This window comes from Bacillus sp. FSL M8-0077 (assembly GCF_038050255.1).
GTDB classification, from domain to species: Bacteria; Bacillota; Bacilli; order Bacillales; family Bacillaceae; genus Bacillus; species Bacillus altitudinis.
In genome coordinates, this window is record NZ_JBBPAF010000001.1 from 3529672 (window position 1) to 3645014 (window position 115343).

Annotated in this window: 118 protein-coding genes and 1 tRNA gene (2 of these 119 only partly in view); 33 read left to right on the forward strand and 86 right to left on the reverse strand. The window is 40.1% G+C overall.

Annotation, left to right across the window (positions count from 1 at the left end; genetic code table 11):
* From fsa to NST57_RS18295, 3 genes are all read right to left on the reverse strand, one after another.
* Positions 1-610, reverse strand: partial view of a fructose-6-phosphate aldolase gene (gene fsa, locus NST57_RS18285; protein WP_003215343.1) — the 5' portion only. The gene continues 29 nt to the left of window position 1, outside the view; the window shows 610 of its 639 coding nt (coding positions 1-610); it begins with the start codon at positions 608-610; the stop codon falls past the left edge of the window.
* A gap of 111 nt (positions 611-721) precedes the next feature.
* Positions 722-1579: a class II fructose-bisphosphate aldolase gene (locus NST57_RS18290; protein ID WP_142152999.1), complete on the reverse strand. Its 858-nt coding sequence runs from the start codon at positions 1577-1579 to the stop codon at positions 722-724.
* Positions 1580-1757: 178 nt separating this feature from the next.
* Positions 1758-2132 carry a response regulator gene (locus NST57_RS18295; protein ID WP_003214681.1) on the reverse strand — a complete coding sequence of 125 codons (375 nt, stop codon included), beginning with the start codon at positions 2130-2132 and terminating at the stop codon, positions 1758-1760.
* Positions 2133-2312: 180 nt separating this feature from the next.
* Here NST57_RS18295 and NST57_RS18300 point away from each other — a divergent pair, with 180 nt between their 5' ends.
* On the forward strand, positions 2313-2843 hold the full coding sequence (locus NST57_RS18300) for a DUF2529 domain-containing protein (RefSeq protein WP_341299017.1): 531 nt from the start codon (positions 2313-2315) through the stop codon (positions 2841-2843).
* Between the two features lie 41 nt (positions 2844-2884).
* On the opposite strand, the gene pyrG is transcribed toward NST57_RS18300, so the two are convergent.
* Both pyrG and rpoE read right to left on the reverse strand, forming a co-directional pair.
* A complete protein-coding gene (pyrG, locus tag NST57_RS18305; RefSeq protein WP_017360053.1) occupies positions 2885-4492 on the reverse strand; it encodes a glutamine hydrolyzing CTP synthase in 1608 nt (535 codons plus the stop codon).
* A gap of 238 nt (positions 4493-4730) precedes the next feature.
* A complete protein-coding gene (rpoE, locus tag NST57_RS18310; protein ID WP_341299018.1) occupies positions 4731-5267 on the reverse strand; it encodes a DNA-directed RNA polymerase subunit delta in 537 nt (178 codons plus the stop codon).
* A 370-nt stretch (positions 5268-5637) separates the two neighbouring features.
* Here rpoE and NST57_RS18315 point away from each other — a divergent pair, with 370 nt between their 5' ends.
* On the forward strand, positions 5638-6117 hold the full coding sequence (locus tag NST57_RS18315; RefSeq protein ID WP_142153007.1) for a DUF2798 domain-containing protein: 480 nt from the start codon (positions 5638-5640) through the stop codon (positions 6115-6117).
* A gap of 13 nt (positions 6118-6130) precedes the next feature.
* Here the strand turns inward: NST57_RS18315 and NST57_RS18320 are convergent, their stop codons facing one another.
* The 6 genes from NST57_RS18320 to NST57_RS18345 form a co-directional block, all read right to left on the reverse strand.
* A complete protein-coding gene (locus tag NST57_RS18320) occupies positions 6131-6418 on the reverse strand; it encodes a hypothetical protein (RefSeq protein ID WP_445818801.1) in 288 nt (95 codons plus the stop codon).
* Positions 6419-6657: 239 nt separating this feature from the next.
* Positions 6658-7800, reverse strand: coding sequence for an acyl-CoA dehydrogenase (locus NST57_RS18325; RefSeq protein ID WP_045033918.1), 1143 nt, complete (start codon positions 7798-7800; stop codon positions 6658-6660).
* Positions 7801-7816: 16 nt separating this feature from the next.
* On the reverse strand, positions 7817-8929 hold the full coding sequence (locus NST57_RS18330; RefSeq protein ID WP_142153011.1) for an acyl-CoA dehydrogenase family protein: 1113 nt from the start codon (positions 8927-8929) through the stop codon (positions 7817-7819).
* An 11-nt stretch (positions 8930-8940) separates the two neighbouring features.
* On the reverse strand, positions 8941-9804 hold the full coding sequence (locus NST57_RS18335) for a 3-hydroxybutyryl-CoA dehydrogenase (protein ID WP_142153013.1): 864 nt from the start codon (positions 9802-9804) through the stop codon (positions 8941-8943).
* Positions 9805-9823: 19 nt separating this feature from the next.
* On the reverse strand, positions 9824-10999 hold the full coding sequence (locus NST57_RS18340; RefSeq protein WP_142153015.1) for an acetyl-CoA C-acetyltransferase: 1176 nt from the start codon (positions 10997-10999) through the stop codon (positions 9824-9826).
* A 104-nt stretch (positions 11000-11103) separates the two neighbouring features.
* Complete coding sequence (locus tag NST57_RS18345) at positions 11104-13215, reverse strand: (Fe-S)-binding protein (protein WP_341299019.1); 2112 nt, start codon at positions 13213-13215, stop codon at positions 11104-11106.
* A 143-nt stretch (positions 13216-13358) separates the two neighbouring features.
* On the opposite strand from NST57_RS18345, the gene cls (NST57_RS18350) reads away from it, so the two are divergent.
* The 3 genes from cls (NST57_RS18350) (at position 13359) to NST57_RS18360 (ending at position 15858) form a co-directional block, all read left to right on the forward strand.
* Positions 13359-14555 carry a cardiolipin synthase gene (gene cls / locus NST57_RS18350; protein ID WP_144716428.1) on the forward strand — a complete coding sequence of 399 codons (1197 nt, stop codon included), beginning with the start codon at positions 13359-13361 and terminating at the stop codon, positions 14553-14555.
* A gap of 12 nt (positions 14556-14567) precedes the next feature.
* Complete coding sequence (gene uvsE, locus NST57_RS18355) at positions 14568-15530, forward strand: UV DNA damage repair endonuclease UvsE (protein ID WP_041091396.1); 963 nt, start codon at positions 14568-14570, stop codon at positions 15528-15530.
* Positions 15531-15603: 73 nt separating this feature from the next.
* Positions 15604-15858 (forward strand): general stress protein, encoded by a 255-nt coding sequence (locus NST57_RS18360; protein ID WP_341299020.1) that lies wholly within the window; start codon positions 15604-15606, stop codon positions 15856-15858.
* Between the two features lie 217 nt (positions 15859-16075).
* Here NST57_RS18360 and NST57_RS18365 read toward each other — a convergent pair whose 3' ends face one another.
* From NST57_RS18365 to cls (NST57_RS18380), 4 genes are all read right to left on the reverse strand, one after another.
* Complete coding sequence (locus tag NST57_RS18365) at positions 16076-17074, reverse strand: S66 family peptidase (protein ID WP_341299021.1); 999 nt, start codon at positions 17072-17074, stop codon at positions 16076-16078.
* A gap of 71 nt (positions 17075-17145) precedes the next feature.
* Positions 17146-17388 (reverse strand): hypothetical protein, encoded by a 243-nt coding sequence (locus NST57_RS18370; RefSeq protein ID WP_061420503.1) that lies wholly within the window; start codon positions 17386-17388, stop codon positions 17146-17148.
* A 125-nt stretch (positions 17389-17513) separates the two neighbouring features.
* Positions 17514-19229, reverse strand: coding sequence for an ABC transporter ATP-binding protein (locus tag NST57_RS18375; protein ID WP_341299022.1), 1716 nt, complete (start codon positions 19227-19229; stop codon positions 17514-17516).
* Between the two features lie 105 nt (positions 19230-19334).
* Positions 19335-20837: a cardiolipin synthase gene (gene cls, locus NST57_RS18380; RefSeq protein ID WP_341299023.1), complete on the reverse strand. Its 1503-nt coding sequence runs from the start codon at positions 20835-20837 to the stop codon at positions 19335-19337.
* 156 nt (positions 20838-20993) lie between these two features.
* On the opposite strand from cls (NST57_RS18380), the gene NST57_RS18385 reads away from it, so the two are divergent.
* Positions 20994-21962 carry a S66 family peptidase gene (locus NST57_RS18385; protein ID WP_341299024.1) on the forward strand — a complete coding sequence of 323 codons (969 nt, stop codon included), beginning with the start codon at positions 20994-20996 and terminating at the stop codon, positions 21960-21962.
* Between the two features lie 521 nt (positions 21963-22483).
* On the opposite strand, the gene argS is transcribed toward NST57_RS18385, so the two are convergent.
* The 5 genes from argS to speE form a co-directional block, all read right to left on the reverse strand.
* A complete protein-coding gene (gene argS, locus NST57_RS18390) occupies positions 22484-24157 on the reverse strand; it encodes an arginine--tRNA ligase (RefSeq protein ID WP_008343507.1) in 1674 nt (557 codons plus the stop codon).
* Positions 24154-24576: a DUF1934 domain-containing protein gene (locus tag NST57_RS18395; protein ID WP_007497707.1), complete on the reverse strand. Its 423-nt coding sequence runs from the start codon at positions 24574-24576 to the stop codon at positions 24154-24156. The genes argS and NST57_RS18395 overlap by 4 nt, the downstream gene beginning before the upstream one ends.
* A gap of 124 nt (positions 24577-24700) precedes the next feature.
* Entirely contained in the window at positions 24701-25048 is a 348-nt protein-coding gene (locus tag NST57_RS18400; protein ID WP_142153036.1) for a hypothetical protein, read from the reverse strand.
* A gap of 79 nt (positions 25049-25127) precedes the next feature.
* Positions 25128-26000 (reverse strand): agmatinase, encoded by an 873-nt coding sequence (gene speB, locus NST57_RS18405; RefSeq protein ID WP_142153038.1) that lies wholly within the window; start codon positions 25998-26000, stop codon positions 25128-25130.
* A gap of 69 nt (positions 26001-26069) precedes the next feature.
* Positions 26070-26900 (reverse strand): spermidine synthase, encoded by an 831-nt coding sequence (speE, locus tag NST57_RS18410; RefSeq protein ID WP_017360074.1) that lies wholly within the window; start codon positions 26898-26900, stop codon positions 26070-26072.
* A 224-nt stretch (positions 26901-27124) separates the two neighbouring features.
* On the opposite strand from speE, the gene NST57_RS18415 reads away from it, so the two are divergent.
* Positions 27125-29194 (forward strand): transglycosylase domain-containing protein, encoded by a 2070-nt coding sequence (locus NST57_RS18415; RefSeq protein ID WP_341299025.1) that lies wholly within the window; start codon positions 27125-27127, stop codon positions 29192-29194.
* 125 nt (positions 29195-29319) lie between these two features.
* Here NST57_RS18415 and NST57_RS18420 read toward each other — a convergent pair whose 3' ends face one another.
* Both NST57_RS18420 and NST57_RS18425 read right to left on the reverse strand, forming a co-directional pair.
* Positions 29320-29838, reverse strand: a complete 519-nt coding sequence (locus NST57_RS18420) for a YwhD family protein (protein ID WP_007497712.1) — start codon at positions 29836-29838, stop codon at positions 29320-29322.
* A 12-nt stretch (positions 29839-29850) separates the two neighbouring features.
* Positions 29851-30507 (reverse strand): site-2 protease family protein, encoded by a 657-nt coding sequence (locus tag NST57_RS18425; RefSeq protein ID WP_341299239.1) that lies wholly within the window; start codon positions 30505-30507, stop codon positions 29851-29853.
* Positions 30508-30620: 113 nt separating this feature from the next.
* On the opposite strand from NST57_RS18425, the gene NST57_RS18430 reads away from it, so the two are divergent.
* Positions 30621-30806 (forward strand): 2-hydroxymuconate tautomerase, encoded by a 186-nt coding sequence (locus tag NST57_RS18430; RefSeq protein WP_003214939.1) that lies wholly within the window; start codon positions 30621-30623, stop codon positions 30804-30806.
* 52 nt (positions 30807-30858) lie between these two features.
* Here the strand turns inward: NST57_RS18430 and NST57_RS18435 are convergent, their stop codons facing one another.
* From NST57_RS18435 to NST57_RS18450, 4 genes are all read right to left on the reverse strand, one after another.
* Entirely contained in the window at positions 30859-31671 is an 813-nt protein-coding gene (locus tag NST57_RS18435) for a zinc-dependent metalloprotease (RefSeq protein ID WP_341299026.1), read from the reverse strand.
* Between the two features lie 223 nt (positions 31672-31894).
* Positions 31895-32395, reverse strand: coding sequence for a YwgA family protein (locus NST57_RS18440; protein WP_007497715.1), 501 nt, complete (start codon positions 32393-32395; stop codon positions 31895-31897).
* A gap of 30 nt (positions 32396-32425) precedes the next feature.
* A complete protein-coding gene (locus NST57_RS18445) occupies positions 32426-33727 on the reverse strand; it encodes an HD domain-containing protein (protein ID WP_341299027.1) in 1302 nt (433 codons plus the stop codon).
* Between the two features lie 170 nt (positions 33728-33897).
* On the reverse strand, positions 33898-34119 hold the full coding sequence (locus tag NST57_RS18450; protein WP_003215259.1) for a DUF1450 domain-containing protein: 222 nt from the start codon (positions 34117-34119) through the stop codon (positions 33898-33900).
* A gap of 242 nt (positions 34120-34361) precedes the next feature.
* Between NST57_RS18450 and NST57_RS18455 the strand changes: the two genes are divergently transcribed.
* Entirely contained in the window at positions 34362-35162 is an 801-nt protein-coding gene (locus tag NST57_RS18455) for an RsfA family transcriptional regulator (RefSeq protein WP_341299028.1), read from the forward strand.
* Between the two features lie 35 nt (positions 35163-35197).
* Here NST57_RS18455 and NST57_RS18460 read toward each other — a convergent pair whose 3' ends face one another.
* From NST57_RS18460 to dndB, 8 genes are all read right to left on the reverse strand, one after another.
* Positions 35198-35431: a DUF5970 family protein gene (locus tag NST57_RS18460; RefSeq protein ID WP_008343557.1), complete on the reverse strand. Its 234-nt coding sequence runs from the start codon at positions 35429-35431 to the stop codon at positions 35198-35200.
* 41 nt (positions 35432-35472) lie between these two features.
* Positions 35473-35958, reverse strand: coding sequence for a tetratricopeptide repeat protein (locus tag NST57_RS18465; protein ID WP_341299029.1), 486 nt, complete (start codon positions 35956-35958; stop codon positions 35473-35475).
* Between the two features lie 36 nt (positions 35959-35994).
* Positions 35995-36840 (reverse strand): lipoate--protein ligase family protein, encoded by an 846-nt coding sequence (locus NST57_RS18470; RefSeq protein ID WP_341299030.1) that lies wholly within the window; start codon positions 36838-36840, stop codon positions 35995-35997.
* Between the two features lie 175 nt (positions 36841-37015).
* Entirely contained in the window at positions 37016-38131 is a 1116-nt protein-coding gene (locus NST57_RS18475) for a cysteine desulfurase family protein (protein ID WP_341299031.1), read from the reverse strand.
* A 12-nt stretch (positions 38132-38143) separates the two neighbouring features.
* On the reverse strand, positions 38144-38515 hold the full coding sequence (gene dndE / locus NST57_RS18480) for a DNA sulfur modification protein DndE (protein ID WP_341299032.1): 372 nt from the start codon (positions 38513-38515) through the stop codon (positions 38144-38146).
* Positions 38516-38519: 4 nt separating this feature from the next.
* Complete coding sequence (dndD, locus tag NST57_RS18485; protein ID WP_341299033.1) at positions 38520-40484, reverse strand: DNA sulfur modification protein DndD; 1965 nt, start codon at positions 40482-40484, stop codon at positions 38520-38522.
* Between the two features lie 14 nt (positions 40485-40498).
* Positions 40499-42097, reverse strand: a complete 1599-nt coding sequence (gene dndC / locus NST57_RS18490) for a DNA phosphorothioation system sulfurtransferase DndC (RefSeq protein ID WP_341299034.1) — start codon at positions 42095-42097, stop codon at positions 40499-40501.
* A gap of 28 nt (positions 42098-42125) precedes the next feature.
* Positions 42126-43175 (reverse strand): DNA sulfur modification protein DndB, encoded by a 1050-nt coding sequence (dndB, locus tag NST57_RS18495; protein WP_341299035.1) that lies wholly within the window; start codon positions 43173-43175, stop codon positions 42126-42128.
* Positions 43176-43439: 264 nt separating this feature from the next.
* Between dndB and dptF the strand changes: the two genes are divergently transcribed.
* Genes dptF through dptH form a run of 3 tightly spaced genes read left to right on the forward strand, consistent with a single transcriptional unit; the run spans position 43440 to position 51723 of the window.
* Positions 43440-45119, forward strand: coding sequence for a DNA phosphorothioation-dependent restriction protein DptF (dptF, locus tag NST57_RS18500; RefSeq protein ID WP_341299036.1), 1680 nt, complete (start codon positions 43440-43442; stop codon positions 45117-45119).
* A 3-nt stretch (positions 45120-45122) separates the two neighbouring features.
* Positions 45123-46532 carry a DNA phosphorothioation-dependent restriction protein DptG gene (gene dptG / locus NST57_RS18505; RefSeq protein WP_341299037.1) on the forward strand — a complete coding sequence of 470 codons (1410 nt, stop codon included), beginning with the start codon at positions 45123-45125 and terminating at the stop codon, positions 46530-46532.
* Positions 46513-51723, forward strand: a complete 5211-nt coding sequence (gene dptH, locus NST57_RS18510; protein ID WP_341299038.1) for a DNA phosphorothioation-dependent restriction protein DptH — start codon at positions 46513-46515, stop codon at positions 51721-51723. The genes dptG and dptH overlap by 20 nt, the downstream gene beginning before the upstream one ends.
* Positions 51724-52018: 295 nt before the next feature.
* Here the strand turns inward: dptH and NST57_RS18515 are convergent, their stop codons facing one another.
* The 12 genes from NST57_RS18515 to pta all read right to left on the reverse strand — a co-directional run bounded on the left by NST57_RS18515 (position 52019) and on the right by pta (position 61414).
* Positions 52019-52414, reverse strand: coding sequence for an SMI1/KNR4 family protein (locus NST57_RS18515; protein ID WP_341299039.1), 396 nt, complete (start codon positions 52412-52414; stop codon positions 52019-52021).
* 257 nt (positions 52415-52671) lie between these two features.
* The gene (locus NST57_RS18520) at positions 52672-52941 is read right to left on the reverse strand and encodes a hypothetical protein (RefSeq protein WP_151284891.1); all 270 of its coding nucleotides are present in this window, start codon (positions 52939-52941) and stop codon (positions 52672-52674) included.
* Positions 52942-53188: 247 nt separating this feature from the next.
* Entirely contained in the window at positions 53189-53515 is a 327-nt protein-coding gene (locus NST57_RS18525; protein ID WP_039182239.1) for a hypothetical protein, read from the reverse strand.
* Positions 53516-53534: 19 nt separating this feature from the next.
* On the reverse strand, positions 53535-55229 hold the full coding sequence (locus NST57_RS18530; RefSeq protein ID WP_341299040.1) for a T7SS effector LXG polymorphic toxin: 1695 nt from the start codon (positions 55227-55229) through the stop codon (positions 53535-53537).
* A gap of 11 nt (positions 55230-55240) precedes the next feature.
* The gene (locus NST57_RS18535) at positions 55241-55519 is read right to left on the reverse strand and encodes a YwqI/YxiC family protein (RefSeq protein WP_008343583.1); all 279 of its coding nucleotides are present in this window, start codon (positions 55517-55519) and stop codon (positions 55241-55243) included.
* Positions 55520-55523: 4 nt separating this feature from the next.
* Entirely contained in the window at positions 55524-55922 is a 399-nt protein-coding gene (locus tag NST57_RS18540; RefSeq protein ID WP_113746884.1) for a YwqH-like family protein, read from the reverse strand.
* Positions 55923-56092: 170 nt separating this feature from the next.
* A complete protein-coding gene (locus tag NST57_RS18545; protein ID WP_008343586.1) occupies positions 56093-56359 on the reverse strand; it encodes a hypothetical protein in 267 nt (88 codons plus the stop codon).
* Between the two features lie 13 nt (positions 56360-56372).
* The gene (locus NST57_RS18550) at positions 56373-57707 is read right to left on the reverse strand and encodes a TRAP transporter large permease subunit (protein ID WP_341299041.1); all 1335 of its coding nucleotides are present in this window, start codon (positions 57705-57707) and stop codon (positions 56373-56375) included.
* Positions 57708-57750: 43 nt separating this feature from the next.
* The gene (locus NST57_RS18555; RefSeq protein WP_065461263.1) at positions 57751-58629 is read right to left on the reverse strand and encodes a prephenate dehydrogenase/arogenate dehydrogenase family protein; all 879 of its coding nucleotides are present in this window, start codon (positions 58627-58629) and stop codon (positions 57751-57753) included.
* A gap of 11 nt (positions 58630-58640) precedes the next feature.
* On the reverse strand, positions 58641-59312 hold the full coding sequence (locus NST57_RS18560; RefSeq protein WP_079919313.1) for an RraA family protein: 672 nt from the start codon (positions 59310-59312) through the stop codon (positions 58641-58643).
* A gap of 142 nt (positions 59313-59454) precedes the next feature.
* Entirely contained in the window at positions 59455-60306 is an 852-nt protein-coding gene (locus NST57_RS18565; RefSeq protein ID WP_099496916.1) for a MurR/RpiR family transcriptional regulator, read from the reverse strand.
* A gap of 136 nt (positions 60307-60442) precedes the next feature.
* Entirely contained in the window at positions 60443-61414 is a 972-nt protein-coding gene (gene pta / locus NST57_RS18570) for a phosphate acetyltransferase (RefSeq protein ID WP_008343597.1), read from the reverse strand.
* A gap of 239 nt (positions 61415-61653) precedes the next feature.
* Between pta and hemQ the strand changes: the two genes are divergently transcribed.
* The gene (gene hemQ, locus NST57_RS18575) at positions 61654-62424 is read left to right on the forward strand and encodes a hydrogen peroxide-dependent heme synthase (protein ID WP_046526757.1); all 771 of its coding nucleotides are present in this window, start codon (positions 61654-61656) and stop codon (positions 62422-62424) included.
* 772 nt (positions 62425-63196) lie between these two features.
* On the opposite strand, the gene NST57_RS18580 is transcribed toward hemQ, so the two are convergent.
* Positions 63197-64347 (reverse strand): IS3 family transposase gene (locus NST57_RS18580; protein WP_142152928.1). Its coding sequence is split into 2 segments (ribosomal slippage): positions 63197-64074 and positions 64074-64347, totalling 1152 coding nucleotides; the frame shifts between segments, so codons are not numbered across the junction.
* A gap of 447 nt (positions 64348-64794) precedes the next feature.
* Between NST57_RS18580 and NST57_RS18585 the strand changes: the two genes are divergently transcribed.
* Positions 64795-65226: a YesK-like family protein gene (locus NST57_RS18585; RefSeq protein ID WP_243824652.1), complete on the forward strand. Its 432-nt coding sequence runs from the start codon at positions 64795-64797 to the stop codon at positions 65224-65226.
* A 22-nt stretch (positions 65227-65248) separates the two neighbouring features.
* Here NST57_RS18585 and NST57_RS18590 read toward each other — a convergent pair whose 3' ends face one another.
* From NST57_RS18590 to NST57_RS18600, 3 genes are all read right to left on the reverse strand, one after another.
* Positions 65249-66016: a hypothetical protein gene (locus tag NST57_RS18590; RefSeq protein WP_243824653.1), complete on the reverse strand. Its 768-nt coding sequence runs from the start codon at positions 66014-66016 to the stop codon at positions 65249-65251.
* 96 nt (positions 66017-66112) lie between these two features.
* The gene (locus tag NST57_RS18595; RefSeq protein ID WP_243824654.1) at positions 66113-66346 is read right to left on the reverse strand and encodes a hypothetical protein; all 234 of its coding nucleotides are present in this window, start codon (positions 66344-66346) and stop codon (positions 66113-66115) included.
* 1 nt (position 66347) lies between these two features.
* Positions 66348-66917 carry a sigma-70 family RNA polymerase sigma factor gene (locus NST57_RS18600; RefSeq protein WP_099728832.1) on the reverse strand — a complete coding sequence of 190 codons (570 nt, stop codon included), beginning with the start codon at positions 66915-66917 and terminating at the stop codon, positions 66348-66350.
* Between the two features lie 197 nt (positions 66918-67114).
* Between NST57_RS18600 and NST57_RS18605 the strand changes: the two genes are divergently transcribed.
* The 3 genes from NST57_RS18605 to NST57_RS18615 all read left to right on the forward strand — a co-directional run bounded on the left by NST57_RS18605 (position 67115) and on the right by NST57_RS18615 (position 67671).
* Positions 67115-67185: transfer RNA gene (locus tag NST57_RS18605), tRNA-Cys, on the forward strand.
* Positions 67186-67213: 28 nt separating this feature from the next.
* Complete coding sequence (locus NST57_RS18610) at positions 67214-67465, forward strand: glutaredoxin family protein (RefSeq protein ID WP_180275573.1); 252 nt, start codon at positions 67214-67216, stop codon at positions 67463-67465.
* A 2-nt stretch (positions 67466-67467) separates the two neighbouring features.
* Positions 67468-67671, forward strand: a complete 204-nt coding sequence (locus NST57_RS18615) for a hypothetical protein (protein WP_099728834.1) — start codon at positions 67468-67470, stop codon at positions 67669-67671.
* 79 nt (positions 67672-67750) lie between these two features.
* Here NST57_RS18615 and NST57_RS18620 read toward each other — a convergent pair whose 3' ends face one another.
* From NST57_RS18620 to NST57_RS18640, 5 genes are all read right to left on the reverse strand, one after another.
* Positions 67751-68416: a restriction endonuclease gene (locus tag NST57_RS18620; RefSeq protein ID WP_243824655.1), complete on the reverse strand. Its 666-nt coding sequence runs from the start codon at positions 68414-68416 to the stop codon at positions 67751-67753.
* A 527-nt stretch (positions 68417-68943) separates the two neighbouring features.
* Complete coding sequence (locus NST57_RS18625) at positions 68944-69213, reverse strand: hypothetical protein (RefSeq protein WP_341299042.1); 270 nt, start codon at positions 69211-69213, stop codon at positions 68944-68946.
* Between the two features lie 62 nt (positions 69214-69275).
* Entirely contained in the window at positions 69276-69533 is a 258-nt protein-coding gene (locus tag NST57_RS18630) for a hypothetical protein (RefSeq protein ID WP_243824657.1), read from the reverse strand.
* 895 nt (positions 69534-70428) lie between these two features.
* On the reverse strand, positions 70429-70698 hold the full coding sequence (locus tag NST57_RS18635; protein ID WP_243824658.1) for a hypothetical protein: 270 nt from the start codon (positions 70696-70698) through the stop codon (positions 70429-70431).
* Positions 70699-70737: 39 nt separating this feature from the next.
* On the reverse strand, positions 70738-70941 hold the full coding sequence (locus NST57_RS18640; RefSeq protein ID WP_257213957.1) for a helix-turn-helix transcriptional regulator: 204 nt from the start codon (positions 70939-70941) through the stop codon (positions 70738-70740).
* A 158-nt stretch (positions 70942-71099) separates the two neighbouring features.
* Here NST57_RS18640 and NST57_RS20415 point away from each other — a divergent pair, with 158 nt between their 5' ends.
* Positions 71100-71339, forward strand: a complete 240-nt coding sequence (locus tag NST57_RS20415; protein WP_424924004.1) for a helix-turn-helix domain-containing protein — start codon at positions 71100-71102, stop codon at positions 71337-71339.
* A gap of 218 nt (positions 71340-71557) precedes the next feature.
* Here NST57_RS20415 and NST57_RS18645 read toward each other — a convergent pair whose 3' ends face one another.
* From NST57_RS18645 to NST57_RS18655, 3 genes are read right to left on the reverse strand one after another with little or no spacing between them, the layout of a single operon-like run.
* On the reverse strand, positions 71558-72136 hold the full coding sequence (locus NST57_RS18645; protein WP_309219292.1) for a response regulator transcription factor: 579 nt from the start codon (positions 72134-72136) through the stop codon (positions 71558-71560).
* Positions 72129-73496, reverse strand: coding sequence for a sensor histidine kinase (locus NST57_RS18650; protein ID WP_341299043.1), 1368 nt, complete (start codon positions 73494-73496; stop codon positions 72129-72131). Before NST57_RS18650 ends, NST57_RS18645 begins: the two co-directional genes overlap by 8 nt.
* Positions 73497-73500: 4 nt before the next feature.
* Positions 73501-74469 (reverse strand): alpha/beta hydrolase family protein, encoded by a 969-nt coding sequence (locus NST57_RS18655; RefSeq protein ID WP_243824662.1) that lies wholly within the window; start codon positions 74467-74469, stop codon positions 73501-73503.
* A 305-nt stretch (positions 74470-74774) separates the two neighbouring features.
* Here NST57_RS18655 and NST57_RS18660 point away from each other — a divergent pair, with 305 nt between their 5' ends.
* On the forward strand, positions 74775-74972 hold the full coding sequence (locus NST57_RS18660) for a hypothetical protein (RefSeq protein WP_243824663.1): 198 nt from the start codon (positions 74775-74777) through the stop codon (positions 74970-74972).
* Between the two features lie 15 nt (positions 74973-74987).
* Here NST57_RS18660 and NST57_RS18665 read toward each other — a convergent pair whose 3' ends face one another.
* Positions 74988-75467 (reverse strand): Lrp/AsnC family transcriptional regulator, encoded by a 480-nt coding sequence (locus NST57_RS18665; protein WP_046344710.1) that lies wholly within the window; start codon positions 75465-75467, stop codon positions 74988-74990.
* Between the two features lie 145 nt (positions 75468-75612).
* On the opposite strand from NST57_RS18665, the gene NST57_RS18670 reads away from it, so the two are divergent.
* The 6 genes from NST57_RS18670 to NST57_RS18695 all read left to right on the forward strand — a co-directional run bounded on the left by NST57_RS18670 (position 75613) and on the right by NST57_RS18695 (position 81714).
* On the forward strand, positions 75613-76845 hold the full coding sequence (locus NST57_RS18670; RefSeq protein ID WP_039963017.1) for an MFS transporter: 1233 nt from the start codon (positions 75613-75615) through the stop codon (positions 76843-76845).
* A gap of 149 nt (positions 76846-76994) precedes the next feature.
* Positions 76995-77600 (forward strand): bacilysin biosynthesis protein BacA, encoded by a 606-nt coding sequence (locus NST57_RS18675; protein ID WP_041091369.1) that lies wholly within the window; start codon positions 76995-76997, stop codon positions 77598-77600.
* A 1-nt stretch (position 77601) separates the two neighbouring features.
* The gene (locus NST57_RS18680; protein WP_341299044.1) at positions 77602-78309 is read left to right on the forward strand and encodes a cupin domain-containing protein; all 708 of its coding nucleotides are present in this window, start codon (positions 77602-77604) and stop codon (positions 78307-78309) included.
* Positions 78306-79067, forward strand: a complete 762-nt coding sequence (locus NST57_RS18685) for an SDR family NAD(P)-dependent oxidoreductase (protein ID WP_341299045.1) — start codon at positions 78306-78308, stop codon at positions 79065-79067. Before NST57_RS18680 ends, NST57_RS18685 begins: the two co-directional genes overlap by 4 nt.
* Before the next feature lie 14 nt (positions 79068-79081).
* Complete coding sequence (locus NST57_RS18690) at positions 79082-80503, forward strand: ATP-grasp domain-containing protein (protein ID WP_341299046.1); 1422 nt, start codon at positions 79082-79084, stop codon at positions 80501-80503.
* A 17-nt stretch (positions 80504-80520) separates the two neighbouring features.
* On the forward strand, positions 80521-81714 hold the full coding sequence (locus NST57_RS18695; protein WP_341299047.1) for an aminotransferase class I/II-fold pyridoxal phosphate-dependent enzyme: 1194 nt from the start codon (positions 80521-80523) through the stop codon (positions 81712-81714).
* Positions 81715-81729: 15 nt separating this feature from the next.
* Here the strand turns inward: NST57_RS18695 and NST57_RS18700 are convergent, their stop codons facing one another.
* From NST57_RS18700 to NST57_RS18755, 12 genes are all read right to left on the reverse strand, one after another.
* Positions 81730-82521 (reverse strand): SDR family oxidoreductase, encoded by a 792-nt coding sequence (locus NST57_RS18700; RefSeq protein WP_341299048.1) that lies wholly within the window; start codon positions 82519-82521, stop codon positions 81730-81732.
* Positions 82522-82613: 92 nt separating this feature from the next.
* A complete protein-coding gene (locus NST57_RS18705; protein ID WP_008343612.1) occupies positions 82614-83069 on the reverse strand; it encodes a dTDP-4-dehydrorhamnose 3,5-epimerase family protein in 456 nt (151 codons plus the stop codon).
* Positions 83062-83916, reverse strand: coding sequence for a dTDP-4-dehydrorhamnose reductase (gene rfbD, locus NST57_RS18710; protein ID WP_045033867.1), 855 nt, complete (start codon positions 83914-83916; stop codon positions 83062-83064). Before rfbD ends, NST57_RS18705 begins: the two co-directional genes overlap by 8 nt.
* A gap of 3 nt (positions 83917-83919) precedes the next feature.
* On the reverse strand, positions 83920-84885 hold the full coding sequence (rfbB, locus tag NST57_RS18715) for a dTDP-glucose 4,6-dehydratase (RefSeq protein ID WP_341299049.1): 966 nt from the start codon (positions 84883-84885) through the stop codon (positions 83920-83922).
* On the reverse strand, positions 84882-85622 hold the full coding sequence (locus tag NST57_RS18720; protein WP_058213476.1) for a sugar phosphate nucleotidyltransferase: 741 nt from the start codon (positions 85620-85622) through the stop codon (positions 84882-84884). The genes rfbB and NST57_RS18720 overlap by 4 nt, the downstream gene beginning before the upstream one ends.
* 2 nt (positions 85623-85624) lie before the next feature.
* Positions 85625-86653: a glycosyltransferase gene (locus tag NST57_RS18725; protein WP_341299050.1), complete on the reverse strand. Its 1029-nt coding sequence runs from the start codon at positions 86651-86653 to the stop codon at positions 85625-85627.
* On the reverse strand, positions 86650-87390 hold the full coding sequence (locus NST57_RS18730) for a glycosyltransferase family protein (protein ID WP_341299051.1): 741 nt from the start codon (positions 87388-87390) through the stop codon (positions 86650-86652). The genes NST57_RS18725 and NST57_RS18730 overlap by 4 nt, the downstream gene beginning before the upstream one ends.
* Complete coding sequence (locus NST57_RS18735; protein WP_341299052.1) at positions 87380-88504, reverse strand: N-acetylneuraminate synthase family protein; 1125 nt, start codon at positions 88502-88504, stop codon at positions 87380-87382. Before NST57_RS18735 ends, NST57_RS18730 begins: the two co-directional genes overlap by 11 nt.
* Before the next feature lies 1 nt (position 88505).
* Positions 88506-89381: a GNAT family N-acetyltransferase gene (locus NST57_RS18740; protein ID WP_341299053.1), complete on the reverse strand. Its 876-nt coding sequence runs from the start codon at positions 89379-89381 to the stop codon at positions 88506-88508.
* Positions 89378-90556 carry an aminotransferase class I/II-fold pyridoxal phosphate-dependent enzyme gene (locus NST57_RS18745; RefSeq protein ID WP_142153087.1) on the reverse strand — a complete coding sequence of 393 codons (1179 nt, stop codon included), beginning with the start codon at positions 90554-90556 and terminating at the stop codon, positions 89378-89380. The genes NST57_RS18740 and NST57_RS18745 overlap by 4 nt, the downstream gene beginning before the upstream one ends.
* A 21-nt stretch (positions 90557-90577) precedes the next feature.
* Positions 90578-91996 (reverse strand): capsular polysaccharide export protein, LipB/KpsS family, encoded by a 1419-nt coding sequence (locus NST57_RS18750; RefSeq protein WP_142153089.1) that lies wholly within the window; start codon positions 91994-91996, stop codon positions 90578-90580.
* A 6-nt stretch (positions 91997-92002) separates the two neighbouring features.
* Positions 92003-92773 (reverse strand): glycosyltransferase family 2 protein, encoded by a 771-nt coding sequence (locus NST57_RS18755; RefSeq protein WP_035702641.1) that lies wholly within the window; start codon positions 92771-92773, stop codon positions 92003-92005.
* A gap of 175 nt (positions 92774-92948) precedes the next feature.
* Here NST57_RS18755 and NST57_RS18760 point away from each other — a divergent pair, with 175 nt between their 5' ends.
* From NST57_RS18760 to NST57_RS18770, 3 genes are all read left to right on the forward strand, one after another.
* Positions 92949-93623 (forward strand): YIP1 family protein, encoded by a 675-nt coding sequence (locus NST57_RS18760; RefSeq protein WP_341299054.1) that lies wholly within the window; start codon positions 92949-92951, stop codon positions 93621-93623.
* Between the two features lie 197 nt (positions 93624-93820).
* Positions 93821-94351, forward strand: a complete 531-nt coding sequence (gene gerQ, locus NST57_RS18765) for a spore coat protein GerQ (protein ID WP_173408391.1) — start codon at positions 93821-93823, stop codon at positions 94349-94351.
* Between the two features lie 131 nt (positions 94352-94482).
* The gene (locus NST57_RS18770; protein ID WP_007497783.1) at positions 94483-95100 is read left to right on the forward strand and encodes a cupin domain-containing protein; all 618 of its coding nucleotides are present in this window, start codon (positions 94483-94485) and stop codon (positions 95098-95100) included.
* 57 nt (positions 95101-95157) lie between these two features.
* Here NST57_RS18770 and NST57_RS18775 read toward each other — a convergent pair whose 3' ends face one another.
* The 3 genes from NST57_RS18775 to NST57_RS18785 form a co-directional block, all read right to left on the reverse strand.
* The gene (locus tag NST57_RS18775) at positions 95158-95529 is read right to left on the reverse strand and encodes a DUF423 domain-containing protein (RefSeq protein WP_003215282.1); all 372 of its coding nucleotides are present in this window, start codon (positions 95527-95529) and stop codon (positions 95158-95160) included.
* 67 nt (positions 95530-95596) lie between these two features.
* Positions 95597-96907 carry a purine/pyrimidine permease gene (locus NST57_RS18780; protein WP_007497786.1) on the reverse strand — a complete coding sequence of 437 codons (1311 nt, stop codon included), beginning with the start codon at positions 96905-96907 and terminating at the stop codon, positions 95597-95599.
* A gap of 33 nt (positions 96908-96940) precedes the next feature.
* Positions 96941-97273, reverse strand: a complete 333-nt coding sequence (locus NST57_RS18785) for a YwdI family protein (protein ID WP_017360122.1) — start codon at positions 97271-97273, stop codon at positions 96941-96943.
* A 172-nt stretch (positions 97274-97445) separates the two neighbouring features.
* On the opposite strand from NST57_RS18785, the gene NST57_RS18790 reads away from it, so the two are divergent.
* A complete protein-coding gene (locus tag NST57_RS18790) occupies positions 97446-98804 on the forward strand; it encodes an aldehyde dehydrogenase (RefSeq protein WP_341299055.1) in 1359 nt (452 codons plus the stop codon).
* Positions 98805-98830: 26 nt separating this feature from the next.
* Here NST57_RS18790 and NST57_RS18795 read toward each other — a convergent pair whose 3' ends face one another.
* Entirely contained in the window at positions 98831-99517 is a 687-nt protein-coding gene (locus NST57_RS18795) for a uracil-DNA glycosylase (protein ID WP_008343640.1), read from the reverse strand.
* On the reverse strand, positions 99514-100341 hold the full coding sequence (locus NST57_RS18800; protein WP_341299056.1) for a glycosyltransferase family 2 protein: 828 nt from the start codon (positions 100339-100341) through the stop codon (positions 99514-99516). The genes NST57_RS18795 and NST57_RS18800 overlap by 4 nt, the downstream gene beginning before the upstream one ends.
* A 143-nt stretch (positions 100342-100484) precedes the next feature.
* On the opposite strand from NST57_RS18800, the gene NST57_RS18805 reads away from it, so the two are divergent.
* Both NST57_RS18805 and NST57_RS18810 read left to right on the forward strand, forming a co-directional pair.
* Entirely contained in the window at positions 100485-100772 is a 288-nt protein-coding gene (locus tag NST57_RS18805; protein WP_341299057.1) for a general stress protein, read from the forward strand.
* A gap of 126 nt (positions 100773-100898) precedes the next feature.
* Positions 100899-101708: a bifunctional hydroxymethylpyrimidine kinase/phosphomethylpyrimidine kinase gene (locus tag NST57_RS18810; protein WP_341299058.1), complete on the forward strand. Its 810-nt coding sequence runs from the start codon at positions 100899-100901 to the stop codon at positions 101706-101708.
* A 44-nt stretch (positions 101709-101752) separates the two neighbouring features.
* On the opposite strand, the gene NST57_RS18815 is transcribed toward NST57_RS18810, so the two are convergent.
* The 7 genes from NST57_RS18815 to NST57_RS18850 form a co-directional block, all read right to left on the reverse strand.
* Entirely contained in the window at positions 101753-102829 is a 1077-nt protein-coding gene (locus NST57_RS18815) for a chitobiase/beta-hexosaminidase C-terminal domain-containing protein (protein WP_341299059.1), read from the reverse strand.
* 154 nt (positions 102830-102983) lie between these two features.
* Positions 102984-103238, reverse strand: a complete 255-nt coding sequence (locus NST57_RS18820) for a hypothetical protein (protein WP_008359596.1) — start codon at positions 103236-103238, stop codon at positions 102984-102986.
* Between the two features lie 561 nt (positions 103239-103799).
* Positions 103800-104915, reverse strand: a complete 1116-nt coding sequence (locus tag NST57_RS18830) for a hypothetical protein (protein ID WP_341299060.1) — start codon at positions 104913-104915, stop codon at positions 103800-103802.
* Positions 104916-105342: 427 nt separating this feature from the next.
* Complete coding sequence (locus NST57_RS18835) at positions 105343-106800, reverse strand: sucrose-6-phosphate hydrolase (RefSeq protein ID WP_341299240.1); 1458 nt, start codon at positions 106798-106800, stop codon at positions 105343-105345.
* Between the two features lie 20 nt (positions 106801-106820).
* On the reverse strand, positions 106821-108209 hold the full coding sequence (locus NST57_RS18840; RefSeq protein WP_341299061.1) for a sucrose-specific PTS transporter subunit IIBC: 1389 nt from the start codon (positions 108207-108209) through the stop codon (positions 106821-106823).
* 255 nt (positions 108210-108464) lie between these two features.
* The gene (locus NST57_RS18845; protein WP_142153109.1) at positions 108465-109298 is read right to left on the reverse strand and encodes a PRD domain-containing protein; all 834 of its coding nucleotides are present in this window, start codon (positions 109296-109298) and stop codon (positions 108465-108467) included.
* Positions 109299-109349: 51 nt separating this feature from the next.
* Positions 109350-109628: a hypothetical protein gene (locus tag NST57_RS18850; protein WP_142153111.1), complete on the reverse strand. Its 279-nt coding sequence runs from the start codon at positions 109626-109628 to the stop codon at positions 109350-109352.
* Positions 109629-110129: 501 nt separating this feature from the next.
* Here NST57_RS18850 and NST57_RS18855 point away from each other — a divergent pair.
* Positions 110130-112553, forward strand: a complete 2424-nt coding sequence (locus NST57_RS18855; RefSeq protein WP_341299062.1) for a S8 family serine peptidase — start codon at positions 110130-110132, stop codon at positions 112551-112553.
* A gap of 80 nt (positions 112554-112633) precedes the next feature.
* Positions 112634-112861: a hypothetical protein gene (locus NST57_RS18860; protein ID WP_341299063.1), complete on the forward strand. Its 228-nt coding sequence runs from the start codon at positions 112634-112636 to the stop codon at positions 112859-112861.
* 11 nt (positions 112862-112872) lie between these two features.
* On the opposite strand, the gene NST57_RS18865 is transcribed toward NST57_RS18860, so the two are convergent.
* The 3 genes from NST57_RS18865 to NST57_RS18875 all read right to left on the reverse strand — a co-directional run.
* Positions 112873-113877: an LLM class flavin-dependent oxidoreductase gene (locus NST57_RS18865; protein ID WP_341299241.1), complete on the reverse strand. Its 1005-nt coding sequence runs from the start codon at positions 113875-113877 to the stop codon at positions 112873-112875.
* Between the two features lie 54 nt (positions 113878-113931).
* Entirely contained in the window at positions 113932-114681 is a 750-nt protein-coding gene (gene nfsA / locus NST57_RS18870) for an oxygen-insensitive NADPH nitroreductase (protein ID WP_046344738.1), read from the reverse strand.
* A gap of 110 nt (positions 114682-114791) precedes the next feature.
* Positions 114792-115343: the end of an FtsW/RodA/SpoVE family cell cycle protein gene (locus NST57_RS18875; RefSeq protein WP_008345489.1), read on the reverse strand. Its footprint extends 660 nt past the window's final position; only the last 552 of its 1212 coding nucleotides appear in the window; its start codon lies beyond the right edge, outside the window; it ends in the stop codon at positions 114792-114794.

Genomic DNA, 115343 nt, shown 5'->3' on the forward strand with positions numbered 1-115343 from the left:
CAATGCCTGCATCCGTTAATGGGTGTTTTGTCAGCTGCTTGATGACTTTCAGTGGCATTGTGCCGATATGAGCACCTCTAAGTGCAGCTTCTGTCACATGCTGCGGGTGACGAATGGATGCAGCAATGATTTGTGTATCTAATCCATGAACATCAAAAATGGTTTTCACTTCACTAATGAGATCAAGACCATTTTGGCCAATGTCATCTAAGCGGCCGAGGAATGGAGAGACATACGTCGCACCAGCTCTAGCTGCAAGAAGTGCCTGGTTTGCACTAAAAATCAACGTAACGTTTGTTTTGATTCCAAGGTCTGTTAACGCTTTGACCGCTTTAAGACCGTCTGTTGTCATTGGGATTTTAACTGTGATATTTGGTGCAATAGCAGCAAGCTCTTTTCCTTCTTCGATCATTTCTTCTGCTTTGAGGGAAATGACTTCCGCACTAACTGAACCTGATACCACGTCGGTGATTTCACGAAGGCGGTCGTGGAACGATACGTCCTTTTCTTTCGCTACTAAACTAGGGTTTGTTGTCACACCTGCTAAAATGCCAAGCTCGTGTGCTTCTTTGATGTCTGCAATATTCGCTGTGTCTACGAAAAATAACATAACTGTGCCACTCTCCTATCAATAAATTGTCTGAAATGTACATTTGATTGCGCTTTCTCAAGATATGGAGAAAACCGCCTGTGATTCAGGCGGCTTTCATTTCTCATCAAATTATGCTTGGTTAGAAGAACCAAATTCGCGCATTTTGCCGATAACAGTCGCTTTAATTGCGTCACGAGCTGGTCCAAGATATTTACGTGGATCATACTCTTCTGTTTTTGCAGCAAGTGTTTCGCGAACTGCTTTCGCAGAAGCAATTTGGTTTTCAGTGTTTACATTGATTTTTGCTGTACCAAGTGAAATCGCACGCTTGATGTCAGCAGTTGGGATACCTGTTCCGCCGTGAAGAACAAGTGGAAGTCCAGTTGTTTTACCGATTTCTTCCATTTCAGTGAAACCAAGGTTTGGTTCACCTTTGTATGGACCATGAACTGAACCTAGTGCAGGTGCAAGGCAGTCAATACCAGTACGTTCTACAAGCTCTTGGCACTCTTTTGGATCAGCATAAATAACGCCCTCAGCGATGACGTCGTCTTCTTGTCCACCAACAGTTCCAAGCTCAGCTTCTACAGATACACCGTGGAAATGTGCAAGCTCAACTACTTTTGCAGTTGTAGCTACGTTCTCATCAAATGGATGGTGAGAAGCATCAATCATCACAGAAGTAAATCCTGCATGAATGGCTTTTGCACAAGATTCAAAGCTTGAACCGTGATCTAAATGAATCGCAACAGGAACTGTTACATTATATTCTTCGATTAACGCTTTTACCATTGCGACAACTGTTTTGAAGCCGCCCATGTAGCGTCCTGCTCCTTCAGATACTCCTAAAATAACTGGAGATTTCTCTTCTTCAGCAGCTTGTAAAATCGCTTGCGTGAATTCTAAGTTATTTAAGTTAAACTGTCCAACAGCGTAACCTTTTTCCTTTGCGTCTTTCAACATTTCTGTCATTGAAACTAAAGGCATGATGAAAAATCCTCCCTATGTAGCTAATTTGCTTACTAAAAAAAGCTCTCCACCCTAGCATGACCAGAATTTCTCGCCATATGTAAACTTTCAAAGTCAGATCGCTTTCTTCTTCTTATCTAGAATACCAATTATTCGACAAATCGGCAACAGAATGACTTGATTCAATCATTTCCATCTAGCCATTTGTTTCGAGCGGCAAGTATTCTTTGACTGCATCACGGATTTCATCAATATCAAATGGTTTAGCAAAATGCGTTAATGCACCGAGCTCTTTAGACTCTTGAATCATATCTAGTTCGCCATAAGCTGTCATAATGATCACGCGGATGTCTTCATCAATTAATTTCATGCGTTTTAAAATCTCAATGCCATCCATTCCGGGAATTTTCATATCAAGCAGGACGAGGTTTGGTCTATGGTTTTTCACAATATCTAATGCCTGTAGTCCATTAGCGGCTTGAAAGGTTTGATAGCCTTCTTTATGAAACACTTCATTCAGCAATATTCTAATACCGTACTGATCATCGACAATTAAAATTTTCTCATTCATCTGTTACACCCCATTGCTTTCATTTTTCGCCATAAAAAGAGCTGTTGTTAAATAATTCTGTTTGATTTTCACATTTCCTTTAATTATAATAGTTTACTTTACGACATTTTCTGAGCATTTTTCCTAATATTCTCTTTATATTCTATTATAAAATGATCTGACCGAAGGAGGAAATGAGTCTTGTTAAAAATTTTCACTACCCAATTATCAGGTATTTTTTCACGTATTGGAGATAAGCAAGCCGAAGCGATCGAAGACGGTGCACGCCTTCTTGCTCAGGCCGTTGTCAGTGGACATGCCGTGTATTTTCATGGCAAGAATGAACTGGCGGCTGTAGCCTTAGAGGCATCCGAGAGCAAGGAGCCGTTTCCTGGTGCGAAGGTTCTGCCGCTGGATCAAAAGGAACGCAGCTTACTTCATCCAAGTGACAGGGTGCTTTTATTTTATTCAGATCCAGCAGATCAAGAGATTCAATCCTTTGTCAAAGAGCTGCACGAACAAGGTACACCTATTGTCGGTGTCGGTCCTGCACAAAAGGAGACGTCATCCATTGAAGAGCATTGTGATGTCCACATTGATTTTCAGCTCAAAAAACCACTTGTGCCTGCTGAAGATGGAACAAGGTTCGGCTATCCTGCACTGATGACCTGCTTATATGTCTACCATGCTCTATCGTTTACTGTGAAAGAAATCGTTGAAGAATATGAATAAAAAAACTGCCGAGAAGATGATATTCTCGGCAGTTTTTTGTTTTATTTTGATTCAGATGCCTGTAGTGAAGCACCAACGAAATCTCTAAATAACGGCTGTGGTCTTGTCGGTCTTGAAATGAATTCTGGGTGGAACTGAGAAGCAAGGAACCATGGGTGATCCTTCAGTTCAATGATTTCAACAAGGCGTCCGTCTGGGCTTGTACCAGAGAAGACAAAACCTGCTGCTTCCATTTGCTGTCTGAATTCGTTATTAAACTCATAGCGATGACGGTGGCGTTCGTACACGACTTCGTCATTGTATGCAGCAAATGCTTTTGAGTCTTCGTTTAATTTACAAGGGTATAGGCCGAGGCGAAGTGTTCCACCTAAGTCATCAACATCCTTCTGTTCTGGAAGAAGGTCGATGATTGGGAATGCTGTTTCTGGATCAATTTCAGCGGAATGTGCTCCCTCTAAACCTAGTACGTTTCTCGCATATTCGATAGATGCGACTTGCATACCTAAGCAGATTCCGAAGAATGGCACTTTGTTTTCGCGCGCATATTGTGTTGCAATGATTTTCCCTTCTACTCCGCGGTCTCCGAAGCCTCCAGGAACAATAATGCCGTCTACATCTTGAGCGAAATCAGCCATATTTTCTGCTGTGACTTCTTCTGCGTTGATCCATTTGATTTGAACATCCGCATCAAATGCATAGCCCGCATGACGAAGTGATTCAACGACAGAAATGTATGCATCTTGCAGCTCAACATATTTCCCTACAAGACCAATTGTGACTTGTTTTGAAAGGTTTTGCACTTTATCAACAAGCGCCGTCCACTCCGTCATGTCCGCATCTTGACAGTCAAGCTTCATGTGCTCACATACAAGCTTGTCTAATCCTTGTTTTTGTAAATCAAGCGGAATTGAATAAAGGGTATCTGCATCCTGACATTCGATGACTGCTTTCGTATCAATATCACAGAATAGCGCAATTTTGTCCTTCATGTCTTGTGCCAATGGCATTTCAGTTCTGACCACAATGACGTTTGGCTGAATACCAAGACTGCGAAGTTCTTTTACACTATGCTGTGTTGGTTTTGTTTTCAGTTCGCCTGCTGCACGGATGTAAGGAACAAGGGTACAATGAATGTACATCACGTTTTCACGGCCGATGTCACTCTTCATTTGACGAATCGCTTCAAGGAATGGAAGGGATTCGATGTCTCCTACTGTTCCACCGATTTCTGTAATGACCACATCTGCACCCGTTTCTTTTCCGGCACGGTACACACGGTCTTTGATTTCATTTGTAATGTGGGGAATAACCTGTACTGTTCCACCTAAGTAGTCGCCGCGGCGCTCTTTCTTCAAAACAGTAGAGTAGATTTTACCTGTTGTAACGTTGCTGTACTTATTTAAGTTAATGTCAATGAAACGCTCGTAGTGACCTAAGTCAAGGTCTGTTTCAGCACCGTCGTCTGTAACAAATACCTCACCGTGCTGGTATGGACTCATTGTCCCTGGGTCTACGTTGATATATGGATCAAATTTTTGAATGGTGACATCCATCCCTCTATTTTTCAGAAGGCGGCCTAACGATGCAGCCGTGATCCCTTTTCCAAGTGAGGAAACAACTCCTCCTGTTACAAAAATATACTTTGTCATTTCGTATGCTCCTCTCTTTTTTACCCTTGCATGACTAGACATGCACAGCTTCATCCTTTTAGAGTGTATCCCTAAATCTCTTGAAAAATAAGAAAGCTCCCTTTCAAATAAATGAAAGGGAGCGTAAATGAACGTATCTTTACGTACTCTTTTTTAGAGAGCCCAAAATACATACTACATAGTTCGCTCTGGAAAGTCAAGACGGTTTTGTCCTGTTTTCAGGACCGGTTTGTGAGGGTTATTTGTCTTCCTCATCATCGTCTAAATCGTCTTCATCAATTTCCGTTAAGCCGTCATCATCTTCATCATCATCTTCGTCGAAGTCTTCTATCTCTTCATCGATTTCTTCATCATCTAGGTCAAGGTCCTCGTCGTCTTCAACAAGATCAAGATCTTCTTCAAGCTCGTCGATTTCTTCTTCCTCTTCAATCTCATCGAAGTCTTCTTCAACGACAGCTGCTTTTGTTTTTTTCTTTTTCGCTTTTGTTTTCACAGCTGGCTGAACTTCTTCTTCGATTTGATCAACTGGATACCAGCTGCGAAGTCCCCATCTCTGATCACCTAACGAAATAAAGCGGCCATCTATATTTAAGTCTGTATAAAATTGAGCAAGTCGATCATCAAGATCGGATTTTTGTATCCCTTGCAAACGGACCATTTCATCTATTAACTCGGAAAACGTAATCGGTGTTTTGCTGTCTCTGAAAATTTCATAAGCAAGTTCAACTAAAGACATGTGCTTGAGCTGTTCCTGTGAGTATTCTTTCAAACTCAAGGTCAGACACTTCCTTTCTATTACATGTATGTATCCATTTATCAGTGAAATAATAAGTATTTATACCTTATTCTTACGACAAACCATACCTCTCATTATAAACAAATTAGGGGAGTTTATGCCACCTTTATTGATGTTAATTTTTGATTTTTTCACAAGAGGAGCCTCTAGCAGTCAATCATTTGCACCGAATTGGCATAATTCATGTGTGAAGCACACATTTTGCATGCTTTTTTGTCTTCCCTTTTGATGAATAAAAAGCCATTTACTCTTCTAAAAAAGGAAATTTATTCCTTCACAAAATGTTCACTTACGACGAATTGAAACAAAAATCTATAATAAATAGACTAATTTTGAGAGGTTGATCGATTTGCCAATGACAAAAAAAGAAGATATTCAATTTGGTGTCTTGATGTGTTTTTGTATGTTTTCAGTGATGTTCTTTTATAACCTATTTCTAAATGGACGGCTTGGACATATGACATGGTTAGAAGGTGTACTCACCTATGTGATCGGTTTTGCCATCACTTTGTTGATTGAGATGTGTATTGTTGGGCCTTCAGCAAAAAAAGCAGCCAGCCGTTTTGCCCCAAAAGGCAAGAAAATCTATTTTATTCTCACTCTTTCTCTCTGCATCGTGTTTGGGATGGTGTGTCTCATGTCTTTATGCGGATATGTCGTTCAAAGCATCAGCACAGGATTTCAAACACAATCGATTGTATCTGATTACTTTACGATTTTCGGCCATAATGTCATTTTGGCGCTCCCTTTGCAGATGTTGATTATGGGACCGCTTGTCCGTTTTGTTTTTTTCAAATGGGTGAAATCAAAACAGCCCGCAGCGGTTTAGTCGAATGGATATGTTACAGCTGGATATTCTGAAATAATGAAAAAACCAAAGGTACGGTGAGTAAAGTGCCCGCAGACATGAGTACAATGAGTTTTCTGCGGCTGTTTTCTTTTTCTTCCTTCTTTTTTGGAGACTTTGAAAGCTCTGTGGAGACCATAATCCATATGATCATCGTGACGATTCCTAAAATGCCAATAAATGTTGTGTTCATCATGATAACCTCCATTTTGATTCTTTTTCCAATTTTACCATAACGCTCAGTTGATATGAGATCATATTGGAGAGATTTCACATTTGACATAAAAAAGACCACCTCATCTCAGGTGGCCTCAGATTGTTGACAAAGGGCTAAAATGTACTTTATTTTAGCCCTTTGTCTTCTTTTCAGCGTGATAGAAAACCTTTGAATTCTAGGAAGGACGAGTACCGGCGCGAAGCGAATTTGACATTCGTGAGCACCGGCACGCAGGACTGACACCGAATGCGAGGGTTTGTCTACACGCTGAGACCATCTCATATCAGGTGGTCTTTGCTTCGTTTCTACATATCTAGCAGTTTCCGTGAGATGACCAGCCGCTGAATTTCTTGTGTGCCTTCATAGATTTGAGTGATTTTCGCATCACGCATATACCGTTCGACTGGGTAATCCTTTGTATAGCCGTATCCACCGAAGATTTGTACGGCTTCTGTCGTCACCTTCATGGCTGTATCACCGGCAAAGAGCTTGGACATAGCTGATTCTTTCCCATATGGGAGCCCTTTTGTTTCAAGCCATGCTGCCTGATAGGTGAGCAATCTTGAGGCCTCAATTGCCGTTGCCATATCCGCTAACTTAAAAGCAATGCCTTGCTGCTGAATGATTGGTTTGCCGAATTGTTTCCGCTCCTTTGCATAATTGACTGCTGCATCCAGAGCTCCTTGAGCAATCCCAACAGCTTGTGCGGCAATACCGTTTCTGCCGCCGTCAAGTGTCATCATCGCTATTTTAAACCCCTCTCCTTCTTGACCAAGCCGGTTCCTTTCGGGTATACGACAGTCTTCAAAGATGATTTCTGTCGTTGGCGATGAGCGGATGCCCAGTTTGCTTTCTTTTTTGCCTATTGAGAAGCCTTGAGTCTCTTTTTCTACAATAAAAGCGGTTGTATTGCGGGATGAAGCATCCTGGTCAGTGACGGCAAACACAATATAATAATCTGCAATGCCTCCATTTGTAATAAAAATCTTCGCCCCATTTAAGACGTATTCATCTCCTGCTTTTACTGCTGTTGTTTTCATTCCGCCGGCATCTGAGCCCGAGCCGCTCTCAGTGAGTGCGTATGCACCGATCTTCTGCCCCTCTGCAAGCGGCTTTAAATACGTCTCCTTTTGCTCATCTGTTCCGAATGTATAGATCGGCCATGAGGCGAGTGATGTGTGAGCAGACAGGGTGACGCCTGTTGAGGCGCACACTCGTGAGAGCTCCTCAACCGCTATGACATAAGCCAAATAATCACTGCCAATGCCCCCATTTTCTTCTGGCCAAGGGATTCCCGTTAAACCAAGCTCTGCCATTTGACGAAAAATAGCGGGATCATACGATTCTGTTTCATCTCGCTCTGCTGCTGTTGGCTCCACTTCATTTTTCGCAAAATCTCTCACCATTTTTTGTATCATTTCGTGTTCGTCACTTAATTGGAACTGCATCATGAGCCACCTCACTTCATATTAGCTGTTTACAAATAACCAGCCTTTGTATTTCACTTGTTCCTTCATAAATCTCACAAATTTTCGCATCACGAAAGTACCGCTCTGCTCGGTATTGCTTCGTGTAACCGGCTATACCAAGCAAATGGATAACTTCTGTACTAATATCAACCGCTGTTTTAGACGCAAATAACTTCGCCATCGACGCTTCCTTCGTGACAGGGCGATTGGCCTCTTTATAAGAAGCCGCTTGATAGACAAGAAGTTTTGCCGCTTCTAGCTTGGTGCCCAGATCGCCTAACCGAATGGTCGTTTCAAGGCCAGCTGGATTTTGCTTTAAATACGTCACCGCCTCAGCTAATGCGGCTTCTGCAATGCCGAGGCTTTGAGCCGCAATGCCAATTCTCCCAGCATTTAAGCTAGACATGGCAATCCGAAAACCTTCTCCTTCTGCACCGAGCAGCTGTTTTTTTGGAATTTGAACACCGTCAAAATGAAGCGCGACTGTTTTTGATCCATGCAGACCCATCTTCTTCTCATCTTTTCCGATCGTAAATCCAGGTGTCCCTTTCTCCACAATAAACGCTGATATATTTTTCTTAGTAGAAGCAGGGTCTGTCACGGCAAATACAAGATAGACTTCCGCTTCACCGCCGCTTGTGATAAAAATTTTCGTTCCATTTAACACATAGTAATCGTCTGCCCGCTCTGCTTTTAACTGAATACTAGAGGCATCTGATCCTGCCTTCGGTTCAGTTAGACAAAAAGCGCCAAGCTTCTGCCCGGACGCAAGCTTGGGAACATAGGATTCTTTTTGTTCAGTTGTTCCAAACGCCAAAATCGGCATCGTCACAACGGATGTATGAACGGATACAATGACACCGATGGTTGCACTTACTTTGGATAATTCATGAATTGCCATGATATAGGTTGTAAAATCTGCCCCTAATCCGTGATACTTATCTGGGATCGGAATGCCTAAAAAGCCTTGCCGACCCATTTCAGCTAAAAGCGTTTTCGGGAACACGCCCTGTTCCATCGCTTCTACTTCTGGGAAGACATGCTGGCGTGCAAATTTTGCTACTCGTTTTCTCCAAAGACGTTGTTTTTCTGTCAGCAACACATCCATCTTGACTCCCCCTATGAGTGGTCGTGGTAAGTGTAAAAACCTCTCTTTGTCTTTTTGCCCAGCCAGCCTGCGTTCACATATTTTTTCAAAAGAGGACAAGGTCGATATTTGCTATCTCCAAGACCCTCGTGAAGGGTATTCATAATAAATAAACAAGTATCGAGCCCGATGAGGTCGGCGAGACGAAGCGGGCCCATTGGATGGTTCATTCCAAGCGTCATGATGCCGTCAATACTTTCTATATCTGCCACGCCTTCATAAAGGGTGTAAATGGCTTCATTAATCATCGGCATTAAAATGCGATTTGACACAAAACCGGGGAAGTCTTCCACTTCAATTGGCGTTTTGTCTAATGTCTTTGCTGTATCAAAAACAACTTGGTACGTGGCATCATCCGTTTGCAGCGCACGGATCACTTCAACAAGTTTCATCACGGGAACTGGATTCATAAAATGCATGCCAATCACTTTCTCTGGCCTGTTCGTCACGGCTGCTAATTCTGTGATCGACAAGGAAGACGTATTTGTCGCAAATATCGTGTCATCAGGTGCAAATTGATCGAGGGTTTCAAAGATTTGTTTTTTGATCTTCATTTGTTCAGATGCTGCTTCAATCACTAAATGCGCCTGCTGTACATCCTTTAAATCTGTTGAAACAGCCAGCCGCTGTGTAATATCACGGACTGCCTGATGTGCCAGCTTTCCTTTTTCTGCTCGTTTCGTCAGTTGTTTGGTCATAGAGGAAATGGCTCGATGAATCTGCTCCTCTGCCGTATCATGGAGCAGGACTGTATAACCTGACTGTGCAAATACTTGGGCAATACCCGAGCCCATTTGCCCAGCCCCAACGACCATGACGGTCTCTTCTATACTCATGACAATGAACGCCTCCCTTTTAATCCACCTTGATCATGATCGCATCACCTTGACCCCCGCCGCTGCAAATCGCCGCAATGCCGAGCCCGCCGCCTCTTTGTCTGAGTGCATGGATCAAGGTCAATATAATACGTGTTCCGCTTGCTCCAATCGGGTGACCAATCGCGACGGCCCCTCCGTTCACATTCATTTTCCGCCGATCCAGTCCAAGAATTTTTTCGCATGCCAATGCCACCGCTGAAAAAGCCTCATTGATTTCAAACAAATCGATATCCTCTACTCGCTTCCCTGTTTTCTTTAACACTTTTTCGATGGCATAGGCTGGTGTTTTCGGAAAGTCCTTTGCCTCTACTGCTACTTGCGCATGCCCAAGCACAACTGCCATAGGTTTTTCACCTTGCTGCATGGCGTATGTGTCTTTCATTAATAGAAGCGCACTTGCACCATCATTGACACCAGGTGCATTGCCAGCGGTGATCGTACCTGCCTGATCGAAAACGGGCATCAGCTTTGACAAACGTTCATATGACGTATCACGCCGCGGGGCTTCATCTTCTGAAATCAGCTGATCTCCTTTTTTATTCTTGACGGTAACGGGGATGATCTCATTTTTTAAAAAGCCGCTTTTTTGCGCCTCAATGGCTCGTTCATGACTTCTTAACGCCCAAAGGTCTTGTTCTTCTCGTGTGATGCCGAGTTCTTTCGCCGCCATGCTTCCATACTCACCCATATGAACACCTGTAAACGAACAGGTTAATCCATCTAAAATCATGGCATCTTGTACTGCACCATCTCCCATTTTGTAACCCCATCGTGCTTTTTTTAGAAGATAAGGAGCATGGGACATGGATTCCATACCGCCTGCCACGATGACCTCCGCATCTCCCGCTCGAATGATTTGATCGGCTGTCGTGACACTGCGCATTCCTGAAGCACAGACTTTGTTGATGGTTTGTGTCGGAACCGACCAAGGAAGATCTGCATGTCTAGCTGCCTGCCTTGAAGGAATTTGACCCTGTCCTCCTTGAAGGACACTGCCCATGATGACTTCATCCACTTCATGAACATTTGAGGCTCTTTCCAGCGCAGCTTTTATCGTCATCCCCCCTAATTCTGCAGCAGTCAAACGACTTAAAGTTCCACCTATTTTTCCAAACGGTGTTCTCGCTCCAGATACAATGACCGTCGTGCTCATTTCTTTCCCCTCCTATTTGTTACCGCTTACATAATTACTGGACAATTCATAAAACATCGGCAAGCCAGCGACCGATGAACAGTATATCCATCGGCCTGACACCTTTATGAAGCCTGCGTTCTCGTTTCGCCAAACACTGATTTTTCAAGAAGTTCTGCGACATCAAATGTGCCGACCTGCTCCTCTACTTCCTTCGCTTTCGTTCCATCCCCAAGCATGGTTAAACAATATGGGCACCCTGAGCTGATGATGGATGGCTGTACCTGTAAGGCCTGCTCCGTCCTCGCTGTGTTAATTCGAGTACCTGTCTCTTCTTCCATCCACATTAAGCCGCCGCCAGCACCACAGCACATCCCCGATTCACGATTCCGTTCCATTTCTTTCAGTGTCACACCCGGAATGGCTTTTAAAATATCTCTTGGCGGATCATATACCTCATTATATCTGCCTAGGTAGCAAGAATCGTGGAAAGTAATGACCTCGTTCACTTCATGAATAGGCGTTAATTTCCCCTCTTTTACTAGCTCTGCCAGTAATTCTGTATGATGGTACACCTCTGCCTCGAGCCCGAAGTCTGGGTATTCATTTTTAAATAAATTGTAAGCATGCGGATCGATCGTGACAATTTTGGTTACGTCATTTTTTTGGAATTCTTCGATGTTTTTTGCAGCAAGCTCTTGGAACAAAAATTCATTCCCAAGTCTTCTCGGTGTATCCCCTGAGTTTTTCTCTTTATTGCCTAGGATGGCAAAAGAAACCCCTGCTTCATTGAGCAGTTTTGCAAAGGCAAGAGCAATCTTTTGGCTTCTATTGTCATATGCCCCCATCGACCCAACCCAGAATAAATAGTCAAAGGTCTGACCTGCTTTTTTCAGCTCTTTCGCTGTCGGAACATGCACATCTTCTCTTAGTTCACGCCAGTTTTCTCTTTCTTTTCGGTTCAATCCCCATGGGTTCCCTTGGCGCTCGATGCTTGTCATCGCACGCTGTGCATCTGCGTCCATTTTTCCTTCAGTCAGCACTAAGTATCTGCGCATATCAATAATTTTGTCGACGTGTTCGTTCATGACAGGACACTGATCTTCACAGTTTCGGCATGTCGTGCATGCCCAGATTTCTTCTTCTGTAATGACCTCACCAATGAGAGAAGGATGATACATTGCGCTCGCCGCAGATTCTTCCGCTCCGGCTCCTCTTGCCTGTAATGCCAGCTGATTTCCTGTCGTCTGCTTGAAAGCAAGCTGCGGAACCCACGGTGTCTTTGAAGTAATGGCAGCCCCTTTATTTGTTAAATGATCTCTTAATCGTAAAATCAAATCCATTGGAGACAGCATTTTCCCCGTCCCAGTCGCTGGGCACATATTCGTACAGCGCCCGCACTCCACACAAGCGTAAAGGTCGATTAGCTGAGATTGACGGAAATCTTCAATTTTCCCAACGCCGAACGTTTCTTGTGTCTCATCTTCAAAATCAATTTTTTGCAGTTTGCCTGGCGGGTCCAATCTGCTGACAAATACGTTGACCGGGCCAGCGATGAGATGGGCGTGCTTAGACTGCGGGACGTACACTAAGAACGTCAGTAAAATAAGAAGATGCACCCACCATGCGACATAGAAAACAATTGTTGCCGCAAGTGGTGACAGCCAGCCCAGCAAGAAAGCAATGCCGGAAGCAATTGGCTCAGTTGCTGATAGTGAGTGCCCATGCCAAATGATGTTCATTCCGTTTCCCAGTAATACGGTCAGCATCAATCCGCCAATAAACAAAAGGACAAGCCCTGACTTAAAGCCCCTTTTTAAACGGACTAACTTCTCGACATATCTTCTATGGAACGCCCAAACCACCGCCACTAAAATGAGAAGTGTGACTACCTCTTGGAAGAACGTAAAGACACCGTAAAGCGGACCTAATGGTAGCCCGCTGTCTGGAACAAGTCCCTTCATAATAAAATCAAGGGCTCCGAACTGCACTAAAATAAATCCATAGAAAAACAGCACATGAATGATGCCGCTCTTCTTGTCCTTGAGCAGTTTCTTTTGCCCAAACACATTCACCCAAACACGTTCTAAGCGTTTTTTCATGTCTTTCTGAAATTCTTCTTTTTTGCCAAGACGAATATACGCCGCTCGTGTTCGAATGAGATAAATAAACAAATACACAGCGTAAGCGGTCACTGCCGCAAATGCAATCAAGTTAACAATTAAAAGGCTATTCATCTTGCTCCCCCTTTCATTCCCCAAAACCCACTTTGTTCCGTTTCCATGTTGTACCTCTATCATAAATAATGAATGAGTATTCAGTCAATATTTTTTGCCCATTTGGGTACACTATCGTCATATGTAAAAAAGGAGGAACCTTCATGATCGCATTGATCATTCTACTCGTCGTCTTCGTCATTGTTCTACTCGTCAGGCTAGATCTTTATATAGGGAGAAAATATTTTTCTACCCATGCTTTTGAACGGTCTTTTGACCAAACAAGCGGCGATGCAGTTTTTTATCATGATGGCGAACCACTGTTTGATCAGCTGCTTACGGATATACAGCAAGCCTCTTCTTCTATTCATATGATGTTCTTTATTGTAAAGAACGACAAGATCGGGCAAAGGATTCTGCAAGCACTTAAAGCGAAAGCAGAGCAAGGTGTTTCGGTTTTTTTGCTCACTGATCGGTTAGGCTCCTATCCATTTGATCAAACATCCATTCAGATGCTCGAAAAAAGCGGCATTCAATTTTACTTTTTAAATAAACCACGTTTTCCTTTTTTCATTTATCGTTTGAACATGAGAAATCACCGGAAGATCACGGTCATCGATGGGAAGATCGGCTACATTGGCGGGTTTAATATTGGTGATGAATATGTAGGGAAAAACGGCAGGTTTGGCATTTGGAAGGACTATCACCTGCGAATGACAGGACAGGTTGTGGCAGACCTCCAGCATGTGTTTCTGAATGATTTGTACCGGTCCTCTGGTATTCACCAGCTGCAATACGAGGTTTTTCCTGCACTGGAACCGGGAACATTACAGTGCACTACACGTGCGACGGCAGGTTTTTCTTTAGAAGCCTTATTTCTTCACGATATTCAACAGGCGAAAAAGCAAATCACCATCTGCACGCCATATTTTATTCCATCTGCTCCTCTTTTAAGCGCCCTTCTTGACGCACGGAAGCGAGGTGTGACTGTCGACATCATCATCCCAATGAAGGCAGATCACCCGCTTGTGAAAGAAGCTGGATTTCATTATTTGAAAGATCTGATCGCTGCTGGATGTCTTGTGTATCGTTTTTATAAAGGGTTTTATCATGCGAAAGCCATTCTCATCGATCATAGCCGTTGTATGATCAGTACGGCGAACTTTGATAAACGAAGTTTGTTTTTCAACGAAGAAGTGGATGTGGCCATTGATGATTCCACCTTCACCGCACATGTAGAGGAAAAGATTCGTGAACACATGGAAGTTTCAGAACTGATGACTGAAGAAAAATACAAACAACGCCCACTTCTCACGCGTCCAATTGAGTGGATAGGCGCCCTGTTCTCGTATTTTTTATAAAGGAGTTGACCTATGCGTTATCGATTTGGTTATGTATCCAACGCCGTCACTTTATGGGAAGCTTCACCTGCCAAGTCGTTGACCTTTGCAAGATACAGTAAGCTCTCAAAGGAAGAGAGGACAGAGGCTCTATTACGAACGACGAAAGCCAACCTCGTCAATACATTAAGAACGCTTTATTTTGCGATTGCCCATGATATTCCGCTTTACCGTTTTTCAAGCTCGATTGTCCCGCTCGCCACCCATCCTGAGGTGCGGTGGGACTTTGTGACACCCTTTCGCAAAGAATTTCTAGAGATTGGTCAACTCGTAAAGCGGCACGGATTACGAGTGAGCTTTCACCCCAATCAATTTACTTTGTTCACAAGTCCAAAACCATCCATTACAGAAAATGCCGTCATCGATATGACCTATCATTATGAAATGCTTGAGGCCATGAAGCTTGAAAAGGAAGGCTATATGAACATTCATGTCGGAGGTGCATACGGCGACAAGGCATCCGCTTTACAGCGTTTTGATGAAAATATAAAGCAGCTGCCTGCACATATCAAGGCGAGAATGACGCTTGAAAATGATGACAAAACATATACGTCATTGGAAACGCTTGATGTTTGTGAAAAGCATGGCATCCCGTTTGTATTTGATTACCACCATCACATGGCAAACAAAGATGATGATGCGGCACTTGATGACATTCTGCCAAGAGTGTTTGACACGTGGGCAAACACTGGCATACCGCCTAAAATCCACTTATCCTCACCAAAATCAGAAAAGGCGATACGAAGCCATGCGGATGGAGTGGAGATGTCCTTTGTATTGCCACTTTTTCAAGCTTTAAAGCCGTATGGTCGTGATGTGGATTTTATGATTGAGGCAAAGAAAAAGGATCAGGCCTTACTCCGTCTTGTTGAGGAGCTGTCAGCGATCAGAGGCAATCGGCGGACGGGCGGAGGCACCATTGAGTGGAAATCGTAGAGAAAGGTTTATCTCTATCGCAACGGGGGTAACAAAGCTATTGTGAGAAAGTATTTAACAGGAGGATATGAAGATGTCACAAATCTATTCAATCCGAATTGCTGCGAAAGCATTGAATTTACATAAGCTTATTTCTCTATACGAAAAGTGCCAGCACTCTCAGCATCGTTTATATGTATATTCTAAAAAAACAATGTGCAACATTAAGAACATCGTAGAGCTAGAAACCTTTAGGCTCACTCATTTAGAATCAGACTATTTAATTGTGGTAGAAGGAAAAGAGGCACAAGACCTCCTTCAGCCATTTGAAAAAGAGAATGCTTCGTAATCGTAAAGAAAGGCAGCCTTAGGCTGACAAAGGGATAAAATGAACTTTATTTTATCCCTTTGTCTTCTTTTCAGCGTAGTTGAAAACCTTTGCAGTCTAGGAAGGACGAGTACCGGCGCGGAGCGAATGTCACATTCGTGAGCACCGGCACGCAGGACTGACACCGAATGCGAGGGTTTGTCTACACGCTGGGGCAGCCTTAGGGCTGCTCTTTTTCTTATATCCATGCTTCTGTCAGCCAAACCTCGCCTGACGTTGCATTCATTTTTACTTTTGTACCGATTGGCATCGTGAGCATCGGATGCGTATGAGCACTGTCAAATTCTGCGATGAGCGGCCTCTTTGTATCTCCCAGTACTTCAAGTAAAAGATCATGCGGCCTTTTGCCCGTTCCTTCATCATCAAACAGCTCATGTTTCCCTAAGAGGATACCAGATACCCGTTCAAACACACCATTTATCTTTAACAGAGAGAAGTTCTTTTCGACGGTGGAGGCGGTTTTCATACAATCTTCAATGAGAAGGATATCGCCTTTTTGGATTTGAGGCATGAATTCACTTCCCCATATGCCATACATGGCATTTAGGTTCCCGCCGATCAGTCTGCCTTCTGCCTGCCCTTCAATAACGCACATCCAATCGTTTGGACGTTTTTCTTTTTCTCGTATTTTCTCTTCCCAGTTGATCCGTTCGTCCGTCCAGAAGGGCGGCTTTTTCACCTGATATGGGATGGGCTGCGGATGAATGAGAATGTCCTCGAAAGATTGATATGTATGATTGACAAATGGTTCAAACTCTCCAAAAGACGGCACAAGTGCAGGTCCGTAAAAAACAGGAAGACCCGTTTTTTCATAAGCCGCTAAAAGAATCGCCGTCGCATCTGAATAACCAATCATGATTTTCGGATGCTTCATCAGCAGCTCAAAATCAAGATAAGGCAGCAAACTATTCGAGTTCGTCCCCCCAATCATCGACATGATACAGGACAAATCTTCTCTCGCCATCAGCTCATTCAGCTCAGCTGCTCGTTCTTGAATCGTTCCCGAACGATAGTGATCCTCTTTCCCTGTTAATGATCCTGGTACCACAATGAATCCTTTTTGTTCAAGCCATTCCTTCGCCCGCTCATACCTAAGAGGCGAGGTAGCAGATGCCGGACTTGAGGGAGAATAAATACCAATTTTATCGCCCTTCTGTAAATGCGGAAGCCCCTTCATTCCATCAGATCCTTCCTACACGAGTTTTTACTATCCTAGCAAAAAAAGCCCTTTTTCAAAAGGGCTCAGATTTAATATAAGAGCTTAAACAGCCCAAACAATATGACAGCAAAACTGATGGCCAGCATCGCAAATATCTTTTTTCTGCTCAGAGAACTACCTATGACGTTCACTCCAGTATTGATGCCAAACAAAATCATTCCCACATAAAAAAAGACTGGATTGAGTCCAGCGGGAATGATTAAGATAAATAAGCCAACGAGCGTCACATAGTGAATGCTTTTGATCATGACTGTTTTTGCCGTTTCACTCAAGCCATCCTCTCCTTTTGAATCTAATTGCCTTATAGTATATCAACATTCCATTTAAATGGAAAAGAAGATTTTATCCTATCAAAAAGAGCCCAGCTTAATAACTGGACTCATTCAATCACTTCTCTTCAATGACCAAACTGCGCTTCATGCAGTCTGCTATAAACACCGCCCATTTGGATTAAGTCTTGATGGCGGCCTTGTTCTTCAATGCCTTCCTCTGTCACGACGATGATTCGGTCTGCATGTTTAATTGTCGCAAGGCGGTGAGCAATGACGAGTGTCGTCCGGCCGACTGCCAGTTCGCTTAGTGCGTCTTGGATCGCTTTTTCTGTTTCTGTATCGAGCGCTGACGTCGCTTCATCCAAAATAAGAATAGATGGGTTTTTCAAAAACATGCGTGCAATTGACAGGCGCTGCTTTTGACCACCAGATAGCTTAACGCCACGTTCACCAATGACCGTATTCAACCCTTCTGGAAAACGCTGAACGAGCTCCTCTAAATGGGCACGTCGCACCGCCTCCCAAATGTCTGCATCACTCGCTTCTAGGTTGCCGTACGCAATGTTTTCACGAATGGTACCTGAGAATAAAAAGACATCCTGCTGCACAATGCCAATCTGCTGTCTTAAAGAGGACAAGGTCATCGATTTTGTGCTCACACCATCAATGGTGATGTCTCCTTCGTCCACATCATAAAAACGAGGCAGCAGACTACAAATGGTCGATTTCCCCGCTCCTGATGGCCCGACAAACGCAACAGTTTCCCCTTGTTTGATCTTTAAGTTGATATCCTTCAATACATGACTGTGCTCATCGTAGCCAAATGTCACGTTTCGATACTCAATTTCACCTTTCAAGCCGTAAAGATCACGTGCTCCTTCTGTATCCTTCACATCTGGCTCTGTTTCCAGTAAATCGACATAGCTTTTAAAACCGGCAATGCCTTTTGGATACATTTCAATTACCGTGTTGATCTTATCAATTGGTCTGAATAACACATTTGTGATCAAGACAAAGGCGATAAATCCGCCTGCTGTTAATTGACCTTGAAGGACAAACCATGTACCTGCCAGAAGAACGAACAGCGTCACAAGCCTTGTGAGAATATAGCTGATTGATCCGTTAACCGACATAATTTTATAGGAAAGAAGTTTCGCTTTTCGAAAGCGGTTGTTATTTTCAGCAAAGCGCTTTTTCTCAAAATGTTCATTTGCAAAGGCTTGAACAAGACGAATACCGCCAATATTATTTTCAACCCTTGCATGAAAATCTCCAATGTCATTGTTGAGCTGTGTAATCGCCTTTGTCATCTTTTTATTAAAATGAAGGGCGAGCCAAATGATGACAGGCATGATGAGAAAGGTTAAAATGGCAAGCTGCCAGTTAATCATGAGCATGACGGCAAAGGCGCCAAGAATGGTCATAATGGCAATAAACAAATCTTCCGGCCCATGATGCGCCACCTCTCCAATGTACATGAGGTCATTTGTCATCCGTGACATGAGTTTGCCTGTTTTGTTGTTATCGAAAAATTTGAAGGACAGACGCTGAAAATGATCAAACAGCTTTTTTCTCATATCTGTCTCAATATTAATGCCAAGCATGTGCCCCCAATATGACACGATAAATTGCATCACTGAACTGAGCGCATAAATAACAAACAACACAAGTGCGGTCCAGCCAATGACCGCCCAGTTCCCTGTCGGCAGTAATGTATCAATGAAGTAATTCACGATGAGCGGGAAGCCCAGTTCCATGAGTCCAACGGCAACAGCACAAAAGAAATCTAAAAAGAACAGACCACGATAGGGCCTGTAATAGGCAAAAAAGCGTTTTAGCATATGTAAAAGAACCTCACTTCCTCTATAATTGATAATCATTTTCAATTATAGAGGAATCATTATCGAATTACTAGATCAGGAAATGATTTCTTTCCCTGGAAACTCTCACAATACACCTGAAAACAATCGCGCAAACGATTCCTTTAAACGTTCCTTTAATCCTCTTTTATAGAAATGAACCGGCCCCATTTGCTCGCATTCTTTCATATCTTCCTCATAATGAGCCATCAATTGCTCGATCGGTTTCTTTGCCGCTGTAAAGACATTGACCTCAAAATTGAGCTGGAAGCTTCTCATATCGACATTTGCCGTTCCGACAGAGGCAAGCTCTCCATCTGCAATCATGACCTTTTGATGCATGAAGCCTTTTTGATAGTGATACACCTTGATACCTTCTTTCAAAAGCTCAGAAAAATAAGATCGTGTGGCGTATTGCGTGAGAAACCCATCGTTTATCTCAGGCACCATCACACGCACATCCACCCCTCTTGTGGCCGCAATTTTTAACGCTGTGCGAATGGATTCATTTGGGACAAAATAAGGCGTCGCAATCCAGACAAATTGCTTTGCATTCGAAATGAGTGCGTCATATAAATCACTCATACTTTCCTTCATATCAGGTCCAGTCGGCACGACCTGAATAACATCTTTTCCTGTCACAGGATGCGGGGTGTGATACTTCGGATCATCAATTAACACTTCATCTGATACATACTCCCAGTCCAGCATAAAAATGGAGTGAAGTGTCTGAACGGCTTCACCCTTTAACATCGCATGCGTATCACGCCAAAAGCCGATGTTTTCATCGCGTCCTACATATTCCTTCCCGACATTGAGCCCGCCAACAAATCCTGTTTCACCATCAATAATCACGATTTTTCGGTGATTTCGGAAATTGAATTTTTGATTAAAGAATCCGTATTTTAATGGCAGAAAAGGAGCGACCTTTATCCCCGCCTGCTTCAATCGTTTAATATCTTTTCGTGAGAAGCGAATACTGCCAGCCGCATCATAGATGAATCGGACCTCTACTCCTTCTTTCACTTTTTCAATCAGGATCTCCATCATCCGGTGACCGAGGAAATCAGATTTGAACATGTAATATTCTATATGGATGAACGTTTTTGCCTTTTTTAATTCTTCAAAAATACGTGGAAAGGTTTCCTCTCCATTCTTTAAAATCTCCATATCACTATTTGTATTTACATGCATACCTGTTGCTTTTTCTGTGTAATGAAAAAAAGCACGCTGATTATCGGTTAAACGCGTCTCATCCGGTTTACTCTCAAGCTCTGATATTCTGCGTAATTTTTCTCGGTTATACATTCTCTTTGATTTAAACAAATGTCCCTTGACATATAGCTGTCCTGAGAACAAATAAAACATATAGCCGATGATCGGGAAAAAGATCAGTACATACATCCATAACAGCGTATGCTGTGATGTCCGGTTCTCTAGCATAAGCGAGATAATACTAAATAAAATGATGGCGATGTAACTAGCTGCATAAAGCTGAAAACCCCACGCTGGAACCGGCCACCAAAACACCACATATGCCCCAAATATCATGAAATATAAAAATAGAAATTCCAGTCTCCTCTTTTTCACATTCTCCGCCCTCATTCGTTTCTGTCTTTTTCTCTTCCATACCCTTTGCACAGCTCGTCTGAAACGCACGGTTTGCTGCTTTCTTTTAGCTTTTACAGACTGGAGCGTTTTGATCCGATATAATGGAAAATATGTGAAGGAAGGGACGAATGACTTATGCGTACACCACCTGCTTTAAAAAAGGGAAGCCACATTCGGGTAATTGCTCCAAGCCGAAGTGCCAGCATTTTATCAGAAGAAGGAATGGCTCAGGCCAAAAAACGTTTAGAGGCATTAGGATTTACTATTTCTTTCGGACAACACGTGTTTGAATGTGATCTGCATTCCTCTTCTTCTATTGAACACCGTCTATCTGATCTACATGAGGCATTCTCAAATGATGAAGTCGATGGCATTTTGACAGCAATCGGCGGCTTTAACTGCAATGAGCTTTTGCCTTATATAGATTATGATTTGATCCGTCAGCACCCAAAAGTTCTTTGCGGCTACAGTGATATTACCGCACTTGCAAACGCCATTACCGCCAAATGTGACATGGTGACGTACTCAGGTCCTCATTTCTCTAGTTTCCAAATGGAACAAGGACAAGAGGAGCAGACAGCCATGTTTCAAGCGTGCGTGATGAGCAGCGAGCCATTTGATTTCACCCCTTCTACAAAGTGGAGTGATGATGCGTGGTATCTTGATCAAGCAAATAGGCAGTTTCATCCGACAACATGGGGGATTTATCAGGAAGGAACAGCTGAAGGCACCTTGTATGGCGGAAACCTTTGTACACTGAACTTACTGCAAGGGACACCCTTTATGCCTCACATCAAGGATGCCATCTTATTTGTGGAGGATGATGACTTGGTCTTTCCTGAAATGTTCGCCAGAGACCTTGCCTCGCTCTTGCAGCATGCTGAATCCATTAAAGGGTTAATCATCGGACGTTTTCAAAAGAAATCCAAGATGACAGAGGAACATTTGAGGTTCATTCTAGATAAGCACCCAATGCTTCAACACATTCCAGTGATTTACGATGTCGATCTCGGACATACACAGCCAGTCTTCACCTTGCCGATTGGCGGGAGTGCCGAGCTATCCTGCTACGACGGACAAATCCAATGGCGTGTTCATGCATAAATAAAACCTAAAAAGCACCCACATATGAGGGTACTTTTTCTATGCCATTATTTCTTTTTAAAATTTTTTTAGAAAAAGTGATCCAACCCTTCATCCCCTTCGTTAAGTAGATGTAAAAAGAAAAGAGAGGAGGCAAAAACATGTTCTCTGATGTACTTAGCCAATTATTCGATTCTATCTCTAACATTATTAATACACTTGGATAATCCCATTAACGCACACATACTACATGCTTTCTGAAGGGAGGATACAAACTATGTTCTCTGATGTACTTAGCCAATTATTTGATTCTATTTCTAACATCATTAACACACTTGGGTAATTCCTATGACACGCACATACTACATGCTTTCTGAAAGGAGGATACGCTCATGTTCTCTGATGTACTTAGTCAAGTATCCGATTCTATTTCTAACATTATTAATACGCTTGGTTAATTTTCAAAACCCGCTATCTCTCGAGAATAGCGGGTTTTTTATATAAAGAAGCCCCGCTCATAAAATAGAGCGGGGCTTTTTGCATTACATTTTTTCCGGTGCAGATACGCCAATGAGTTTTAATGCGTTGGCTAGTGTAATTTGTGTCGCCTTCATCAGTGATAGGCGTGCTGTTGTTTTTGTTTCATTTTCAACATCAATGACCTTCTCGGCGTTGTAGAAGCTGTGAAGGGCTGATGCAAGATCATAGATATAGTTTGTGACGCGGTGCGGAATACGTTTTTCTGCTGCTTCTGCTACAACCTCTGGGAAGCTGCCGATGATTTTCAGAAGATCGTATTCTTTATCGGACTGAATGTGAGAGAAATCTGCTTTTTCAAGGTTTGGCTCGTAGCCTTTTTCTTCACCTTGACGGAGCATGCTGCAAATTCTCGCATGTGCATATTGCGCGTAGTACACAGGGTTTTCGTTAGACGTAGAAATCGCTAAGTCTAAGTCAAAGTCCATATGTGTCGCCGCACTTCTCATCGCAAAGAAATAACGAGTAGCATCTAAGCCCACTTCTTCAATCAAGTCACGCATTGTGACGGCTTTACCTGTACGTTTACTCATTTTCATCTTTTCACCGTTTTTGTAAAGGTGAACGAGCTGAATGATTTCGACTTCCAGTTTGTCCGCTGGATATCCGAGTGCTTGGATCGCCGCTTTCATTCGAGGAATGTAGCCGTGATGGTCCGCTCCCCAAATGTTAATGAGCTGGTCAAAGCCTCTGTCTAATTTGTCTTTATGATATGCAATGTCTGGAAGCAAGTACGTGAAGCTGCCGTCTTTTTTAATCAAGACACGGTCCTTGTCATCACCAAAATCAGTTGAACGTAACCATGTTGCACCGTCTTCTTCAAAAACATAGCCTTTAGCGCGAAGTGTTTCTAGCGCCGGTTCGATTTTTCCGTTTTCATATAAAGACGTTTCAGAATACCACACATCAAATGGGACACGGAAATTCTCTAGGTCGACACGTAGTTTTTCTAGTTCATATTTTAAACCGTACTCACGGAAAAATTTCATACGCTCTTCTTCTGATTCATGCACGAAACGGTCACCAAATTCATCAGCAAGTTTCTGCCCGATGCCTTTGATGTCTTCTCCTCTATAGCCGTCCTCTGGCATTTCTTTTTCAAGACCGAGCGCCTCAAAGTAACGTACTTCTACAGATAGAGCAAGGTTATTGATCTGATTGCCTGCATCGTTGATATAGTATTCACGGCTCACGTCGAAGCCTGCTTTATCAAGGATGTTACAAAGAGAATCTCCTACAGCTGCGCCGCGGGCATGTCCAAGGTGAAGGTCACCTGTTGGGTTGGCTGAGACGAATTCGACTTGCACTTTTTGACCGCCGCCTGTATTCGTTTCGCCATAAGCCTCTTTTGCCTCAAGAACAGCTGGAATAAGCTTTGTTAAATACTGATTGTTCATATAAAAGTTAATGAACCCTGGACCTGCGATATCCAGTTTTTCAATTGAAGCTTTGCCTTTGTCAAATGCATTCACAATGTCCTCGGCGATTTGACGAGGTGCTTTTTTCGCAATGCGAGCAAGCTGCATCGCCATATTGGTGGAATAATCACCGTGAGTTTTGTCTTTTGGCACTTCCAAAAGAACATCCGGCACCTGGCTTTCATCAGCAAGTCCTGCTTTGACGACTGCCGCAATGATTTCTTCTTTTAACGCATCTTTGACCTGTTCTGCGATATTCATGAACGTAAATCCTCCTTATATGAAATCGATAATGTATGTAAATGCTTTTGATCTTCACCTGTCAGCATATCGTACGTAATGTGCAGAAGCCCATTGTCTACATCAAGATCAATGCCATGTGTGTGCACATCGAGCTGAAGTGTGCCAAATGGCATCGTGTAATGTGTCACGGTCGTTTCTCCAATGAGAAAGCGCTGCTTCATTTGAATCGCACCTGATCTCATGACAAAAATTTCTTTTTCACTTATTTTGACAACAGTTTTTACTTGACCCATTTCATGTTCTTCATGGTAAGTGAGATACGTTTTGTCATTCTTCTCTTGATACGTTCCAGTTGTTCGGAATTCGATCGTTTCAGCCGGTTCCGTCTCTGGTTTCATCACTGACTTTACATGAATTGAAATTTGGTTTTGTGTCATTTTGCACTTCCTTTGCTAAGACCCGTTTAACTAAAATAGTATACCATAATCCCGATTGCCTATCATCCCATCATTTCTCGTGTTTATGTGGATGAAACTCCATTTTTGATCTTCACATGTCTCTTTAGAAAAAAAGAAAAATGAAGCTCACCCCTATCACGAGTCCAGTCTTGAGCCCCGCGTCTTTTCGATTGATGAGATAAAACAGTGCTTGGATGCCTGAACTTGCCAAAAATGCCTGAAAGAAATCAAATGGGAGAAGACGCCCTTGCTTATAAACGAACTGCATGAACAGCGCTATGCCAGTGAGATAGAAAAAGCCTCGATCCTGAAACAGATGAACCATCTCATCCTTTGCCTCTTTTTTCGAGGTGAAAGTGGGCGGACTCGCTACAAGTTCTCTTTTCAGCGTGAGAAAGCCTGCCGCTAACACACATAAAGCGAGTAATACCATCAATATTGAAGAAAACATGACCTGCCTCCTTTATCATGTCACCAATGTAAAAAAAAGAGCTTGCCCCTATGAGATGACAAGCTCCTCTATCAAAATGTTATTTCACAAACCCAAGCAGCATTTCACGTAAAAGTTTGCTTGCTGTATTCGCCGTTTGATCCGAATGATCGTATACAGGCGCTACTTCCACAAGGTCTGCACCGACGACATGGACATCAGAATCTGCAATGGCATGAATGGATGCAAGCAGTTCTTTTGACGTAATACCGCCAGCATCCACCGTACCTGTTCCAGGTGCATGAGCTGGGTCGAGTACATCGATGTCAATTGTCACATAAACTGGGCGGCCTTTCAGCTTTGGCAATACTTGCTTCAATGGCTCCAGCACTTCAAATTTAGAAATGTGCATGCCTGCTTCTTTTGCCCATTCAAATTCTTCTTTCATCCCTGAACGGATGCCGAAAGAGTATACATTTTCAGGTCCAATAAGTCCTGCCACCTTACGAATCGGTGTCGAATGTGAAAGCGGCTCACCCTCATATTCCTCACGAAGATCCGTATGTGCGTCCATATGGATGATGGCCAAATCAGGGTATTTCTTATACATCGCACGGAAAACCGGCCAAGACACAAGATGCTCGCCGCCCATACCTAATGGAAACTTCCCTTTTTCTAAAATGCTGTCGACATACTCTTCAATTAAATCTAAACTTTTCTGTGCATTGCCAAATGGAAGCGGGATGTCGCCAGCATCAAAGAATGGCACCTCGTGCAGTTCACGATCCAAATAAGGGCTGTATTCCTCTAATCCAATGGATACTTCACGAATACGGTTCGGGCCAAAACGAGAACCCGGACGGTAACTGACGGTCCAATCCATCGGCATACCATATAAAATGACTTTTGCATCTTCCCATGTCGGATGACTTCCAATAAACACTTTTCCTGAATAAGCCTCGTCGAATCTCATGCAAGATTCCTCCTTTTACGCTTCAAAAAATGCGCAAACGGTCATTTGCGCATTTCCACTTCGCTTGATTTATTTGATTAAGTCGCTCACAAATTTCGGCAGAACGAATGCCGCTTTGTGCAATTCTTTTGTGTAATATTTCGTATCGATATCAAAGAAGCGGCTGTCTTCTACAGCAAGTGGATCATACTTCTTAGAACCAATGGTAAATGTCCAAAGACCGCTTGGATATGTTGGGATATTCGCTGTGTATAGCTTGGTAATCGGGAAAATTTCTTTTACATCACGCTGTACATTTGTAATTAACTCAGGTGTGAACCAAGGGTTGTCCGTCTGTGCAACGAAAATACCGTCTTCTTTTAGTGCTTTTGAGATTCCTGCATAGAAACCTTTAGAGAACAAGTTCACAGCTGGTCCAACTGGCTCAGTTGAGTCAACCATGATCACGTCATATTCGTTGTCGGCTTCCGCAATGTGCATAAAGCCGTCTCCGACTTTTACCTCTACACGAGGATCGTCTAGTTTCCCAGCAATTGAAGGAAGGAACTTCTTCGAGTATTCAATGACCTTGCCATCAATATCAACAAGTGTCGCTTTTTTCACACTTGGGTGCTTGAGGATCTCACGAATAACACCGCCGTCTCCTCCGCCTACAACAAGGACATTTTCCGGGTTTGGATGAGTGAAAAGAGGAACATGTGCCACCATTTCGTGGTATACAAACTCATCTTTCTCTGATGTCATCACCATACCGTCTAAAAACAGCATATTGCCAAACTCTTCTGTTTCCACCATTTCTAAATGCTGAAAATCTGTTTGTTCTGTGTGAAGGGTTTTGTTCACCTTCAATGTAATGCCAAAATTCTTCGTTTGCTTCTCTGTATACCAAAGTTCGCTCATTGTTCATCTTCCTCTCATCCAATAATAAACAAACATCTATTGTTAGCGCCTTTTATCGGCTTGACTATATCGATTGTCCAAGAAAAAAGTATAGTGGATTCGTATCAAATTGTAAAGAACCGCATGAGATAACTTCATTTTTAAAGCACACCCTTGCAGTCGCCTGTTTAAAACGGTTTTCTTTGTCCCATACTGATAAAAAACCGTCAAAATGGGGGCTTTGCATGGACACAATCATGAGTAATAAAAAAATCCGCATGACCGTGAAAACGATTCGGGCCTGTTTTTTTATCGGCTTGCTCGCTTTTCTATTTGCAGGCACAGTCTTTTTGACGATTCTTTTACTTGCTAAGTGGCAAGGCGCTCCCTCTGTTCAAGTTCCCCAATCCACGACCATTTATGCAGCCGATGGGTCAAAACTTGGCGAATCGAGCTTTGGGGAAAAGAGATATTGGGTTCCGTTAAAGGACATGTCCCCTCATATACAGCAGGCAGTGGTCGCGGTTGAGGATAAAACCTTTTATCAGCATCACGGCTTTGATGTGAAACGAATGGCAGGTGCTGCGGTGGCAGATATTCGTGCAATGGCAAAAGTACAAGGCGCCAGCACGATCACCCAGCAATACGCACGAAATTTATATTTAGATCATGATAAAACATGGAAGCGGAAGTGGAATGAAGCCTTTTACACCATCCGCTTAGAACAAAACTATACAAAAGATGAGATATTAGAAGGATACTTGAACACCATTTATTATGGCCACGGCGCATACGGTGTGGAAGCGGCATCCCGCCTTTACTTTGGGAAAAAAGCGAAGAACCTAACTTTAGCTGAGTCTGCCTTGCTTGCCGGTATTCCAAAGGGGCCTTCTCTCTACTCCCCTTATGTGAACGAAGAAAGAGCCGAATCAAGAAAAAAGATGATCCTACAGCAAATGCAAGAGGATGGCATGATCACGAAAAAAGCGGCTGCTGATGCCAGCAAGGAAAAGCTGTCCTATCGCCCGCTCAAACAAAAGCAGCTGCAAGCAAAGCAGGCCCCGTATTTTTATGATGATGTCATTCGCGAACTGAAACAAACGCTGGGCTTAACCGAGGAACAAATTGAAACGTATGGTCTTCATATCGAAACGACCTTACAACCTGAATTACAAAAAATCGCTGAAAAGACTTTAACCAACATCATGGATTCTGAATCAGGTATCCAAATTGGCTTAACCGCCATTCATCCCCAGACAGGTCATGTGCTTGCACTCATCGGGGGAAGAGATTACGAGAAAAGCCCATTCAACCGGGTCACACAAGCGAAAAGACAGCCCGGTTCAACAATGAAACCACTTCTCTATTACATGGCCTTGCAAAATGGGTTTACACCAGCAACCGTGATGCGCAGTGAAGAAACTGTTTTTGAACTCGATGAGCAAGGAAGCGGCGCCGCTTATTCACCAAGCAACTATCACGGCTATTACGCCAATGACGGTATTACGATGCTTCAGGCTTTGGCTCTATCTGATAATATTTATGCGGTCAAAACCCATCTATTTTTAGGAATGGAACAGCTCGTACGTGCAGGCAAAACGTTTGGGATTCACGAAAAACTAGATCAAGTGCCTTCGCTTGCTCTAGGTACTTCACCTGTCAAACCAATCGAAATGACCAATGCTTACGCGATGCTGGTCAATGGAGGAAAACGCGTCAAGCCAACCTTTATTACGAAAGTAACGGACGCAAAGGGCAACGTACTATTTGAGGAGAAACAAAAACGAGAGCAAGTACTAGATGAAAAAGCAGCATTTGTCACCACTGACATGATGTCAGGGATGTTCAATACCCAATTAAATGGCTATACAAGTGTCACAGGTCGTACCATTTCAAAAGATCTTACCAGAACGTATGGAGGGAAATCGGGGACGACAGGCGCTGACAGCTGGATGATCGGCTTCTCTCCCCAGCTCGTCACAGGTGTGTGGACCGGCTATGATAAAGGACGCACCATTGACTCGGTCAAAGAAACCGCCTATGCGAAAAAGATATGGGCTTCCTTTATGGAATCAGCCCTCTCAAACCAGCCAGCCTCCTCCTTCATGCCGCCAGACGGTGTAAAAGGCGTATATATCAATCCAAAAACCGGTGATCTCGCAGGCCCAGGATGCGAATCAAAGGTATTCACCTATTTTATAGAAGGAACGGAGCCGACCGGTGTCTGCTATGGTGCCGAGAACAAAGCATCTGAGCAAGACACGGCTCAGGATCAACAGCCTAAGAAATGGTGGGAAAAGTGGCTGAAACGTTAAAAATGGACATGAAAAACCCCGAGATCTGCATCTCGGGATTCTCCATGTCCTAGCTTTAACACCAGTTTACTGAAAAAACGACTGGAATTGGTATCCATTCATCATTCTTCACAAAAATTTCACAATTACTCAGGAACAGCCAATCCTTCTTTTAATTCATCTGTGGATGCTTCCCATAACGCCTCATTGTGACTCTTCAAGAAATCAGCGAGCACCTTTTTCGAACCATCATCCATATGACTGACAACGATTTTACGCTTCATGGATTTATCCATTAAATTCACATGCTCAGGAAGTGATTTATATCCTCTGCGGATCGAGCGGTCAACCGTCATTTCACAAGCTGTGACTCCTGCATAATATGGCCCCTCTTCTCTACGGTCAATCGTCACCCATACGAGCCAGTAAGGTTTTCCGTTAGGTACCTCTTCTTTGGTTTTTAAAAATTTAATTCCTTTTTCGACTGCACTTCTTGCATGCATCGCACCAATATCAATGACGGCTTCCTTTTCCTCCACATCAATGATCACTGGCGAGATATTATCAAGGCTGAGGGCACCTGCCCCAAAACCTCCATGCCCATCCGTTGCATCTGTTTTTTTAATGATATTAAAACCAATTGGTTTCTTCTTTTTACCTTCCATTCACTAAACCTCCTAAAGCAGCGGCTTCAAAATAAGATTAAACCAGTATATGATTTGATCCCGCATTCCGATCAAAGGGCCAAAAACAAACTGACCTAGCGGCGTGATGACGAAGATGAGGAAAATGATGATCCCATACTGTTCAAATTGCGTCATCTTTGCACGAATGCCGGGACTGACAACGTCCTCAATAATACGATATCCGTCCAGCGGCGGAATCGGTAATAAGTTAAATAGGAACAAAATCACGTTCAAATTAATAAAGATTTGGAAGAAATAATCGACCCCCGGCTCAAAGCGCATGATCCACTCCCCACCATATTTCTGAAGAAGCACATACACACAAAAGCCCAAAAATGCCAAAATCAAATTGCTTAAAGGTCCTGCGATCGACACACAAATCCCTGCGAGACGCGGGTTTTTAAAATGGTACCGATTCACAGGTACAGGCCTCGCCCAGCCAAACCCAGCCACAAAGATCAAGATCGTCCCGAAAACATCAAGGTGCTTCAATGGATTGAGCGTCAGTCTGCCTTGATTTTTAGCTGTCGGATCTCCAAAACGATACGCAACATATGCATGCGCCAGCTCGTGCATCGTAAAAGCCACAACAAGCGTAATGGCGACATATGGAATCAGTTCTAATGGATAAACAAGAAATTGGTTCAAAGGCATGAATCCCTCTTTCTTTCTATACAATCATTTACTTCATTCAGTATACTATAAGAAGTCCCTTAAACTAAAGGGAAGCGTAGGATGAAAGAAAAAAGGAGGTTTTCGCCATGCCGATTGTCACCGTTCAAATGCTTGAAGGAAGAACAGACGAGCAGAAAAGAGCGCTTGTGGAGAAAGTCACAGATGCCGTTGTTGAAACAACAGGCGCAGGTGCAGAAAAAGTCTCTGTCATTATTGAAGAAATGAAAAAAGAACATTATGCTGTAGCAGGAAAGCGAATGAGCGACCTGTAAGCATATAAAAAGGACAAACACTTTTTCGGTGTTTGTCCTTTTGTCTCTTACCTTATCTGTACCAAGCTTTATTACGGTTCACCTGATTTTTATGAGCCGCATCGAAGAAATCGACTGTGTAGGAATAATCATAATTCATTAAGCAGACAATGCCGCTTCCTTGAGGGTCGTGCGGTAAGCCAAAGTTATGGCCGTATTCATGCGTAGCCGCTTTTGCTGTATTCGCTGTTCCTTGGTCAAGGTTAACGGCGAATGCACTTCCGCTTGGTGCACTATTGTAGACATAAGCAATTCCGCCAGCATCAAAGTTTGGATTTGCTGTAAATCCTGTGACAAAGTCGTATCCTCTGCCATCAAAGCTGCGCTGAAGGTTGGACAAAATTTGTGATGCATTTGATCCTGAAGACGTCCAAGATCCTACGGCTTGTACGACAAAGTCCACATCATGATCACGGTTAAATGTCACATCCGCTTGCTCAATGATACTGACAATGCGCGTCTGCCAATCACTATATTTCGCACGATACTGCGCATCAGCTACTGCATAGACGGTCACTTTCTGACTGCCTGTACTAGCTTTTGTTGAAATCGAATCTCCTGTATTTGCTTTAAAGGTTCTAGACCCTACCTGTTTACCAGACTCATCTAAAATCTTTGTTGTCACATCTCTTTCAATTGGAGGTGCCGTCGTCAAATCTTTAAAATCGTTTGCCTTTGGCAACCCTTCACTAATATGTGTTTCAAACGGCGCATGACCATGATCATGCCCATGACCTGCACTTGCAACTGGTGCAGAAGCTGAACTTACCCCCGGTAACAAACTCCCTACCAATAAAAATGACAAAAAGACTGAACGCTTTTTCATTCCTATCCCTCCTTTGTTTTTCACAAGGTTATATATTCACTGAAAATTCACTATTTTCCTTCTATTCAGTAAAAAACAGGGAATTGGATGTACAGGAAGAAAGTCGAATCATGTCATTTTCACTAATTTTTCGGATATTTTGACACACATTTCATTCAAAAATAGCGCTTTCGATCCGGGTCTTACAAAATAAAAAAAGCCCAAAAATTGGGCTTTTGCATAGTTAGTTCAATTCCTTCAACTGATCAATATACGCAAGAGCCGCCTCAAATTCTTCGTCCGTATAGCGTTGCTTGCTTTTAATGGTGAAGACCTTTTCCTTTACCTCATCTTTTGGCAGATCATCAAAGTATAAAATCGTTGAGACAAGCTCTAGAAAACGAGACGATTGCTCATTCATCTGCTGCGTCAGCACTTTGAGGTCAGGCATGTCCACTTCACACTGATCGAGAAACTCTTTCCCATTGTCCGTCAGCGAATAACGATATTGATAGTATCCGCCCTTTTTTTCCTTCATTTCGTCCAAGAATCCAAGGTTGCACAGCTCTTCAATTCTGAGCGTCAACTCCTCTGAATAGGGGCCATAAAAATGAAAATCGTATTTCTCGTAAAAAGGCAAATCTAGCTTTTTTGCTATGTAAATCATTTTTTGCAGCTTCTTCCGTCCAACGATTTCCCCAGATTCAGAGAACACCTTCATCAACTTTGCATGCTCTTTCAACAAATTCCCGACATCTCCTTTTTCAGTACTTCCTTATCCCAATCCAAGCAGCTTCATGATCGCCTTCTTTTCTTCAGCTTTTTCCGACATATCTACAATTAAGTCCATCGGGAAATAAAGTTTATGATCGGTTCTTCGTTTACCGGAAATGGCGTCAACAATATCTGACTGTCTCGACAGTTCTTTAATATGACCACTTTGCGTCAAGAGGTGGATCGGCAGCCGTTCTTCTTCTTCGCCCGGTCTATAGAAGTCATAAGGCAAATCAGAGGAAGAGTCGACCACTAAATAATAGTCAGGATCAATTCCCGCTTCTTTGAACAAAGCAGTCAGCTTGAAATATTTCGTCATTTCTTCATTTGGATTAAACTCTGTATATTGGAATAAACGGCGGTTCATAAAACGGCGGCACAAATCAGCCAGCACGTGATCTTCTTCATCTTCCCACGCCTGAAAATAAAATAAGACAATGGATTCATCCAGCTTAATATAATCCTCTGTGGTGACATTTCCTTCAAAAATCGAATAAAAATGAACCGGGGCATGTGTAAAAATGTAGCCAGTTTCATGCAGCTCTTTTGCCCGATGGAGGATTTTCGTTAAAATGACCTCCGCACTGCGGGTCACTGGATGGAAATAGACTTGCCAGTACATTTGATAGCGGCTCATAATATAATCCTCTACGGCATGCATCCCGCTCTGTTTCATCACAATCTGATCTTCTCTCGGACGCATCACGCGTAAAATACGTTCCATATCAAAGTGACCATAGCTGACGCCTGTATAGTAGGCATCACGCTGCAAGTAATCCATTCGATCAGCATCAATTTGACTTGAAATCAAACTGACCACCTGTTTGTTTTGATACGTTTTAGCAATGACTTCCGCTACATGCTTCGGGAAATCCTCACTGACACGGCGAAGGACTTCATTCACTTCCGTCTGCCCTAAAATGATATCTCTTGTAAACGATTCATGATCTAAGTGAAAGACCTTTTCAAAGGAATGAGAAAACGGACCATGTCCAAGGTCATGAAGTAGGGCGGCACTCAGTACAAGCTCACGCTCCCCTTCATCCCATTCGGATCTTCCTTTAAACACATCATCCACAATTCGTCTGACAATCTCGTATACACCGAGTGAATGATTAAATCGGCTGTGTTCTGCCCCATGAAACGTTAAATAAGTGGTGCCTAGCTGTTTAATTCGTCTAAGGCGCTGGAACTCTCTCGTTCCGATTAAATCCCATATCAATGCATCCCGTACGTGAACATAGCGGTGCACAGGATCTTTAAATACCTTTTCTTCGGATAATTTCCCTTTTGGATACGCCATCGTTTCGTCCCTCTTTTTTTAAGACGTGTTTCTATTATATCGGGTAACTTTTCCCGAAAACATCCTTGAATTTGCTGGCGAATGTGTTCTCATTGATTGTACGGACGTAAAAAGCCCGACCTGACAGGGACGGACCTCTTTTTAGGTCGACTGAACACATTCAGTGACATTTATTTGACTTTTTTTTGAACCTTTTCGAGTAACTCATCTTCTGTTGGTGCGGATAATGGGCGATTGTTCACAAACGCAAAAGCCTTTTTTCGTCCTGGACCGCAATACGATTGACAGCCAATCTCAATTTTTGCATCAGGGTCAACCGATTTAAGTCGAGGCAATAACGTTTTTAGGTTCGTCGCATCACAATCGTCACATACGCGAAACTCATTAGCCATGTTCTTACGCTTCCTTTCAATGATGAAACTTCATTCTATATGAAACAGTTGGACAACTAAGAGTGAATAATATACCACACAACATTGTACATCGAAGCGACTGGAGTTGCAAGAAGCATTGTCAGCACAGAGACGTATTCACATAAAAGCTAGTATTTTCCACTATCCTTTTAGCAAACTTGTATAAACCTTCTTCAACTTGGCTAATCTAATACCATCAAATCTTATGGGGGTTTAAACACATGTCAAAACAAAGACAAGATGCTTGGTCAGAGGAAAATGATCTCCTTCTGGCAGAAACCGTCTTACGTCACGTCAGAGAGGGCAGTACACAGCTGAACGCATTTGAAGAAGTTGGAGACAAGCTAAACCGTACCTCAGCGGCATGCGGATTTAGATGGAATGCTGTCGTGAGGCATCAATATGAAAAAGCATTGGCACTTGCCAAAAAACAGCGTAAACAACGCATGCGTGCTCTCGGCAATGGACAGCCTGCGAAAAAACGTTTGCTCTATCAGCCGCAAGTTGAAGAAACGATCACACAGGAAGAGTTCTCTCAAGAACTGGAACCTGCGCAAGAAGAAACGTTTGCACCTGCAGCCGAAACAGCCGACCAGCTTCAGTTTGTGGATCAAAGCTACAATGAAGAGTTAGCTAGTTTATCACATTTATTGTCACAGGCTTCTCAAGTGACAGAGAAAAAGCCAGAAGCCAATCCATTTGGGCAGCGCCAAGAGTTAACCATTGAGGATATCATTGATTTCTTACGCCGCTATGAAGGCGATGGACAGCAATCAGCTGCCTTACGGATGGAAAACAGCCGGTTAAAACGAGAGAACAACGAACTTTCACATAAAGTGTCGCAACTAGAAGCTGAAGTGAAAAAGCTTGAAAAGGATCAGCTCACGATTCAAGAAGATTATGAAACACTCGTCAAAATCATGAACCGTGCAAGAAAACTAGTTTTGTTTGAAGAGGACGACAGTGCCGCACCAACCTTTAAAATGGACCGGAACGGCAACCTTGAAAAAATGGCAGAATAAGCAAAAAGTGCTCCCCACCTGCGGGAAGCACTTTTTTAAATATCCAAAAATAGCATCACGCTAAAAAGGACATTGATCAAGAAGACGAACATAAAAATATACCTAACTTGCCTCACCTGAAAATCACCAAAGATAAAAATATAAAGCCCTGCGATACCAAGCGTCAGTACAGGTTGAAGAAACGGCACGAAAAGCGAAATGCCGTAGCCGGCTCCTATGATGACAGGAAGCCATAATAAATAGAGATAACCGCCATTTTTGGATTTCACCGGAATCCTCCTTTTCTATTTGGCTGACCAAACAAACCAAATCATTTCCACAATCGATCTAACTGATTTGAGTAAAAATCAATGGCCTTTCGATAACTCAAAATAGCAGGATCGTTTGTCGTTTCAGTTAAACAGTTCAGTAATATTTCCATGGCTTTGCTATGTTCATTTAAATTATACAAAGTCATGGCATAAAACGTTTGAATGGCTTTATTATGCGGATAAGCTTCCATCGCATGGAGGAATATCTGTTTTGACTTTTCATATTCCCCTAAGGTTCTGTATGTACTTCCTAATCCTAAAAAAGCATCTTCTCTTTCTTCTGAAGACAAACCTAGCTCAAGCGCCCTCTCATAAAAAAAGACAGCTTGTTTTTCCTTTCCTAACACATCATAACTCCAAGCACATTGATAGTGAATAGAGGCATGGTCTGGATACTCTTCTACAAGACGGATGAGCATGTCATTGGATTTTTGAAGATGTCCACTTTCTCGCAGTTCAATGGCTTTCAGAAGTTTCGTTTCCATTACATCACCCCTATTTTTTAAGATGGAAAGATGTGTTTACGAGAACACTTTTTCATTCCGCTCAATCATCCGCGTCATGTTTTTCTCAAACTCCAGCTGTTCCTCGGTCGTCAGCCCTGAAGCGGTCAGTTGCTCGCTCAGCTTTTGAAGTTCTTCTAGTAAAAAACGCATGAGAAGCGCACAATCAATGGGTTTTCCAGTTAATTCTGATAGGGATGCCATCGTATCAGGCTGTATATCAGGGAATACTGCTTTCACCTCATGCCTTCTATCCTTTAAGGCCGTCTCATAAAAACGGCGAATCAAATCAGCACGTTCACGACCGCTTCCATCTGCACACAAATAGATTTGCACAGCGACCCCTCCGCGTAATCTACGCTGAGAAATGCCTGCAAATTTCTTTCCATTGATGCTTAGATCATAGCTGCCCGGACAATAAGATCCGACAATCTCATAAGCTTCAATGTCCACCTCATACATCGACAGCATCCGGCGAATCAATTCGACCATCGCATCATATCCTCGGTCAATATCAATGCCCTTCTTTTGTTCAGCAAAGATTAAAGACACATTCAGTACGCCTTCATCCAGCACAACAGCAAGACCGCCTGAATTGCGCACAATGACGCGATATCCCTCTCCCTCAAGAAGCTTTACACCATCTTGGAGAAATGGAAGCCTTGTATCCTGAATCCCAAGAACGATCGTATTGTGGTGCACCCAAGAACGTGCTGTGGCTGGTGAGAGCCCTTTCCCAACCGACGCACAAAGCGTATCATCCATTGCAAAGGATTGCTTCGGGTCCACATAAAGACCAAGGCTCGATTGATCTATGATTCGCCATGTCGGCTGTGTCAGTAACTCAATAGGTTCATTTTTCATGTCCTGCATATCCTCTCGTTCATAAACTGTGTTTATTATAACATGGAAGAACACTCGTGAAATTTTAGAATTAAAGATCACTTTTCTACGTTCAAAATGTTAACCATAACCATTCAGTTATAAATTAACTATACAAATAAAACAGGGACAAGATATTGTCCCTGTGAAGAAAAAATTATAAAGATTTAAATATATCCAGTTCATCTTTATCAATATACGGAGATAGACAAAATCTTATAGTTTGTCTGATATCATTTATCCTCATACCTATTGCTGCTAGTACATGTGATGGTTTGGACGCGCTACAGGCTGAGCCCGTTGATACAGCTATAGTAGACGATAGTTTTTTTACAAGTATTTCGTTATTAATACCCAAAAATTGAACATTCATAATACCGGGAATTTTATCTTTTATGGGATTATTAAATTTAATATTTGTCCCAAATTTCTCACTCAACAGCTGTTTTAAATAGCTTTCAAGATCGTTTAACTTTAATTTATGATTTTCTAGATTATTATACGCAATTTCACTCGCTTTACCCATTCCCACAATATTATGAACTGCAAGAGTTCCACTTCTTAATCCATTTTCTTGTCCCCCACCATGCAACAATGGTGTTATATCCGGATACATACTATACTGATCCTTCCTTAGAAAAACGGCTCCTACTCCTTTAGGCCCGAAGTATTTATGAGCTGACAAGGATATTGAAGAAAGACCCGGTAAGCTGTCTAGCTCTATGTTCACCTTACCTACAACTTGAGTAGCGTCAGAATGGAGAAAAACCCCATGTTCTTTACAAATCTCAGACAATTCCTCAATAGGTTGAATTGTGCCTAGCTCACTATTCCCCCATTGTATACTTGCCAAAATTGTTTCAGGACGAATTGCCTCTTTAAATTCTTTTAAACTTATAAATCCCTCTTCATTAACAGACAAGATCGTGACAACATATCCAATACGTTCAAGATAATTAAAAACTTCTAACACAGATGGATGCTCAACAGCAGTCGTAATAATATGTTTACCCATATGCTTTCGTTGGTCTGAAATTCCCTTAATAATAAAATTATTGCTCTCCGTTGCCCCACTAGTAAAGATAACTTCATCTTCTTTACTTCCTATGAGACGCGCCACTTCTTGTCGAGCAATAGAGACGGCCGATTTTGAAGAAACAGCTTGCGGATAATATTTACTGGAGGGATTACCGAAAATATCCATTAAATATGGCAACATCGCTTCCTTTACTTCAGGATGCACTGGTGTAGTTGCCGAGTTATCTAAATACAACAATTTCCTCACCTATTTTCCTTCACTGAAAAAATTTGTGAATAATTTCTCGAAATTTCCTGCCAATCGATACTCTCCTTCTAAAAGAATTATTCCTCTAGACAGGTGCCGATTGAAATAATCTGGAAAAAACTCCTCATCAGACAGATGGCAACCAGCATGTTGTCTAATTAACGCTTTATAAACGTAATCATGCTCTCCTGTCATAGTATTTCGATTAATTTCAATTCCAGAAGTGTCTGTAACTTCTGGAGGGCTGCTTGGGTCATTGAGCGACAGTGATACTGCTAATCTAGAAAGAACATTCCACGTTAGACCTAAAGAACTTTGTAATGTTCTAAGGATTTCTTCTGTTTCTTTCGAAGTTTTTAGACGAAAGTTCATCATATCATCCCTTAAAGTAATTTTCCGAAATTAAAGTAAGCTGTTTTGATGAATCAAAATTCAAAGTATACTCCCTCGAGATAAACGGAGAAAGGAATTGATAGTGATATTCATCAATTTCGCTATCTGTTGATAAAATAATAGTTTGTCTTTTTAAGCTTGGAATAAAGACATTTAAAACCGAAGCCTTGTGAGTTTTATCTAACCTGCCTAGCAAAGTATCAAATATAAAGGGAACTTGTCTCCCAGAACATTCAAAAATAGCCCATATAATAGATATCACTAAAATTTGTTTTTCTCCAGCCGACAAAGTATGTTTTGCAAGTATATTCCTATTATTATCAAACAGCGTTATATCATAATTTTCTGGATCGATTCTAATTGAAGAGATATAATCATGTTTCCTTAGTATCGTTTTTAAATTCTTAGTTGCTAATAGTTGAATATCTTGTAGTTTTTTCTTGATTTGTATCTCTCTATAGCGTCTGCTAAGCGAAATGACTTTTTGAGCTTCCAAAAAAGAACCTGATGTTTTATTGTATTTACGCAGCTCGGTTTTAATTTTTTCTATTTTCCCTAAAACTTTAGCAAGTTCACTTTTTAATTCATTCAAATACTGGTTCTCATTTTCTATTTCTCGCTGCAAATGAATAATCTTTTTATTGTACTCTTCCATTTTTTGAAGCATATCTTCAAATTCGTATGCAGAGTCATTTATATAGACTTGTTCTTTTAATTTTTGAAGTTCTTTTAGCTTATTTGAGTTCTCTTGTAGTAGGTCTAAATTTTCCTTAAGTAAATCCTGATTTAAAATGTTAAAAATCCGCTCCACTTCCATATATTCAGAAAAAGAAGCTCCATGTATCATCTCAACTTGATCTTTAGGATATATCAGGTGAAGCAATTTGTTTTTTAATTCTAGGGCTTGTTCATCTGAGTTATCTACATTTACAGAAGTCAAAATCGTACCTAATTGGTCATTATCTAATTTTTTGTCTAATTGTTGGGCAAGTAATAATGACTCTTCATTCTTTAATTGCACTCTCGTTTCTATTACTAAGTCTCGCATTAAGAAGAAAGGGAGCAGGGAGGATATGAACTGTTTTATCTCTCCAGATCTTTGTTTACGCTTTTGTTCTATTCCTGAAATATTAAAAAGGATTGTTTCTCGTTCTTTCTTTTTCAATCCTCCATGTTTTTCAAATTGATTCTTTTCTTTTAAATAATCATCTTGTAATTCTTTCAGATCTTGTTCTTTCTCTTTTAAAGAGTTAATTGTACTATTAATATTCTCTCTCAACTCTTTTTCTTTTAAATTAACAGCATATAATTGATCCTCAATTGAAGCTCTCTTCGTTTGATCCAGTTCTTGCTTCGAGTACTGATCTAGATCCATTTCGAGGTTTTCAAATAAATCTAAATTAAAAACAACTTTAGAAAGCTCTTTAATGTATTCTCCAATTTGATTCTGTGAGATTATACGTGCAATATCCTCACCATCGAACAAACAAAATTCCAAGAGTTTCGGTGGCATAACTTCTTTTAATTTTGCATAAAAAATTTCTTTCTTTGTATCATCTAAGAACGATCCGTTTTCGACGAGATAATCATTTTCTTTTAAAATATCATTTGAATAAACCCATTCACGTTTCAATTTGTATTCATATGTCTTTAAATTATCAACTATCAAAAATTCGATTTCTATACTAAAATTTTTTTCTTTACTTCGTTTTGCACTATTGTTTAATAAGCTATTCACATGTTTAAAATAGTCAACACTCTCCGTTTTATAACCCAGTCCGTATGAACCAAACAAGCCTAGTTTAATTGCTTGCAATAGTGTCGTTTTTCCAGCCCCATTTTCTCCGCCAATTAATATGACATTTCTATCTGAAGACGTCTCGAAGTTAAACTTATTTCTTTCTTTGTATGGACCAATATTTTCGAGTAAAACATTATTTAAATGCATAGTGTAACCCTCTTCTATAAATGTAGATAATCTTGCTGTAGCACTTTACCTATTTCGTTATTAAGTCCACGTCGAATTTTATATCCAGCAAAATCTTTTTCAATATTAATCAGTTTTTTCATTACTTTTAAGTCAACATTAAACTCTTGACAAAGTAGACTCAGTTGCGAAACTTGCTCCTGATCCAACATTGGTAGATCATCAACCTCCCAATTAATAGAGGCATTCTCTCCATAAACTTTTTGGTAAATATCAGGAACAGAATAATTCCATTCTCCTTGCTTAAACCAAACCCGACGGATTTCCTTTAATTCTTCTTCAGAAATCAATTCATATGAATCGTCATCAGGATGACTAATTGTACGTTGGACAGCAAGAAGACGAGTCAAAATTTCCTTTCGCGCTTCTATTGTATAAGGTCCTAGACCTAGTTGAGCATATTTTTCAACGATTTGACCATCTAGAGTCTCTTCATAAGAACGAAATATTACCATATGATCTTCTGGCGAGCTTAAGTCTATATTATTTTTCGCTATATAATTACGATGCTCATCCTTTTCAACAACCTCAAATTGCTCAAAGGGAATTTTCCTTTCTTTTCTCGCTGCTTTTTTGGGAATTAATACAAATTTCTGTTCATCTTCCTCTATTACTTTCACATCTCTAAAATAGATTTGTCCATTCATCCGATGCTTCATTCGCATATTACGTTGATCTCTAATAGATGTAAGCCAATTACGGAAATCTAATAATGGTTTCATCCAATCGTGTCCACTCTGAATGAAACCCGTTAATGCTTTATCCTCTGTTACAACTGTACAAACCCAACAGCCGAATCGACTATTTCCACATGATCCTGCACTTTCTTTGATATTTTGATCAATTACAAGTGGACATTCACCACTATTGGAATCTTGATACAATCGATATAGCTCATTATTATCGTCTCCCCAAGGCGATGGTGAATTTAACAAGTAACTCCAAACATCATCTAGAGTGAAATTTCTAATAGGAGCATACACATAGGCATTAGATAGAGTTGAATGTCTCATAAAACGATGTCCTTTAATTGTGTGCTCTCTAATGCTATTTCCACGTGATACACTTTCATCTTCACGAACCCCTAAAACCATAATGACTTCACCGAATGTTGAAACTTTACTCATAACAAAAGCATTTGCAGGTTCAATTTTCAATCGATCTGTGCACCATCTGAAATTTTGGCTAGGAGAAGGGTATCCTTTACCAATCAAATTTACCCAAAATGAATTCTCAGGTTCTGGTCTTACTTTATGTGTTTCAATTGGCAGCTCTAATTCCAATGCTTTGTTTTGAATCCGAGACAAGGTAGTATTGATTGAGTTAATGATTAATGGAGTTTCCACTAATGTATCAGACGAAATGACATAAACTTTTTTTGACCTCTCGTCAGAAGGGAGTTCAGCCAGAGCTTCAAATACTAATTGCACGACAACAGTTGAATCTTTCCCTCCACTATAACCAACTACCCACGGGCGAGGGTCTTCTTTATAAGCCTCTTTAATTTGTTCCTTTGCTTTATCAACCAATGTCTTTTGATTGGAGAATAAATTCGAAATTAATCCGTTATTCAAAAGAAGTCACTCCTTACTTTCTTAAAAATTAATCCACATTTTGGAGTAGGTAATCAATCCTTTCGGAAGTTAATTTAATAGTCTGGTTTGTTTTTTGAATTCGACCATTTTCGTTAAAAGCCCGTCCCAACCAGTCAATTTTATTCGTCCGATTCCAATCAATGTTCTTTAACTTTGTTAATTGCACCTTCCAATTTCCAGGGAATTCACTGCGATACTTTTTACCTACATCGCCAAGAGCCTCAACAAAGACACTATGTCCACAAATATAATTTAAACGTAATTGTTTCGGTGAAAGCTCTTTATTATAAACAAGTTCCCATTCATAAATAGATTGACAAACTACTTCCCAAAAATCTTTAAGAAAAACTTGTTCCTCTTCTGTAAGTAAACTCCCTTTATTTTTAGAAAGAAGTCTTTTATTTGTATTATAAATAAAATTAAGCGCTAAAACTTTTGGAGAATTCTTAGATAAAGAAACTCGTTCTTTATCCGTATACTTATTTAAAAAAGGATTTTGACTTACAATTTCTTTAGTGACCAATGCAAGAGGGTCTCGCTGATCATATAGTATACCTATAGACGAAGTGGTGTTTATCGAGTGTAAATTAAGATCGGAAAAGATCTGTTGAGATCTTTTTAGTCTATCATCATGAAAGAACACTACAGAAATTGTCTCATCTCCTAATTCTGAAGACAACTTTAATGCTTCTTCAATCGCAGCCCTTCTATGTTGACCGTCATTTATTAGAAAACGAGAATCCATTGAAATTCTTAACATTCCCAAATCACTATTATTAAAAGCATTATTAATTGGTTCAAAGATAATTTGACCATCAATAGAGGCCGTGATTGATGAAAACACATAGTCCTTTAGATTATCAACAATATAGTGAGTTAAAGTAGGTATTCTTGATTTATTTAGAATGCGCTGAGCTCTATATTCAGCTGGGATTTCTTCTTCATCGAACAAAAAAATTTTAGGAATCAATCTTAATGGACACATTACAACATAATACTCTTTACCTGCTTGAATGCCCCTAATAGCAGGAAAATTATAAGAGAAAGTCACATCCATGTTTCACACCTCATTTACGTACGTAATAATCATTATTATTATATCACTTATAATAACTCATTCATATTCTTTGTCTAATTTCAAAAAAATGCTGAAAAAAAGGCAATTTTATGTGAGAATTAAATTAATCTCATTTAAAGAAATTATTGTATATTTTAAATGAGATTAGATACATAGCGTATATACAAGAAGATATTTTAGTTCACAGTCTTTAATATTGACTAAACTAAAGACTATTTAAATTAAAACCAGAGGGTGATTTCTATGCCATTAAAAAGCCACCTAGTTCATGAAATCAGCAGGTTACGAATTTCATCTGCAGAAGCTGTTGAAAATGCTGCGTCATTTAGCTCATTAAAAAAATATTTACATGTCGAAAGGTCTATTCAATTAAAGGTAGAGGATATTTTAAAAAAACGATTAAATGAAAAGCGAAGTAATTTAATCTTACTTTGCGGAAGTGTAGGCGATGGAAAATCTCATCTATTAGCTTATTTAAATGAAGAAAAAAAAGAATTAATGTCAGAATTCACTATAATCAACGATGCCACTGAAAGTTACTCTCCTAATAAAACTTCTTTGGAAACGTTAGAAGAATTACTCCGTGATTTTTCAGATGAAAATTTGAAAAAAACGAATGCAAAAATTATCATAGCAATTAATTTAGGAGTTCTCCATAATTTTGTTAATTATGGACAGCATAAATACGACTTTCAAACGTTAAATAAATTTATTAATGACAGTGGAATATTTACGTCTAATGTTATGACACATAAACAAGATGAAAATTTTGATCTTGTATCATTTTCAGATTATCAGATGTTTGAACTAACAAATGAAGGTGTACAAGCTGTTTATTTAGAAAAGTTAATAGAAAGAGTTTGCTCAGAAAATGCGGATAATCCATTTCACGCAGCTTATAAAAGAGATCAGAGTTTAAAAATCGACTCAATAATTCATCAAAATTATTCTTTTTTGTGCGATTCAACTGTTAGAAAACAAATTATACAACTGGTTGTTAGAACAATGATTCAATATAACTTAAAATTGTCTACTAGACATTTCCTGAATTTTATAGCAGATATTCTAATGCCTAACAATGAGGAATTAATTCAAATTAATCCAGAACACACATTACCAAATTTGCTTTTTAACTCTCAAGATCGTTCTCAAATTTTAAATGTTATTCATAAATTGAAACCGATACATACCCGTTCTAAACTAATTGATGATTTATTGATTAAATTAAATACACATTCTACTATAGAAAAATTAATTGAAGAAAAATTTTCAAATAATATTGCTAGAGCATGGCTTCTTCAAGGAGGAAAAAATGATGTTAACGAGGAGTTAGATTCTTTCAGTGAAAACTTTATTTCTTTATTATACCTAACGAATTATAACTTTAGTAAAAATTTAGAGAGTGATGATTATTATGACTTTATCAAACTTTTATACGGTCTTAATTCTGGTAACGATGAAACTATTATCGAATTTCGAAAATACATTAAGAATGCAATATACGAATGGAATAAATCCCCAAAATCAAAAAAAGCGTATGTGTACTTTAAACAATTAGAAAGTGATCTAGCAATTGCACAAAACCTCAGATTAACTGTTGATAAAAACATCTATACAAAGCACGATGAAATATATTTGGAAACATTCAAGCCTTACCTATTTATCGCTTTCAAAAAGGGAAATAAACATGTAACACTAGAGGTCAATTATACTTTGTTTAGACTTCTAAATAAAGTATGCAGAGGATATCGACCGAACAAGTTAGATGAGAATCATGCTGCGACTTGGTTAGATTTCCTAGAAAAAATTATGAAATTTGGAGATAAACAAGAGGAGGTACTCTTATCATTCCTTAATGAGGGAAGACATTACATATTAAAAAGTGAGGATGAAGATGCTTTAACATTTGAAGAGGTGGAATAATAAGTGGAAAGAATTTTAAATATTGAAGAAATTGATAAAGTATTAGTAGAGAAACATTCATTAAAAGATACAAAGAAAATTTTTCCCTTTACCACACATGGTGCAGTGAAGGCACAAAATAATACAAGATTAATCATCAGTGAGCTTTCTAGATCTATTACTCAGCTAGATTTTAATAGTGAAGCCCAGGAAAAATACTATCAAAATAACATAAATATTCCTTACCAGCTAAGCAAATTCATAGCGGATAATTCAAATATATATTTTTCGAGTGATCATGAAAATAAAGATTTCATTCGTTTTATAGAAGGTTTTCTATTTAATTTTGAAACTTTAAATATTAGTCATCCTTATTTATATAATCTTGGAGGTCTAAACACAAAATCACCCCCTATTATTAAAAATTTGAGTAAATTTATAAGTGATGTTCTAATTAATAGAGATCTAAATATTCATAATGTATTTACGAACAGCTCTACTGATAATTTGTTAATGAATATTATTTTATCAAACCTAAAGAAATTAATGAAAGAACCTCCCCAATTAGAAATTCAGAATTATATGTACCAAGATATTTTACCACATTTGTCCGAACTATTTAGAGAAGATCTCTCTTTCATGATGAAACATGAAGAATTTTTTTTAGAGCATATAGAATTGATTACGCTATATTACACATTTATGTACACTATTCAGGTTTCTATAAACCTACCTAAATTTTCAGATTGTATTTATGCTGAAACAACACCTTTATACTTTGCCTTAGATTGGGAAGCGATAACTAAAAAGCGCTATGCAGCAACAATTAAAGGATATAAAAAAATAAAAGAACACTCCCATAAATTATTTGCACACGAATATGTTTTACAATTACTCAGTTTTAATTTGTTTAATGAAAATAAATCTAAATTTAAAGATATTACAAATTATTATGATTTAATCAATAAGATCTCTAATTTAGGTAATGATTCTTTACATCAATTTAAGATTGATTTAAAGGACTTAATTATTATTTATAGCAATAAACACAACTTAGAAACACCCGAGATAAATGGAACGATTAACGACCATTTAGTAACTTTATTTAATCAAGTATGTAAGGGCATGAATGATGATGCACAAGTCAAATATGGTGCTTCAATTGAACAGTTAGGTCAAAAAATCTTTTTGAAACGTAGAGGAAGCTTGGGATACGTATTTAATGTAACGCATGATTTTTTAATGATGATGACTGCTGTTATTGTGAAAGAGAATAGCATGCCTTTTAAAACATTATTAGAGGAATTTAGAGTCAGGGGAATAGCCTTTGATCGTTTTACAATTCAAGAGATTGTAAATCTTTTCAGTCAACATAATATATTAGAAAATAAAAGTGATAGTGGTGATGCTCAATATGTCAAACCAATTTTATAATTATATAGCGAAAGAAATTATAGATTACTTCATAGAAAATAATATAAAAAAGGGCGATAAATTTTTCTTACGTTTAGATGATGAAAAAGAAGTATTACAGTTAACACATGCTATAAAAACAGCAAATCCAAGTATAACAACTATGTTTAAATATGAACATCAACATAAACTTGGTGGAACATATGAAACCTTTGCACTCTGTATAAATGAAATCAAATTAGTTGTTGCTTACACAAACACAAAAGTGAAAGCTGATTATTTAGCACTCATTAGAAATAAGGTAAGTGCGCAAGAAAAAGAATGGGAAAATACATCTTTAATAAGTATCGTCTCAGAACAATTAGATACTATCCCTGGGGGAAGCTTAGATCTACAAGGTGAAGGCATGCCACTTCATGTTCTGACTATTTCAAAGAATTTAAAGAGAAAAATTTGTGACAGCAATTTAACTGAATCAGAAAAAGTATTACTTATAAACCAATTAGAACTGCTAATTGAAGAACACAAAGTAATTAAACTGTCATTTTTTGATTTCAAAGACGTTTTAGGCACTTTAGCAAAAGGGACTATAGAAGATAGCGATTATAGAGAATTAGGTTTATTTCAAGACCCTGAACTTAATTCTTTTACAGGTGAAAGTTTAAAAAAGAGAATCCGTGAAAATAGAAATCTTTTTGAAACAGTTAAACAATCAAATGAATATAATGATCGAGAAGCACAACTTCAAAAGATTTTTTTACCAGGCATGGCAAAAAAGCTGACTTGTGAAGGATGGGAAAATTTCTTATTCAGCGAAATCATTAAAGAATATACTCTATATGAAGAACAATTTAAAACTAAAAAAGTAGAAATACAAGATATCACAAGTTTAGAAGAATTAATCTTATGGGATCGTCCTCAATCTGAATCAGAAAATGGAAAGAAAAAAAGAAACATCATTGTGTTTAATCCAGAAAATATAGATGAGATTACTGTTAATATAAAATTTTCTTTTAAAGGCCCTATCAATTCACTTAATAAGAAATTTGTGAATCTACAAAAAAAATTTCAATCACATACCAATGTCGTTCCAAAAGGTAACACTTTACAAATTAAGATAGCAACAAACGAAAGTAATCCAACCTATTCCTACTTTAAATACCAACATGACAATATAAACAGATTAGGTGGACAATTTAATATAATTGTTATTCCATTAAATCATAATTTTTTTGAACCAATACGTACTAATTATTTAATTAATGCTAGTAAGGGGAAACTGATATTAAAAAATGATGCTATCACCCTTGGTCAAAATGCATACCAGAATACAATTATTCTTAATGAGCAAAATCAATTACTTGAACTGTATCAAAACCAACAATATGAGTTAACTATAGATCCAGAGCTTTATTATATTGAAGAAGATATCTGTTTTCGAATCGTAGTAGAACAAATTAATTTGAATATATCTATTGATAATGAAGATAATAACAATAATTTTCCAATTAAAGGTAATAATATATGGCGTATAGTTCGTGAAAGCAATATTAGTATGATGTGGGATCGTGAACTATCACGTTTAAAACATAATACTCGTGAATATTACTTAGACCCTGAGTATAAAGAATTTTTCGAATGGGAACATCAGTGGTTAGAGCATCAAATGGAATGCGCATCGATAATATCAGGATATCTTGATCCAGTACATCTTAATTTAAGTAAAGAATTGAAAGATGCATATGGACAATTTCTAAATCAATTTAATGGTTCGTATACCATACCTAGCATTACAATAGTAGATGAAAAGTATCGTCAAAAAGCTTTGAATTTCCTAAAGGCTTATCAGAATGATATTCAACAATTCCAAAACGGTACCCCTGTAGGGAAACAAGGAATAGACCTATTTTCATTAGGTACAATAAAGTATGATAATACCGTTTATTTCACTCCATTTCACCCTTTAATGATTGCATATAAATTGAAAATTTACGAACATTTAAAAAATGAAGTTGTTGACTCTGTTATTTTAAATCGCCTTTCTCCAGATTCTTTAGTCCCGTTTATATTATCTGAAAAGGAAGATTTGTATCGTCCTAAACACGATAAAAATATACCATTGTGGCTTACTTTAAAACCAGTAAATGATATTACTACTTCAGGAACTAATCATTATTTATCAAAGGTTATAAAAGATAAACTAAAACAATTTATTGAGCACTTTAAATATTTGTTTACTTCATCCTCAAATGCAGCTTTACGAATCAACATCTGTAATCTGCCAGATGATAAACAAGTATTGAACGGTTTATTAAGATTTATGATAACAGATATGATATCTAAAGGTACTCAATTTATTAAACCAATAGAAGTTACACTATACACTAATTCAGAAATAAAAAGCACTTTTGAAAAGTTTGCAGAATTGTATACGGTTAATCAAGTAGAGGACTTCACTGGTATTAAATTAAAAGTTGGAACCTATGAGGCTGATGATGTACTTCGTATCATTCGTCAAAATTTACTTTTTTATCGTCAATCCTGGGAACCAAATAATTTAAACATTAGCTATGCACATCTAACTTTCTTCAAAATGGCATCTAATGAGAGCTCAGCTGTACAATCTATGAAAGACATGAAAGCAGACATTGCTTTAGAAGGTTTGTATTCTAGTGTTCCAGCTATTAGAGATCACGATACTTATAGATCAGGGTTTGGTCTTAAAGGTTATACAATAGAAGACGACAATTATCTTTTGAAAACCGCTTATCACTTTAATGAACTAGCTGCTAATATTAGGAATGAAGGGAATGATTCTTATGTAAAGAACAACACAATATTATCTCGTATTGATACTATCAATAAGTTGACTTTAACTAAAATTATGGAAAATTCACATTGGGTTACTTTTATTGACCCTAATGTAGATTTAGAATATTTTAATGAGTTTAGCAAAGATGATGTGGTTGTTATCCATTATAGTGATCAATATACTTCTTCAAGGAAATTTGATGCAATTACAGTAACTAATAAATCTAAGCAATATTTCAATACTATAAGAGAGTTTCTATCTAGTATGCACATTGAAAGCAATGATAAGGATATCCGGAACACGATTCAGGCTTTTAATACTTTTAATGGGGAATGGCTCTTACGTATTATTGGATCAAAAAACTATTTAGATCGTGAGAAATTAAGTATTATCTCAGCAATTAAATATACTTTAGCTTACCTTGATCACTCACATATCAAATGGGTCCCAATCTCTTTAGAAGAAATTCTTCGGGTAGCCGGGGTTTATAATCTCTCTAAAAGTGGTGGTATATTCACTGCTAAAAATTTAGGAGTAACCGGAATTCATAGTGATGACCTACTTTTATTAGGTTTAGAAGAGAGAGAAAATAAAATTTTCATTCATTTTTACCCTGTTGAAGTGAAGTTTGGTGAGGTTGGACATAACACTCTTGAAAAAGCCCGAGAACAAGTTCAAAAGACCAAGCAATTAATTTTAGACACTATAACTAAAGAAAACATAGGATCTTTCGCACGTGATTTCTATAAAAATTTCTTTGTACAATTACTTCTTTCTAATGCAAATAAAATGGTGCAAGGCAACATATGGCCAGAGAAAGATTATAAAATAGAACAAACAGTGATAGAACGTCTCCTTAAATTAGATTTTCAAATTACCGATCATTTAATTGACTATATAGGAAAAGGTGCAATAATTAGTTTTAAAAATGGAATTACTGCGCGTTCCTCTACTTTAGAAAATGAGGTTTTATTAATAAACTATTCGTTAGAAGATGGATTTAATGGTATTACCAAGAACCTTAGCAATATACATCAGCACTTACACTATAAAGAAACTGATTTCATTAAAGAACGTATGTTATTTTCTCTATACAAAACAGAATATAAATCTACACATTCTGTCATTAAAAATATAAAATTAGAAGATACAATCAAAAACCCAAATAAAAATTTAGCATATAATCAAAAAGATTTATCTCTATTTTTAGATGAGATAGCTGTATCTAAAGAATTCGAAAATGATACCCCATCTGAATATACAAAGGAAAAAGATAGTTTAGAACGTACTAGAATAAAAATTGGAAAAATTGATAACTCCAATAAAGACGTTTTTTGGGAGTATGGTCACGCTCAACTAGCCAATAGACATCTTTTAATATCAGGAAAATCTGGTCAAGGAAAAACATATTTTATGCAATGCTTATTACTAGAAAAGTCAAAGCAGGAGATATCAAGTATTGTTATTGACTATACAGATGGTTTTTTACCAAATCAGTTAGAAGATGAGTTTGTTGAATGCCTAGGCTCTAAACTTGTACAACACATTGTTTACAATAGTAAATTACCGATTAATCCTTTCTCCAGAAATATAAGGGACATCGGTGGTATTAAACTGCCAGAATCAGATACAGATATAGCTGAACGGGTAAAAAGTGTTTTTGCTTCTGTATATAAGACACTAGGAATTCAGCAATTAAACACTTTATATAACTGTATATTAATGGGTCTGCAAAGGTTTGATAACAAGATGAACTTAATGCATCTAAAAGCTTTATTAGAAGAAGAAGGTTCTAGTACTGCTTTAAAAACTCTTTCACAGTTAAGGCCTTTTATTGATCGCGATCCATTTACTACCTCTTCAACAATTAACTGGAGGAATATTATTGATAAAAAAGGCGAAGTTTTCGTCCTTCAATTGACAGGTTACCCACGCGATGTTCAGTTAATTATTACTGAATTTATACTTTGGGATTTGTGGAATTTTTCAGTTAGGGAAGGGAATAAACATATACCAATGCCTGTACTATTAGATGAAGCGCAAAATTTAGCCCATACAGAAGATTCACCTTCTGCTAGGATCTTAACTGAAGGCAGAAAGTTTGGTTGGTCTGCTTGGTACGCTACACAATTTTTAAAATCTCAGCTAGATGCTAGTGAATTAGCTAGAATGCAAAATGCATCCCAAAAAATATACTTTGCCCCACCCGAACAAGAGTTATCTACTATTTCTTCTAGTCTCGCAAATGAATATTACGACAGAAAATACTGGGAGAATATGTTATCTAATCTAAAGAAAGGTCAGTGTATAGTACACGGGCCAAATTTAAAGGGAGATGGATCTTTATCTCCTACTCAAGCTGTAATTGTGAATATATCTCCTTTAAAGGAAAGAATGTAATTAAGTACCTGTTTATTATAAGAGCAGTGGTCTCGGAACTTTACTATAGATACACTGCCTTTATACATTTTTTGGCTTAAAGCTGGAGATGAGATAAAGTAACCATTAGACAGTAAAAAAATAAATTAGTTTAATGTGTACAGGTGGCCCAGAAATGTCTAAGGCCACCTTTTACAGTTTAAAAAGTAATAGAAATGTCACATATCCTTCAGCTTCATTATGCTAACTCCGACTAAGATCTCATAACCACGAGATCAGCAATGGTTTCATGGTTTCCGCTCATTTCCCTAATTGATTACACTTCTATGTTACAGCCCTCACTCACCCATTTCAGAAAGTTTTTAGTCAGGAGCTCTGCATGCTGAGGGTCTATTACACCAGCATCCACAATCCACACTTTTTGCTCCTCTTTAGCCAGCCGCATGAGAAATACTTGTCCACCGCCATCGTCGCCAATCGCCATATAGCCGCTTGCATATTGCTGAACCTCCCATGTGGCATTGCGTTCCACCATGTCATCCGTTCCGTATAACAGAACATCACCGCCAATGGAACATCCATTTGTCTGTTTCAGCAAGGATTTATATGCATAGGGCAGTACCATGTTAAGTTGGGATTCTGCTTCTTTGATGTGTATGTCACTTGCTGGTTCGTTCATGTGCAGATTTGGGATTTGAGGTAAATTGAGCATTTTTAAGAGCCTCCTCTATGTTAAGGTGCTGTTTTTTTCATGACCGTTTTATACATTCGAAAAGGCATCTTTAAAAGAAAATAGAAAATGGCCACATCGAAGATAAAACACCACACTAGAAATTCAAAAGCATGATGTCCGTGCAGAACTAGCCAATCAATAGGAAAATTGCGATAATCAGCGTCAGAGAAAGAAACTCCTCTCATTAAAGCTGTTCCTATAACAAATTACGGAACTATAGACAGCCATTCTATCTATTACAACATTTCTTTTAGCAAACTCTCTGCTTTATGTAATTCATCTAGAAAGGGGTTTAAATAATCATTGTAACTATCCAAATAAGCTCTTACCCCGCCAATGATCAACATCTTTTGGAGATCTTCATTGTTCTGAATGATCCTTTGTGCATCCTTATATCTTTTGTATATTAATTGGAGAACACCTTGATTGATTTCTTGGGAATAGTCTTTTTCTAGGATGTTGATGACGGTTTGGATTTGTTTCGTTAGTTCTTGTTTTTTGTTCATTGAACGCTCCTATTTTCGAAGTTTTATTTAAATCATTCAATGGTACTTTACTGTTAATAATATTGATTGAGCTTTGATGATACACATGCGCTATCATATTTCAGCCCAAACTGCCCCAGTTATGAACCTACAGAAACCGGTTTTGCCAACGATCAACTTGACGCATATTTCACTAACTCATAAATAATTAAAAGGCCCTCTTACCGAGGGCTTAGATTTTAAAATTCTAAAATGTCAATTGTTACTCTTATGCCAATTCCCATACTATTTGGCCATCTACCAAAATCTTATTTGGTGGATCATCATAAAGAGATATCTCAACTAAAGAGCTTTTCTCTTGAATTAACCAATCGTATACACTGCCACTGTTTTCATTAGGATGAGATAGAATATCATTTACTTGGAAAGCAGCTGCAATATATTCTGTAAAATTAATATCATCTTCATCTAACATATTATTTGTTTCAAAAACTGTATCTAGTTTCCCTAAGATTTTCAAGCCACTATTCCATTCCAAAATCATATCTTTTTTTTCATATTTTATTAATGTTCCAATCAAAGAATCATAACCCATTTTTTACCTCCAATTCATTTTAAGGCCTCGCTGGTACGATGTGAGCACCATCTTTCCCATAATGTATCATTCCCTTAGTAGTCTCTTCATACTTTCCAGTATCAATATTATAGTATTTTCCTATTGCTTGGCCAAAGTCTATCCTTTCTTTATTCTTACCCAATTCTTTGCCTGTCCCTGCATATTTATCCAGCAATTCTTGTGCCTTTTTATTATCTCCGTAAAAAATGCTTTTCTTTTTTCCGTTTGCTACTTCTTGCTTGTAATTTGGTGTTTCTGGAATATGTTTTTCTTGAGCTCCTGATTTTACTTTTGCAGGGAAACCATTTACTTCACGGTAAGGTCCTTTAGGTACGGATTGTTTACCGTAAGCAGGTGTTTTAACCCTCTTCACATTCTTCCCTTGCTCCAACCTAAAAACATATTTCCCAACCTTCACTATTTTCGTGATTGGGATGATAGAGGCTGCGGATAAAGCTTGGTCTGTGCTGCTGATGTTTCGGCTGGTTTCTGGGTCTTTGCCAGTAACGGCTCGGTAGCCGTCGTAGATGCCGCTGTATTCTAAAATGATGTTTTCGGCGGTTGAGACGACTTCACCGTCTAGTATACGCTTGGCATTCCCGCGGCTGCGGCTTTCTGGGATGTTGTCGACTTCTTCTATTCTTACTTCGCCGTTTGCGATATACGTTCGGATGATTTGTTTATTGGCGTAAACGGTGTATCTCCCGCCTATAAAATCAATGTCAGACGGATCTGTGACGACTTCATCAGCGATGTCGAATTCTTTTAGCTTTTTGATGCCTTTTACGTTATATAGTTTACCATTTACGACCCTGATGTCACTATGAATCTTACTTTTCCCGCTCACAGCTTCTTTTTGTAATGTCGTAAGCAATGGATCGTTTGCTTTGACTTGCTTGTTGACGTTTCGGAGGGTACCTCTATGAACCACCGTATCCACATTCGCCTGTTCTTTCTCACTCAATTTCTTCAGCATGATCATCATCGGATGGTCTTTCGTGTTGTCTATTTTGTCATTCAATCCGCTGATCGTGCTGCTTATTTTTTCTTCTTTTGTGTCTTTGAAAATAGATCCCTTTTGATAGCTGGTGATGTCGATTTTTGGACCAGTGAACATGGTGCTTAAAGTATTGATGTATTGCTTCATTGTTTGCAATGCACTTGTTGTTTCGTTCATAGCACTTGTTTGTTCTCTGTCAAAGGCATGGAGCAGTCCAATGGTTCTGGATGCCTCAAGCCACGCTTTTTGATAGCTCTGTTGAAAAGCAGACTCGTCTACATGAGGCAAGTGAACGATATGACTGACCCTGCCGATCGCCTGGCTCACATCTGAAACGATGTCAGAAATCGCTCGCTCCGCTTTTTTTACACCTGAATCAAGTTCGTGTTCGATGAATGTTTGTGAAATAAAACCGTGTTGATTTGATTCAAGGGCATGAAGTGCCTGTTTTGTTTGTTTGAGCGCAGAACTGTATTCCTCAATGACAACCTGAAAGAATTGCAAGAAAGGAATATGGCATTCTGTATAAAATGCTCGGATGGCTTGTCCTGCCTCTCCCTTTAGTGCGCCATCAAGTGAGATGATCTGTTGGATTTGTTTTTCTATGGAGCTAATCTGTTGTGATTGCTGTTTTAATGTATTCAGCGTTTGGTCAATTCCGTTTATTAGCGCAAAAGCATCAAGGGTTTTCATTACGTTCTCCTTTATTTTCTTTTACTGCTGGAAGCAAGCGCCTTGTCCGTTTCGATCATGGTGTTCACCGCTTGTTCTGTTTGTACAAGTTGTTTCTGAAGAATGTCTATATAGGATGTACTTAATTCGTTCAGCTGCTGATTGATTTTTTCTAATGTGTCTGCCGTCAGGAGCTGATTTCTTCCTTTGATGGTTGTTGGAAGTGTTGCATTCATTTGAGCGCCTGATTGTTTTGCATGCTGTAATACTCGTTTGACCTGACTGGCATCTATTTTAATTTCTCTGCTCATGTGACTACCCTCTTTTTTCTTCCAGTTGTTTCTGTTTTTCTTTCTCTATTTTTCTTTCAACCGAATGAATTTCATGTTCTAATGAATGGATCTCTGATTTTAAGTCGCTGATTTTCTCATCAATTCGATTCAATAGATTGGTCAGCTGTACACTTTTTATCTCTTGACTGGCGGATGCCATCTCGTCTCGAATGTCATCAAACGTATCTGCGAGATGGCCAAACCATGTATGTGATGTCAGATCTGGATGAGTCATTTTCTTGTTAGCATCTGCCAGAGCAGACTTTGCCTCTTTCACTTCTTTTCGGCATATGCTCAGTTCTATGATTTGTTCTTTTTTTATGGATATGTCTGCCTTTAACGAATACAAGGCTGTTGTATAACCGATGATAGCTCCAGACATCGTCAAACACCTCTATTCCTCAAATAGTCCTCCGTTATGTTACCATTTACTAGCACAAGAGGCATATGATTGAAAACGAATTCACTAAAAAATGAATCGTATGTATTGGGTTTTTATACCTAATTCACATAAAAAAGCTGAATCCTTCGATAGGATCCAGCTTTTGATGGTTATTTTAAAGTTTCAGTGACCGATGCTGAGTCATGATCGTTACATGCAGCGTCTTTCTTCTCAGGGATATAATGGAGTGAAAACCCGACAAGGCTAAAAAAGGCACTTAACACCAGTGTTGGGTTTTTAAATAGGTTCGTACTAGCAATGATCATATCTCCCTTTTGCAAGAGTATTCCTAGTATTTGACCGAATACCAACAACGTTCCTGACGTTAGAAATAGGACAAGCAGCACTTTAAATAAGAATTCCATCAATACTCTCATCTGTTTCTCCTTTCTATACGGGAAGTATCTCCATTCCAATGAGCCAGCCAATGCCAACGATCGGAAGCATATAATAGAGGATCAGTGGGATAAAGGTTTTTTCTGGTCTGGCCCCTGCAAGACCAGAAGCGATAAATATGGACCCTGATGCAGGCGGGGAAGCGCCTTCAGTTGATGAAAAAGCAAGAATGGCAACTACAGCCACAACTGGGTCCACTCCAACTGAGATTAAAGCTGAAAATGAGACAAGCCCAACTGCTGTTAATGTCGCTGTTGAAGATAGAGGGCCCGCCACCAGTGTGACAAGAACACCCACAATGAGCACCATGAGCCATTTCGGAATGGCAAGTACTGATGTGATTTGCGTCAAATCATCTGCGAGCCCTAATTCTGCAAGCACTTGACTAGCAGCCACTGCAAACAGCATCAAGGCTCCGATCGTTGTAAACTTAGGAATAGCCGACTTGAAAAACTGAGACCAATCAAGTGCAGACGCCTTTTTTCTTCCAATTGTTAGACTAATTAATATCATGAGAATCGGAATCCACGTAATTAAAGAAATTTGATCCATTGCCTCCGGTCCGATGTTTGGATTACTTTTTAAGTAGTTTGCCAACGGACCAATGGTGATCATGATAGGAATCAAGGCACCGAAAAAAATAAAGATCGACTTCCACCCTTGTTTCACAGCTTCCCAGAAAGGAAGAATATCATCTGGCGGCATGGCCTGAATTTTATTCTTTTTCACCAGAAGATACACCAAAATAAATCGGTATACGACTTGATACAGTCCTCCTATTAGAAGGGCAATATATAAATCTCCCTCAGATACAAGGGCGGCAACCGGGGCAAACCCAAGCATGATAAACATGGAAGAGTTCGGAGGCAGTGCCGCTCCAAGTCCGCCATTTCCTGCTAGAATCGTGGCCGTATGGGTCCGGCTCCACCCGGATTTAATCATCCAAGAGGCGGTGATAGAGCCAGTCGCAGCTGTGTTTGCAGAATTTGAACCTGAAAGAGCGCCTAACACTGCTGAACCTAACGTACTCATATAAGCCGCTCCACCAGGAAGTTTGCCTACAACCGAATTTAGGATTCGTAAGAGTGCATGAATTAATTCCAACTTTTCGATTAAATAGGCCATGAATACAAATGCGACAGCTGCATAAAGCACCTCATATGTGGATGCAAAGATTAAACCATCCCAGAAAAGTCTTAACGCATCCCATCCGCCAAATAATGTGGTCGCAATAAAGCCTAATAGCATGGCTTCTCCCATATTCCGTTTCACCATAACATTCCATATAATGATGACAGCTATGAACACAATCAACGCAATAAAACCCATATCGTTTCTTCGCCTCCCCTTCATTAAATAAAACGCTTACAATTTATTCCCCTTGCTGCATCACGTCAATGACTTCTTCCCAGCTAGCAGGTTTTACCCCGTCAAATCGTTCAGCAAAGTGAAAGTCTGCTAATCTCTCAAGCTTCTGTTGTGCTGCCCGAGACATACTGGCATCAATCTCTGCTTCATCTAGCATTTCAATAGAGCCAAGCAGCTCAACCGCCCGTCTTTTTGCATGCAATGCACTCCCTGTCACAAGACGGTTCATGGTCTCTTCAAAACTTTTGCTATCGATTGTATCGCTTAGTGAAGAAATCACTTGATGTTCCACATTATATTTTTTGGAAATTTCCAAAAATTCAATCAAGAGACCGACAATCCCCTTCATATAAATGCTTCTGATTAGCTTTAGTGCCGAAGCATCTCCTGGCTGGTCACTAATTTTTGTGATATTCATGCCATAGGCATTCATTACTTTCATAAATTGGTCAACTCCACTGCCGCTTGCCGTGATCGGAACTTTGTGTTTGTTGATTGGAAGAGGCCCTAGCATGGCGGCATCTACAAATAGAGCTTCTTGTTTTTCAATTTCGTTTGCTACTTGTTTTTTGATGTCTGGTGTTGATGCCGATACATCTACATATAATTGATTCTTTTTCAAACTTCCCGATACGGATTGTGCCACTTCTAAGGTTTTATTCGCTGGCACAGCTGCAATCACAAGATCAGATTTCTCAATGACTTCGCTAATACTGCTCGTTAATTGAACGCCTGTTTGCGATGCTTTTTCTTTCAATGAGCCAGCTAATTTCTCATTTTTTAATAGGACATCATACGCATAAAATTGATTTAATCCTTCTGTTTTCAATCCCGTTGACAGCTCATATGCTGCTTCTCCATATCCGATAAAGCCTATCCTCATCACAGATTCCCCTATCCTTGAAATTTTTTCATTCTGCCTTCCAGCCATGCCGGTGCTAAGAGACTGATGTCCTGCTTTCCTTCGTCCACATACTGTTGAATCGTTTTTAATCTCTGATGTTCATACGCTTGTTTCTCTTCCGCTAGTGTCAGCAGGTGTTCCGCCTTTTCCTTTGGAACGATGACGACTCCATCATCGTCAGCAATGACTAGATCACCTGGTGCTACTTTGACACCGCCGCACGAGATGGTTTGATTCAATTCCCCAGGACCATCTTTAAAAGGTCCGTTTGGCATAAATCCCTTGCTGTAGATTGGAAAAGCCAGCTCCTCTAAAGAGAGTTTGTCGCGAACAAGCCCGTCAATCACGATTCCTTCTATTCCTACAGCCTTTGCTGAATGTGCCATCAATTCCCCTAAATAGGCATGACCCTTATGGTCTTTTCCATCAACAATCAGTACATCTCCTTCTTTAGCAGAGTAGATCGCTTGATGAAGAAATAAATTATCCCCTGGCCGTAAGCTAACAGTAAAAGCTGTGCCGACTACATTCATGCCTTTCGCAACTGGTTTGATTTGATGATCCATCGCGCCGGTGCATCCCATTACGTCTGACAGCAAGGTCGAGTTAAGCTTTTTTGCCCTAGCGATAAGATCATTTGACACGAAATGAACAGTACTCATTGTTTCCATCATCCCCTTTGAGTTATATTCATTACACTTATTTTTATTAAAGTAATATTTATTACTTTTGTGATATGATCATACCACCTCATTTTCAATTAGTAAAGCGCTTTCAAAAAATAAAAAAATGAGTTCCACACGACTAATGTGTTGTGTGGTAACTCATTTTCGTTAACATATGATTGATTTGATCTAAACGTGGTTTTGTTCTTTCAGGATCATTCATCGCTAAGGCACTTAAAATGTAATCGACGATAAAGATAGCAGATACGACAGAGTTATGAGAGCCTACACTTGCTGAGGAACATGGTAATACATATTGTGCATATTTGGTTAATGGAGAGCTGTAGCTGTCTGTGATTAAAAGCACATCCACCCCATAAGACTTCGCTACTTCGAGCAAGTCCTTCATGCGTTTTGCATAACGCGGATAGCTGACCGCTATAATGAAATCACTAGAGTTGAAATGAACCAAATCATCCACCCAGTCGCTTTTGTCTGCATCAATGTATTGGCAATTCCCCAATAACCGATTGATTCCGAGTGACAGATACTCACCAACAGGTCTTCCACTTCGAACACTTGTACACAAAACGTGGCGTGCGCTGGCTATTTTCCCAACAATCTGCTGAAAGGTTTCTTCCGTGATATTGTCTAGTGCATACTGGATATTTTGAAATTGCAGTTCTACATGGTCATGCAGGAGCTTATTCTTATTTGAATGCTTGAGATTCGCTTCAAGTCTCGTTTGAGGGTCGGCTTTATGTTTCATAGCTGATTGAAGCTCTTTTTGGAATTCAGAAAAACCGGAATACCCCACAGCAGCAGAGAATCGCATGATCGTTGCTGTACTCGTCCCGACTTTTGACGCCAATTTATCGACAGTTAAAAAAGCGACTTCCATTGGATTTTGTACGATATAATCTGCAATTCTCCTCTGCGCATCGGTTAAAAATGCGACCTTATGCTGAAGTTTATATATTAAATCCTCCATTATAGCACCTGCCTATCCTATCGGCTTTATCTACGATTCGTGTTTTCTTTTCACCCTTTATTGTACACATTTGGACAAAATAAAAAAACAGCCAGCACGAATCTATCGTACTGACTGCTCTAGTCGAGATGCTATTTTATAGTGCTTGAGCTGCTGTAATAAGCGCAAGATTATAAACGTCTTCGGCATTACAGCCTCTTGATAGATCGTTTACAGGCTGATTTAGACCTTGCAGGATCGGACCTACAGCTTCAAAGTTACCTAAGCGCTGGGCAATTTTGTAGCCAATGTTTCCAGCTTCGAGGCTAGGGAAAACAAATACGCTAGCATCGCCTTTGATGACGGAATCTGGTGCTTTTTTCGCTGCCACTGAAGGAACGAAAGCTGCATCGAATTGGAACTCCCCATCAAGAACAAGCTCAGGTGCTTTTTCTTTTGCAATGCGAACCGCTTCAGACACTTTGTCTGTTTCGTCTGATTTTGCTGAGCCTTTTGTTGAGAAGCTAAGCATTGCTACACGTGGTTCGATGTCAAACATTTTTGCTGTGTTTGCACTTTCGATCGCAATTTCAGCAAGATCTTGGCTGTCTGGTGCAATGTTGATCGCACAATCAGCAAACACATATTGCTCTTCGCCACGAGCCATAATGAAGACGCCAGAAGTTTTCTTTACGCCTTCTTTTGTTTTAATGATTTGAAGTGCTGGGCGTACTGTATCAGCAGTTGAGTGTGCTGCTCCGCTTACAAGGCCGTCTGCAAGACCTTTATACACAAGCATTGTACCGAAGTAGTTTTCATCAAGTAATGCTTTTCTCGCTTGCTCTTCTGTCGCTTTGCCTTTACGTCTTTCGACGAAAGCTTGTACAAGATCTTCAAAACCTTCATATGTATGAGGATCATACACGTCAACACCATCAAGTGTAAGCCCTAATTCTTTTGCTTTTGCTTCTACTTCTTCTTTCTTACCTACAACAATTGGCTGCAATACTTTGCCATCTGCTAGTTTTTGAACGGCTGTTAGAATGCGTTCGTCCATTCCCTCAGGAAAAACGATCTTAACTCCTTTACCTGCAACCTTTTCCTGAACTGTTGAAAAAATATCTGCCACTTCAATACCCTCCTTGATTTTACAAAAAAAGCGTTCTCTTTTAAGCATACTCTTCTTCTACATAAATTCAAACTACCAACTTACATTATAGCGCTTACAATTTAAATTCTTATTTTTCAAACTAATTAAATCAATTTCTAGAAAAGCGTTTTCGTCGTTCAAGTTTTGATCACATCTTCATTTGGACAAACTATGTTATAGTTGGAACAGATGGAAAACTGTAAATAGGAGTGAAAGAAATGAGCGAACAACATACAACAAATGAAGCAGCTCAAACACTAGATGGCTGGTATGCGCTGCATGATTTTAGAACGATCGACTGGACGGCTTGGAAGCTACTGACAAGCGATGAGCGTCAAGCCATCATTCATGAGTTCACAGGTCTATTAGAAAAATGGAAAACAGCCGAGCACAATCAGGCTGGAAGCCAAACAATCTATAGTATTGTCGGCCAAAAAGCAGATATTATGCTCATGATTTTACGTCCGACCATGGAAGAACTAGGTGAAATTGAACTTGAATTCAACAAGACACGACTAGCAGAGTTTACGATTCCAGCTTATTCTTACGTGTCAGTTGTTGAACTCAGCAACTACTTAGCAGGAGGCGGAGATGGCGGAGACCCTTACGAGAACCCACATGTACGTGCGCGCCTCTATCCAGAGCTTCCTTCTTCTCAATATGTCTGTTTCTATCCAATGGATAAAAGACGTTCTGGCAATGACAACTGGTACATGCTTTCAATGGATGAGCGTAAATCCCTTATGAGAAGCCATGGCTTAATTGGCAGAAGCTATGCTGGGAAAGTAAAACAGATCATTACAGGTTCTGTTGGCTTTGATGATTATGAGTGGGGCGTCACTCTTTTCGCTGACGATGTGCTTCAATTTAAAAAATTGGTTTACGAAATGCGATTTGATGAAGTGAGTGCACGTTACGGCGAGTTTGGTTCCTTCTTTGTTGGAAACCGATTAGCAAACGAGCAACTAGCGTCTTATTTCCATGTATGATAAACTCTTAAGGCTTCGGATCTTTCCGAAGCTTTTTTATGTATTTGTTTAGAAAGGTGATCTCATCATGAAAAACTTCCCCATCGCTATTTTTGCGTTAACGCTCGGTGCGTTTTCGATTGGCATGACTGAATTTGTCAATTAGGCTTCTTCATTGGCTCTCTTAAAGATCCCTTTTCTTAAATTAAGACACAAAATTAGTTAATCCAATGGGAAGGTCGATGTATATGAGAGGGTAATGCTATTTTTACATCACCTTTAAACGAATTAATTTTCGTTTGGGTCAAATATACTGGTGGATAGAAATTAATATCTCGCAAATCTACACCGATAAACTTTTCCTATGTTCTTTAAACAAGAACATTAACAATTTGTTGGAAAAATTCTTTCCTATTTATGCTATGATAAACTATACATAAAATTTGGAAAGAAGGTTTAGCTTTTGGAATGGTAAAGATGCCCTAGGTGCAATAGTAATCGTGTCGGGAAAAGGGGAAGAAACGCAGGTTGCCTAGCAATATTAATCATGTTATTTATTTCTTTTTTCATCTCATATGTCATAACAAATTTATTGTTCTTTTCTATTTTTTTAATAAGGATTGGATTGTTTGTCATCATATTTATTTACTTGATCAAACTACGAGAAAAGATATTCGGTTACTTGTACTGTAAAGACTGCGAGCTAGCCTTTAAGCCGCGGAGGAACTCTAACGAAAAAACACTCTCAAAAACGGGACTGACCCCCGTTTTTGAGACAGGAATCAAAACACCTTTATACAGCCAATTGCCGATAGTTTATCGGTGATTGGTTGTTTAGTTTCGTTTGAATACGAATGTTGTTATAATAATAAATGTATTCTTTGACAGTGCGTTCTACGATGTTGGTCGTAGTGCGGTCAATCCTGTTAAGATAGAACGTTTCAGACTTTAGTGAGGAATGAAACGATTCGATGGAGGCATTATCAGCGGGCGTCCCTTTACGGGACATGCTCATGGTAATGCCTTTTATATGAACAGCTTTCTGATACTCGTAAGATGTATACACAGAACCTTGATCGCTATGTAACACGCAATTCTCAGGCAGTGCTGGGAGCTGATTAAGTGTGTTTAAGATAAAGTCTGTGTCCTGCTTATCACCAATCGTAAAAGCAATCACTTCTCCATTATATAAATCCAATATACTGGAAAGGTACAATTGTTTCTGTCCATAAGGCAAATACGTGATGTCCGTTACTAGTTTTTCAAGAGGGCGATCAGACTGAAAATTCCGATCCAGTATATTACCGGCCACGGCATAGGGCTGCCCATTCTTCTTACGCTTTTTCATTTTAACCCGGCATTGCCACTGGTTTTTCTGCATGATACGTTGAACAGTTTTATGGTTAATACGCATTCTCCTTTTTAGTATGGCTGTGATTTTTCGATAACCATATCGATATTTGTGCTTTCGGCACAACGTGCCGATTTGTTTCTCTAGTTGTCTTTTAGAATGATTCTGAGTCAGATCCTTTTTCCATCTATAGTACGAAGTGCGTGAGATGCCTAAATGGACACAGATGTCCTGTACTGTCATCGTTTTGCACAATTCTTCTACCAGTTTGATTGACGTTTCCTTATCAACTTCCTTTCCAATTCGTTGTACTTTTTTAAAACTTCATTCTGTTGACTCAAATAGCGATTTTCTGCCTGCAGTCTCTCTAATTCGGAAGAGTACTCGGGACCCTTTCCATAGGTATATTGTTTTCCAACAGGCTGTTCGAACCGGTGTGTATCCCCAGCCTTATGCCACCTCACCCATGTCTGAACCTGCGTCTTATTCTTGATATTCAATTTCTGCATGATCTCTTTCATAGGTACGCCTGCCAATCTCATTTCCACAGCCTTCTGTTTGACTTCAACCGGATAACTCACTCTTGTCCCCATATAAAAAACACCTCCATGTTTTATTTCGGATCACAACGATCCGTTTTCAAACTTGAAGGTGTTTTTTATTTGTCTCATCTTATGGGGGTCAGTTCCGTCCCAACCTGGGAGTGTTTTTTTCTCGAAAAATACTCTCGTGATTTTTAAGAAGGAATACAGCAGATATTGAGGGTTTAGGAAGTACCAAATTTATTTTCTTTTCTCTTTGAACAGCTTTTTGGGTCTTGACATGTAACATCCGATAATAAAGATTATTTAAATTGGAAAAGAAAGTGAATGGATTTTCCTCTTATTTTCAGCCCTTAGTATGTTCTTTTTCATTAACAATTCGTACCAATCACAGATCATATTAGAAAAAATAGGCTTGTTACTTTTCCGACAAACAACCCTCTCATTTTATTTTCACTATCGCAGACCCAATAGGAAATTTAAAGATTTTATGTTTAAATGAGTAACGAGAATCACCATAAAGACAACAATGAAGTATTAGAAATAAAAAAACGATTTATCGCCTCGGTGGTAAACAAACAAAATCAGTGGTACGATATTGAAGAGATACATAAATATTCATCAGGGTTCTTTATCATTTCTTTCAAGGAGGCAAGAAAAATGTCATTCTGGCTACTTACAACTATCCTTACAGTTATTATATTTGGCATTTCTCTAATATTTAAAAAAAGAAATTCTTCTTTTCAGTATGGATTTCCAGCAGCTTTAATGATGGTAAGCATCATCTTATTAATCATAAGCTTTTTTGTCGGAAGATGGGAAGGCTTAGGGTTAGGAGCGATCAGCGTTTCTTTGTTAATTTCATCTGTTATCGCTCTAATTATTACCAGCATTTCTGGATTTTTTAAAAGTGAACAAAAAAATGCCTAGCTTGAATAGCTAGGCATTTCTTCTAACAACCTTTTGGTCCGAAATACAGTCTGATTGCAAATGTAGCCCAAGTGATTTCGTTTCTCACACACTTGATAAGCATTGAATCACATTTACAATTTTTTGTTTTACTACCGTAACAACGATCATGTAACACGCAGCAGCTATCTGTATAGTTAATTGGCTTTTTACCTCCATGTTTCAGCCCATAACCACAGTTTCCTCCGCAATGTTGATATCCTCCAGGTAAACATCCATTGGAAGTCCACCAGGCTTTAGTGATAGCTACACCTTTTTTCTCTTTAGGTTCAGCGTAATTTTCTGTATCTTGCGGGACGTAATTAGGATCATCCGGCAAAGGCTCGGTTATATCTGGTAATTCTGTATCAGGATAATCAGTGTGAATAGAATCAATTTCAAGTTCGCCTTCAGAAGTAAATGAAATCCCTAGTAGATGACGTGAGTCAACTTTATCAGGTGTTAAAACTTGACCTTGTAATTTGAAACTCTCAGGTACATCGAGATCTTTAAGTTCACGGTAAACAATTCGTGCTGTTTTGCTTTCGTTGCCGAGAACGATTTGACTAGCTGAAACAACATAGTCTTTTTCTAATTCGATATCTCCTTTATATCCGTATTCAATAAGCAACTGTTCCTTTGTTAAATCATCATCACCTAGAAGATCATTAATCGCCTCTAGTAACTCCTCAAATTTACTAGATTTAATTGCACGTTCTTTAAATTCCTCTAGTTCTTTACCTTGCAAATAAATGCCATTGATTGTTTGCAAATACTCCAACTCCTCTTAATTTTATAAGTGGTATCACCACCGTTATCTATAAAGTGAATTGGATATGTCAAAAGTACATTCCCCTTTTTAAAAAATTCAAATATTCTTTTGTGCTTCTTTTTGTATCGCAAACTCCCAAAAGCCTGGTACCTCCTGATCGTTTATGAAATTGAATCTATCGAGTAACTTTAGCTTAATATCTTGTTCAAAGTCTTCTCTCTCCTGATATGAAACATTGTATAGACATTTTTTGATAAGGGGATTTAACATTTGTAATAATTCTTCTTGTTCAATTTGAGTTATGTTTTCATGTTTACCAAAAGAGTCCATTTCAGTCCTCCTGATTTTTAAGACTAATAGTGCTTTTTAATCTGTTGAGACTTCTCTTATGAATGTTATTGATATTTTGTTTTGAATCTCCTAAAAAAGTTGCTATGTCTTGAAGGGTTAAGCCTTCTAAATACATTAAGTTCAATACTTTTTTTTGCTTCTTATTTAATCTGGTATAAGCTCGGTATAACGTTGGATCTGTAATGCATTCTGTTAAATTTACACAAGAAGTTGTAAAGGGCTCTTCTACGGGATCTGGAATTGTCTCAGTTCGTGTAGTTTTTTCATCCTCATTATTTAAAGGAGCATCTAATGTAAGTAAGTAACGCTGCTTAATCTTTCGATCTTTTTTATCAAAATCAATTGAAGATATCCTAATCATGGTGCTGAAATATTTAAGCATTCTTGCCTTTTTATAAAACACTTTGAACTTTCTATCTAACAATAAATGATTTTGTTCATTTGGATTTTCAGTCACCTCTTGAAATAATTGTTGATTTTGGGGATCAGCAAGAAAACGTTTTACAATCGGCTCATTTAAAAAATCGAAATTTAATAAAGTTTGACTCAAAAAAATCACCTCTATTTTTATAATGAATTCAACCCACAAAAAGTAAACGGTTCAATAAACGTTATGGAACATATGTTCTATTTTATGTGAATTTATCACCACTTTCAATAATCTTTATAGTAAATTTAAGGTAAATTTAAATAATCTATAATGGACCGTTTACTTTCAATCTATTAGATGCATTAGTTTACTTAAATGGCAGCATAGCCAAGGGGTAAGGCAAAGGTCTGCAAAACCTTTATCATCGGTTCAAATCCGATTGCTGCCTTTTAGAAATAAATAAAAGGAGAATGATTATGAATACAAAAGTCGTTATTTATACAGCTGAAGGTTGTAGTTTTTGTATCAAACAGAAGGAATGGCTAGATAACCATTCGATTGAATATAAAGAAAAGAAAGTAGAATTTGAAAAAAACAGACAAGAGTTATTAGAGAAAAAAGTATTAGGTGTACCTTATACAATTATTAAGATTGAAGATGAACCAAATGAAATTACGGTAGCCGGTTTTAAATTAAATAAGTTAGAGAGTCTTTTACTGGAGGATTAAAAATGGAACAGTTTGAGCGCTCACTAAAGCATTATTCTCATTTGAAACAAGAGTTAATAAAAACAGCACAAAAGCTTAACTCGTGTGAATCTGAAGAAAAAGAGATGTATCAAGAGATTGCTCTTTGCTATAGTAAACATCTAAAAAAAATGAATAAACTTTTAGAAGAAAAGTATGGATTGAATCTATGTTCTATCGAAACATAAAACACCCCCATTCTCATAGAGATGGGGGTTTTCATTTGAATAGCAACAGACATTGATACTCATAAAGTCAGAAAGAAAATCACAGTATTGACTTTGTATGTGAGCATTTGGGATACGTTGTGCAACCATAAAATGAACGGCCAGAATGCCCATTCTTTTTACTAACCATTTGAGCTCCACAAACACACTTGATCGGTTTTGCCTTTATTTTCTGTTTGAATTCACCAGTTGTCATGCTCAATAATAAATTGAGTGCTGTCATTAGTTCAATGAGTTTGTATCTATCCAAAAGCTTAACATTATTGCTTTCAGCCAGTTCTCGCGCACCTTTTGTATAAAAGTTGTTCGTGATTACCCAGAACTCTTCAGCCTTATAGTGATTTTGGGCGGCCACTATTTCCTGAATCGCTTTTATACCGACCTTAGCTTTTTGACGCTTTGCTCGCACTACGATCTTTGCTCCTGATTTTTTTATGATAAGATCAGCCCCAAAATTCTTCCTTTCAGATGTCACCTGAACCTTATAATCATTGGCCCTAAACATATATGCCAGGTATTGCTCAAACTGAAAACCATCCATATAGTCAATATCCTTAATGCCGGACTTTACGAATCTGCTCTTGTTTTTGTTTTTTGAAAGATAGCTTGCAACATAATAACAAACACCTATCATTACGATTACTGCAAATACAATAAACAATACATTCCAGGTGTTAGGTAGTTTCAATAAGATATTTGTCCTCACCAAAATTGACTCCTCCTATTGTAAAGAAAGAAAAAACCTCCTAAATAGGAGGCTATCTTTGCTCAGCAAATTCCACTCTTTTTTTTCAATGCTATAGACTATCGATTGACTCCAAGCTTTACCCTTGCTTGACTTTAGTTTCATTTTTACAGTAAACCCATTGAGTAATTTGGCTGCTTCCTTTGGCGAAACTTTTTTCTATCCCAATTTCTCTAAGTTGTTTTTAAACAAAAACTATAAGCCTTACAATTTTCAAGAATAGGTTTTCCGCAATGTTTACATGTTGGTATTACTTCTCATTCAACACTTATTGTCTTTACGTTGTTCTTAATGGCAGAACAAGTTTTATTAAAAAAATGCTTCAATTCCATGTAAAAGTCTTCTTTCGTCATTTTGCCCGCTTCAACTTCCGACAGCAATGACTATAGATATGCTGTTACATACACCTTCGTAAGTAGATAATCATCCGGCATTATCTGAATTAATCTCTACCCACCTGCGTAGAAAATAACTTGTTATCCTTTCGCTCAATGTAACCACGTTTGATTAGCGCTCAATGATAGAATCGTGCGTTGCCACCGTATCGCTTCTTTCAGGGCACGTTTCAATTTTTTCTTCTCTTCATCATCTATTAAGAACTTAGCTGCATTATCATAAGAGATGGGCTCTTTATATTTAGCACTAGTGAGGCGTTTTATAGAAGGTTGGAAACAAAAAGCCTGAGCACCATCAACTCTAAAACCCCCTACAACAGATCCACCATATGAAATAGCCCCTTTATATTGGTGAAGCTGCATACGCAGTATTTTTCTTGAAAAAGATTGAATAAAAAAGATAGTTAAAATGCAATACTTTCAATCTATTCTTCAATAACTAATTCTTGATTTTTTTCACCATGATTAATCAATTTTTCAAACGAAGCCTTCTCCCTTTTTCCATTGACTATCATGTACAATACTTTCCCATCCATTTCTAAATAGCCCTCATTATTAACCCCAAATGTTTCTATCCCCCTGGCTGTATAATTAGTGGTTGGGTTATCATTTGTGGTTAGCATTAAAGAAGCAATAACAATTAAACTTAAAACAATCAATAAACGCCTTAATAATAATTTCATATACGTATCCTCACCCTTTTTAATAAAAAAAGAGTATTCCTTTTTAAGAAATACTCTTTTTTCTTGCTATTTATTTAGTTCACCCGTATGTCACGTCAAGTTCACCTTCACCGTTACCACTATTATTTTTAATATTGCCACCACCAGTTCTTTTACCGTTAGAGGTAGAATTTATTAGGCTATTTTTTTGGAGTCTCTTTTTTACAAATAAGACTTTTTTGGGCTATTTGAACTAGAACTAATATTGTTAATTTTCTTGTTGGAATATTTTGATTTAAGTGATCTAGAAACATTGGAATTCTTATTAGATTTATTTGAACTGTATCCATTTTGGACTTTCTTATTGCTGCTAGGAGTTTGTTCTTCGGTTTTACTAGTAACGCCTTGATTACTTTTCTCATTGCTAGTCACAATTTTTTCTGTTCAACTTTAGTTTTTGTTTTGACATAATTTTTTTCAAGTTTCACTAGTTTCTTTGCATTTCTTTAATTCTGGATTTTTAATTTTGCTGATCTCCATTTTAGCAAGATCAATATCCTTTTGAGAATTCACTCCAGCTTTTATTGCTTTTTTCTAAGAATGTATGCAGTAATAAAAGACTATAGATGTTACAATTAAATATGGAAACCAACTTAAAATACATTATACGTTACAAGAAATGTAACTTCCATATTTATTCGTATTATCTCTTTTTATAATGTTGGTTTTTGGCATGTACCAACAACCTTGGATTTCCTATCATAAATAGAAAACCTCAGTCACGAATTGGATCACAAGTGGATTTTAAGCTTCTCCCCACTAACTAGATGAATCGTATAGTTAACTTGGTTGGTGATCTTCGACCAAGCACCACGCATAATTTTTTTTCAAGGAACATTCTAATAATCATTACAGTTTAACTTGCTTTATAACTAACTGATCTTGACCTGCCAACCTTAACCAGTTCACTATTTCTATTCTTGCGTTTAGCAAGAACTTTGCCTTCAATTGTTCTTACTGTTCTTATATCATAATAAATTTCATGAAATCTTAAGATTTGATTATTATGGACATTTTGAACAAATAAACTTGATTTCAGAACATAAATCTCTTTATTAAAGGTCTTAATTGTCACTGCATTAGCAAGATCAACAAATTCAAATCTTACCATTTTTTCTTCTGACATTTTTTGTGCCTGCCTCATATTTGATGTTGCACCACCGTTTTATAAATTTTCTGTTAAATCCTCTATCTTTATTCCTAATGTTTGCGAGATTTTCATCATCACAGCAAGAGAGGATTTATTATAGTCTCCATTCTCAATCTTAGAGATGGTTGCTTGTGAAACCCCGGATACTGCTGCCAACTGAAACTGCGTCCACCCTTTTTCTTTTCTCTTTTCTTTAACGATGTTCTTTATGGTTTTCACCTCCTTAAGATTATTATTCCACTTTAGGAATTGCTTTTAACACTTTTATTCCTTAATGAATATTCATAAGAAATTATAATATCTCACCTTTTTCTGCTATTATTTAAATAAAAAACAAGCATTGGTGCGTGGATATTATGAACGAATTATGAAATGAAATGGGAAGAAATATTCTCAATCGCAGGCAAGCGTTAAAGGTATCACCCACTGAACTCTCTAGCCTTTCAGGAGTCTCCCAATCCTCTATAAGTAAAATTGAAAGGGGTACTTCCTCTCCAAACATCGAGACACTGATTAAAATTTGCAAAGCTTTAAATATTACATTGTATGAAGTTCTGCCTAAAGCTCTCTTCCCTGAAATTGATGATCGTGCCCAGAATAATGGAAATATTACGTAATTACTTAATCAAATGTCAGGTGGCGAAATAGAGTCTATTCAATCATTTTTGTCAACTAATGTTCTTTCATATATGAATAATATTGCCCCTTCATACAATCCTTCAACGAATTAAGTGATATGGAACGTGACTTATTAAGGGGATTTTTAAATTCGATTACGAATATTACTTTACAAGATGATAAAACAAAAAGGGAGGGTTAATTTTATACCCCCCCTTTATTTAAGTTTCTTCTTTATCGTCTTCAACTGTTTTTTTATTGTTTCGACCGATTTAAACAAATGTTCTGCGATCTGCCCTCTTGTTAACCCTTTTTCTTTTAATTTATAAACCTCTCTTTCGGCCGGAGTTAATATGCTGGCTTTTCTCTCTATACGCAGTTCATTAATCAACAGGCTTGAAACATCTGCATTTAATGTAACCTTATCTATAAAAGCTTCTCTGATAAATTTTGGGATATTTTTGTACGATGACTTGTTAATGTAATTCATGGCCCCATGGTCAAATGAATCTAGAATGATTGCAGGCTCTTCCCAGGAAGTAAGCATGATGATCTTCTGGAAACCTCTTTCAACCAACTCTTTTGATAAATCTAAACCGCCTAATTCCTCATCTTCAGATAAAGTTAAATCCATAAGTATAATATCAATTTCATGATTCTCCAGCTGCAGGGCTTCACTTTTTGTGAAAGCTTTTTTTACAACAACCATATCTTTTTCTTTCGAAATTAAGTCGCTAATACCCTTCATCCACACTGGATCATCCTCAACAATCATTACCTTGATCCTATTATCCATAGCTTTCACCAACAATTTCTTTTTTCGAATTTGAACTTGATTTTAAGTTGATAACTCTGTTTCTAGGAATAGTTAAGGTTATAGTTGTTCCCTCTCCTAGTTGGCTATTTACTTTTATGCTGCCGTTGTGTTTTGTCATGACGTTATAACAATATGTTAAGCCAAGACCAAAATTTCCAACCTTCTTTTTTGTAGAGAAAAACGGATCCAACATTTTGGCCTGCATTTCTTTATTAACGCCCTTTCCATTATCAGCGACATCAATATGTAATTTACGACGCAACTGGTAGACTCTGATCTTTATCTGCTTATTATTCCCCATTGCTTCCATCGCATTTTTCATTAAATTTAATAATGTTTCTTGCAAGTGAATAGGATCTGCATAGATATTCGCATCCACTTCAAATAATTTCTTTAATTGTACAGTGCTGATCTGTGGCTGAAGTAGTTCAACACTTGAATTAACAAGATCTATAATATTAAATTCTGTTTCTTTTAATTCCATAATATCAAGTTTACTTTGAATACGGCTCGACAACTCAAACAAGTGGTTGGCTGATTTAAGAATCATATCAACTGATTCCTGATTTCCCCCAATTTTTGACCCTTTCAGGTCATTTGCAAGAAGATCTATTTTGGCTACTTCATTTTTTATTGAATGATTTAATAAGGCAGTACCAGATGTTACTGCCTTCATGGTGAAGTCTCTTCTTTGTTTTTCAAACTTTACCTGTACTCCCAGGAAGCCATATTTGATTATAAAATAAACAAATAATACAAAAGCAATAGCTATGACCCAAGGGTTTAGCATCCACACACCAAATATCCCAAAGGCTTCTAAAATTATATTGGTGAATACCGCAAATAATAGTGTTGGAACAACAACTAGACATGTATAAACCTTTTGTCTTTTGCTTGTTATACTCTTTTCTGTATATGCTGCATAAACCATCAAACCTATTGAAATAAAGACATATGGTACGACCCATAAAGAGAGAAATACATGATGTGTTTGCCATTGAGGAAATTCCGTAAAGTAAATCTGCATAATGATTACGGGTATGAACAAAATTATTTTCCAAATGAAACTTCGCTTTTTATTTTTGATTATTTCTGAGAACACAAGGCCGAAAATCATAATTGCATATGCTGTTCCATAGTGTCCTAGCGACGATGTAATGTAATGGATTAGCTGTAGATAGCTAGATGAACCATCCAAGTAATACGACAAAATTACACTTAAACCACCAAAACCACCAAAAAACCCAATAAAGCTGCCCCATCTTGTTTTTTCATTTTCAGGATAAGTAAGAAACAAAACTAAACTCATGGCCCACAACAATGCAGTTAGGATGAACATCATTTTATTTCTTTAGCCTACTTTCAATAAATTGAAGTGTGTCAGCTGCTATTCTATTTCTAGATAGAACAATTCCAGCATGCCCACAACTGTATACGTACCTTTTAGGTTGATTCCAACTATTCCACAGAGTATCAGCATCGTTTATGTCAATATACATGTCATATTTTCCTGATATTAAGAGTACATTTTCTTTGTCTACGAAAAGTTTTGCTTTACTAGGATTCATAATATCCCAAGCTTTGTCGAGTTCTTCATACGTTGTCCCATGTTCCTCCAGATCTCTTCGTATATACTTCCCAGGAAGAGTGTTCCAGATGGAATGCGCAATATTATTCGCATAAAAAGCTGATACAACAATATTCACGTCTTTCTCGACTGTTGCTAATAAGTTTGTTAGCCATCCTCCTAAACTAATACCAACTACGATTATTTCCCCACCTTCATTTTCCTTGATCCATTTAATCAGCCCTCTAAGTTCAACAATAGCTTGCTGGGAGGATTGCACTGTTCGACTTATATTGGCGCTAATCATGTGTTCACCAGAATATGTTGAATTTTGTGGTTCCCTATCGAAATGATAAGGCAGCGTGTAGTAATACATATTCCAATCATAATTTTTAACAATTTTATCGTGGAAAATCTTCTTGATTCTGTCGTATGAATCCATTCTCCATCCATGTACAAAGATTACATTGGGTTTGTGCTTTGACTCTTTTCGTAAAAACACTTCCCCAGAAACCTTGTCATTCTTATCTTCACCAGATTTGATGCTTGAATTAAAGGAAAATATTCCACTTTCTAAGTTTGCTGTATGGTTGTTGATGTGAAATTGTAAATCAATAGGCTGAGCACTAAAAAAACGATCCCTGTTACCTACGTCTATAGGCAAATGATTATAGTGACTTTCTTTGCTTCTTGTTCTGTGCATATCCATTAATGCTGCGTAATCTATTACTTTTAAAAGCTTCAAAAGAATTAACTCCTTTAATTTCAAATTATTAATATACGAATATTTTAGCATAAAAAGGTTATTTTTTTGGAAACAAATTAAATAACTAAATTGATGAATGAAAGCTAATTAGTAAGCCAATGAAGTGTGATAAACAATAAAAAGACAAAAAATAAAAAAATCTAAAAGACTTTGTCGATGCATATATATCAATAGGTTGAGAGATTTTAAAGATTAATATAAATCCACAATCAACGTCACATCAGCAATAATACCTTATTAACAATTCACCTTTTTATAAATACATTTAGCCTGTTTAAGATATTTTGAAATACAGAATTTTATTTTCTATATATGCCCTCAGTCATTCTGCCTTTAATATTGGAAATGCCGGCGGTGCAGCGCTTGGCGGTCTTGCTATTGAAATCACGCTTGTCCCGCTCTTTGCGGCAGGTGTGACATTCATTGGATTGATCATTACGATCATGAGCTATCAGTCAGATAAACGAATCAAAAGGACCTGAGGGCAGGTCCTTTTTCTATTTCACCACTGTCATTTCTGGCTCTTCTATTTGTTTCACACGTTCCTGAATGGGATGGGTAAAGGAATGCTCTGACAAGACAATATGGGAGACCGTTTTTGTAAAGCCAGACACATCTTGAATAAACGCTTCAATTTCTTCAAGTGAGGCGACAGACAACTTAATGAAAAAACAGGACTGTCCTGCCACTCGATAAGCAAAGAACGCACGTGGATGCTGGTTCATAAATGTCACAAAACGCTGATACTCCCCATTTAATACGGTGACTTCCAGTAAACAGTCTATCATCAGACCCAGCTTTTTATAATTGACTTGAACAGAATACCCTTCGATAATCCCTGCATCCTCTAGTTTTCGCACTCTTTCTGCTACCGCAGGTGCTGATAAATTCACTCGTTTGGACAATTCCCTCATTGATAAGCGGGCATCTTCTCTCAATTCGTTTAAAATATGCACATCCACATCGGTGATTTTCATTCGTTACGCTCCTATCCCAAAATCGTTCCATTTGAAAAGTATTTTATGATGATACTTATGATACGAAATGTAAAATAAAACTAAATAATGGTAGAATTTATTTTAACGGAATTGAATGAAAAAGCAAGTATGGAGGGATCACTTGATGAAAGAATCTTTAGACAGCCAGGCTTCTAAAACATTTCCCATCACACTTGCCATTGCACTCACACTTGGCGTTTTTGCGGCGGGATCGGAGGAACTGGTGATTTCACCACTGCTGCCTGATTTATCAAACTCCTTTCAGCACTCTCTTGATGTTCTGGCTCTTTCCATCAGCATTTATGGGTTAGCTGTGCTGGTTGGAGCTCCGCTACTCGTTCCTTTAGGGGACCGATATTCAAGAGAGCTGTGTTTGATAATTGGGCTGTCTTTCTTTTTAATTGGAACAGTGATGTGTGCTGCTGCCCCAAATTTGGCAGTGTTTTTTGCAGGCCGTGCTATTTCAGGGCTGGCGACAGGTGTATTTGTGCCAACAGCCTATGCTCTTGTGGGCGACCGGGTTCCATACGAATACCGCGGCAAAGTGATGGGACTCATTGTATCGAGCTGGTCTCTTTCTCTTGTCCTTGGTGTGCCCATTGGCGCCTTTATCGGCCAGAGTTTAAACTGGCGCTGGACGTTTTGGATCTTCGCTATGATGAGTCTCATTGTCCTGCTGCTCGTCATCCTTGAATCAAGAAAACAAGTCAGAGCAGCTGATCCGAAGGCACCTCAAGCTAGAGAGACAACAGGCTCTTTATGGGGAGCTTTGAAAATTGATCGTGTGCCTGCCTATTTGACTGTGACGTTTTGCAATATGCTTGGATTTTACGGCATGTACTCGTTTTTAGGTGCTTATCTGCAAAGTCTGTTTGATGGCGGACAATCAACAGCTGGACTTCTTATTATGGCTTATGGCGTCGGCTTTTCTATGAGTATGTTTACTGGAAAATTAGCAGACTGGTTCGGTAAAACCCGTTCCCTTGTCTTCGTGCTGGGTGGAATTGCGCTTGTTCTAGCCTTGCTTCCTTATGCGCCATTCTCGTGGATGTTGCTGATTTTCGCCCTATTTATTTGGGGTGCAATGCAAAGCTTATCTGTCACGCTTCTAAGCACCGTTCTAAGCGACTGCTCTCAAACCCATCGCGGGAAAGTGATGGCTTTTTACAGCCTGGCCTCCAACCTTGCTGTTATGCTCGGTTCCGCACTGATGGGACCCGTTTATGTCCATTTCGGATATCATACGGTAGGTCTTGTCTGTGCATTGATCACACTTGTTGGTTTTATCATCAGCTTCGGCAGCTATAAACGAGAACGTGCCTTACAGAAAAAACAGCCAACTACACTTGAAACGTAAGCACATTTCACTGCACATCTCGATATGTGCAGTTTTTTAGATCAATTTTTAATATCATCGTATATTACATTTTTTATAAAATTTGTTGACAATTGCCAATTTTAAATTTTATAATCTAGTAAAAATTTGAAAAAGATTGGATGGTAAACATGATCCTAAAGAATGATGATGTGTTTCATTTCAAAGAAGAGCCAAGCCCTTCACCCAAGATGTTTACAGTCAACACACTAGGCCCTAAGGGGACAAGCAGTGAATACGCAGCAAAACATTTCATCTCTCAATCCACCACTACACTCGGCACTCATACGAAACTATCCCTTTATGACACATTCGAAACTTGCATTGAACATACTCTCTCTCAACCACTTCAATTTACTCTCGTTCCACACGCATATGAAGGCATCAAACACTTCTACATGAGACCAGATCTACAGCTTTTACAAATTTTCAGATGTGACACGCCCATGTATGGTTTGGCTGTCAGACCTGATTTCCCATTCCATGAACAAATGCTCCACCATTTAAAAATTGTCTCACATCCTGCACCTGTCAATTTAATTCAATATTTCATTCACCAAAATGCTGAATTTGAACTTGTTAATTCTACAAGTACTGCCGCGCAGAAAGTAAGGGACGGCGAATTTGATTTTGCTTTAACGAATGAGGTGGCAAGAGCCACATATGGCCTCATCTTCATTCGAACGTTTAAAAGTATACCCATGAGCTGGTCCATATTCGGAAAAGGAGAGATGTAAGATGCAAACTGAACAAAAGACGCAAGAACGATATTTTCCTCAAGCGAAAAAATTAGAATGGGATAATGGCGTTATCCAATATTCCACTGTAAGAGGCGGTACGGAAGTGTTAATTTCATACGTCCCTCCCCACACAATCATTGAACCTCACGAACATCCCGAAGCACAAATCGGCATTGTATTAAAGGGCGAGCTTCAAATGACTGTCGGCCAATCGACTCAACTGCTCACCCCTTTAGAATCAGCCTATATCGCACCGCCGTTTGTCCCTCACGGCGCTTCAAATCTGACAGATGAAGAAGTGATCGCCGTTGATATTAAGAGATTAAAGGATGACGAAGAATATACAGCGCCCCCCACTTATTTCTTAGACATTTTCAAAACACGGGATTTACTCCCTGGCATGGAAGTGACTTTTTTTGTGGAAGATTGGATGGAGCTGATGATTGCCAATATCCCTGGAAACGGCGGAGAAATGCCTTTTCATAAACATAGAAATGAACAAATCGGCATTTGCATCAGCGGAGGGTATGATATGACGATCGAAGGCTTTACAGAAAAGATGGAATTTGGCACCACCTATTTCTGTGACCCAAGGGAAGATCATGGGGCCATCAATCCAAAGCCAGAAGCATCAAAGTCTATTAATCTCTTCTTCCCTCCCCGCTATAATCGCTTAAAACCAAAGGCATCTAAGGTGAAGAAATGAAGCTGGACGGAAAAGTTGTCCTCATTACAGGAGGTGCGTCGGGGATTGGGCTTGCTGCCGTCAAGCTCTTCCTCGAACACGGAGCAAAAGTAGCTGTCGCTGACATCAATGAAAGTAGCGGCAACCAACTAATTGAATCATTGCCGCATGAGCACCTTGCATTTTTTAAAACAGATATTACGAAAGAGTCTGACTGTCACCAAACCGTTCAGAGCGTGCTGAGCCAATTCGGTGCCATTGATGTCCTCATTAACAATGCAGGCATCGAAATTGTCTCACCTATTCATGAGATGGCACTGGAGGATTGGCATCGTATTCTTCAGGTCAACTTGACCGGCGTCTTTCTCATGAGTAAGCATACATTGCCGCATATGCTTGAAAAGAAGAGTGGAAGTATTATCAATACCGGATCTGTCGGAGGTCTTGTGGGCTGGCCTGACATTCCGGCATACAATGCAACAAAAGGCGGTGTCATTCAGCTCACCAAATCAATGGCCATTGACTATGCCGCTCATCAAATCAGGGTAAATTGTATTGCCCCTGGCATCATTGATACGCCACTAAATGAAAAGTCCTTTTTAGACAATCACACAGAAAGTCTCGAGATCGTCAAAAAGGAAAAAGCAAAGGTCAATCCTATGCTGCGGCTTGGAAAACCTGAAGAAATTGCTGGCGTGATGCTGTTTCTCGCCTCTGACCTATCCAGCTATATGACTGGAAGTGTCGTCACTGCAGATGGCGGTTACACCGCTAGATAAAAGGAGTGCTTTCATTGAGTAAAAAAACTGTACTTGTCATTGCTGATCTAGGTGGGTGCCCGCCCCATATGTTTTATGAAAGCGTGGCGGCATCGTATCATATCGTTTCTTATATCCCAAGACCCTTTGCGATTACAAAGGGACATGCCGAGCTAATCGAAAAATACTCCATTGCTGTCATCAAAGACCGTGATTATTTTGAGACACACCCTTCTTTTGAACACCCTGATTCTATTTACTGGGCACATGATGATTATCCAAAATCAGAAGAAGAAGTTGTGGAAGACTTCATTCGAGTAGCTTCCTTTTTCAAAGCAGATGCAATCACGACCAATAATGAATTATTCATTGCACCGATGGCAAAGGCCGCTGAACGTCTTGGGCTGCGAGGTGCCGGTGTCAAGGCAGCCGAAATGGCGCGTGATAAAAGCCAAATGAGGGCTGCATTCAACGCCTCTGGCGTCAAAGCGGTGAAAACTCAGCCTGTCACGACTTTATCTGATTTCCAAAAAGCCATTGAGTCTATCGGAACACCGCTCATTTTAAAGCCTACATATTTAGCCAGTTCTATTGGCGTCACCTTGTTTCATGACAAGGCTGGAAGTGATGACTTGTTTTTACAAGTACAATTGTATTTGGAAACCATACCAGTCCCAGACGCTGTCACATATGAAGCACCGTTTGTCGCTGAAACGTATTTAGAGGGTGCTTACGAAGATTGGTATGAAGATGAAGGATATGCTGATTATGTCAGTGTAGAAGGGCTGGTCGTAGAGGGCGAATATCTCCCTTTTGTCATACATGATAAAACCCCTCAAATCGGTTTTACAGAAACGGCTCATATCACTCCGACGATCTTAGACAATGAAGCCAAGCAAATCATCATTGAAGCAGCAAGAAAGGCAAATGAGGGACTAGGTCTTGAACATTGTGCAACCCATACAGAAATCAAACTCATGAAAAATCGAGAAACTGGACTGATCGAATCAGCGGCTCGATTCGCTGGCTGGAATATGATCCCGAATATTAAAAAGGTCTTTGGCGTCGATATGGCCAAGCTATTGATTGATGTATTAGTTGATGGTAAAAAGGCTGTACTGCCAAGACAGTTGCTTTCTGGACATACATTTTATGTAGCGGACTGCCACCTGTACCCTCAGCATTTTAAAGAGAGTGGGCACATACCACCTGAAGCCACACATATCACCATTGATCATGTGTCTATTCCAGAGGAGGCATTCGTTGGAGATACTGCGATTGTCAGTCAATCATTCCTTGCCAAAGGGACTATTGTGGATCTTGATTTATTTGAAGCTTTTAATGGAATCGTATCTCTTGAATTAAAAGGATCATCCTCACAAGACGTTGCCGCGTCCATCCGCAACATTCAGAAACAGGCAACGATTCAGTTAATGGATGAATTAGTGAAGAGATAGAAAGAGAGGCTGCTGTGGTGAAAATGTTAGCATCTAAAATGATTGAACGGCTGCCTGAACAGAAATTCGGCACCGTCTTTGAAAAAATAGCTCAAAAGACAAAAAACGGAGCAAACATCATGAATCTAGGTCAGGGAAACCCTGATCTACCAACTCCTGCCCATATCGTGAGTGCCCTACAGGAGTCAGCGGGTGTTTTGCCATTTCAACAATATGCCCCTTTTAGAGGCTTTGACTTTTTCAAACAAGCCATTGCAGATTTTTATAGATCGGAATTCGCTGCTGAGATTGATCCGCAGAAGGAAATTGCTCTTTTCACTGGCGGAAAAACGGGGCTGTATGTCATGAGTCAGTGTCTGCTTGATCCAGGAGATATCGCACTCGTTCCCGATCCAGGATACCCTGAATATCATTCAGGCATTTTGATGGCGGACGCCCGGCCATACAGTATCAAACTTGAAGAGAAAAATGGCTATTTACCAGATCTCTCCTCAATTGATCCTGACATAGTCAAAAAAGCAAAAGTACTGTTCTTGAATTATCCGAATAACCCCACGGGTGCTGTTGCAAATGAGGCATTCTTTGAAGAGGCTGCTGCCTTTGCGGCCACTCACGAGCTGTATGTTATTCATGATTTCGCCTATGGTTCATTTCATTATGAACAAACACCCGTGAGCTTCATGAATACTCCTCTCGGGAAAAGTGTAGGAGTGGAATTATATTCTCTATCAAAGACTTTTAATATGGCAGGATGGAGAGTCGCTTTTGCTGTTGGAAATGAGGAGATCATCCAAGCCATCAACACCTTCCAAGACCACGTGTTTGTCAGTATGTATGGCGGATTTCAACATGCAGCGACTGCTGCCTTGCAAAGTGATGACCGTCATATTCAATCATTAAAGGCGATATACCTTGAACGAATCAATTTCTTCATCCGGCAAGCGGCGAGAAAGCTTGGCTGGACAATCGAACGTCCACCCGGCGCCTTTTATTTATGGGCTCCGATTCCTGATGACTTTGAACATTCTCATGCCTTTGCTGACTATTTACTCGAACATGCCGATGTTGTCGTCACGCCCGGAGGAGTATTTGGAGCCAATGGAAGCCGTCATGTACGCATTTCAATGGTTGCCCCGATTGAGGAGCTTGCTCTCTTTATCGATCGCCTGTCCATCCTCCCCATTCGATTTCATCAAAAAACCCGCCTATAGCGGGTTTTTTTCAGTTTATATACTTTTCATCGTTCCACCGTCTACGGAGATTTGTTGACCTGTGATATAAGAAGCTTCCTCTGATGCCATAAAAGCTGCCAATGACGCCATCTCACTCGCTGAGCCTACTCTTTGCATTGGGATACCTGATGCGACAGCTTGTACAGCCTGCTCTCGTGACACTCCCTGCTTCGTCATCATATTGCCGATAAATTGTTCATACCGATCGGTTGCAATAAAACCTGGATTTAAACAATTTACCGTAATACTAGACGACGCAAGCTGTGTGGCTGCATTTTTACTGGCATTAATAATCGCTGCATTCATCATACTATTCGTAAACATTTGTTCACCAGGTTCCTTCCACAGGTTCCCGACAATTTGAATGATCCGTCCATATTCATGTCTTTTCATCAATGCGGCTGCACGCTTCGTTGTATCGACATAGGCGATGGCTTTTTGGGAGAAAGCAGCCAGCATCTGGTCAGTTTCACATGAATCAAATGTATCTGGCTTTCCTCCTGGAATGTTATTGATCAGCACATCGAGTCTGCCAAACTCCTTTTCTATTTGTTCAAAGGCTTCCGATCTCACTGCTTCAAGCGACATATCTCCACAGAATAGAGACAGCGGTTCCTTTGTTTCTGTCATATCTTGAATGTGCTGTTTCGTCTGTTCAAGTGAGGCCATATTTCTAGAGTTGATGATCACCTTCATATCGCTCTGAGCGGCAAGTTTTATTGCGATTGCCTTTCCAATGCCTGTACTTGCCCCTGTTACAAATGCAATTCTTTTAGACAAACTCATCCACATCCCTTTTCATCGATATACATAAAATGACACATATAGAATGTATTTCAACAAAAAAAGACCTTTCTCCTGCGAAAGGCCTCTCTTCTCTATTTAAATGTCGTTTCCCAGTTAAATCCGATCGCCTCATCATTCCACGCAATTCTCTTCTCATCTGGGTTTTTTGGGTCGTACGATTCTGTTGTAAAATAAACAATCTGCAGCGGCGTCTCCCCTAATACGCGGTAGCCATGTGCAACTCCCTTTGGGATGAGGAGCAGCATCGGATTATCTTCTCCCATATAATACACATCGGTTTGACCCTTTGTCGGGGAATCTTCTCTCAAATCGTATAAAACGACCTGTGCATGACCTGCTGGGAAAAACCAAACATCGTCTTGTTTTTCATGATAATGAAAGGCTTTGATGACTCCCGGGAAACTTTTCGACCACGACGCCTGCCCAAAGCGCTTCAGCATCGGTTCGTCGTCTCGAATAAGCTCTGCGAAAAAGCCGCGATCATCACAATGTTTCATGAGTTTTTTCGTTTGTACACCATCAATCATGCTGCTCGAATCTCCCTTCTTTCTGCAAGTATTCGTGAAGTGCATCCTTCCAATGTCTTGGCTTCCAGCCTGTCGCTTCAATCGCTTGCAAGTCTAAAACAGAGTAGGCGGGCCGAGGTGTTTGGAAACCATACTCTTCAGTGGAAATGGGTTCAATTGTCGTAGACAAACCGCTTGCTGCTACAATTTCTGCCGCAAAGTCAAACCATGAACAGCTTGCTCGGTTACTGACATGATAAATACCTGCTTTCTGGTCAAACAAGTGAATCAAAGCTTCTGCGGCATCCTTTGTATAAGTAGGAGACCCTAACTGATCATTGACGATGCGCAAATGATCCTTCGTTTCAGCCAGCCGAAGAATGGTATTCACAAAGTTATGTCCCTCATGTCCATAAAGCCACGATGTCCGAATGATCTTCACTTCATCTGACACAAGATGAATCAATTCTTCTCCAAGTTTTTTACTCTTTCCATAAATGGTTTGCGGATCTGCTTGTGCATCAACTTGGTAAGGGGTATCCGCTTGCCCATCAAACACATAATCTGTGCTGACATGTAATACATCAGCCCCTACGTTTTTAGCTTCAAGCGCTGTATAGTAGGCGCCAATCCCATTCACAAGATAGGCTTTTTCCGTTTCTGTTTCGCATTGATCCACAGACGTATAAGCAGCCGCACTGACAACAATATCCGGACGGAAATGTCTCATTGCATGTCTGACTGCCTGTTGATCTGTGATATTCAGCATACTCCTTGTTAAAGCAATGACGGTGATGTCTTTTTCTTTCAGCTGTTTCGTCAATTCTTTCCCTAATTGGCCGCCTGCACCGGTGATTAAAACTTTCATCGGTCACCCTTCTTCACTTTGATCATATTTGGCACGATACCAATCGATCGTTTTTTCGATACCTTTTTCGAATGAAGTTGCCTGCACCCAGCCGAGCTCTTCTTTTAGCTTACTGGCATCAATGGCATACCGCCTGTCATGCCCTTTTCGGTCTTGAATAAACGCGATTTGGTCATGAGAGATGCCTAGATGTGTGAGAATGGTTTTGGTTAAATCAAGGTTTGTTTTCTCGTTGCCGCCGCCAATATTGTACACCTGACCGGCTGTTCCGTTTTCTACTACTTGCTTTACGGCTCTCGCATGATCCTCTACATAGAGCCAATCGCGAATCTGCTGGCCGTCTCCGTAAATCGGAATCTTTTCACCATTGACCGCTTTTCTAATAATGGTTGGGATTAATTTTTCTTCATGCTGATAAGGTCCGTAGTTGTTGCTGCATCTTGTGATCATGGCGGGTAGTTGGTGGGTGTGGATATAAGATTTCACAAGTAGGTCTGAACTTGCCTTGCTTGCTGAATAAGGATTATTCGGTGAGAGTGGTGTTTGTTCTGTGAAAGCAGGATCATCCGGCTCCAAATCTCCATATACTTCATCTGTCGAAATATGAATGAGTTTATTCGCCTTTCCCTTTAAGACAGCTTCAAGCATACGATAGGTACCAAGGACATTTGTTTGGATAAAGGGTTCTGCTGACTCAATACTGCGATCGACATGTGATTCTGCTGCGAAATGAATGATGGCATCATAGGCTTCATCAAATACTTGATCCAGTTCGTCTTGCAGCGTGATATCTCCTTGGACAAAACGGACATGAGGCAGCTTTGTTAAATGTTCCATCTCCTCTGGATGACTGGCATAGGTTAATTTATCAAATACGGTAAGACGGACATCAGATTCTTGAAGCAGTAGCTTCACAAAATTCAGCCCAATAAATCCTGCTCCACCTGTAATTAAATAAGACTTCGTCATTCGTATCCCTCTTTTTCCTTCATCGTTTCAAACATTTTTGTAGATGCTTCGTGGAGAGATTCATGTGTTCCTGCATCAATCCACCACCCTTTTAACATATCATAGGTCAGCTGGCTATTTGAGATGTAGAGATTGTTCACATCAGTAATCTCTAGTTCACCTCGATCTGACGGCGAGATTTCCTCGATATATTGAAAGACGTCTTGATCATAAAAATAGATGCCCGTGACGCAGTAAGATGACGTCGGATGCTCTGGCTTTTCTTCTATTGATAAAATCCGGTGATGAGCAGGATCAATTTCTGCAATGCCAAACCGTTTTGGATCTGCCACCTCTTTCAATAAAACCTTGGCTCCGCTTTCTTGCTGCCGAAAGACGTCAACAAAAGGGCGTAATGAATCTTCAAATACATTATCACCAAGCATCAGCACAAATTTTTCCCCTTGAGCAAAGGGCTTTGCATAGGATAAACCATCGGAAATACCAGACGCTTCTGGCTGTACTTGATACACAATGTTCATCCCAAGTTCACGATCATCTTCCAGCAACTTTTGAAACAACGGAATTTGTTCTTCCTGTGAAATCAGCATCACATCTACAATTCCTGCTTCTTTCAGTTTGAATAATGACCAATAAATCATCGGATATGGACCAACCGGCAGTAAATGTTTGTTGAAAATCTTCGTTAATGGTGCCAGCCGTGATCCCTTTCCTCCTGCTAAAATAACTCCCTTCACATCTACACATCCTTATGTTCTTTTTGGTGTGAATTCATGAGGTGTATAAGAATGTTTTTCACTCGTTCGATTCCTTTTCCATCAATGAGTGAACGTCCATTAAGATGAATGCTTCTGCGGAGAAAATAGCTGTCAGACAGTTTTTGAACAGCATGTAACAGGTCTTTTTCTTCCACAAGGTCACCTAATCCAAGGTGAAAACAAGCTCCCTTTTGCGCAAACATGCTCGCTGTCACTGCTTGGTGGTCTACCTGCGATAGGACAATGCTGGGCACCCCGATACAAATTACCTCATATAACGTCATACCGCCTGCTACGATAGCCACATCAGCTTCTGATAAAAGAACCGGTAGTTGATCTGTATGTTGAATGAATTGGATATGTTCCGCCTCTACTTGCTCTTTGATGTGAGAGGCTTTTCCTGCGACCGCTAAAATGTCTAGGTGATTTGTTTGAAGAAGCGCCGATACAGCCTTCGATAACAGGCCGCACGGATCACTACCGCCAAGACTGATGACCACCTTTTTACATTCTTTCCGAACCTCATATGTGTCTTTGAATCGTTTAAACTCGTGATCTAACAATAAATAGGGCGTTCCATGATAATAAGCCGTGCCATTAAGCTGCTCGTGCTTCCCGTCCAGACCGCCATAAATGCTGTTTATGACCGTGTCTGCAAGCTGACAGGCTTCCTCTCTTTTTTCCTCAAATAAGACCAGCCTCGCACTGCCGCAGGAGTCTTTGATCGTTTGAAGAAACTGAAGATCACAATCAAGCACATCTATGACTAAAAGGTCAGGATTTAGCTTTTTGATGTCTTGTTGGACCTGAAGAAGCGCATTCGGCTCATGCACCATGTGAACGTACCACTCTGGGTGCGAAAGCATTTCTACACAAATCTGATCATTTGTATAGAAATATAGGTCGTTCCCTTCTTGAAGCAGTTCTTTTGCCAAACGTTTCATTCTGACGACATGCCCCATTCCTCTTAAAAAACCACCATAAACAACAATCATGATTTTTTTGTTCATTCAGCATCCTTCTGTCTCACAGATTGATTCAAACGAACAATGTCTGGATGTTGTTCACAGATGGAAATGAGCTCAGCTGTCGGCACAGCAATAGAACCACCAGCTTTCTCTAGTAAACGGGTAGCAAACACATAATCTTCTTCTGTATCAATCGTGAATCGATAAGCAGGATATGCAAGTTCTTTGGGCGGTGTGAATAATTGAAGGTAAAATTGCTCGGGATGCTTTCTGATATACAGCGTGACATGCTCACGTTCAGAATAAGTGAGGGGAAATTTGTCGATTTCACATAAAATAGATGCTTCAATCATTTCCCCGGAAATACCGAGTGGTGTTCCGTTCGTATATGTGTAATCAGCCTTTTCCTGTCTATGTTTTTCAAGCATTTTCGACAAAAGCGAAGGATCTATAAATGGATTGTCTCCCGTTAAACGTACAACCGTTTTAGGTTCAAATTGGCGGACAATCTGTGCAAACCGCTCAAGCACATCTGCCTCACTGCCTCGAAACACCTTATAGCCCTTTGACATACAATATTGAGCCAAATAGTCATCCTCTGACTCGACCGTTGTGGCAATCATAAGGTTTTGCATTTTGTGATGGTAATCATCTGATTGCTTCACCCGCTCCACAATCAAATCAATCAGCGCCATGCCGCCAATCGGTTTCATCACTTTTTTGGGCAGTCTTGTTGACCCCATCCTAGCCTGAATGACAAAAAGCACATCATGCATCATCATGAGACTCCTGCGTGAGTACGTCTTTCCACGAAACGCCTGTATGAGCTGGGATGTCTCTCACAGCCTTTGTGCCAAGTAAAATCGGCATATATCGCGGATGCAATCCCTGATTTTTTTGTCCGGGGCGCAGCACGGCTACATTTTCTGACGTGAGGGTCTCACCCTTTGCAATGCCTTTGGTCGTAAAAATTCCTCGATACGCAAATTCTCGAATCTGCCCTTCAATGGCTGTTGTCGTTTTATAAGAACTGCCAAGAAGCTCCTCTGGTAATGAATGAACGTCTATTTCTGCTTGATTCCGCTGCTTTTCTGCTGCTCGAATGTGCTGAACCATTGCCTTTAATTCTTCAGGATTAAGAGCAAATGAATGATCCGCTCCGGGTAATGTTTTATCTATTGTAAAATGTTTTTCAATCATTGCTGCCCCGAGCTTCACAGCGGCTACTGGCGCTTCCGTCGGGTGTTCACTATGATCTGAAAAGCCAATGACTGCTTCAGAGAAAGCGGATCTTAAGGTTTGAATCACCCGCAGGTTCGTATATGCTCTAGGCGCTGGATACTTTGCCACACAATGCATGATGGCGACTTGCATATTTTGCTGGCTCGTAATCGTTTCGTATGCTTCATGAACATCGGCAATGGTGGCCCCAGCTGTTGAAAAAATGATCGGCTTTTGAAAAGAAGCCGTATGACGCAAAAGAGGCAAATGGTTGATTTCATAGGATGCCAGTTTAAAAGCAGGAGGATTCGTTTGATTCAATAAATCAGCCGATTCTTCGTCACACACGGTGCTTAAAAACATCAGTCCTTTTTCCTTACAACGTGTCAATAAGACAGGCAGCCATTCAGGCGGCATCTCCATTTGTTCCACTAAAGAAAAAATAGACACTTCTTCTCCTTTGGCCGTTTCGTATAACCCCGGTTCCTTTTGATACATCCGATCCGCTTGAAACATTTGAAACTTCACCGCATCAGCCCCTGCTTCTTTTGCCACATCAATTAAAGCAAGTGCCTGATCCAGCTTGCCATCATGGTTAATGCCTGCCTCTGCAATGATAAAGACAGGCGCACCATCACCCACTTTACGATCTCCGATATAGAAATGCGCCATCTTACCTCTCTCCTTTTTTCGGCCACACATGGTAATACAAAAAGGCATTTGTTGTCCTAAACCCCATCTTTTCGTACAGCTGGATGGCTGTTGTATTATGAAGCTGTGTCCCCGCAGAAATGAAGTGATGCCCTCTATCATGAGACACTTTCATCATCTCAATAAACAGCTTTTTTCCGATCCCTTTTCCTTGAACATCCGGTCTAATCGCAAAAAGCTCAAGCCCCATCTCATGACCCTTTGTCATACCTTGAATTAAGCCAACCACTTCATCATTCACCTTGGCAACGAGGTTAATATCTGCGCGTCCGAGTAGGTTGTTTCTCATCCACTCCTGATAAAAATGCTGAACAACACGCTGGTCTAAATATGGATCAAGGGCATAACGGCTTTTCACAAAAGCCTGATCACCTAGTAAGACCGCCTCATCGTAATCCTTCTTATCTGGCACACCCATCACCACATCTTGATCTGATAATGGCATCTCCATGAGGGCAGGCGGTGCCTCAAGCCTAGTCAGACCACCGACATAATACACATGGGATAGTTTTTGAACAATGCGGTTTTTTTCAAGATCAGCCGCCTCAAGCCGTAAAAAGAAAAAATCACATTTTTCTGTTCTCATCCAATTGATGAATCTCTCCATCAATTCTTTAAAGAGCAGCGCTGATTCAGCTTCCACAAACTTCACATGAAAAATATGCTTGTCAAAAATGCCGCTCTCCCATTTGGACCATTCGTATAACAGCACTGCTTTGAGCTTAGCGCCGCTGACAAGAGCAAACTGCTTGAATCCTGCCATGCATTCCGCTTCATGATCATATGTTTTCAGCCAAGATGCCAGCACCTGATCGTCTATTGCATGAACGACTTTCATGAAGAGGCCTTCTTGTCTTTCAAAATAGACACGACTGCCGTGATGACATCCTGCACATCTTCATCTGTCATACTTGGATAGAGCGGAAGCGAGAGCGTTCGTTTGTAATAAGTGAGTGCCTCAGGGAAATCCTCTGGTGAATAGTTGTAGGTCTTCTCATAATATGGATGCAAGTGAACGGGAATAAAATGAACACTCGTTCCGATTTTATATTCCTTTTGCAGCTGATCAATCATGTCATCACGTGTGATCAATGCTTCTTTTGGATCAACTTGTAGCACATATAAATGCCACGCATGTCTTCCCTCATCATGTACAGGCGGCAAGATGAGACCAGCTTCATGTTGAAATGCCTGATTGTATGTCTTCGCAATCTGTTCTCTGCGTGTCTGCATCTCCTTCAATCGGCTTAGCTGAACGAGCCCTAACGATGCTTGCACGTCAAACATGTTCATTTTATAGCCCGGTTCCTCGACCTCGTAATACCATGTTCCCTTTTCTCCATAACGATTCCACGCTCCCTTACTCATGCCATGGAGCGCCAGCCTTCTGATTCTAGCTGCAAGTGCATCATCATTTGTCGTCAGCATGCCGCCTTCACCAGTCGCTATGTTTTTCGTTGCATAGAAGCTAAAAGCGGTCGCATCACCAATTGATCCAATCGGAAGATCGTGATAGGTCGTATAAAGGGCATGAGCGGCATCCTCCAGCACGAACAAATCATACTTTTTGGCAATCGCTAAAATTCGGTCCATATCACACGATTGACCAGCAAAATGTACAGGGACAACCGCTTTTGTATGTGGTGTAATGGCCGCTTCTAATTTCTCCGCATCTAGATTGAGTGTCGCCGGATCAATATCCACGAAAATAGGGGCTGCCCCCGTATGGATGATCGTATTGGCTGTTGCGCAGAACGTCAGAGGCGTTGTGATGACCTCATCACCAGCTCCAATACCTCTCGCCTTTAACGCTAAAAATAGAGCAGCTGTACATGAATTAACTGCTATCGCGTGCTTCGCTCCAGTCAGCTGCCTAAACTCTTCTTCAAACTGTCTAACTTTTGGTCCGGTGGACAACCAGCCGGACTTTAATGTTCCAATGACTTCATCAATTTCTTCCTGTTCAATAAAAGGCAGTGCATAAGGAAGAAATTGTGCTCTCTTTTGTCCCATATCGCTTGCACACCCCTATCTTCATCTCTGAAAATCCACGCCTGTTTTTGTTTTGAGCAGAGAAAGCAGAACATCGGTCGATTGTGCATGTGCATGCGGATAATGCTCTTGAATGAAACGAGCCCCTTGCTGTTTCGCCAGCTTCATTTCTTGTTCATCCGATAAAATACGGATCGCTTTCTCGGCCAGCTCAATAGGGTTTTCCATGTGGCAGCTGCCAAGCGACTCGTAATAAGGATATCTTCTGCCTTCTGTCATTTTTCCAATCAGTACACTCTTTTTAAAGAGCATTGCTTCCAGACCAACTGTTGATGTGAGCGTAATGACCATATCCATATACGGCAGGAGGTCATACAAGTCGATCTCTTTTTTAATTAATCTCACATGGTTCCCCGCACGTTCAATCGCTGTGTAGTCATTTAATCGATTTCGAGCGATTTCCCACGGGTGCGGCTTCATAATCAGCTGAATGTCTTTCCGTTTTGCAATCGTTTTAAGAACATCACTGTAAAAGGCTTCTGAAAACGGCTGTGTTGCCACAAGCACAGTCTTTTGGGCAGGGTTGAAGTTCAATTTACGAAAGACCACTTCCTGTTGAAGCGGTGTTCGCTCCTGCACCAAATCAAATCTCGGGTGACCTGTGATCTCCACCTGCTCAGGCTGACAGCCTTTGTCTACATACCAGTCCTTTTCATATTTTCCAAACACTCCGTGGCAGGTGGTGAAAATCGGCAAAAAGGCTTCGTCTCCCATGAGCGCACCGTGCTGAAGACAAATACTTGTGAGATGGCGCTTCACGGTTTGCAAGGCGAGCACACGGCTATAAGCATCCTCCGTCGTACCAACAACAACAGCTGCAATAGGCTGCATCTCAAATAGCGTTTCTATTTGGTCAATCACATCAATAAATTGCACAATGTCCTTCCGAAGCTTTTCTCTAAAAAAGACATTGCCAAAGACAGGATGCTGGGCGTAAGGTTTCAATAGAGCATTTGCTTTTTCAATATATTCAACATGGGCTTCTTTATTAACCTCTCCGGCTAATTCCGGCTTACTGATCACTGGTAATCCGAAATAATCAGCCTTCTTCCAGCGCGCGAGCACCACTGTTTGGTTCGGATGGAACCGCGTGTAATTTTGTTCAGTAAAACGTAAGTGTTCAAAGTGAAGAAGCACCTTTCCATGACTCGGACGATAAGGGGTACGCTTGATCTGCTGTTTATGCTGATCAAAAAATGGCTGAATGTCTTGCGGCTTTGGACAAGTCGTTGTCAGCTCTTCACCAAACGCCTCATCTTCCATACGTTCCCTCACTTCAGGGCTGATGTATTGATAAAAATTACTGATTAATCCAAGGGGGATGTGGCGATAGGATAAGTCTTTCATCAGATTCACATACTCAAAGTACACCTGCCAATAATGATGAATATAATGCGACACTTAAGGTCACCTCCCATGTCTTTGTTTTAATATATGACGGAGCTCCCTGCAGGTAGACTGCGGAGGAAGTGCTTGAATAAAATCGCTTTTCTCATCTTCTGCCAACTGATAATGAATAGACTGTTCTGTGATGTAGTTTGTATCCAATACCTCATCAAAAGGGTAGAACGGATAAAAGTGATTTAATCTAAAAAAGAACCGCGCATCCCCTATTCGATAAAAATGCGGACTCTCGTCCCAGTAGGATCCAAACTCAGCACGAATCTTTGTTAAAATGGATGCACGATGTACAACCGAGCAGTGATCAATGGCACAAGGTGCATTCCACTGCACCGTTTGCGCAGGTCGAATCGTTTCCTTTACTGGCTCTTTTTCGCTATTTAAATAGATAACTTTTGAACTAGAATAGACAATTTCTTCATTCGGACGAGCATCTAAATATTTCGTGAGCTTCTCTAAACGGTCTGGTGCATAGACATTGTCATCTGTGGCATAGGAAATATACTCGCCCTTTGCCTGTTCTAATGCTTGATTAATGAGGACGGCATAGCGTGTTTTCGCCGTTCTTTCCTCCAGCGTTTTCACCCCGCTTTGGATAAAATGGACGCGTGGATCTTTACGGAAAGGCTCAATAGCAGCAAGGGTTTGTTCGTTTGATCCATCATCCATGATAAAAAGTTCAAGGTCTGACAAGGTCTGCTGCAGCACCGCTTCAATTGATCTGCCAACGTAGGCCGCTTTGTTGTAGCTCGTCATAATGACCGTTACTTTCGTCAATTTTTTCACCTCGGTCTCTTTTAAACTATGGTTATCATATGTGTCTCCTCTTAAAGAGACTGTAGAGTGACCTATTTTTTATAAAATTGGATTTTTTTCATGATCTATCTTTGAAAAACGTAAAAATTTTGGTAATATAAGTAATCATTTATGTGTATTAAAGGAGTAAAGAACATTGGAGTATATGAAGAGTGATCTCTACCAAGAAGAGGAAGCAAAAGGTTTTTTTCGATTCTTTAAAATTTTTGTCGCGACAAAAACGATTATTCGCTCATATGAACATACCTCTATTCCCATGTGGCTGATGATACTCCTTGCAAGTATCGCTGGTACAAGCTGGATGTACGAAGGGTATTTTAGTGAGTATATGGGCAATCATATTCCATATCCTTTTATTCTGTTACACGGAGCAGGTTTTGGTATTTTAGTAGGCAATTTTCTTCTATTTTTCGGTTCATTCATTTTACAGTGGTTAGGACGACTGTTTTTTGGCAGTAAAGCGCCGTATCGAGATGTGCTCAAAGCTGGCACACTGACGGTCATTTTTCCTTCCACCTTATTTGCTCTTACTTGGATTTTTACTGTGGGGTTGCTTGGTCCGTATACATTTGTGAAAATCTCACCCTATTTAGACCAGCACTATGAAGTATGGTATTATCTCAGTGTTTTACCACTGGTTGATGCGTATACCAAGACATGGATATTTGGGATGGCTGTTTTAGGCCTTGTTGCTGTGATGAAGCTGAGAATATGGCAGGCCTTTATCATTGCCATCACACCGATCGCCTTATTTTTTCTCACGATGACCCTTCTCTATGACGTCCAGCGGGCTATGAATTGGTTGATGTAAAGAGGTATTCCTTAGATGTACGAGTACGGGGTTTGTCTGAATACTGAGGAACTGCACAAAGCAGTTCCTTTTTTTCGTTCAATGTACATATTCTCTCTTCCTGTCTCATAGTGTGAAAGAGAAAAAGAATGCTATGGAAACAACAGGCGCTTTTCAGCCTTCTGTTTAGAACACCATGAGGAAAGAGGAGGAACGTTATGAAATTGAAAAATCAATTTGGGCAAGGTTCGGGTTTCGAAGGTCAAGATTTTCGCCAGCAACAATATGGAGCAAATCCGTATCCTGCGCAGCAGATGGGTTATTCAGTCCCTCCCCAAACGCAGGGTCAAATGCAGCAGGGGTATTCGCCAATGCCGTCTACTGGTACTTCACAAGGAGGTCAAGGCGGGCAAAGTGGCGGGCAGCCCTATCAAATTCCTTCTGGACCGATTTATCAGCAGAACGTCACCGGTCAGCTGCCGCTTGAGCAGTCCTATATTGAAAATATTTTACGATTAAACCGCGGCAAAGTAGCCACGATCTATATGACGTTTGAGGCAAGTAAAGAATGGAATTCAAAAATATTTAGAGGTGTCATTGAGGCCGCAGGACGTGATCACATTATCATTAGTGATAACAAAACAGGGACACGATACTTATTGTTAACAATCTATCTTGATTACATTACGTTTGATGGGGAAATTCAATATGACTATCCATACTCGATGTCTACGTATTCCCCAAGATAACCTCAAGGCCATATCAGCAGCAAGGTGCAGACGCCCTTGCTTTTTTCTTTTGTCTAGGTTTTTGACACACCTTCGGGGGAAGGCTCATAAGATGCCTAGTAGTTTTTATTAAACGCCTAGAGGTGACATCAATGACTGTTGAGCTGGATTATACATCGCCGAATGTCAAATATTCATTTGATCTGAACCAAAGCCCCCTTGTGAAATATGATCAACACAACCTGATTAATGTTTTAGGAAAAAAACAATTAAATTCGCTCGATCAAGTATCTCTGCTGGATATATATTTGAGTAAAAGCAAAGTAGTAGAGCCTCATTATCATCAAAATGCTGCCGAGCTTGTTTATTGTATCGCCGGCTCTGCTGCTGTATCCATGCTGAACCCATTCACTAAAAAGCTGTCCACCTATACCATTACCCCCGGGCAGGTGGCAAATGTGCCACAAGGCTGGTGGCATTACGAAGTCGCCTTGCAGGACAAAACCCATTTGTTAGCCATTTTTAACGCATCGACGCCAGAAGTCATCTTAGGTTCAGACCTTCTAACCCTCACGCCTTCTCACATCATGGCACATACTTATTGCATGAACGAAACGCAATGGAAGCAGGCGACGCAGCCTGTGAAACCTGGTGTATTTATCGGACCGTTCTGCCACCGGGAGGAAGAGGCACAAACGCACCCTGTCCCCCCTTCTCACTATGTTCCTTATTATCAAGCACCTCCGAACTATTCTCCTTATTGGAGTTAAGAAAAAAACCGATGCCCCTATGGGGTCAGTCCCTATGAGAGCATCGGTTTTTTTATCTTATAAATTTTTTGCTGCTGCAATCACCAGCATGATCCAGGAAGCGATAAATGCCACTCCGCCAATAGGCGTAATGGCACCTAGAATCTTCACCTGAGTCAAGGCAAGCACATAAAGGCTTCCTGAGAAGAAAAGAATGCCTGCCAGCATCACCCAGCCAGCGGTCGGCACTAGGGAAACACCTGACAGCTTATCTGCCAGAAAGGCGACAATAAACAGGCCAATGGCATGGAACATCTGATATTGAACCCCTTTATTCCATATCTCAATATACTTTTCAGGAATTTTCCCTTCCAGTCCATGTGCACCGAAGGCCCCAAGACCAACCGCAAGCATGGCGTTAATGGCACCTAATATGAAAAATAGTTTCATTCGTCATTCTCCTTATCTCATCAATTATGTTTATCATAGCGCGGGTCTCATCCAACATTCAACTTTCCTATGATGCTGACACGAGATTGTCGGATTTCTTCTTCTTTCGCAGCAGCACTTGATCGACCACAATCGCAATCAGCGTGCCAAGAACAAGACCATTGCTCAATAAAGAAATCAGCACAGGATGCATGCCTTTCAATGCCCCTTGTGGCACAAACATTGCGCCCACGCCTGCTAAAACAGCGATGCCAAGCACAAATCGAATGCGCGGGATGTCTTCTTTTTCATACTGATCAAATTCTGACATGGCAATCCCAATCATAGAAGAGAACACCACAAAGTTCACAGCAAGCCCCACAGGTGACGGCAATGCAGAGAAAAAGCTCATCAATAATGGAAATAAACTAATGAGGACAATGAGCAAACTGCCAAGAAAAAATGGCTTTCTCGATGGAATTTTTGTTGTTTGTATAAAGCCCGCTGCCCCTGAAATAGGAACAGGCGCAATCGCACCAATCAGTCCACTCAGCAAATGACCAAATGCGGCGACAAAACCAGCCGGTCTGGCTCGTTTCCGCTCACGCAGTTCACCAAATGCCTTCACGGAACTTTCCACAATTCGAATACTTGCCAGCATATTCACAATGAGTAAGATCGTAATAAAAAAGGACGTGACAAGCAGTCCACTGTCAAAGACCGGCATGCCAAACGGAAACAGTTTTGGAAACTCAATGATCTGCTCAGGAATGCGAACAGGCTTCGCTAGTCCGAGTAAAGCAAATAACAGCCAACCGCCTGCAAGTGCGAATAACACAGAAAACTGTCTTAAATAATGCCATTTTGAGCGGCTGATCATGAAGGTGATGACAATAATCAAGATCGATAGACAAAAGACAAGCCCATCTACTTGATTTCCCCGATAGCCAATCCCCATCAGCCCTTTCATAATTGGCTGACTTAACTGCACAACAAGCAGCAGCAAATAAATACCTGTGACAACCGGCGTAAATAAAGACGCAAGCCAATTAATGATTTTAAAGAGACTAAAAATAAAAAAGAACGCAGCACTAAAAATTAACGCCCCTTGTAACGCTTGCAAGGTTTCAGGATATGTAGCAAAAATCGTCCCTGTCATGCCTGCATAAAGGGTATATACCCCCCACCACAGCCCTGCTGGACTTTCATTGATCGGCAGCATATGACCGCATAAACACTGCACCATCGCCACAAGTCCAAGTGAAAAGAATGTACTCTGAATCAGTTCCGCCGACTGCACTTGATTTAATTCAAATGCTTGTGCAATCGCAATCGGCACAGCAATAGAAGCTGCGATAAAAAATGCCATCCACTGAATGGCGCCCAAAAATAGTTTCAACCCGATCACCTTCCCTTTGTCGTGACAAGACCATTAAAAATCAAAAATAGAGTCACCGTTGCCCTCTTTCTCTTGTTGCCCCTCTTCTTTATGCTGAAATTTCTTTGCACCGCTAGTGCCCATCAATTTCTCTAACATAGCTTGATCCGTAGACACAGCCGGTGCAGATGGTGTCTGTATAGATGGAGGTGGTGAAATAACCGAAGACTGCGGCATTTGCACCTGTGATGATGTGTCGAGAATGACATCACATAGTGAAGAAATGACCGCCGCTTGACGTTTCACCTCTTCATCATTTCCACTTTGTTTTGCTTTTTGAATGGCTTCCTCCATTTTTTGAAGCAGACTTGATATATGAATATTCAAGGGTAGACCCTCCAATCTAAAAAATTCGTTTTCCAACATTATTTTACCAAATGAACAAACCGAATGGGTTCATTTTTTCAAAGCTGTGTGCTTCTGTTCATCTTATTTGACCCTTCCCCAAGATTCACACATAATAATAAAGAAACAATATCGTCTTTGAAAGGACTGAAAGATGAGCAAACTCACTGAACTCATTCACAAACAAAAAAACGTGCAAACACCAGCGGTTCAAGAACGAATCCGTCTTCTTAACGATTTGAAAGCAGCCATTAAACATCATGAAAAGGACATATTACAAGCCTTAGCCCATGATTTACATAAATCCGAACAGGAAGCCTATACAACAGAAATTGGCATGGTATATGAAGAGATCAATCATACCGTCAAACATCTTCACAAATGGGCCAAACCATCTCGCGCGAAAACACCTCTGACCCATATCGGATCAAAAAGTATGATCATTAAGGAACCGTACGGAAGTGTTCTGATTATTGCCCCTTGGAACTATCCTTTCCAATTGGCCCTTTCGCCATTAGTTGGAGCCATTTCTGCGGGAAATGCCGTTACTTTAAAACCGTCAGAATTAACGCCGCACGTCTCAAACGTGATTGGCACGATTGTGGAAAGCGTGTTTCAAGAAGATCTTGCAGCGGTCGTTGAAGGCGGTGTGGATGTCAGCACAGAGCTTCTGAAACTGCCTTTTGATTATATTTTCTTTACTGGAAGTGTAGCCGTCGGCAAAGTCGTCATGGAAGCGGCCGCAAAACATCTCACACCTGTCACACTTGAGCTCGGCGGAAAAAGTCCATGCATTGTCATGCCTGATGCAGACATCAAGCTCGCTGCAAAACGAATCACCTTTGGTAAATTCACAAATGCTGGTCAAACATGTATTGCACCAGACTATTTACTTGTTCATGAATCGATCAAAGAGGACCTATTGCGTGAAATGACGACCTGTATCCGTGACTTTTACGGGAACCAGCCTGAAACAAATCCGCATTTCGGAAAAAATGTCAGCCAGCGTCATTTTGATCGACTTTCACAATTTCTCTCAAATGGCACGATTGTGACAGGTGGACAGCGCAATGAACAAGAGCTCAAAATCGCACCGACCATTCTAGATCACATTTCATGGGAAGACCCTGTGATGCAGGAGGAAATTTTCGGACCTATTTTGCCTGTCATCTCATTTGACTCTCTTCAAGAGGCAGCTGACATGATTAAGGCAAGACCGAAGCCGCTCGCTCTTTACTTATTTACAACAAATAAAGAAACAGAAGCTTATATTCTAGACAACCTCTCATTTGGCGGGGGCTGCATTAATGATACGCTGATGCATGTCGCCACTCCATACTTACCATTTGGTGGCGTTGGCGAAAGCGGTATTGGACGATATCATGGAAAGGAAAGCTTTTTCACCTTTACGCATGAAAAAAGCGTCCTGCGCCAGACCAATCGCTTTGATTTTTCTTTCCGATATCCAAATGCGAAAAACGGACTCGACATTGTCCGCAAATTTTTAAAATAAACAGGACGAAGGGATTTTCCCTCGTCCTATTTTGATTCGATGTCCTTGATACACCAGTTGATTTCATCGATCCCCATTTGCTTTAAATAGGCGTTTACTTTTGAGAACGGACGACTGCCAAAAAAGCCGTTTCTTGCGGAAAAAGGACTTGGATGAGGTGACTCAATGATGTAATGCTTACTTTGATCAATGCGTTCTTTTTTATTTTGCGCATGTCTGCCCCAAAGCACAAAAACGACTGGCTGATCTCGGTCATTCAGGACGTCGATGACGCGGTCTGTCACACGTTCCCAGCCTTTGCCTTTATGCGAGTTCGCTTCCCCTTTTCTTACAGTGAGCACGGTGTTTAACAGCAAGACACCCTGCTCTGCCCAGCTGACAAGCGAGCCATGGTTAGGGACCGGACAGCCGAGGTCATCCTTTAGCTCCTGAAAAATATTTCTCAAAGATGGCGGATGTTTGACACCAGGCTGAACAGAAAAGCTTAATCCGTGTGCCTGTCCTGGGCCATGATAAGGGTCTTGTCCCAAAATCACGACCTTCACATCTTCATACGACGTCAAATGGAGTGCACGATAAATGTCATCTGGCTTTGGAAACACGATCTGCGTATGATATTCTTCCTTTACCCACTCACGTAATTCCTGATAATACGGCTGTTCAAATTCACTTTTCATCACAGCCCACCAGCTATCATTTAAAAATGGCTTCATTGCGGTTGTCCTCCTTCTGTCTGCTGTGCCAATCTTGAGATCATCGGTTTTCCATCCCATACAATCTCACTCTCTGATTCTCGTTTTTTCATCGCTGGTTCTTCTAATAGGACAGCAAAGTTTGCTGTCGGCAAATCACCCAGCCCATGCTTTTCACTCAGGTCATCTAAGTAGTTCTTCCTTGTTTCACCAAGATCACTCGACTGATTGCCCCCACCATCAAAGAACGCATAGATCACACTGGCAGTCGGCACTCGTTTGGCTCGTGCATGCTGCGTAACACGCAGGAAAAAGTCCCAGTCCCAGTAGTGATGCATCGCTGGATCAAAATAGCCAATCTCATCATGTATGCGGCGTTTGTACATACTGCCAGAAGGAACATATGTAGAAAAAACACGCATGTCCTCAATGTCCGCTGTATAAGCAAACAAACGTCTTGATACTGGAAAACGAGTCGCACCTCGTTCTTCAAACGAAACAATTTCCGCATCCGAAAAGACAAAATCAGCGTCTTCCAGCGCCTTGCTCATACGTTCAATATGACAAGGTGTAAAATAATCATCGTCATCACTCAGCATAATGACGTCACCTGTCAGCTCACGCACGCCAACATTTCTTGCGTTCACATGCTGGACATTCTCATCTAAATGAATCAAGCGGATTGGCAGCTTGGGATAGAGTTCCTGAATCACGTCCACTCGCTCTCCTGCATCATTTACGACCACAATTTCAAAAGGCTGTACGCTTTGTCTCGAGATGGATTCAAGCAGTTCACACAATGCGCTCAGCCGGTTATGTGTCACAATTAATAAAGAAATCTTCATATCGGCCTAACTCCTTTAATAGATTCGTCTTTTTCATTAAAACATAAATCGGCTTTCTTCTCATGATATAAAAGACGGTTTGATTGATCGAGAAAATGGGAATTTTTGATGAAAAGGAGTGATGATGATGGAATTTTTCACAGTTGATAATAGTAAAGAAGCCAAACAGACGATCGAAGATACAATCAGCAAAGGACGATGTGTTTGTTTTTGCGTATGACCCCGAACGCTCTGATACCGTTACTGAGTACACGGAAGCAAAGAGCATGACAGCTGTCGATCAAGGGATTTTAGATCAAATCGCCAATGTCATTCGCACCAGGGATGATGAACTGATGGCCAAAATGATGTCGACCGGCGCCGATCAAGAATTAGCCTTAACGCTTTTAGAGGAGCTGAAAAAAGGGAAATTGGTGATTTGTAAAAGATAAAGAATGAGGCGTTCCATGAAGAGTGGAACGCTTTTTTATGCCGTTTCATTGTGATAAATGGAAAAGCTGATTATAATAAGGGATAGAACAGTAACTGTTACACATCACATTGGAGGTTCAGCAACTATGTCTATGAATAAAGCACTCACCATCGCAGGTTCGGATTCAAGCGGCGGTGCAGGTATCCAAGCAGATTTAAAAACGTTTCAAGAAAAAAACGTCTACGGGATGACAGCTTTAACCGTTGTCGTTGCAATGGATCCTCATAACAACTGGGATCATCAAGTGTTTCCAATCGATACATCAACCATCCGCGCACAGCTCTCGACGATCGTGGAAGGCATCGGTGTAGATGCGTTAAAAACAGGTATGCTGCCAACAGTTGACGTCATTGAACTCGCAGCTGAAACGATCAAAACATATGAGCTGAAAAATGTCGTCATTGATCCTGTTATGGTATGTAAAGGTGCGAACGAAGTCCTTTATCCAGAGCACGCTGAAGCATTGCGCGAAAAGCTCACACCACTGGCAACAGTTATCACACCTAACCTTTTCGAAGCAGGTCAATTAAGCGGCATTGGCGAGATCAAAACAATGGAACAAATGGAAGAAGCCGCAAAACGCATCCATGAACTTGGTGCAAAATATGTGGTCATCACTGGCGGCGGTAAGCTAAGCCCAGATAAAGCGATTGACTTGCTTTATGATGGACAAACCTTCGAACGCCTTGAAACAGATAAGATCGACACAGAATACACACACGGCGCAGGCTGCACATTCTCAGCCGCAGTCACAGCTGAACTAGCAAACGGCTCAGACGTGAAAGAAGCCATTTATGCAGCAAAAGAATTCATCACAGCTGCCATTAAAGGCTCTTTCCAACTAAACGAATACATCGGACCAACAAAACATTCCGAACATCGTTTGGACAAATAAAACAATAAAAACCGATCCGCCGCTTGGGTGAATCGGTTTTTTTGTTATCGTAAACTGAGTCTCTGTGCAAATAACCAATCTGTTAAGCCTGGCGTCTCATAAGCAGGCGTCCATGATGCATGATCATACCCATACTTGCTTGCATACTCGGTATAAATCGGTCTTCCACCAGCTTTTTGAATAGCTTGAATTGTATTTCTCGCATAACTGATAGGAATAATGGAATCATCCTCTGCATGAAATGCCCATATTGGCTTGTGCGCTAAAATTCCTGCCTTACTTGGATCTGCACCCCCCGCAATAGGAATCATCGCTGCAAACAAACGAGGATATGTGATGTTCAACTGATACGAGCCAAATCCGCCTTGAGATAAACCAGTCGCATAAATCCTTTTCTGATCAATCTGATAAGAAGTTAACACATGCTGAAGCACTTCATACGCTTTGTGTAAATCTGGTGAAAATTGAAACACATTTGTCAGGTCAATCTCATTTTGCGAGTTTCTTGTTAAAGCAAAACCTCCATCCACATCATTTCGGGCCTGAGGCGCTAGAACATATGCAGGATGTTTCTTTTGAACTTCAGGAGAAGCCCATAAAACTGCACCATCATTTGCAAGTAGCTGCTTTTGATTATCAGTCCCCCGCTCCCCTCCTCCATGTAAGAAAAGGACGAGAGGATAAGCTTTACCCCTCTTATGATTTTTCGGAATGTATAATCGATAAGGCATTCCTTGATATTCAAAAGATAAAAAAGATGAGGCAATGTCTTCTCGTGTGACAAAACGATAATTGTACGTAGACGTAGCAAGGCGATGCCTATTTTTGTAAACGCTTACTTTTAAAGTCGTATCGGTATCAATTTGAATAGGCTTTGTATATCGCTGACTTTGAGTTGTCGGCTGGCTGCCATCTGTTGTGTAATAAAGAGAAGCCTTTGGCACCTTAGAATGGAGTGCCACCTCTTGTGAGCGATAATATTGACCAGATGGTACGGAGGCAGTAGGTGTAAAAAATGATGTGTGTTGCGTTCGGGCAGATGAAACGGAAGGATGAAGAAAACTCATAAAAAATAGGACAATAATAGAGGTAATCAGACCTTTCTTGGTTGCATGGTTCATATCGTTCCTCCTGTATATGCTAAGATGAATTTTTATTTATTTTGTATCATGAAAAAAGAAATGTCAACGTTTTCATTTAAATTTCTGAATGATCTGACTAAAATAAAAAAAGCATACCCACACCCAGGTACACTCTTTCACCATACATTCTTACCTACTTTTGCTGATCGGATTCTTTCGCCATTTTTCGAATAAAGGCTTCAATGGATTCAACAAATAAGGCATATTCTTTCATTTGTTTATACGTATCTGACAGCTTCTCTTTTAATTCTTCCTGCTCTAGAGAAGGTTCACCGAGAATAGATTGGACTTGAATCAGCAATTCTTTATATTCTTCACGTTTATCTTCAACATGATCTGCCATTGTCTCCAAGCGTTTTCTAGTCGTCGGCTGCTGTTTTGAATTCAAGTAAACAACCCCTTTTTGTCCTACCGCATTTGGATAAACGTCAGCCTCAGCTGTATATATTTTAAAATGATACCATAATTAAACCTGTTATCATATATGTAAAACGTCATCAAACCGCTTTAGGCCAACCTTGTATATACATGATATAGGCTATAAGATACAGGCTGATCTCACTAGAAAAAAGCAGATCATTGATCTGCTCAGATTGTAGAGAAAGCCATGTTTTTCTACAATTTTTTGCGTAAGTATGATGAAGTGCTTTAATGAAAAAAAGTCTCCCATAAACCGAACATTTTTTCACAAACAACATTTATTTTTTGCAAAAATGAACGACAGTTCCGATTGAGTTTATCCTCTTTCTTTCTATTGACAACTGTAAGACTAAGTATAATCATATGAAAATGGTTGATGTGATAAATGTGATCATTAGAACCACATAAACCTTCTTAAAAATTAAATAGCCAATAACTCCCCAAGCTAAATACAACAACGGCAATGTGAATAACACAGACCCATGGGTTGAAGATCATGTAAGTAAATATACTCCACTCTCCTATACAGCTATCTTATAACTTCCATGCTTGTCATTTCCCAATCTTTATCAGATTTTAGTGATATCTCTTTAGATTCCTTGCTTTCAATATTATATTCAATAATTCTGCCAATAACTCCATTCTTATCTCTCTCAAACATTCTTACCAATGCATAAATCTTGTCGTCTAAAATCTTAGCCTCTTCTAAACGTTCGTCATCTGATTTAAAATTAAGTGGAATCTTTTCAGAAGATATCTCTTTGAGGTCTCTGTTGAATGTCTTAATTTCTCCTTCATAGGAGACTATCGTTACTTTATCATCGTCTACGTTTGTCTTGTAGATAGTGAATCCTTTATCCATTACTATTTCTCTTTTCTTATCGAGAGTTTTTTTGTCGAGTACAACCAACATAGACTCCTGTTTACTGTCAACGCCATCGTTTAAGGCAAGTATTAACTCTTCGTTGTTTAATGACTTCAAAGACTCATTATTGTCAGGGAAGAATACTGAGTCTACGTCTAACTTTTTTCGTTTTTCTTTATGGGTTTTAGGATTTATTGAAGACATTGTTACACTTTCATCATTACTGAGAATGGCATAGATTTTTTTGTCTTCAAATATAGCTGTTGTTAATTCTCCTTCTAATTCAACTTGATTTTTATCGTTGTCATCTTCATTCCAGTATACTAATTCTCCTACTAAGCCATTCTCTGTAAAGCCAACGTTAATGTCGTGTAGAACATACCCATTAGAGTAGTTAATAAAGAATGCACCCTCGTCATCTGTAGATTTTGAAAGTGATTTTGTATTCAAAGGCTCTACCTTGCCAGTCTTCTTATTTAAAGACACATGGTAATTAGACCTATTAGATGAAAAGTAGATATTATGATTGCTTTGAGTAGAAGAAGTAAATCCTACGCAGTCTTTCATTGTCATACTCGACAATTTCTTTCCTTTATCGTTGTAGTTGACCATCTCGCATCCTCTGTCCATTGCCTGTGAATATATGATAGCAAATTTACTATCTTTCATATGGCTCAATTCTCCCTTAGAAGAGTCATCCACAGCCTCCTCTTTCTTTGAACATGCTGAACAAACAAGTGCTATGGCGCAAGATAATAAAAGTAACTTAAAGTATTTCATTCAATCATCTCCCTTCAATTTTAAACAAGCAAAGCAATCGGGGAAATCCCCGACTGCTTAATATATTTTTTCATATTACTACCTCCAATTACTTATTAGCGCGGTCCACATTTACCATATTATTAGTTAATATGTATTACGTAAACATAAATAGAATTTTAAGGATATTTTAATATATAATGAATTGACATGTTAATTTTGAGTGAATTTTTAAATTAAAAAAGAGACTATTCGTAATAGTCTCTTTTTCACCCAGGTACATTTTCTTATTGCCTACTCGATCCAACATCTTGATGACTCTCTCGTAATGACAACCTGTTTCCTCTAATTCTCTCTTGAAACATCAATGTCTAGGAGTGGCTTCTTTTTTCTTTAGAATTAACCAAGGCGTAGCAGACGTAGACATTTTCTCTACTTGTTTAGCAGATCAATGATCTGCTTCTTTTTGCAAATGCCACGTCTTCAATTTAAGCTTCGTTTCATTTCTACCACTGATGGAGATTGATTTATTTCCCGGGGAAGGAAAGTAACGTGCAGTAAATACTTCACGGCCTCCGTTGACAAAAATCTCAATCGATGATGCATCAATAAAGATATGCAGATCCTGTAATTCCTCAATTTCTACTTCACGAACTTCCTTTGTTCGATCTTCAAATCGATCTCGCTCTAACGTTAGTTTGCCTTCATCTTTATCATAAATGATACGAGCAGCAGCACGGATACAGCATTCAAATCCTTTTTGTGTTTCTATTTGATCAATGAATACCTCTGCGCTCGTCAAATCTTCAACAGGAATGGAGTGAACAGATCGTTTAACGTGAAAAACATGCTCCTGCTCATTTGTCCGCATAGATCGAAGTTCGCTTACCGGCTTTTGAATAAGACGTCCTTCATCATCTAAACGAAGCTCTCTCGGAATCGTCAAACAATGGATCCATTGATAAGAAATGGTTGGATGATGCTCTTCCCCTTGATCTGGTACACCCATCCATCCCATTAAAATGCGTCTGCCCGATTCATCTTGAAAAGTCTGCTGTGCATAAAAGTCAAAGCCACGATCCAGCTCCTCAAACGCTCCATGTGTATATTGGTAGGTACGATCATCCAATGTACCAACAAAATAACCAGATTGATGTGTATTGTTGTATTTGAATCCATCAGGCTTCAGCCCCTGTGGTGACACGATCAATACATCCTGACCGTCTAATTCAAACAGATCTGGACATTCCCACATGTATCCGAAATGATCTAATCCATTCTTTCCACTGCCTGCAATAATGCCTTGAAACGTCCAATTGTCTAATGTATCAGATGTGAATAAGACAAGATGTCCCTTGAGATCTTCACTTTGTGCTCCAAGGACCATGTACCACTTTCCATTCCGCTTCCACACCTTCGGATCACGAAAATGTGCAGTGAATCCTGCTGGCAAAGTCGCCACGACACCTTTTTTCTCAAAATGAACCCCATCCTCTGAAACAGCTAAACATTGATATGTCTCACGGTTCCCTTGCTCATCACGGACATTTCCGGTATACATCACATACATACGACCATCGTCAATGACTGCACTGCCAGAATAACAGCCATTTTGATCAAACCAATCACTTGGCGTGAGGGCAGCCTCTTCATGCTGCCAATTCACTAGATCGGTTGATGTGTAGTGACCCCAGAATTTTGCCCCATGTCCAGTTTTAAATGGCTGCCACTGATAAAATACATGATAGACTCCCTTCCACTGAATCAATCCATTCGGGTCATTTAAAAGACCAACTGGGGGCATTAAATGGAAGTTCTGACGGTACACATCTTTTTTCACCAAATGCTCATAGTTTCGAATACGATCTGTTACCTTTTGACGAAGTGCTGCGTCCGTTATTGTCATCACTGGTGACCACTCCTTGATTATTTTTCGACTTCTTTGACTTTAAAGATGATGGTAAGAATAAATGAAACAGCAACAGCTATTAACATACCAATAACATAATTTACCACATTTTGTAAACCGAATGGGGCTGCAATGGCAATCATCGGAATCCCTGTTAAACCATAAGCGTTGGCGGCTACCTTCGTGAAGACGACAAACGCCCCGCCTAATGCACCTCCGATCATTGCAGCAATAAATGGCTTACGATAACGAAGATTCACACCAAATATGACCGGCTCTGTAATACCTAAGAAAGCAGAAAATGCTGCTGGTAAAGCAATTTCTTTCGTTTTTGCACGCTTTGCTAAGAAAAAGACCGCCAGCCCTGCTCCGCCTTGAGCGACGTTGGACATGGCCCAGATCGGCAGCAAATAATTCCGTCCAATATCATTCAGAAGTCCTGCCTCAATCGCATGGAAGCTATGATGAACACCTGTCAGTACAATTAAAGAATAAGCTCCTCCGAAAATCAGCCCAGCTAAGAATCCTGCATGGTCATAAACATAAGTGAGTGCATTTGAGATTCCTGTACCGAGCATTCTTCCTAGCGGTCCTACAGCAATAAACGTCACAAATCCAGTCACAATCACCGTCACAAACGGTGTCACAAGTAAATCAATACTGTTCGGCACAACTTTTCTTAAATTCTTGTCAATCACGCACATGATATACACAGTCAATAATACGGGAATGACCGTTCCTTGGTAACCAAGAAGAGCAATATCAAAGTTAAATAGATGCATATATTCTGGTTTTGCGTCTGTCAGTCCCCAAGGATTCAGCAAGTTCGGGTGAATCATAATCCCCCCAATGACAGCTCCTAAATATGGATTTCCACCAAACTCTTTTGCTGCACTAACCCCAATTAAAATCGGTAAAATGATAAAGGCAGCACTTGAGAACATATCAAGCATTTGGAAGATGGCGGAGCTTGGATCAGCCCATTTAAAGGCCTTTATCATACCTAGCAGACCCAGTAATAAACCACTTGCGATAATTGCCGGCATGATTGGTACAAAAATATTCGATAGCGTCTTAGCAAAACGTGCAAGTGGATTCATTTTTTGTTTCACGGCTTCATCATGGCTGGCAGGTTTTTGATTCTCGTCGTCTGCCTCAAGACCCGTCTCACGAGCAAAAGGCTCATATACTTTGTTGACAGAACCTGTTCCAAATATGATCTGGAATTGACCCGAGCTTGAGAATGCACCCTTCACACCCTCAAGTTCTTCAATGGCATCTTTGTCAATCAACGCCTCATCTTTCATCACCAATCGGAGTCGTGTGGCACAATGCGTTGCGCTGATGACATTTTCTTTGCCGCCTAATAATGTTGTTAATTCTTTGGCTGTTTTTTGATAATCCATGTTGTCTCCCCCTTTTTTTAAAACAAAAAAGACCTAAAATTCACCAACGATGAAAGGACATACACGTCCCCTCGTTACGCAAATTTTAGGTCTTGCCTGCCTGACAGTCACAATCCCACGATATTGGTTTTTGATTACGCTTTCATCATAGTATAAGAGCGTGACCTGCGTCAACCTATTTTTTCAAATCAAATGACCCATATACACTAATTAGAGTAGTGTGCATAAAAAAAAGCCTGCGGACAGGCACAACCTTTACACCAATTCGGCATCCTGCAGACGCTGAACATGCAGCGTGATGTAGCCGATCTCCGATTTAGGGAGATGAAGTCCATATTCTTTTTTCAGCAAATCAGCCAGTCCAAGTGCACACCGGTAAGCCGAATCATACTTTGTTTGGATAAAAGTCAGCATGTCATCGTCCATGATTTGAAATGCTTCATTCGATTCCAACCTGCCTAATGCATACCTCAAATGTGTCACAAGCCGCTGATATGAAATACTATCCTCATCAATCGAGCGCTCAAAAACACTTTCGATATGCTCGATCATTTCTTTGATCATCGTTGTGTATTTGACCGTCTTCTTCATGGACTCCGTATTCATTTTGGCCGTATGAATATGAAGTGCCACATACCCTGCCTCATCGTCCGGCAGGTCAACCCCAAGCCGCTCCTTTACATAACGAATGGCATACTTTCCAATGTCATATTCCTGTTTATATAAGACTTTGATCTCACCAAGCAATTTATTATATAAGACAATGCCTTTTTGAATGCGCTCAATGGCAAAGGATAAATGATCTGTCAGTGATATGTGGATATGATCACTGAGCGGCATCATGAGTTCGCCCTCTGCATAGCTAATAATATGCTCTGCCACCTCAATATGCGCTTCTGGCAATGTCGCAAGAATTTGTTTGAATTTCTCATTTTCTTCACGCACAACAAAAATCTTCTCTATTTTTTGAACGGGAACGACGTCATTTTTCCCCTTCTGAAAAGCAATTCCGGGCCCCATCACAATTTTCTCCTGATCACCCTCCTTTACAACCACTGCATTGTTATTCAATATTTTATATATCTTCAAGGGGCATCCTCTCCCACAGATAACGTGTCTTATGTGGGATTTTACCCTGTTTCAACTTTTCTGTAAAGATAAGAGCGGACCGGCACGCGCCTCTCTCGTTGTCTTTTCATCAAGCATCATCAGACTTTCTTGAAACGTCTTTTCTGTCCTGCGCTTCTTCTTCTTTTCATCTGCCAGTTTCTCTAGCTTTCTCTCATTCACTGCAAGAAAGAATCTTCCGTCCACTGCTGCCACTTTCACCCCTTGCTTCTTCAGCAGCTCACCAGGATTCACAAGCACATTCATCACAAAACCAAACCATACACTCAACCAGTTCTTCCATTTCTTCACTGAACATCCCTCCGATTTACTTAGAATCTAGCAGTTCTAGCAAATTAACTGTTCCTATCATATCCCGAGAAAAAAGAGAGGTTTGTCACAATCTGGGTGAAAAAACGAACTATTTTTCAGAAGTTTTGTTGAAAAGTGCAGAAGATAATCATGTTCCACAATGTTTCTATAAAAATTTTATACACACACTATCCCAAAGATAAGCACATCTTATCAACAGGGTTTATCCACATATCAACACCCTCTTACTAGATTTTGTGTATGAGATTTTTTTATTTTCCATATATATATCTGAATAATCGAGTTATCAACAGATTATTGTGCATAAGTGTGACTTTATAAACAAAATAGTTCTTTATGACTATGTAAAATAAGACCATTTCAGTAAAGGAATTGGTTTCATCGTATGGAATACTTAATAACGGGCAGTGAATCTTTCCTATTTATCCACAAAAAGAAAGGCTATCTCCCTAAATACACAGCTAGAAAGGGGAAAATTAATTGAAAAAAGTAATCTCTCGTTCTTCTGTTCTATTGTTCTCCACTATTTTTACCTTATCCACATTCTTTTCAGGTCAGGCTGCTGCCGCTCCATCGAACAAACAGGTGGAACTGGAAAAAGCAGAAATCTTCGGCGAAATCAATGTCAATTCTAGAAAACAGACCACTGTCATTGTTGAATTAAAAGAAAAATCTTTAGTTGAAGCCAAGCAAGAAGGCGAAGCACAAACAAAAGCCTCCCTCAAAAAATCTCGAACAAAAGTAAAGAATGCAGCACTCAAAAAGCTAGATAAATCGAGTGTTCGTCAAGAATATGAAAAAGTCTTCTCTGGTTTCTCTATGAAACTTCCTGCAAACGAAATCCCGAAACTGCTCGCAGTTGACGGAGTAAAAGCCGTTTATCCGGATGTTACATATCAAACAGATGAAGTGAAAAAGAAAAGCGTCCAGCTTCCTAATGAGGATGTCTCTCCACTCATGGATAAAAGTGCTCCATTTATCGGTGCCCCAAAAGCTTGGGATGCCGGCTACTCTGGAAAAGGAGTAAAAGTCGCTGTCATTGATACTGGCGTAGACTATACCCACCCTGATTTAAAAGGAAACTTCGGATTATACAAAGGCTATGACTTTGTTGATAATGACTATTCTCCACAAGAAACACCAAAAGGAGATCCTAGAGGCGAATCGACAGATCATGGTACACACGTCGCAGGAACAATTGCGGCAAATGGACAAATTAAAGGTGTCGCAAAAGATGCTACTCTTCTCGCCTACCGTGTCCTTGGACCAGGCGGATCAGGAACAACTGAAAATGTCCTGGCAGGCATCGACCGAGCTGTCACTGACGGAGCCGATGTCATGAACCTTTCTCTTGGAAACAGTGTGAATAATCCTGATTATGCAACAAGCATCGCACTGGATTGGGCCATGTCTGAAGGGGTTGTCGCTGTCACATCAAATGGAAACAGCGGGCCGAACAGCTGGACCGTTGGATCTCCAGGGACATCAAGAGATGCAATTTCTGTCGGAGCCACTCAGCTTCCGTACAGTCTATACAACGTGAAACTTCCGAACTATTCAACTGCAAAAGTGATGGGTTACTATCAAGAAAGTGATCTAAAAGCACTTGATCAAAAACAAGTCACACTCGTCCAAGCAGGCATCGGTGACGAAAAAGCTTTTGAAAACATCGATGTCAAAGGAAAGGTGGCAGTGATTGAACGTGGAGCCATTGCCTTTGTGGATAAAGTGGACAATGCGAAGGCTGCTGGTGCGATCGGCGTTGTCATGTACAACAATACGGATGGAGAAATCCCTGTGGATGTACCAGGTCTGGCCCTTCCGACGATTAAGCTGTCAAAAGCGGAAGGAACAGCGCTTGTTAAAGCCATTGAGGCTGGTAACAATACAACGACTTTCTCGATTCAATTTGTGAAAGAGTTAAGTGAACAAGTCGCTGACTTCTCATCTCGCGGACCTGTTGTCGATACGTGGATGATCAAACCAGATCTTTCAGCACCTGGCGTGAGTATTGTCAGTACCATTCCGACACACGATCCTTCTCAGCCTTACGGATATGGATCGAAGCAAGGAACAAGCATGGCATCTCCTCATGTAGCCGGAGTAGCAGCGATTATTAAACAAGCTAAACCATCGTATTCTACAGAGCAAATCAAAGCGTTGATGATGAATACAGCAGAAACATTGTATGACCCAAATGGCAGCCCGTTCCCTCACAATACGCAGGGCACAGGCAGCGTGCGAATCATCGAATCACTTCAAGCGTCTTCTATTGTGTCTGATGCAAGCTATTCGTACGGCACTTTCTTAAAAGAGAAGGGCGTTCAAATCAAAACGAAGAAGTTCAAGGTAGAAAACCTATCAAAAGCACCGAAAACCTATACCATTGATTACAAGTTCGATGGCAGCGGCATTAGCACAAACGGAACGAAAAAAATCACAGTGAAAGGGAATTCTACAGGGTCCTTTACTTCCGCAGTACAAGTGAATGATGGAAAAACGAAAAAAGGAACGTACCAAGGCAGTATCACCATTCGCGAAAATGGCAGAAAGGTCACTGAAATCCCTACTTTATTGATTGTAAAAGAGCCTAATTACCCGCGCGTCACTTCGGTTTCCGTAGAGCCAGATAACCGTGCTGGAAGCTATGTCATTAGCAGCTATCTTCCAGGTGGTGCTGAAAATCTTGCATTCCTCGTCTACTCGACAGATGGAGAATATTTAGGTGAAGCAGGAGTTTATCAACATGTTGATAAAGGAGAGCATCGTGTGAAATGGAATGGCACGATCAACAAAGGACAGAAGTTAGAAGCAGGTGAGTATACAATGCTTGCGTATGCAATCCTGAAAGGTAAATCAGATACGGTTCAAACGAAAGAACCATTCGATATTTATCCTGAATAAACAAGAATCACATCAAAAGCCTTGTATGAGCCATCAGCTCAACAAGGCTTTTCTATCATATATGGAGGAAAGAGAAATTCATGTTGATATGGCTATGGATCGTTTCTTTTATGACGGCTTTTTTTCTTACGATTACATTGGTTTATTTTTTTACCTTTTTACATGCAAAACAGCCTCGTCCTTTTCATCAAGCATGTGAACTGACTGTCTATACCACCTGCATTTACCCGCTTAGCTTGGCAGTGACAGCTGCCTTTATTCTCATCATGACGCTCCTCTATCCCTTATATTGGCTGCGCAGACGGTAAAATGACACACGTTATGCACCAAAAGCTTCTTTTAATAAACGATACGATGTGAGACGGTCTTGCATATGATGTGTGATGGTCACAGCGATCACTTCATCTGTACGATACGCCTTTGCGAGTGCTGTCAGCTGCTGCTTCACAGAAGATGGTGTGCCAACAACCATTCTCTGTCGATTGGCTGCTACTCGTTTTTGTTCATATGGACTGTAGGAATAGGCCTTTGCCTGTTCAAATGAAGGAAAGCCGCCAAGGTTCTGTCCTTGCTCATTGGCTAATAATGATAAATCTAAGCTGACAGCCAATTTTTCTGCCTGTTCCTCTGTTTCTGCACATAAAACGAAGACCGCAAGACTGACACGCGGCTCATCACCAAATTCCGAAGGCTCAAATCGGCTGATATACTGCGACACAGAGTCTTCTCCGCCTTCTCCATTAATGAAAAGAGCAAACGTATAGCCTGCACCTGCTTTTGCGGCAAGCCGTGCACTTCCTCCAGAAGAACCTAACATCCATACCTCTGGGGCAGTTTCTACCTTCGGAGAAGCGGTTAGATGAGGCAGCGGATAAAATTCATCGGCTAAATCATGTAAATACACCTTCAATTCTTCTACCTGCTCAGGGTATTGATCACCAAGGCGCTTCCGTTCCCCATGGTGAAGGGCAATGGAGGAGATCGGCATGCCTCCAGGAGCACGTCCAATGCCAAGGTCGATTCTGCCCGGAGCCAAGGCTTCGAGCACTCTGAAGTTTTCTGCTACTTTATAGGCACTGTAGTGGGGAAGCATGACGCCGCCAGAGCCAATACGGATATGTGACGTAACAGCTGATAAATGACCGAGAAGCACCTCTGGACTTGATCCTGCGAGCCGGTTTGAAAAGTGATGCTCTGATACCCAAAAACGATGATAGCCCCATTTCTCTGCCTGCTTCGCCAGCTCGATTGTTTGTTTCAGTGCCTCAGCAGGCGTCGCATCTCCAATTAACGGAGATTGATCCAGTATACTTAATTTCATGATGTCGCACCTCTTACAGAAATCCCCCTCTCTCACTCGAAAGGGGGATTTCTTGATTTATTTTCGATTAAAGCCCTTCTCTTTCACAAAATCTCCGAGGAAGGCACGTTTTGGCTGGCTAAAGCCTCGAAGCATTTGCTCAGACCATGTATCTTTTCTCTCACCATTTGTTCGTTCTTCATAATATGATGAAATACGATCATCGTATTCTTTTAAATAGCGATCCACATGAGCTTCGTCCTGCTGATATGTGTTTTCATGGTAGATCAGCTCAACGGGCAGCCGTTCCTTTTGAGATGATTGATTGGCAGGATGTCCTATGGCCAGGCCGAATAGCGGCAGCACATAGGAAGGCGTTTCAAGTAATTCGGATACTTCCTTCAGCTGATTACGCAGTCCGCCGATATAGCAGATGCCAAGTCCCATAGATTCTGCTGCGACACTGACATTTTGCGCAGCGAGCGCCGCATCAATCACACTGATAAGAAAGGCTTCAGTATTCTCAAGCGCTTCTTGATGGTTTTTTCCTGCTTTTTTTGCAATATAGTCGTGACGTTTCAAGTCTGCACAAAAAACAAAAAAATGCCCATTCTTCTCAACGTATGGCTGATTTCCAGCCAGTTCCGCAAGCTTCGCCTTCTTCTCCTGATCTGTTACACCAATGATACTATACGCCTGTACATAGCTTGATGTCGAAGCAGCCTGTGCACTTTTGATAAGTGTCAGCACTTCTTCGTCAGTCAGACGCTCATCTGTAAACGAACGGATGGACCGATGATTTAAGATGGTTTCTATCGTTTTATTCAATTTGAAGACCTCCTTCACTCCTACTATCATAAGGCAAATGAATATTGCTTTTCAAAAGTTAGAACTCACGCCAAAAAGGCAGCCTACGCTTAGACTGCCCTTTACCCGTTTTATTTAAATAAATAACTTTGATATTTCGTTAACTGAACACTTGCATTATAGGCGATCCCAAATCCTATAAGAACAGATAAAACGGAGCTTCCCCCGAAGCTGATGAATAAGAGTGGTATCCCCGTTACAGGCATGACGCCTATGTTCATGCCAATGTTCTGGAATGTATGGATAACAATCAATGCTGTATATCCTACACAGAAAAATGACGCAAACCGGCTATAAGGATGGATACGGTCAATCAGCACAACAAGCCTATAAATCAGGAAGAAGAACATGATGACCACAAATGCGCAGCCGACAAAACCAAAGGCTTCTCCTATGATAGAGAAAATCATATCTGTCTGTGCTTCTGGAACGTATACTTTTAAGTTTTTAACACCGTTCCCAAAAATTTGTCCTGCCCCAATTGCCATAATGGCTTGCTCGACTTGATATTTATCCGATCCAGATGCATCCTGTGTCTGGGCTTGGTTGGCTGTCGAAGAACTATCGGGCAGCCAAGCGGTAATCCGATTGATCTGATACTGCTGAATCCCGATCTTTTGTGC

What these genes read in the sequence shown, in the direction of transcription:
- NST57_RS18290 (WP_142152999.1), bottom strand. Translation starts at nt 1,579, where the DNA reads ATGCCTTTAGTTTCAATGACAGAAATGTTGAAAGACGCAAAGGAAAAA.
- NST57_RS18295 (WP_003214681.1), bottom strand. Translation starts at nt 2,132, where the DNA reads ATGAATGAGAAAATTTTAATTGTCGATGATCAGTACGGTATTAGAATA.
- pyrG (WP_017360053.1), bottom strand. Translation starts at nt 4,492, where the DNA reads ATGACAAAGTATATTTTTGTAACAGGAGGAGTTGTTTCCTCACTTGGA.
- NST57_RS18320 (WP_445818801.1), bottom strand. Translation starts at nt 6,418, where the DNA reads ATGTCAAATGTGAAATCTCTCCAATATGATCTCATATCAACTGAGCGT.
- NST57_RS18325 (WP_045033918.1), bottom strand. Translation starts at nt 7,800, where the DNA reads ATGCAGTTCCAATTAAGTGACGAACACGAAATGATACAAAAAATGGTG.
- NST57_RS18330 (WP_142153011.1), bottom strand. Translation starts at nt 8,929, where the DNA reads ATGGATGTGTTGCTGACAGAAAAACAACGTCTTTGGAGAAAACGAGTA.
- NST57_RS18335 (WP_142153013.1), bottom strand. Translation starts at nt 9,804, where the DNA reads ATGAGTATAGAAGAGACCGTCATGGTCGTTGGGGCTGGGCAAATGGGC.
- NST57_RS18340 (WP_142153015.1), bottom strand. Translation starts at nt 10,999, where the DNA reads ATGAGCACGACGGTCATTGTATCTGGAGCGAGAACACCGTTTGGAAAA.
- NST57_RS18345 (WP_341299019.1), bottom strand. Translation starts at nt 13,215, where the DNA reads ATGAATAGCCTTTTAATTGTTAACTTGATTGCATTTGCGGCAGTGACC.
- cls (WP_144716428.1), top strand. Translation starts at nt 13,359, where the DNA reads ATGATCGCATTGATCATTCTACTCGTCGTCTTCGTCATTGTTCTACTC.
- uvsE (WP_041091396.1), top strand. Translation starts at nt 14,568, where the DNA reads ATGCGTTATCGATTTGGTTATGTATCCAACGCCGTCACTTTATGGGAA.
- NST57_RS18360 (WP_341299020.1), top strand. Translation starts at nt 15,604, where the DNA reads ATGTCACAAATCTATTCAATCCGAATTGCTGCGAAAGCATTGAATTTA.
- NST57_RS18365 (WP_341299021.1), bottom strand. Translation starts at nt 17,074, where the DNA reads ATGAAGGGGCTTCCGCATTTACAGAAGGGCGATAAAATTGGTATTTAT.
- NST57_RS18375 (WP_341299022.1), bottom strand. Translation starts at nt 19,229, where the DNA reads ATGCTAAAACGCTTTTTTGCCTATTACAGGCCCTATCGTGGTCTGTTC.
- NST57_RS18385 (WP_341299024.1), top strand. Translation starts at nt 20,994, where the DNA reads ATGCGTACACCACCTGCTTTAAAAAAGGGAAGCCACATTCGGGTAATT.
- argS (WP_008343507.1), bottom strand. Translation starts at nt 24,157, where the DNA reads ATGAATATCGCAGAACAGGTCAAAGATGCGTTAAAAGAAGAAATCATT.
- NST57_RS18395 (WP_007497707.1), bottom strand. Translation starts at nt 24,576, where the DNA reads ATGACACAAAACCAAATTTCAATTCATGTAAAGTCAGTGATGAAACCA.
- NST57_RS18400 (WP_142153036.1), bottom strand. Translation starts at nt 25,048, where the DNA reads ATGTTTTCTTCAATATTGATGGTATTACTCGCTTTATGTGTGTTAGCG.
- speB (WP_142153038.1), bottom strand. Translation starts at nt 26,000, where the DNA reads ATGAGATTCGACGAGGCTTATTCAGGAAAAGTGTTTATTGGAAGTCAT.
- speE (WP_017360074.1), bottom strand. Translation starts at nt 26,900, where the DNA reads ATGAGCGAACTTTGGTATACAGAGAAGCAAACGAAGAATTTTGGCATT.
- NST57_RS18415 (WP_341299025.1), top strand. Translation starts at nt 27,125, where the DNA reads ATGGACACAATCATGAGTAATAAAAAAATCCGCATGACCGTGAAAACG.
- NST57_RS18420 (WP_007497712.1), bottom strand. Translation starts at nt 29,838, where the DNA reads ATGGAAGGTAAAAAGAAGAAACCAATTGGTTTTAATATCATTAAAAAA.
- NST57_RS18430 (WP_003214939.1), top strand. Translation starts at nt 30,621, where the DNA reads ATGCCGATTGTCACCGTTCAAATGCTTGAAGGAAGAACAGACGAGCAG.
- NST57_RS18435 (WP_341299026.1), bottom strand. Translation starts at nt 31,671, where the DNA reads ATGAAAAAGCGTTCAGTCTTTTTGTCATTTTTATTGGTAGGGAGTTTG.
- NST57_RS18445 (WP_341299027.1), bottom strand. Translation starts at nt 33,727, where the DNA reads ATGGCGTATCCAAAAGGGAAATTATCCGAAGAAAAGGTATTTAAAGAT.
- NST57_RS18450 (WP_003215259.1), bottom strand. Translation starts at nt 34,119, where the DNA reads ATGGCTAATGAGTTTCGCGTATGTGACGATTGTGATGCGACGAACCTA.
- NST57_RS18455 (WP_341299028.1), top strand. Translation starts at nt 34,362, where the DNA reads ATGTCAAAACAAAGACAAGATGCTTGGTCAGAGGAAAATGATCTCCTT.
- NST57_RS18465 (WP_341299029.1), bottom strand. Translation starts at nt 35,958, where the DNA reads ATGGAAACGAAACTTCTGAAAGCCATTGAACTGCGAGAAAGTGGACAT.
- NST57_RS18470 (WP_341299030.1), bottom strand. Translation starts at nt 36,840, where the DNA reads ATGAAAAATGAACCTATTGAGTTACTGACACAGCCGACATGGCGAATC.
- dndE (WP_341299032.1), bottom strand. Translation starts at nt 38,515, where the DNA reads ATGAACTTTCGTCTAAAAACTTCGAAAGAAACAGAAGAAATCCTTAGA.
- dndD (WP_341299033.1), bottom strand. Translation starts at nt 40,484, where the DNA reads ATGCATTTAAATAATGTTTTACTCGAAAATATTGGTCCATACAAAGAA.
- dndB (WP_341299035.1), bottom strand. Translation starts at nt 43,175, where the DNA reads ATGGATGTGACTTTCTCTTATAATTTTCCTGCTATTAGGGGCATTCAA.
- dptF (WP_341299036.1), top strand. Translation starts at nt 43,440, where the DNA reads ATGCCATTAAAAAGCCACCTAGTTCATGAAATCAGCAGGTTACGAATT.
- dptH (WP_341299038.1), top strand. Translation starts at nt 46,513, where the DNA reads ATGTCAAACCAATTTTATAATTATATAGCGAAAGAAATTATAGATTAC.
- NST57_RS18515 (WP_341299039.1), bottom strand. Translation starts at nt 52,414, where the DNA reads ATGCTCAATTTACCTCAAATCCCAAATCTGCACATGAACGAACCAGCA.
- NST57_RS18520 (WP_151284891.1), bottom strand. Translation starts at nt 52,941, where the DNA reads ATGAACAAAAAACAAGAACTAACGAAACAAATCCAAACCGTCATCAAC.
- NST57_RS18525 (WP_039182239.1), bottom strand. Translation starts at nt 53,515, where the DNA reads ATGGGTTATGATTCTTTGATTGGAACATTAATAAAATATGAAAAAAAA.
- NST57_RS18530 (WP_341299040.1), bottom strand. Translation starts at nt 55,229, where the DNA reads ATGAAAACCCTTGATGCTTTTGCGCTAATAAACGGAATTGACCAAACG.
- NST57_RS18535 (WP_008343583.1), bottom strand. Translation starts at nt 55,519, where the DNA reads ATGAGCAGAGAAATTAAAATAGATGCCAGTCAGGTCAAACGAGTATTA.
- NST57_RS18540 (WP_113746884.1), bottom strand. Translation starts at nt 55,922, where the DNA reads ATGTCTGGAGCTATCATCGGTTATACAACAGCCTTGTATTCGTTAAAG.
- NST57_RS18545 (WP_008343586.1), bottom strand. Translation starts at nt 56,359, where the DNA reads ATGAGAGTATTGATGGAATTCTTATTTAAAGTGCTGCTTGTCCTATTT.
- NST57_RS18550 (WP_341299041.1), bottom strand. Translation starts at nt 57,707, where the DNA reads ATGGGTTTTATTGCGTTGATTGTGTTCATAGCTGTCATCATTATATGG.
- NST57_RS18555 (WP_065461263.1), bottom strand. Translation starts at nt 58,629, where the DNA reads ATGAGGATAGGCTTTATCGGATATGGAGAAGCAGCATATGAGCTGTCA.
- NST57_RS18560 (WP_079919313.1), bottom strand. Translation starts at nt 59,312, where the DNA reads ATGAGTACTGTTCATTTCGTGTCAAATGATCTTATCGCTAGGGCAAAA.
- NST57_RS18565 (WP_099496916.1), bottom strand. Translation starts at nt 60,306, where the DNA reads ATGGAGGATTTAATATATAAACTTCAGCATAAGGTCGCATTTTTAACC.
- hemQ (WP_046526757.1), top strand. Translation starts at nt 61,654, where the DNA reads ATGAGCGAACAACATACAACAAATGAAGCAGCTCAAACACTAGATGGC.
- NST57_RS18585 (WP_243824652.1), top strand. Translation starts at nt 64,795, where the DNA reads ATGAGTAACGAGAATCACCATAAAGACAACAATGAAGTATTAGAAATA.
- NST57_RS18595 (WP_243824654.1), bottom strand. Translation starts at nt 66,346, where the DNA reads ATGGACTCTTTTGGTAAACATGAAAACATAACTCAAATTGAACAAGAA.
- NST57_RS18610 (WP_180275573.1), top strand. Translation starts at nt 67,214, where the DNA reads ATGAATACAAAAGTCGTTATTTATACAGCTGAAGGTTGTAGTTTTTGT.
- NST57_RS18615 (WP_099728834.1), top strand. Translation starts at nt 67,468, where the DNA reads ATGGAACAGTTTGAGCGCTCACTAAAGCATTATTCTCATTTGAAACAA.
- NST57_RS18625 (WP_341299042.1), bottom strand. Translation starts at nt 69,213, where the DNA reads ATGCAGCTTCACCAATATAAAGGGGCTATTTCATATGGTGGATCTGTT.
- NST57_RS18630 (WP_243824657.1), bottom strand. Translation starts at nt 69,533, where the DNA reads ATGAAATTATTATTAAGGCGTTTATTGATTGTTTTAAGTTTAATTGTT.
- NST57_RS18635 (WP_243824658.1), bottom strand. Translation starts at nt 70,698, where the DNA reads ATGTCAGAAGAAAAAATGGTAAGATTTGAATTTGTTGATCTTGCTAAT.
- NST57_RS20415 (WP_424924004.1), top strand. Translation starts at nt 71,100, where the DNA reads ATGGGAAGAAATATTCTCAATCGCAGGCAAGCGTTAAAGGTATCACCC.
- NST57_RS18645 (WP_309219292.1), bottom strand. Translation starts at nt 72,136, where the DNA reads ATGGATAATAGGATCAAGGTAATGATTGTTGAGGATGATCCAGTGTGG.
- NST57_RS18650 (WP_341299043.1), bottom strand. Translation starts at nt 73,496, where the DNA reads ATGTTCATCCTAACTGCATTGTTGTGGGCCATGAGTTTAGTTTTGTTT.
- NST57_RS18665 (WP_046344710.1), bottom strand. Translation starts at nt 75,467, where the DNA reads ATGAAAATCACCGATGTGGATGTGCATATTTTAAACGAATTGAGAGAA.
- NST57_RS18670 (WP_039963017.1), top strand. Translation starts at nt 75,613, where the DNA reads ATGAAAGAATCTTTAGACAGCCAGGCTTCTAAAACATTTCCCATCACA.
- NST57_RS18675 (WP_041091369.1), top strand. Translation starts at nt 76,995, where the DNA reads ATGATCCTAAAGAATGATGATGTGTTTCATTTCAAAGAAGAGCCAAGC.
- NST57_RS18680 (WP_341299044.1), top strand. Translation starts at nt 77,602, where the DNA reads ATGCAAACTGAACAAAAGACGCAAGAACGATATTTTCCTCAAGCGAAA.
- NST57_RS18685 (WP_341299045.1), top strand. Translation starts at nt 78,306, where the DNA reads ATGAAGCTGGACGGAAAAGTTGTCCTCATTACAGGAGGTGCGTCGGGG.
- NST57_RS18700 (WP_341299048.1), bottom strand. Translation starts at nt 82,521, where the DNA reads ATGAGTTTGTCTAAAAGAATTGCATTTGTAACAGGGGCAAGTACAGGC.
- NST57_RS18705 (WP_008343612.1), bottom strand. Translation starts at nt 83,069, where the DNA reads ATGATTGATGGTGTACAAACGAAAAAACTCATGAAACATTGTGATGAT.
- rfbD (WP_045033867.1), bottom strand. Translation starts at nt 83,916, where the DNA reads ATGAAAGTTTTAATCACCGGTGCAGGCGGCCAATTAGGGAAAGAATTG.
- rfbB (WP_341299049.1), bottom strand. Translation starts at nt 84,885, where the DNA reads ATGACGAAGTCTTATTTAATTACAGGTGGAGCAGGATTTATTGGGCTG.
- NST57_RS18725 (WP_341299050.1), bottom strand. Translation starts at nt 86,653, where the DNA reads ATGAACAAAAAAATCATGATTGTTGTTTATGGTGGTTTTTTAAGAGGA.
- NST57_RS18730 (WP_341299051.1), bottom strand. Translation starts at nt 87,390, where the DNA reads ATGATGCATGATGTGCTTTTTGTCATTCAGGCTAGGATGGGGTCAACA.
- NST57_RS18735 (WP_341299052.1), bottom strand. Translation starts at nt 88,504, where the DNA reads ATGGCGCATTTCTATATCGGAGATCGTAAAGTGGGTGATGGTGCGCCT.
- NST57_RS18740 (WP_341299053.1), bottom strand. Translation starts at nt 89,381, where the DNA reads ATGAAAGTCGTTCATGCAATAGACGATCAGGTGCTGGCATCTTGGCTG.
- NST57_RS18745 (WP_142153087.1), bottom strand. Translation starts at nt 90,556, where the DNA reads ATGGGACAAAAGAGAGCACAATTTCTTCCTTATGCACTGCCTTTTATT.
- gerQ (WP_173408391.1), top strand. Translation starts at nt 93,821, where the DNA reads ATGAAATTGAAAAATCAATTTGGGCAAGGTTCGGGTTTCGAAGGTCAA.
- NST57_RS18770 (WP_007497783.1), top strand. Translation starts at nt 94,483, where the DNA reads ATGACTGTTGAGCTGGATTATACATCGCCGAATGTCAAATATTCATTT.
- NST57_RS18775 (WP_003215282.1), bottom strand. Translation starts at nt 95,529, where the DNA reads ATGAAACTATTTTTCATATTAGGTGCCATTAACGCCATGCTTGCGGTT.
- NST57_RS18790 (WP_341299055.1), top strand. Translation starts at nt 97,446, where the DNA reads ATGAGCAAACTCACTGAACTCATTCACAAACAAAAAAACGTGCAAACA.
- NST57_RS18795 (WP_008343640.1), bottom strand. Translation starts at nt 99,517, where the DNA reads ATGAAGCCATTTTTAAATGATAGCTGGTGGGCTGTGATGAAAAGTGAA.
- NST57_RS18800 (WP_341299056.1), bottom strand. Translation starts at nt 100,341, where the DNA reads ATGAAGATTTCTTTATTAATTGTGACACATAACCGGCTGAGCGCATTG.
- NST57_RS18810 (WP_341299058.1), top strand. Translation starts at nt 100,899, where the DNA reads ATGTCTATGAATAAAGCACTCACCATCGCAGGTTCGGATTCAAGCGGC.
- NST57_RS18815 (WP_341299059.1), bottom strand. Translation starts at nt 102,829, where the DNA reads ATGAACCATGCAACCAAGAAAGGTCTGATTACCTCTATTATTGTCCTA.
- NST57_RS18830 (WP_341299060.1), bottom strand. Translation starts at nt 104,915, where the DNA reads ATGAAATACTTTAAGTTACTTTTATTATCTTGCGCCATAGCACTTGTT.
- NST57_RS18835 (WP_341299240.1), bottom strand. Translation starts at nt 106,800, where the DNA reads ATGACAATAACGGACGCAGCACTTCGTCAAAAGGTAACAGATCGTATT.
- NST57_RS18840 (WP_341299061.1), bottom strand. Translation starts at nt 108,209, where the DNA reads ATGGATTATCAAAAAACAGCCAAAGAATTAACAACATTATTAGGCGGC.
- NST57_RS18860 (WP_341299063.1), top strand. Translation starts at nt 112,634, where the DNA reads ATGTTGATATGGCTATGGATCGTTTCTTTTATGACGGCTTTTTTTCTT.